A 115343-nucleotide genomic window follows, 5' to 3' on the forward strand; every position below is an offset into this window, starting at 1 on the left:
TGCGCCAGGACGCCGAGACCGCGCTGCACCCCTCCTGCACCGCGGCGATGGGCACCGGCGAGATGACGGTGACCGACCCGCTGTCGATGAAGGTGCACGGCACCGAGGGCCTGCGGGTCTGCGACGCAAGCGTCTTCCCCTACGTCACCAACGGCAACATCTACGCCCCCGTGATGATGGTCGCCGAGAAGGCGGCCGACCTGATCCTCGGCAACACCCCGCTGCCGGCCGCCGACGTGCCGTACCACCGGCACCGCGACCACTCGCCCCTCTACCCGGCCGGCCACCCCCGCAACCTCGTCAAGGAGCACTGATGAGCCAGACCCTCGACCCGACGGTCGACCCGAGCACCGCCGCAGTCGGCGACGCCCGCGACGCGGGCGTGTCCGTGCGCAACCTGTGGAAGATCTTCGGTCCCCGCGCCGACAAGGTCCTCGGTACGCCGGACGCCGAGCTGTCCCGCAAGGAGCTGAAGGCCAAGACCGGCTGCGTGGTCGGCGTGAAGGACGTGTCCTTCGACGTCGCCCCCGGCGAGGTCTTCGTCGTGATGGGCCTGTCCGGGTCCGGCAAGTCCACGCTGGTGCGCTGCCTGACCAGGCTGATCGAGCCGACCAGCGGCACCGTGCTCATCGACGGACGCGATGTCACAGCGGCATCCGAATCCGAGCTGCGCGACCTGCGCCGCAACCACGCGTCGATGGTGTTCCAGCACTTCGGCCTCCTGCCGCACCGGCAGGTGATCGACAACGTCGCCTACGGTCTCGAGATCCGCGGTGTACCGAAGAGGGAACGACGGGCCAAGGCCGCCGAGGTCGTCGACCTCGTCGGCCTCACGGGCTACGAGAAGTCCTACCCCGACCAGCTCTCCGGCGGCATGCAGCAACGCGTCGGACTGGCCCGGGCGCTGGCGGGCGACCCGTCCCTGCTGCTCTTCGACGAGCCGTTCTCCGCCCTCGACCCGCTGATCCGGCGCGACATGCAGAACGAGGTGATCCGGCTCCACCACGAGCTCGGCAAGACGATGGTGTTTATCACCCACGACCTGCAGGAGGCCCTCAAGCTGGGTGACCGGATCCTGATCATGCGTGACGGCGAGGTCGTGCAGATCGGCACCCCGGACGAGGTCGTGGGCGCCCCCGCCGACGACTACGTCAAGGACTTCACCTCCGAGGTGCCCCGCTCGCACGTGCTCACCCTCAAGTGGGTGATGCGCGACCCGCGGCCCGGGGACTCCACCGAGGGCCCGGTCATGCCGTGCGACACCGTCGTGCGCAAGGCCGCCCAGGCGGCCCTGGCCTCCGAGCACCCGGTCCGCGTGGTCGACGACGCCGGCAACGTCATCGGCATCGTCGACGACGACGCGATCCTGCGGGTGGTCGTCGCCGAGGAGGAGTCGCACTGATGGCCGCGACGACCGCCCCACCGGCCCCCGCGCGGGCCGAGCCCGGGGCCGCCCCGCAGGAGGCCGAGGATCGCGGCACCTCCCGGCTGCTGCTCGTCCTCGGTGTGGTCGCGGTGTGGATCCTGGTCTGGGCCTTCACCAAGGGCCAGGACACCCTGACCCTCTCGGGCCGCGAGCGCACGCCGGTCATGGACGATCTCGGGGCCTTCCGTGACAGCGTGCTCGCCAGCCGCGACAGCAACCCGCTCATCCAGCTCACCTACGGCGTGGGCGAGGCGTTCGTCGCGGCCATCGACTGGCTGCAGCGGATGGTGTCGATCCCAGACTTCCCGCGCCCGGTGCCACAGATCGGCTGGCTGGGCGTCACGGCCGTCGCGACGTTCGTCGGCTATGCGATCGCCAACTGGCGGATCGCGCTCCTGGTGCTCGCCTCGTTCCTGTCCTTCGGTGCCTTCGGCTACTGGTCGGAGGCCATGGACCTGCTCCTGGTGACGTTCGTAGCCGTCGGCCTGTCGGTGGTGATCGGCATGCCGCTGGCCGTGCTGATCGCCTACCGGCGACGGGCGGAGACGGTCTTCACCAACCTGCTGGACCTGATGCAGACGATGCCCACGTTCGTCTACCTGCTCCCGATCGTGCTGTTCTTCGGCATCGGGGCGTCGACCGCGGTGGTCTGCACGCTGATCTATGCGTTGCCCCCGCTGATCCGGATCGCCGGCCACGGCATCAAGTCCGTCTCCGCCTCGACTCTCGAGGCCACCGATTCGGCCGGGCAGACCTTCTGGCAGCGGCTGACCAAGGTGCAGCTGCCGATGGCGCGCAAGACGATCGTGGTCGGTGTCAACCAGACCACGATGGCCGCCCTGTCGATGGCGACCATCGCCTCCTTCGTCGACGGCCCTGGCCTGGGGAAGCCGGTGCTGTCGGCGCTGGTGAAGAGCGACGTCGGTGGAGCCGTGGTTCCCGGTCTGCTCATCGTGCTGATGGCCGTGATGCTCGACCGTGCCACCACCGCCGCCTCCGAGCGGGGCGAGCTGGTGGCACGCGGCCACGGCCCGGACCCGAGGGTGCACCGGGTCGTCCTCGGTGCCGGCCTGGTGCTGGCGGCCGTGGCCGTCTACGTCTCGCGGCTCTACCCGTGGGCTGCGGAGTTCCCCGGGACGCCGCTGCGCGACACCGCGGCGAGCTGGTCGGACGCCACCGTCGCGTGGTTCACCGACACGTTCGGCGGCGTGGCCGGTGGGCTGGCCGACGCCGTCTCCTACGGGCTCCTCAATCCCATGCAGGCGCTGCTGGCGGAGTCGCCGTGGTGGCTGGCCGGGTCGGCGCTGGTGGCCATCTCCGCCGTCGCCGGTGGCGTCCGGGCGGCCGTGGCTGCGCTGGTCTGCCTCGGGGGCCTGCGGTTCCTGGGCCTGTGGCACGACTCGATGATCACGCTGACCATGACGCTGGTGGCGACGCTGATGGTGATGGTCCTGGCGCTGGTGCTCGGCGTCTGGATGGCCCGGCGGTCCTCGGTCGACCTGGTGCTGCGGCCGCTGCTCGACATGGGGCAGACCATTCCGCCGTTCGTCTACCTGATCCCCGTGCTCGCCCTGTTCGGACCCACCCGCTTCACCGCCATCGTGGCCGGCGTCATCTACGCCGCGCCGGCGGCGATCAAGCTCGTCGCCGACGGGGTGAAGGGCGTCTCGCAGGGCACCCTGGAGGCCTCGCGCTCCACCGGTGCCACGACCTGGCAGGAGATCACCAAGGTCCAGCTGCCGATGGCCAAGGGCTCACTCGTGCTGGCCGCCAACCAGGGCCTGCTCTATGTGCTCGCGATGGCCGTCATCGGCGGCATGGTCGGCGCCGGAGCGCTCGGCTACGACGTGGTGCTCGGCTTCTCCCGCTCCGAGGAGTGGGGCAAGGGCGCCGCCGCCGGACTCAGCATCGTGCTGCTCGGGATCATGCTCGACCGCGTCATGCGCGCGGCCGCGCACCATACCCACTAGGAAGGAAATACATGTTGAACCAACTCACCAAGGCCCGCTGGGCTGTGGTCGCGGCGTGCTCGGCGCTTGCTCTCACGGCGTGTGGGGGAGGCACCATCGAGCAGCAGACCGAGGAGAACGCCGCGGCGGCCGCGGAGGCCGGCGGGGAGTGCGGCGAGCTGAACATGGCCGTCAACCCGTGGGTCGGCTACGAGGCCAACGCCTATGTGGTGGGCACCGTCGCCGAGCGGGAGCTCGGCTGCACGGTCAACTACAAGGACCTCAAGGAGGACGTCTCCTGGCAGGGCTTCGGCACCGGCGAGGTCGACGTGGTGATCGAGGACTGGGGCCACCCCGACCTGGAGAAGAAGTTTTTCGAGGGCACCGGCGACGGCTCGGCCACCGACTTCGGGCCGACCGGCAACGTCGGCATCATCGGCTGGTACGTGCCGCCGTGGCTGGCCGCGGAGCACCCGGACATCCTCGACTACAAGAACCTGAACAAGTACGCCGAGGAGTTCGCGACGTCCGAGTCCGGAGGCCTGGGCCAGTTCCTGGGTGCCGACCCGTCGTACGTGCAGTTCGACGAGGCGATCGTCAGCAACCTCGGCCTGGACTTCAAGGTGGTCTTCTCCGGCTCGGAGGCCGCCTCGATCCAGGCATTCCAGAAGGCCGAGGAGAACAAGGAGTTCCTGATCGGCTACTTCTACGAGCCGCAGTGGCTCTTCGCGGAGCTGCCGCTCGAGAAGGTCTCGCTGCCGCCGTACGAGGCCGGCTGCCAGGACGACCCCGCCAAGGTCGCCTGCGACTATCCCGAGACCGAGCTGAAGAAGATCGTCTCCACCGAGTGGGCCGAGTCCGGCTCGCCCTCGGTCGACCTGGTCAAGAACTTCTCGTGGACCAACGAGGACCAGAACCTCGTGGCCAAGTACATCTCGCAGGAGGGCATGTCGCCGGCCGACGCCGCCGCCAGGTGGGTCGAGGAGAACCCCGACAAGGTAGAGGCCTGGCTGGGCTGACCTCGATGCGACTGCGCATCACGAACCGGCCCGGCTCCCTCACGCGAGGGGGCCGGGCCGGGTCCATTTCCCGCTCGGCACGCGGGCTCGCGCCCCTTCGGAACCCACGAGAAATTCATTGCTCCAAGGGGTTGACGAGATACAGGTCACAAAGGCATCGTTGCCTGTAGCGCAATACAGTGCAACATACGCAACAGGAGGCCTCAGCATGGTCGGACGTCGGACCGTCATCATCGGCGCCGGAGTCGTGGGAGCGGCGCTCGCCGACGAGCTCTCGGCGCTCGGCTGGACAGACATCACCGTCCTCGACCAGGGCGACCTCCCCGCCACGGGAGGCTCCAGCTCCCACGCGCCCGGCCTGGTCTTCCAGGCCAGCGGCTCCAAGGTGCTGACCGACCTGGCCCGCTACACGGTTGAGAAGCTCGTCTCCCTGCAGCACGAGGGCCAGTCCTGCTTCCTCCAGGTCGGCGGCCTCGAGGTGGCCACGACGCCCGAGCGCCTGGCCGAGCTGCACCGTCGCCACGGCTGGTTGACCTCGTGGGGTGTCGAGGCCGAGGTCGTCGACGCCGACCGCTGCGTCGAGCTGCACGACCTGGTCGACCGCGACCTGGTCCTCGGCGGTCTCTGGTGCCCGACCGACGGCCTCGCCAAGGCGCTCTGGGCGGTCGAGGCGCAGATCGAGCGCGCCAAGAGCCGCGGCGTACGGTTCCTGGCCCGCCACGAGGTCACGGACATGGTCGTCGAAGACGGCAAGGTCTCCGCAGTCGTCACCGACCACGGCGAGATCCCCGCCGACATCGTCGTCTCCTGCGCCGGCATCTGGGGCCCGAAGGTCGCCGCGCTCGTCGGCCTCGACCTGCCGCTCACCCCGCTCGCCCACCAGCTCGCCTGGACCGGCGACATCCCGCAGCTGAAGGGCCAGACGGAGGAGGCGGTCCGCCCGATCCTCCGCCACCAGGAGTCGGGCCTCTACTACCGCGACCGCTACGAGGGCCTGGGCATCGGCTACTACCACCACGAGCCGATGCCGATCGAGGCGACCGAAATCCGCTCGATGGAGGAGGCGGACCAGACCGGCAACATGCCGTCCGTCCTCGCCTTCACCCCCGAGGACTTCGAGCCGGCCTGGGAGGAGACCCAGCGCCTGCTGCCCGCGACCAGCGAGACCAAGGTCGAGGAAGGCATCAACGGCCTCTTCTCCTTCACCACCGACGGCATGCCGCTCCTCGGCGAGTCGCGCGAGGTCAAGGGCTTCTGGGTCGCCGAGGCCGTGTGGGTCACCCACTCCGCCGGTGTCGGCCGGGCTGTCGCCGAGTGGCTGGCCAACGGCTACTGCGAGAGCTTCGACATCCACGAGTGCGACGTGAACCGCTTTGAGGACTACCAGGTCGCCCCGGCGTACGTCCTCGAGCGCGACTGCCAGAACTTCCGCGAGGTCTATGACATCCTGCACCCGCTGCAGCCGATGGACTCGCCGCGCAACGTCCGCCTCTCGCCGTTCTTCAGCCGCGAGGAGGAGCTCGACGCCTTCTTCCTGCCGGCCAACGGCTGGGAGCGCCCGCACTGGTACGGCGCCAACGCCCACCTGCTCGAGCGCTACGACATCCCGACCCCCAACGACTGGGCCGCGAAGTACTGGGACCCGATCGTGGGCGCCGAGGCGAAGGCGACCCGCGAGGGCGTCGCGATGTACGACATGACCGCCCTCAAGCGGATCACCGTGACCGGCCCCGGCGCGACGGAGTTCCTCCAGAAGATCTGCACCGGTGACGTCGACAAGTCCGTCGGCGCGGTCGTCTACACCCTGCTCCTCGACGTCGACGGCGGCATCCGCAGCGACATCACCGTCGCTCGCCTGGGCAAGCACCACTACCAGGTCGGCGCCAACGGCGCGCTCGACATCGACTGGTTCGAGCGCCACCTCCCCGAGGACGGCACCGTCCAGATCACCGACATCACGCCGGGCACCTGCTGCATCGGCCTGTGGGGCCCGAAGGCCCGCGACGTGCTCGCCGGCATCACCGACGCCGACATGACCAACGACGGCCTGAAGTACTTCCGCGCCAAGTCCCTCACCATCGGCAACGTCCCGGTCACCGCATGGCGCCTGTCGTACGTCGGTGAGCTCGGCTGGGAGATCTACACGACCGCCGACCTGGGCCAGCGCCTCTGGGACACCCTCTGGGAGGCCGGCCAGGAGCACGGCATCATCGCTGCCGGCCGTGGCGCCTTCAACAGCCTCCGCCTGGAGAAGGGCTACCGCTCCTTCGGTGGCGACATGACCAACGAGCACGACCCGTACGAGGCCGGCCTCGGCTTCGCGGTGAAGCTCGACAAGGGCGACTTCATCGGTCGCGACGCGCTCATCGAGCGCAAGGAGAACCAGACCAAGACGCTGGCCTGCCTCACGATCGACAGCACCGATGACGTCGTCCTCGGCAAGGAGCCGGTCTTCGCCGACGGCAAGCCGGTCGGCTACGTCACCTCCGCGGCCTACGGCTACACGATCGAGAAGGGCATCGCCTACGCCTGGCTGCCCCTCGAGGTCGCCGAGATCGGCACCGAGCTCGAGATCGGCTACTTCGACAAGCGGGTCAAGGCCGTCGTGACGGCCGAGCCGCTCTTCGACCCGAAGATGACCCGCCTCCGCGGCTGATCACACACGTCCCCCTTCTTCTCTCTCACCACTTTTCATCCGGAGGTTCCCTGTGACTTTCAAGACCGGCCCTGCGGCCAACATCGCCGAGATCGCTGCCATGGTCGAGCGCCGCGAGGTGGGCTACAGCCTGGAGTCCGCCTTCTACGCGAGCCAGGAGGTCTACGACCTCGACATGAAGGCGATCTTCGGCGAGCACTGGCTCTTCGTCTCCACCGAGGCCGAGATCCCCGAGCCGGGTGACTACGTCACCGTCGAGATCGGCACCCAGTCGCTGATCATCGTGCGCGACGACGACGAGGAGGTCCGTGCGCTGCGCAACGTGTGCCGGCACCGCGGCTCGCGCCTGGTCGAGGACGCGTGCGGCTCGGTCGGCAACCTGGTCTGCCCCTACCACCAGTGGACCTACCGCACCGACGGCAGCCTGATCTTCGCCGAGAGCCAGTCGCCCAGCTTCGACAAGAACCAGTTCGGCCTCAAGCAGGTCCACGTGCGCACGGTCGGCGGCCTGATCTTCGTCTGCCTGGCCGACGAGCCGCCGGCGGACTTCGACGAGGTCGCCTCGGTGATCGAGCCCTACCTCGCGTCCTACCGCCTCAAGGAGGCGAAGGTCGCCCACCAGACCGACCTGGTCGAGGAGGGCAACTGGAAGCTCGTCATGGAGAACAACCGCGAGTGCCACCACTGCGACGCCTCGCACCCCGAGCTGATCACGTCGTACTTCCCGTTCCTTCGCTACTCGGAGGAGGACGTCACGCCGCGCATGCAGCCGATCTACGAGCGCTACCTCGCCGCCACCGAGAACCTCGACAACGTCTGCAAGCTCAACGGCGTCCCGCGCGAGCTCGTCCACGAGCTCGACACGCGCCCGACCGGCTTCATGATCATGCGCCTTCCGCTGGACGGCGACGGGGCCTCCTTCGGCATCGACGGATCCCAGGTCTGCAAGAAGCTCATCGGCGACGTCACCACTCCGCAGTTCGGTGACCTCTCCCTGCACATGCAGCCCAACTCGTGGTTCCACTTCCTCAGCGACCACGTGATCGTCTTCAGCGTCCTGCCGATCGCTCCGGACAAGTCCATGGTCCGCACGACCTGGCTGGTCCACCCGGACGCCGTCGAGGGCGAGGACTACACCATCGAGGGGCTGACCAGCGTCTGGAAGGCCACCAACGACCAGGACCGCGCGCTGGTCGAGAAGGCCCAGCGCGGCGTCACGGACCCGAGCTACGTGCCTGGTCCCTACGCGCTGGTCGAGGACGACGTCGAGTCGTTCATCAACTGGTACATCCGCCGCCTCCACGACTACCTCACGCCGCACCACGAGCACGCCGAGAAGCTCGGCCGCCTCAACGCGGTCGCGAGCCAATAGTCACCACCTGAGCTCAGGAGTAGAGAAATGTCGTCCACCCAGGCACCTCGGCGCCTCGTGCCGGCCCTGCAGTCGCCGGTCTGCTGGTCGGAGGAGGACCAGACCGTTCTGGTGTGCACCGCGGTCAGCGACGTCACCCACGACGTCAAGAACTTCGTGTTCGAGCCCGAGGGCGAGCAGGTCTTCGACTTCGAGGCCGGGCAGTTCCTGACCCTGATGCTCGACATCGACGGCTACCCGGTGAACCGCTGCTACACGATCTCGTCGCCTCCGACGCGCCCCCACCGCCTCGCCATCACGGTCAAGCGCGTCCTGGGTGGCACGGTGTCCAACTGGGTCCACGACAACATCGTGCCCGGCAGCAAGGTCAACGCGATGGCGCCGCTGGGTGCCTTCACGCTCGCCAAGCAGCCGGCGGAGAAGTACCTCTTCCTCTCCGCCGGCAGCGGGATCACCCCGCTCATGTCGATGCTGCGGACGATGTACGACCTGGGGTCGCACGCCGACGTGGTCTTCCTCCACAGCGCGCGCACGCCGAGCGACATCGTGTTCCGTCACGAGCTCGCGGCCATCGAGATGCTCATGCCCAACCTCCGCGTGGTGCACGTCTGCGAGAACGACTACCCCTCGGAGCGCTGGGGTGGCATGCGTGGGCGCCTCTCGCCCACCATGCTCCACACGATCGTCCCCGACCTGCACGAGCGGGTGACCTTCAACTGCGGTCCGGTGCCCTACATGGAAGCCGTACGCCGCATCCTCGGCGAGCTCGAGTACGACCTCGGCAACTACCACGAGGAGAGCTTCACCTTCGACGACCCGGCCCAGCCGGGCGCGACGCCGCCGCCGGAGGGAGTCGAGTACGACGAGATCGCCATCGCTCCGCCGCCCGCCGGCGACGACGGGGTGGCGACGTACTCCGTCGAGTTCACCAAGAGCGGGCGCACCGTCACGTGTCGCGCCGACCAGAACGTCCTGGACGCGGCGCTCGCCGCCGGCATTCGCCTCGCGTCGTCCTGCAGCCAGGGCATGTGCGGCACCTGCAAGCTCCCCAAGCTGTCCGGCGAGGTGGAGATGAACCACAACGGCGGCATCCGCCCTCGCGAGGTCGCCGCCGGAAAGATCCTCGCCTGCTGTTCCAAGCCCCTCAGCGACCTTTCGCTCGACGCCTGATCGCGCCAGCAGCGCACCCCCTCACCCGAACCAAGAATGGAGTCACCCCATGGCTGACAACCGAGTCGTCGTCTACGCGGGACCTGGCAAGGTCGCGATCGAGAACACCGAGTTCCCCAAGCTGGAGATCCCGCAAGAGGTCGCCCAGGGGCTCGGCATCAAGCAGGCCGCCCCGCACGCCGTGATCCTCAAGCTCGTCACGACCAACATCTGCGGCAGCGACCAGCACATGGTCCGTGGCCGCACGACGGCACCCGTGGGCCAGTCCCTGGGCCACGAGATCACCGGCGAGATCGTCGAGATCGGTGACGACGTCCTCTTCCACAAGGTCGGCGACATCTGCTCCGTGCCGTTCAACATCGCCTGCGGTCGCTGCCGGATGTGCAACGAGGGCAAGACCGGCATCTGCCTCAACGTGAACCCGGCGCGCGCCGGCGCGGCGTACGGCTACGTCGACATGGGCGGCTGGGTCGGCGGCCAGGCGGAGTACGTGATGATCCCGTTCGCCGACTTCAACCTGCTGAAGTTCCCGGACCGTGACGCGGCGCTGGAGAAGATCCTCGACCTCACGATGCTGTCGGACATCTTCCCGACCGGCTACCACGGCGCCTACACGGCCGGCGTCACCACCGGCTCCACGGTGTACGTCGCCGGTGCCGGCCCGGTGGGCCTCGCCGCGGCGTACTCGGCGCAGCTCCTGGGTGCGTCGACCGTCATCGTCGGCGACATGAACGCCGACCGTCTGGCCCAGGCCGCCAGCTTCGGCTGCGAGGTCGCGGACCTGTCGAAGGGTGACTCGCTGGTCGACATCGTCGCCGACGTCCTCGGCGAGCCCGAGGTCGACGCTGCCGTCGACGCCGTCGGCTTCGAGGCGCGCGGCCACGGCAAGGACGCCGCCGAGGCGCCGGCCACGGTGCTCAACGACATCATGAACGTGTCGCGTGCCGGTGCCTCGCTCGGCATCCCCGGCCTTTACGTGACCGGCGACCCGGGCGCGGTGGACGACGCCGCGAAGGTGGGCCAGATCGGCGTGCGGCTCGGCCTCGGCTGGGCCAAGTCCCACACCTTCGTCACCGGCCAGTGCCCGGTGAAGCAGTACAACCGCCAGCTGATGAACCTGATCCTGGCCGACAAGGCGCACATCGCGAAGGCCGTCAACGCCACCACGATCAGCCTCGACGACGCCGCGCAGGGTTACGCCGCGTTCGACAAGGGCGCCGCCCAGAAGTTCGTCATCGACCCGCACGGCATGGTCCGGGCCTGACCCATGGGAGATCTCATGACTTCGCACTCCGTCCTCGACCGCACCCTCGCCGACTTCGACCCCGAGGTCGCCGGGCAGATCGAGCGTGAGCTGGTCCGCCAGCAGAGCACGCTGGAGATGATCGCCTCGGAGAACTTCGCGCCACGGTCGGTGATGGAGGCCCAGGGCTCGGTCCTCACCAACAAGTACGCCGAGGGCTACCCCGGCCGCCGCTACTACGGCGGCTGCGAGAACGTCGACGTCGTCGAGCAGCTCGCGATCGACCGGATCAAGGCGCTCTTCGGTGCCGAGGCCGCCAACGTGCAGCCGCACTCGGGGGCGCAGGCCAACGCCGCGGCGATGTTCGCGCTGCTCGACCCGGGCGACACCATCCTCGGCCTGGACCTGGCCCACGGCGGTCACCTGACCCACGGCATGCGGATCAACTTCTCCGGCAAGCTCTACAACGTCGTGGCCTACCAGGTCTCGCCGGACGACTTCCGGATCGACATGGCCGAGGTCGAGCGCCTCGCCGTCGAGCACAAGCCGAAGCTGATCATCGCCGGCTGGTCGGCGTACCCGCGCCAGCTGGACTTCGCGGAGTTCCGCCGGATCGCCGACAAGGTCGGTGCCTACCTCATGGTCGACATGGCCCACTTCGCGGGCCTGGTCGCGACCGGCCTGCACCCGAGCCCGGTCCCGCACGCCGACGTCGTCACCACGACCACCCACAAGACCCTCGGTGGTCCCCGCGGCGGCGTCATCTTGTCCAAGGAGTCGCTGGCCAAGAAGATCAACTCGGCCGTCTTCCCCGGTCAGCAGGGGGGACCGCTGGAGCATGTGATCGCTGCGAAGGCGGTCGCGTTCAAGATGGCCGCCGAGCCGGCGTTCAAGGACCGTCAGCAGCGCACGCTCGAGGGTGCGCGGATCATCGCCGAGCGGCTCTCGCAGCCGGACGTCGCCGAGGCGGGCATCTCCGTGCTCTCCGGTGGCACCGACGTGCACCTGGTGCTGGTCGACCTGCGCCACTCCGAGCTCGACGGCCAGCAGGGCGAGGACCGCCTGCACGCCATCGGCATCACCGTGAACCGCAATGCGGTGCCGTTCGACCCGCGCCCGCCGATGGTCTCCTCCGGCCTCCGCATCGGTACGCCGGCACTCGCCACCCGCGGGTTCGACGCGGCCGCCTTCACCGAGGTCGCCGACATCATCGCCGAGGCGCTGGCCGGCTCCGGCGACGAGACCCGGCTCAAGGAGCTCCGCACCCGCGTCGAGGCCCTCGCGGCCACCTTCCCGCTCTACTCGCCCAGACTCGACAGCCAGGAGCAGTGATGGCCAACTCCATGCCCGGCGAGCACCCCGAGTGGCTCTGGCGGGATCCCGACCCCAAGTCGTCCTACGACGCGGTGGTCATCGGCGGCGGCGGCCATGGCCTGGCCACGGCGTACTACCTGGCCAAGAACCACGGCATGACCAACATCGCCATCCTCGAGAAGGGCTGGCTGGCCGGCGGCAACATGGCCCGCAACACCACGATCATCCGGTCGAACTACCTCTGGGACGAGAGCGCGGCGATCTACGAGCACGCCCTGAAGCTGTGGGAGCAGCTCCCCGAGGAGCTCGACTACGACTTCCTCTTCAGCCAGCGCGGCGTGCTCAACCTCGCCCACTCCCTGCAGGACGTCCGTGACTCCGTACGCCGCGTGGAGGCGAACCGCCTCAACGGCGTCGACGCCGAGTGGCTGACCGCGGAGGAGGTCGCGAAGGTCTGCCCGATCATCAACATCTCGCCCGACGTCCGCTACCCGGTCCTGGGTGCGACCTACCAGCCGCGCGCCGGCATCGCCAAGCACGACCACGTGGCGTGGGCGTTCGCCCGGGCCTGTGACGCGATGGGTGTCGACATCATCCAGAACTGCGAGGTCACCGGCTTCATCAAGGACGGCAACCGGGTCACCGGTGTCGAGACCACCCGCGGCCGGATCCTCTCCGACACCGTCGGCATGGTCGCGGCCGGCCACTCCAGCGTGCTCGCCGAGAAGGCCGGCTTCCGGCTCCCGGTCCAGTCGCACCCGCTGCAGGCGCTGGTCTCCGAGCTCTACGAGCCGGTCCACCCGACCGTCGTGATGTCCAACTACGTCCACGTCTACGTCTCGCAGGCGCACAAGGGCGAGCTGGTCATGGGCGCCGGTGTCGACCAGTACAACGGCTACGGCCAGCGCGGCTCGTTCCACGTGATCGAGCACCAGATGGCCGCGGCGCTGGAGCTCTTCCCGATCTTCGGGCGGGCCCACCTGCTGCGCACCTGGGGCGGCATCGTCGACGTCTGCCCGGACGCCTCGCCGATCATCGGCGCGACTCCGGTCGACGGCCTCTACGTCAACGCCGGCTGGGGCACGGGTGGCTTCAAGGCCACCCCGGCCGCCGGCTGGGTGATGGCCCACACCATGGCCACCGGTGAGTCGCACGAGCTCAACCAGCCGTTCGGCCTGGAGCGCTTCACCACCGGTCACCTCATCGACGAGCACGGCGCCGCCGGCGTCGCCCACTGATCCCGACAGCCCACACAGACAACAGAAGGAGCACCTGAGATGTTGCAGATCAAGTGCCCGTGGTGCGGACTGCGGGACGAGACCGAGTACAAGTACGGCGGCCAGGCGCACGTCGCCTACCCCGAGGACCCCGCAGCGCTGAGTGACGAGGAGTGGGCCCAGTACCTCTTCTTCCGCGACAACCCCAAGGGTCCGTTCGCGGAGCGCTGGGTTCACTCCGGCGGCTGCCGCAAGTGGTTCAACGCCGTGCGTGACACCCGGACCTACGAGGTCCTCGCCGTCTACACCAACAACGACCCCCGTCCGGAAATCAGCCCTGAGATCACCGCAACGGGCGTCGCAGCAGGAGGCCAGTGATGGGCACCCAGACCAACCGCCTGCCCAGCGGTGGACGCATCGACCGCAGCACCGTGCTGACCTTCACGGTCGACGGCGTCGAGCACACGGGCCACCCCGGGGACACCATCGCGTCGGCGCTGATCGCCAACGGCCGGGTCCGAATCGGCGACTCGATCTACCGGGGCCGCCCGCGCGGCATCCTCGCCGCCGGTGGTGAGGAGCCCAACGCTCTCGTCCAGATCCTCGGCGAGCACTCCGAGCCGTCGGTCACCGCGACCATCCGCTCGCTGACCGACGGTCTGAAGGCGAAGACGCTCTCCGGTCTCGGCGTCCTCGACCCGGAGCCTGACACCGCGGCGTACGACAAGAAGTTCGTGCACACCGACGTCCTGGTCATCGGCGCCGGCCCCTCGGGTCTGGCCGCCGCGCTGTCGGCCGCGCGCTCCGGTGCCCGGGTGATCCTGATGGACGAGCAGGCCGAGCTCGGTGGTTCGCTGCTGGCGAGCCGCACCGAGCTGGTCGACGGCAAGCCGGCGATCGACTGGGTCGCCGAGGCGGCAGCGACGCTCGCCGCGGCCGACGAGGTCACCGTGCTCACGCGCACCGCCGCCTTCGGCTCGTACGACGACAACTACGTGCTCGCCGTCGAGGACCGGGCCGGCGGTTCGTCGGCCCCGCAGCCCGACGGCGTCTCGCGCCAGCGGGTCTGGCACATCCGCGCCGCCCAGGTGATCCTGGCCAACGGCGCCTACGAGCGCCCGCTGGTCTTCGCCGGCAACGACGTCCCCGGCGTCATGCTGGCCGGCGCCGTGCGCACCTACCTCAACCGCTACGCGGTGACCCCGGGTCGCCGGTTCGTGGTGGCCACCACCAACGACAGCGCGTACGACGTGGTCGAGGACATCGTCGCCGCCGGCCTCGAGGTCGCGGCCGTCCTGGATGCCCGCAGCAGCCTGTCGGCGCGCGCCACCGAGGTGGCGGCCTCGGGCGTGCGCGTGCTCCGCGGGACGACCGTCGAGCGTGCCGAGGGCGACCCCGACACCGCATTCCTGACGCGGGTCCACGCCGCGACGATCGCCGACGACGACACCATCACGCCGCTCGAGACCATTGACGCCGACGTGCTCGCGGTCTCCGCGGGCTGGAGCCCGTTGGTGCACCTGCACACCCAGCGCCAGGGCACGACCCGGTGGGACGCCGCACTCGCGGCCTTCGTGCCGGACAGCAAGGTCAAGGACCAGTGGGTCGTCGGCTCGAACCGCGGCACCGCGGTGCTCGACGAGGCCCTCCGCGAGGGCGCACTCGCCGGCAGCGGCGCGGCCACGGCCGCCGGGTTCGCCGTCGAGCCGCTCTCGGTCGGTGGCACGAGCCGCCAGTCGACCGCCGGCGAGACGCGCCAGCTGTGGCTGGTGCCCGCCGCCGAGGGTGAGCCGGGCGAGTGGGACGAGCACTTCGTCGACCTGCAGCGTGACCAGACCGTTGCCGACGTCTGGCGGGCAACGGGTGCCGGCATGCGCAGCGTCGAGCACGTGAAGCGCTACACCTCGATCGGCACCGGTCAGGACCAGGGCAAGACCTCCGGAGTCAACGCGGGTGGCGTCATCGCCGCGGCGCTGGGCCTCGAGGTCGGCGAGGTGGGCTTCAGCAACCACCGCGCGCCGTACACCCCGGTGCTGTTCGCGGCCCTCGCCGGCCGCGAGCGTGGCGAGCTCTTCGACCCCAAGCGGATCACGCCGATCCACGGCTGGCACGTCGAGGCGGGCGCCGAGTTCGAGGTCGTTGGCCAGTGGCTGCGTCCGTGGTACTTCCCGCAGGACGGTGAGGACATCGACGCCGCGGTGGCCCGTGAGTGCGGTGCCGTCCGCGCCGGCGTCGGCATGATGGACGCCTCGACGCTCGGCAAGATCGAGATCCAGGGCCCCGACGCGGGTGAGTTCCTCAACCGGATCTACACCAACGCCTACAAGAAGCTGGCCGTCGGCTCGGCTCGCTACGGCGTCATGTGCAAGCCCGACGGGATGATGTTCGACGACGGCGTCACGCTGCGCCTGTCCGACGACCGCTACTACATGCACACCACCACCGGTGGCGCCGCCGGAGTCCTCGACTGGCTGGAGGAGTGGCTGCAGACCGAGTGGCCCGAGCTGGAGGTCCACTGCACCTCGGTCACCGAGCAATGGTCGACGGTCGCCGTGGTCGGCCCGAAGTCGCGTGAGGTGATCGCGCGGGTCGCGCCCGACCTGGACGTGTCCAACGACGCGTTCGGCTTCATGACCTTCCAGGAGACGGTGCTCGCCTCGGGCATCCCCGCCCGGGTCTGCCGGATCTCGTTCTCCGGCGAGCTGGCCTTCGAGATCAACGTCTCGGGCTGGTACGGCCGTCAGGTCTGGGAGGACGTCTTCGCCGCCGGTGCGGAGTTCGGCATCACGCCGTACGGCACCGAGACGATGCACGTGCTGCGCGCCGAGAAGGGCTACCCGATCGTCGGGCAGGACACCGACGGCACCGTCACCCCGCAGGACGCAGGCATGGAGTGGATCGTCTCGAAGACCAAGGACTTCGTGGGCAAGCGGTCCTACACCCGTGCCGACAACGTCCGCTCCGACCGCAAGCACATGGTCGGCCTGCTGCCCGTCGACCGCACGACCCGCCTGCCCGAGGGCAGCCAGGTCATCGAGGCCGGCCCGGAGCTCTCCGAGCGTCCGAAGCCGGTGCCGATGCTGGGCCACGTGACCTCGAGCTACCACTCGGTGGCGCTGGAGCGGCCGTTCGCACTCGCCCTGATCAAGGGTGGTCGCGACCGCATCGGCGACGTGCTGCTGGCGCCCGTCGGCGACCGCCTGGTCGAGGTCGAAGTGACCTCGCCCGTTCTCTACGACCCGGAAGGGGCAAAGCGCGATGGCTGACCTGACCACACTGCAAGGACTCCGCCGCAGCCCGCTGCAGGACATGGCTGCCGAGCTCCGCAACGGCTCGGTGCAGGGGGACCGCGCGGTCCTGCTGCGCGAGTGGCCGTTCCTCACGATGGTGAACATCCGGGTCGAGCCGGGCTCGGAGACCGCCGGCCGGATCGAGGGCGTCCTCGGCGCGAGCCTCCCGCAGCAGTGCGGCGACGTGACCGGCGACGGCGCCCACTCCGTGCTCTGGCTCGGTCCCGACGAGTGGCTCGTCATCTCGCAGGCGGCACCCGAGTCCCTGGTCGGTTCGCTGCAGTCTGCGGCTGAGGGCGGCCGCGCTCAGATCGTCGACGTGTCGGCCAACCGCACCGTCGTCGAGGTCACCGGCCCCGGTGCCCGGGAGGTCCTGGAGAAGGGCTGCCCGACCGACCTGCACCCGCGGGCCTTCGCCGACAACACCGCGATCAGCACCTCGCTGGCCCGGGTCCCGGTGCTGCTGTGGAAGGTCGACGCGAACACCTTCCGGGTGATGCCCCGGGCCTCGCTCGCGTCGTACGTCGGGGTGTGGCTGCTGGACGCCGTTGCGGAGTTCGGCCCCCGAGCATCCGCCGTTGAGGGAGTCTGATGGCCCTCTCTGCCTTCGACCTCTACTCGGTCGGCATCGGGCCGTCGTCGTCGCATACGGTCGGCCCGATGCGCGCGGCGAAGCTGTTCGTCGAGGGCCTGGAGAAGTCGGGCCGGCTCGGCGACGTACGCCGCGTCCGCGCGGAGCTCTTCGGCTCGCTGGGTGCCACCGGCCACGGCCACGGCTCGCCCAAGGCGGTCGTGCTGGGGCTCGAGGGTGAGGACCCGGCGACCACCGACACGGACCGCGCCGACGGCCGCATCGACGAGATCCGGAGCTCCGGCGAGCTCGTGCTCAACGGGACGACACCGGTGCGCTTCGACGTCGACACCGACCTGGTGATGCACCGGCGCAAGAGCCTGCCGGCGCACCCCAACGGCATGACCTTCGCGGCGTACGACGGGGACGGCACGGAGATCCAGTTCCGCACGTACTACTCCGTCGGCGGCGGCTTCGTCGTCGACGAGGTCGCGACCGGAGCCGACCGCGTCGTACTCGATGACACGCCGGTGAAGTTCCCGTTCACCACCGGCGGAGAGCTGCTCGAGATCTGTGCACGCGAGCAGATGTCGATCAGCGACGTGATGCTCGCCAACGAGCAGTCCTGGCGCACCGAGCAGGAGATCCGCGAGGGGATGCTGCACCTGTGGTCGGTGATGGCCGAGTGCATCGAGCGCGGCTTCCACCGCGAGGGCGTGCTGCCCGGCGGCCTGAAGGTGCCCCGCCGCGCCCCCGGCCTCTTCCGGGAGCTCTCGAAGGAGGGCGGAACGGTCGACCCGCTCCACGTCGTGGACTGGGTGAACCTCTACGCGCTCGCGGTCAACGAAGAGAACGCCTCCGGTGGCCGCATCGTCACCGCCCCCACCAACGGTGCCGCAGGCATCATCCCCGCCGTCCTGCACTACTACGTGCGGTTCGTCCCCGGAGCCGACGACGACGGCATCGTCCGGTTCCTGCTCACCGCCGCCGCCATCGGGATCCTGTTCAAGACCAACGCCTCCATCTCCGGCGCCGAGGTCGGCTGCCAGGGCGAGGTCGGCTCCGCCTGCTCGATGGCCTCCGGTGGCCTTGCCGAGGTCATGGGCGGCACCCCGGCACAGGTCGAGAACGCCGCCGAGATCGGCATCGAGCACAACCTGGGCCTGACCTGCGACCCCGTCGGCGGACTCGTCCAGATCCCATGCATCGAACGCAACGCCATCGCGTCGATGAAGGCCATCAACGCCGCACGCCTGGCCATCAACGGCGACGGCAGCCACAAGGTCAGCCTCGACAAGGCGATCAAGACCATGCGCGAGACCGGCGCGGACATGAAGACCAAGTACAAGGAGACCGCCCGCGGCGGCCTGGCCGTCAACGTCATCGAGTGCTGATGGAGCCGGGAGAGCAACCTGCTCCTCCGGCGGCGAATGGTGGCCCTGTCGTACCGGTGTTCTTCCTGTCGGACTCGACCGGGATCAGTGCCGAGACGATGGGCAACGCACTGCTGATCCAGTTCCCGGAAGTCCGGTTCGAACGCACTCTGATCCCGTTCATCCAGACGATCAAGGACGCCCGACGGGTGGTGCGCCAGCTCGACGAGGTGATGGACGGGCCGGTGACTCCGCTGGTGTTCTGCACCGCTGCCGAGGACGTCATCCGTGCTGAGCTGCACCGGAGCCGGGCGCCGATCATCGACTTCTTCGACATGCACATGGAACGAGTCGAAGCAGTCCTGGGTCAGCGGGGCGCCCGCGCGGCCGCCCGGCTGCACGGCGTGGGTGACATCGTCCGCTACAACCTGCGGATGGCGGCCGTGGAGTTCACCATCGAGCATGACGATGGGCAGAGCCTGCGCGCCCTGGAGAAGGCCGACGTGATCCTCCTGGCACCCTCGCGTTGCGGGAAGACACCCACCAGCATGTACCTGGCGCTGCAACACGGCCTGTTCGTCGCCAACTACCCCCTGGTCGATGAGGACCTCGAGGCCACCGCGATGCCACGCCCGGTACGCCCCTACCTCGACCGGTGTTTCGGCCTGACCACAACCGCCGAGCGGCTCACCCGGGTACGCAACGAGCGCAGGCCCGGCTCCCGCTACGCCTCTCTCGAGCAGTGCCGCTGGGAGCTGAGGCGCGCCGAACACCTGTTCGGGGACTATCGGGTCCCCGTCATCGACTCGTCGACGAAGTCGGTCGAGGAGATCTCCACCTTGATCCTGCAGACGCTCAAGGCCGACGCGCGAGAGCGCGACCGCCACTCCGAAGGGAAGACCTCGTGACCCACAGCAACGCGGCGCCCACCGTACGGTGGCTCTCCGATCTCGGTCTCGCCGACCTCGACCAGGTGGGTGGCAAGAACGCCTCACTCGGCGAGATGGTCTCCCACCTGGCCGGGCTCGGTGTCCGTGTCCCGAACGGCTTCGCCACGACGGCCGATGCCTTCTACCGGTTCATCGGTGACACCGGTCTGGCCGAGCGGATCCAGCAGGTGCTGGCAGACCTCGACGTCGATGACGTCCGCCGGCTGGCCGAAGTGGGCCGGGAGATCCGCACGGCCGTGGTCGAGCAGCCGTTCCCGGCCGAGCTCGAGGCGGACGTCCGTGCCGCCTATGCCGAGCTGGTGCAGACCTGCCGCGCTGGTGGCGGACCAGAGCCGTCGTTCGCGGTCCGATCATCCGCGACCGCCGAGGACCTGCCGGACGCCTCCTTCGCCGGCCAGCAGGAGACCTTCCTCAACGTGCGTGGGGTCGACGGGGTGTTGCTCGCGATCCGCGAGGTGTTCGCCTCGCTCTACAACGACCGCGCGATCGCCTACCGGGTCCACCACGGCTTCGAGCACACGACCGTCGGCATCTCCGCAGGGGTGCAGCAGATGGTGCGCTCCGATGTCGGCGCCTCCGGCGTCATGTTCACCATGGACACCGAGTCCGGGTTCACCGACGCGGTCTTCATCACCTCCGCGTACGGCCTCGGGGAGGGCGTGGTGCAGGGCGCGGTCAACCCGGACGAGTTCTACGTCTACAAGCCCGCCCTGCGCGCCGCCCGCCCGGCGATCCTCAAGCGCGGTGTGGGCGCCAAGGCGACCAAGATGGTCTACACCGAGGACCCGAGGGTCGGTCGCACCACGGAGTTCGTCGGTGTCGACACCGAAGAGAGCCGACGATTGAGCCTCAGTGACGCTGAGGTCGAGGAGCTGGCCCGGCACGCGCTCACCATCGAGGACCACTACGGGCGCCCCATGGACATCGAGTGGGCCAAGGACGGCGTCGAGGGTGGCCTCTACATCCTGCAAGCCCGCCCCGAGACCGTGCAGTCGCGCCGTGTCGGGGCCCGCGAACGCTTCCAGATCGACGCCGACAGCATCCGCGGCGCGGATGTCCTGCTCGAAGGTCGCGCCATCGGGCAGAAGATCGGCGCAGGTGCCGTGCGCGTGCTCTCTTCGGTCGACCAGATGCACGACTTCAACCCCGGGGACGTGCTGGTCGCCGATATGACCGACCCTGACTGGGAGCCGATCATGAAGCGGGCCGCGGCGATCGTCACCAACCGTGGTGGCCGCACCTGCCACGCCGCCATCATCGCCCGTGAGCTCGGCATCCCGGCCGTTGTCGGCGCCGGCAGTGCCACCACCGACCTGGCCGATGGACGGCATGTCACCGTCTCCTGCGCCGAGGGCGACGTCGGGTTGGTCTACGACGGCATCCTCGACTTCACAGTCGAACACACCGACCTGAGTGAGATGCCCGACGCGCCGGTGAAGATCATGATGAACGTCGGCACCCCGGAGCAAGCCTTCGCCTTCTCCCGGCTGCCGCATGCGGGCGTCGGCCTGACGCGTCTGGAGTTCATCATCAACCGCCAGATCGGCATCCACCCCAAGGCGCTGCTTGCACTCGCGACGGACCCGGACTCGCTCGAACCGGAGTTGCGCGAGGAGATCTGCGAGCGCGTCGCGGCCTACCCCGGTCCGCGGGAATTCTTTGTGCAACGGGTCGCCGAGGGGGTGGCGACGATCGCGGCGGCGTTCGCGCCGGAGCCGGTGATCGTCCGGATGAGCGACTTCAAGTCCAACGAGTACGCGAACCTCCTCGGCGGCGAGGCCCATGAGCCGCATGAGGAGAATCCGATGCTCGGCTATCGGGGCGCCTCCCGATATCTGTCGAAGGAGTTCGCTGACTGCTTCGCCATGGAGTGCGAGGCCCTCCGGTACGTACGGGACGAGATGGGGCTGACGAACGTCAAGGTGATGATCCCGTTCGTCCGCACCCTTGCCGAGGCGCAGGGCGTGATCGAGCTGCTCGGGAAGCATGGGCTCACGCGAGGGGAGAACGGGCTGGAGGTCGTGATGATGTGCGAGCTGCCCTCGAACGCCGTACTCGCCGACCGATTCCTCGAGCACTTCGACGGGTTCTCCATCGGATCGAACGACATGACCCAGCTGACTCTCGGCCTGGACCGGGATTCCGGGCTCGTGGCCGCCGGCTTCGATGAACGCGACCCGGCCGTGCTGCACATGCTCTCGCTGGCCATCACCGCGTGCCGCGACAAGGGCAAGTACGTCGGCATCTGTGGCCAAGGGCCCTCCGATCACCCCGAGCTCGCGACCTGGCTGGTGGATCAGGGCATCGAGTCGATGTCACTCAACCCGGACACCGTGGTGGATACCTGGATCCGTCTGGCGGAGGGTCAACCCTCCTAGATGACTGATTCCAAGGGGTATGGCGGTGTGGCGGCGGTGAAGTAGGTCGAGGGTGGTCGTAGGCGGTCAGTGAGCGCCGGGTGGTGAGTCCGAGTCACTGAGCCCAACCCGTGATCGGGACCGCCTTCCTTCACACCGTCATCGACGACCACTCCCGAGGCGCCTACGTGGAGATCTGCGCCGAGAAGACCACGACTGCCATCGGTGTGCTCGAGCGAGCGGTCGCCTGGTTCGCCGAACGGGGCGTCATCGTGGAACGCGTGCTCTCCGACAACGGCAGCTGCTACCGCTCCTACGCCTGCGCTGCTCTGGGGATCAGCCACAAACGGACCAAGCCCTGTCGACCCCAGACCAACGGAAGAGCGAACGCTTCCACCGCACTCTGGCGGACGGATGGGCCTACGCCCGCTTCTACGAATCAGAAGCCGATCGCCGAGCGGCCCTGCCGACCTGGCTGCGCTTCTACCATCACCATCGCGTCCACTCAGCGATCGGTGGCACTCCATCCAGCAGGCTCAACAACCTGCCTGGACATCACAGCCCGGCGCCGGTTCGGGCGCCCCCATTCGGAAGTCGGGAGATGATCCGGTGTTGATTCTTGGTGGCTGTGCGGGCGGCAGTCAGTGGCCGCGTGCGACCCACGCCTCGAGGTCGCCGGCCTCGGCGCCGATGGAGGTGTCCGCCCCGTGGCCGGTGTGCACCACGGTCTCGGGCGGGAGGGTCAGCACCTTCTCCCGGATCGAGTCGATGATCGTCGGGAAGTCGCTGTAGGACCGCCCGGTCGCCCCCGGCCCACCCTGGAAGAGCGTGTCCCCGGTGAAGACCACCCCGAGCTCCGGGCTGTGGAAGCAGCAGGCTCCCGGCGCGTGCCCCGGCGTGTGGAGGGTCCGCAGCGTCACTCCGGCGACCTGGAACTCGTCCCCGTCAGCGAGCTCGCGGTCCGGCGCGGCGGCGTACTTCTTGTCCCACAGCACCCGGTCGTCCGGGTGGAGGTACGACGGGGCTCCGGTCGCCGCACACAGCGGCTCGACGGCACTGATGTGGTCGTCGTGGGCGTGGGTGAGCAGCACCGCCACGACCCGCCGCCCGGCCACGGCGTCGAGGATCGGGCCTGCGTCGTGGGCCGCGTCGATGACGACGCACTCGGCATCGTCACCGACGACCCACACGTTGTTGTCGACGTCCCAGGTGCCGCCGTCGAGGCTGAAGGTGCCCGACGTGACGACGCGGGTGACCTGCACGTCGCTCACAGCTCCACCACCGACCGCAGCACGTCGCCGTGGTGCATCTTGTCGAACGCCTTCTCCACATCCTCGAGGCCGATCGTCTCGGTGATGAAGTCGGCGAGCGGGAAGCGGCCCTGCTGCGCGAGGTCGACCAGCATCGGGAAGTCCCGCGACGGCAGGCAGTCGCCGTACCAGGAGGACTTGAGCGCACCACCGCGGCCGAAGACCTCGAGCAGCGTGAGGGTGATCTCCTTGTCCGGCGTCGGCACGCCGACGAGGACGACGGTGCCGGCCAGGTCGCGGGCGTAGAAGGCCTGCTCGTAGGTCTCGGGACGTCCGACCGCATCGACGACCACGTCGGCGCCGTTACCGCCGGTGAGCTCGCGGATCGCCTCGACCGGGTCGACCTCCTTCGAGTTGACCGTGTGGGTGGCGCCGAAGCCCCGGGCCCACTCGAGCTTCCGGTCGTCCACGTCCACCGCGATGATCGTCGTCGCGCCCACGAGCGCCGCGCCGGCGATGGCGGCGTTGCCGACGCCGCCGCAGCCGATCACTGCGATCGAGTCGCCGCGGCTCACGCCACCGGTGTTGACCGCGGCGCCGAAGCCCGCCATCACGCCGCAGCCCAGCAGGCCGGCGGCAGCAGCCGGCGCCGACGGGTCGACCTTGGTGCACTGGCCCGCAGCGACAAGCGTCTTCTCGACGAAGGCGCCGATGCCGAGCGCGGGCGAGAGCGGGGTGCCGTCGGTCAGCGTCATGGGCTGCTGGGCGTTGTGCGTGGCGAAGCAGTACTGCGGCTTGCCCTTGGCACAGGCGCGGCACTGCCCGCAGACGGCACGCCAGTTGAGCACGACGAAGTCGCCGGGGGCGACCTCGGTGACGCCCTCGCCGACGGACTCGACGACACCGGCGGCCTCATGGCCGAGGAGGAACGGGAACTCGTCGTTGATGCCGCCCTCGCGGTAGTGCAGGTCGGTGTGGCAGACGCCGCAGGCCTGGATCTTCACGACCGCTTCGCCGGGCCCCGGGTCAGGGACGACGATGTCGACGACCTCGACCGGCGCTCCCTTGCTGCGGGCGATGACTCCCTTGACGGTGACGGGCATGACTCTCCTCGGTCGGATGGGTGTTGATCCGTGTGCGTGATCGGTGTGTGTGGACTGGTCCGGGGCCGGACTCAGCGGAACACGACGGTGCGGTTGTGGTGGAGAAGCACCCGGTGCTCGCTGTGCCAGCGGATCGCGCGGGCGAGGACCTGCGCCTCGACGTCGCGGCCCGCGGCCGTCATCTCCTCGGGGTCGAGCGAGTGGTCGACCCGGGCGACGTCCTGCTCGATGATCGGCCCCTCGTCGAGGTCGGGGGTGACGTAGTGCGCGGTGGCACCGATCAGCTTCACGCCACGCGCGTGCGCCTGGTGGTAGGGCTTGGCGCCCTTGAAGCTCGGCAGGAACGAGTGGTGGATGTTGATCGCACGGCCCTCGAGCTTGGTGCACAGCTCGTTGGAGAGGACCTGCATGTAGCGGGCGAGGACGACGAGGTCGACGTCGAGGGAGTCGACGAGCTCGAGCAGCCGGGCCTCGGCATCGGGCTTGGTCTCGGGCGTGACCGGCACGTGGAAGAACGGGATCCCGTTGGCCTCGGCCACCGCCTCGAAGTCGCGGTGGTTGGAGACGATCGCGGGGATCTCGATGTTCAGGGCACCGGTGCTGGTGCGGAAGAGCAGGTCGTTGAGGCAGTGGCCGAACTTCGAGACCATGAGCAGGGCGCGGGTCGGCGTGGTCACGTCGTGGAGCTGCCACGACATCGTGAGCTCATTGGCCACCGCCGCGAAGTCCTGGCGGAGGGACGCCACCGTGACGTCCGGGGCCCGGAACTGGACCCGCATGAAGAAGGTGTCGGTGAGCCGGTCGTCGAACTGGTGGCTGGCGTTGATGTTGCCGCCGTGCTCCATCACGAAGCGGCTGACGGCATAGACGATGCCAGGGGCCTCCGGGCACGTCAGCGTCAGAACGTACTCCTGACCGGCGGGGGGACGGGGTGCCATCGCGATCTCCTTTTCCGCAATACACAACACAGTGAGCGATACGCAACAGCCTGCCCGTGGTGCGGGTCTCAGGTCAAGAGGTAGGGGCGAGGAAAATCACATTGAGCGGGCTCGCGGGCACCCGGGCCCCCGAAACGCCACACGGCCGGGAGAGCGCCCCATGGGGCTCTCTCCCGGCCGCGTCACCTTGCCCGGGGCTCAGGCCAGCGGCGTAGGCGCTGCCGACGGCGTGCCGTTCGTCGGGACCACGACGACGCTGTCCTCGAGGTCGACGACAGTCGGGGTGAGGGTGGTGCGCCCGCGACGCCCCGGGTGCGGGGCGGGGTCGGGCTCGTTGCGGAGCTCCTTCACCAGGGCGACCGCCGCACCGATCATGACGAACATGAAGGGGAAGGCGGCCAGGATGCAAAGCGTCTGGAGCGCCTGCAGGCCACCCGCCATGAGCAGGATGCCGGCGACGGCGCCCGTCATGACACCCCAGAACACGGTGACCAGCACGGCCGGCTCCCGACAGCCGCGGCACGAGAGCGTGGACATGACCAGGGATGCGGCGTCCGCCCCCGAGACGAAGAAGAACGCCACCAGCATGATGACGATGAACGCCGTCAGCGCGAACCAGGGGAACTCGCGGAGCAAGGCGAACAGCGCGGTCTCCTGGCCCTGCTCGAGGGCCGCGGCCAGGTCGGTCCCGCCGAGCTGCAGGTTGATCGAGATGCCGCCCAGGATGGAGAACCAGACGAAGGTGACCAGGCTGGGGGCGAGGATCACGCCGAGCACGAACTCACGGATGGTGCGGCCCCGCGAGATGCGGGCGATGAAGGCGCCGACGAACGGCGTCCACGACATCCACCACGCCCAGTAGAAGATCGTCCAGCCGCTGAGCCAGTCCTGGCCGCCGAAGACGCCCGAGCGGAAGCTCATAGGCGCGATCTGCCACAGGTAGTTGCCGGTCGACTCGGTGAACATGCTCATGATGAAGACCGTCGGGCCGACGACGAAGAGGAAGAACAGCAGCGCGATCGCCAGCACCATGTTGGTGTTGGAGAGGTACTGCACGCCGCGGTGGACGCCACTGACCGCCGAGATGACGAACGCGACGGTGAGCGCGCTGATGATCGCGATCGCCACCGGCGTGGACCTCGGCACGTCGTACAGCTGGTTCAGCCCCGAGTTGATCTGCAGGGCCCCGAGACCGAGTGACGTCGCCGAGCCGAACAGCGTGGCCAGGATCGCGAAGGTGTCGATCGCGCGGCCCGCGCCGCCCTCGGCCCGCTTGCCGATGAGCGGGACGAAGAGGGAGCTGATCAGGTTCGCCTTGCCATGACGGAACGAGAAGTAGGCGAGCGCGAGCCCGACGATGGCGTACATCGCCCAGGGGTGGAAGGCCCAGTGGAAGTACGTGTACTGCATCGAGAGCTGGGCGGCCTCCTGGGTGTTCGCCTCGGCGAGGCCCAGGGGCGGCGCGCTGAGGTGCGAGAGCGGCTCGGCGACGCCGTAGAACATCAGGCCGATGCCCATGCCGGCGCTGAACATCATGGTGACCCAGCTGACGGTCCTGAACTCAGGCCGCTCGTCGTCCTGACCGAGGCGGATCCGGCCGTAGCGGCTGAAGGCGAGCACGACGGCGAGCACGACGAAGCCGGTGCTGGCCAGGATGAAGAGCCAGCCGAAGCTCTTGATCACCCAGGCGAGTGCGTCGCCGGTGACGGTGGCGAGTCCCTCGTTGTCCAGGATGCCCCACACGACGAAGCACAATGCGAAGGCGGCGGACGTGGCGAGGACGACCCGGTCGACCGGTAGTCGCACCAGTCGTTCCAGGCGTTCCGCCACGGGCGGGTTCTCGGGGGTGGTTGACATGCAAAGAGTCCCTTCAGAGCGTTCCACGTGCCCGGGCGCTCTGGGACTCTAAGCCTGTGTTGTGTGATCCGCAACACTTTGCGGCAAGTTGAAAAGACTCTTCGCTGCTAGCCCAGCCAGCCGAGGCGTTGGCTGATCTCCAGGGCGGCCTGCCTGACGTCCGCCTCGGTCTCCTCGATGCGCTTGCGGTCGAAGCGGTACGCCGGCCCCGAGGCGCTGACTGCGCCGACGACCGTGCCGGTGTGGTCACGCACCGGAGCGGCACTCGCGTTCAGCCCGATCTCCAGCTCCTCCGAAGCGGTCGCGAAGCCCGCCTCCCGGATCTCGGCCAGCTGGTCGAGGAGGGCGCGCCGCGACGTGATCGTGTTGTCCGTCAGGCGCGGCAGGCCGGCCTTGTCGAGGATCGCGTCGCGCTGCTCCTCGGGCATGAACGCGAGGAGCACCTTGCCGCTCGACGTCGCATGGAGCGGCGTGAGCTGGCCGACCCAGTTCTGGCTCGCCACCGCTGCGGAGCTGTAGGCCTGCTGCACGTTGACCGCGTAGCGGTCGCGGACCACGGCGAGGTTGATGGTCTCGTCGAGCTGCTGGGCGAGCGCGTCCATGACCGGCTGCGCCTGGCGCGCCATGTCGATGCGCCCCGGGATGGCGCTCGCGAGGCGGAGGATGCCGAACGCCAGCTGGTACTTGCCGCGGTCGGTGTTCTGCTCGACCAGGTCGCGTTCCTCGAGCGCCGCCAGCAGCCGGAACGCCGTGGACTTGTGGACGCCGATCTCGGCGGCCACCTCGCTGACTCCTGCATGGCCCTCGCGGGCCAGGATCTCGAGCACCGTGATGGCGCGGTCGACCGACTGGACTCCGCCCTGGCTGTCGCCGCCGCGCCCAGCGCTCCGGCCACGCCCTGCCACGTGCTCCCCGTTGCTCATGGCGCAACCCTACGCGGCAGTGCGCGGGGAACGCACGCGACGCCTCCCAGAAATGTGACCTGGATCGCCCTAGCCCCTTGACAGCCGCGGCGAAGGACTTCCAAACTGTTTCGTATTACGCATTCAGTTGTGCTATCCGCACCAAGGTGAGAAGAATGATCCGAGTTTGCCCTCTGTCCGCGCAGCCGCGGGGTGAGGTCCTGCGCGTCGGCGTCGAGGAGGGATCCGGCGGGGTCACGACGTCCTTGCGATCTACCGCCGGGGCGACGTCCCGGTCGGCGTACTCGGCATGAACCAGTCCCGACTCTTCGGCCGCTGGCGGCGACAGCTCAACACCGCCGTCATGGCCTGACCTCAAGTTCCTAGCCCTCCCCGAAAGGCAGCCCTGGTGGCAACCGCACAGAGGATCGACGGACGCAAGGTGGCGTCCGACATCAAGAATCAGCTCGCCGAGCGGGTCGCTGTCCTGGCGGCTCGGGGCATCCGCCCAGGGCTGGGAACGATTCTGGTGGGTGACGACCCGGCCAGCCACTCCTACGTGGCGGGGAAGCATCGCGACTGCGCCGACGTCGGCATCGAGTCGATCCGGGTCGAGCTGCCCGCGACCACGACCCAGGAGGAGATCGAGGCCGCGGTCCTGCGCCTGAACGAGGACCCCTCCTGCACGGGCTTCATCGTGCAGCTGCCGTTGCCGGCGCACGTGGACACGCACCGCGTGCTCCAGCTCATCGATCCCGAGAAGGACGCCGACGGCCTCCACCCGGCGAACCTCGGCAAGCTGGTCCTGGGCATCCCGGGCCCGTTGCCCTGCACGCCGCGCGGCATCATCGAGCTGCTGCGCCAGCACGACGTCGAGATCACCGGCCAGCGCTTCTGCATCATCGGCTGTGGCCTGACCGTGGGTCGGCCGCTCGGGCTGATGCTCACCCGCCCGACCGAGCACGCCACCGTCACGCTCTGCCACGAGGCCACAGTCGACATCGCGGCCCACACCCGTGCCTCGGACGTCGTCGTCGCCGCCGCGGGTGTCGCGCACCTGGTGAAGCCGGACTGGATCAGCCCCGGCGCCACGGTCCTCTCGGTCGGCGTCACCCGCACGATCGAGGGCATCCTCGGAGACGTCCACCCGGAGGTCCGCACGGTGGCCGGCCGGATCAGCCCCGCTACCGGCGGCGTGGGTCCCATGACGCGAGCCATGCTGCTCATGAACATCGTCGAGATCGCCGAGCGGACCACCGCCACCGACGTCGCACCTGTCGTGACCAACGGTCATCCGGACCGGCGCGCCGCCGTCGTCGAGGCGCCGCGATGACCGTGCCCACACTCGTCGAGCGACCGCGCTCTCCGGTCCTGTCACCGGGCACCGGCCGCTGCCGGGTGCTCGGCGTCCTCAACGTCACGCCTGACTCGTTCTCCGACGGCGGTCGCTACCTCGACCTGGATGCCGCGATCACCCGCGGCCTGTCCCTGGTCCAGGACGGCGCGGACATCGTCGATGTCGGGGGCGAGTCGACGCGACCCGGTGCCGGGCGCGTCGACGAGGCCGAGGAGCTGCGCCGGGTGGTGCCGGTGGTCCGCGCCCTGTGCGACCAGGGCGTCAGCGTGTCCGTGGACACCATGCGCGCCAGCGTCGCCGCGGCCGCCCTCGAGGCCGGCGCCGTCATCGTCAACGACGTCTCGGGCGGACTGGCCGACCCGGCGATGCTGTCCCTGCTCGCGGAGTCTCAAGCGCCCTGCATCCTGATGCACTGGCGCGCGCAGTCCGACGTCATGGACCTCCACGCCAGCTACGGAGCCGTCGTCGACGACGTCCGTGAGGAGCTTGCCCGCCGCGTCGACGCCGCACTGGCTGCAGGCGTCGACGCCGGCAACATCATCCTCGATCCGGGGCTGGGCTTCGCCAAGACACCGGACCAGACCTGGTCCCTCCTGGCAGGCATGCCCGCCGTCCAGGCGCTCGGCTTCCCGCTCCTGGTCGGAGCCTCCCGCAAGCGGTTCCTGGCCGAGGTCGTCGACTACGGCGGCCTGGACCCCGCGGACCCTGCCGACCGGGACGACGCGTCCAGCGCCGTCACCGTCCTCGCTGCCGCGGCCGGCGCCTGGGGCGTCCGGGTCCACCGGCCGGCCCCGTCAGCAGCAGCCGTGCGCGTGGCCGCCCGACTCGCTGCGGCGGACGGGGGACTGCGCTGATGCGGAACCGGGGGCGTGCCCGCGTGCTCGAGGGCCTCCTGTCCCGGGCACGCTACGAGGTGCTCCCGACGGCGGACGTCGTCGACGAGGTGTACGCCGGCCTGCCGGCGGGCGCGACCGTGACCGTGACCGCGTCGCCGGCCAAGGGTCTCGCGGCGACGCTCGACGTCGCCGAGCGCCTGGCCGCCCTCGGCTTCGACGTCGTCCCGCACCTGGCTGCCCGCATGATCAACGGCCCCGGAGAGCTCGCCGAGATCACGCGACGCCTGCACGGCGCCGGCGTCCGCAAGGTGTTCATCCCGGCGGGGGACGCCGAGCCACCTGCCGGCGCCTACCACAGCGCGCTGCAGGTGCTCGAGGATCTTGCCGCGGCGGGCAACCCCTTCACCGAGGTCGGGATCACCGGCTACCCGGAGCGGCACCCCAGCATCCACGACGACGTGACCGTCCAGGCGATGTGGGACAAGCGGCGCCACGCCACGCAGATCGTCAGCAACCTGACCTTCGACCCGAAGCTGCTCGCGGACTGGGTCACCCGGGTCCGCTCGCGCGACGTGCACCTGCCGATCCTCGTGGGCCTGCCCGGACCTGTCGAACGCGCCAAGCTGCTGCGCATGGCCACCCGGATCGGTGTCGGCGAGTCCGCGCGATTCCTCGCCAAGAACGGCGGGCTCTTCACGCGGATCGCCGCTCCTGGAGGCTACGACCCGCTGCGGTTCCTCGCCGGCGCCGCCGCGACCCTGGGACGGCCCGACATGCACGTGGCCGGGCTCCACCTCTTCACCTTCAACCAGGTCGCCGAGACCGAGGCCTGGCGGGTGGCCCAGCTCGCGCGGCTTCGCCGCCTCGGGAGCACGCGCGCCGACGGCGCGACCTCGGCGGTCCCGGGGCGAGTCACGTGAGCGCGCTGGGCGCGAGCGAGCTGCCCTCGCTCGACGAGGTCGAGGCCCGGCTCCTCGCACGGTGGCCCGAGACCAGGATCGAGCCGTCCCTCGACCGCATCACCCGGGCGATGTCGCTGCTCGGGGACCCGCAGCGGACCTACCGCAGCGTCCACCTCACCGGCACCAACGGCAAGACCAGCACGGCCCGGATCGTCGAGGCACTCCTGGCGGCCTCCGGTGAGCGCACGGGTCGCCTGACGAGTCCCCACCTCACCACGATCCGGGAGCGGATCGCCCTCGATGGAGAGGCCATCGGTGAGCGCGAGTTCCTGGCGGCGTACGTCGCGGTCGCCGAGCAGGCCGAGCGCGTGGACGCCGCCATGCCGCACCCGATGTCGTTCTTCGAGCTGACCGTGGCCATGGCCTACCGCGCCTTCGCCGACGCGGCGGTCGGCGTCGCGGTCGTCGAGGTCGGCATGGGTGGACGGTGGGACGCCACCAACGTCATCGACGCCGAGGTCGCCGTGCTGCTTCCCGTCGACCTCGACCACACCGACTACCTCGGTCCCACCACCGCCGCGATCGCGCGCGAGAAGGCGGGCATCATCAAGCCCGGGGCGGTGGCGGTCAGCGCACGCCAGAGCGAGGACGTGGCCAAGGTGTTCCGCGACCGGGCCCGGTCCGTCGGCGCCCGACTCGTCGTGCTCGGCGAGGACGTCGCCCTGCTCGACCGGCAGCCCGCCGAGGGTGGCCAGCTGATCTCGGTCCGCGGCCTCCACGGCACCTACCGCGACGTCCTGCTCGCGCTCCGTGGTCGGCACCAGGCCGAGAACGCGGCGTGCGCGATCGTGGCCGTGGAGGCGATGCTCGGCAGGTCCCTGGACGACGACGCCGTGCGTGCCGGCCTCGCGCGCGTCGCCTCGCCCGGGCGCTTCGACGTCCGTCCGGGGTCGCCGCCGGTGGTCCTCGATGCCGCCCACAACCCGCACGGCGCCCGTGCTCTCGTCGCATCGCTCGCCGAGCTGGCACCGCGAGGGACGTACGCCGTGGTGGCCTCGATGGCGGACAAGGACATCGAGGGCATGCTCCGTGAGCTCGAGCCTGTCGTCGACGCCGTGGTGTGCACGCGCAACTCGAGTCCCCGGAGCCTGGCCGCGAGAGAGCTCGCCGCCTGTGCGCGGCAGGTGTTCGGGGCCGAGCGCGTGCACCTCGCCAGTGACGTCGCAACCGGCATCGAGGCGGCGAAGTCGCTCGCCGTGACCGGGGCAGCGGACAGCGATGACCCCGTGGTCCTGGTGACCGGCTCGGTCGTCACGGTCGGTGACGCCGACCGCCTCCTCCCGTCGGCCTGGCGGCCCGACCCGGTGCGGACCAGGCCGCCCCGGCCCCCTGATCGACCGGTGGCCCTGCCCTTGCCCGGGTGACGAAGCCATCGGTCCGGGGGTTGGGCGCCGGAGTCGCACTCCGGCGCCCAACCCCACCCTCCTCAGCACCCTGCTCCAGATCGACAGGAAGCCCCATGGACACCGACACGACCGCCGCTACCGGGACGCCGGTGAGCAGCCTGCGAGGCATCAGGAGAGGACGACGAGAGTGAAGCGACACAAGGGTCGGGCGGACGCCATCGAGGATCCGGTCGACGACCTGACAGTGACCCCGCCGAAGACGTGGGCGGCTGGCCTGCCGGCCGTGCGCAAGGCGATCGAGTACTCCCTGGAGCAGACGACGGTACGCCGTACGGCGTTGACCTTGCTCAACGTCAACCAGGCCGGCGGCATCGACTGCCCGGGGTGTGCCTGGCCGGAGCCGACCCACCGGCACAAGAACGAGTACTGCGAGAACGGCGCCAAGCACATCAACGACGAGGCGACCAGCCGCCGCGTCACGCGCGAGTTCTTCGCCCAGCACTCGGTGGAGGAGCTCGACGGGAAGTCGGACTACTGGCTCAACCAGCAGGGCCGGCTGACCGAGCCGATGGTGAAGCGCCCCGGCGCCACGCACTACGAGCCGATCTCGTGGGAGCACGCGTTCGGCCTGGTGGCCGACGAGCTCAACGGGCTGGACTCCCCGGACGAGGCGATGTTCTACGTCTCGGGTCGGCTGAACAACGAGGCGGCGTTCCTGCTGCAGCTCTTCGCACGGGCGCTCGGGACAAACAACCTGCCGGACTGCTCGAACATGTGCCACGAGTCCAGCGGATCGGCGCTCTCGGAGACGCTCGGCATCGGCAAGGGCAGCGTGCAGCTGGAGGACATCCACAACGCCGACCTGGTCTTCGTCGTCGGGCAGAACCCGGGCACCAACCACCCGCGGATGCTGTCGGCGCTCGAGGAGACCAAGCACCGCGGTGGCCGGGTGATCGCGGTCAACACGCTGCCCGAGGCCGGCCTGATGCGGTTCAAGAACCCGCAGAAGGCGCGTGGCGTCGTCGGGCGCGGCACCGTTCTCGCCGACCAGTTCCTGCACATCCGGGCCGGCGGTGACCTGGCGCTGTTCAAGATGCTCAACCGGCGGCTGCTCGAGGCGGACGAGGCCGATCTGGCCGCCGGCGGCGACGGCGTGCTCGACCGCGACTACATCGCGGCGTACACGACCGGTTTCGAGGCGTTCGCCGAGCAGGCGCGCGAGGTCACCTGGGAGCAGGTGACCGAGGCGACCGGCCTGGCCCGGGAGGAGATCGAGGCCGTCCACGAGCAGGTGCTGGCCAGCCGGTCCGTCATCGTCTGCTGGGCGATGGGCCTGACCCAGCACCGGCACGGCGTCCCGACCATCCGCGAGGTCGTCAACTTCCTGATGCTGCGGGGCAACATCGGCAAGCCGGGCGCCGGCGTGTGCCCGGTCCGTGGCCACTCCAACGTCCAGGGCGACCGGACGATGGGCATCTGGGAGCGGATGCCGGACCGGTTCCTCGACGCGCTCGGCAAGGAGTTCGGGTTCGACCCGCCGCGGCGCCACGGCTTCGACTCCGTCGACGGGGTCCGGGCGATGCGTGACGGCCGGGCGAAGGTGTTCGTCGGCGTGGCCGGCAACTTCGTCCGCGCGATGTCGGACAGCGACGTCACGGAGGCGGCGCTGCGCTCCTGCAGCCTGACCGTGCAGGTCTCCACCAAGCTCAACCGCTCGCACACCGTGACCGGCGCAACCGCCCTCATCCTGCCGACCCTGGGCCGCAGCGACCGCGACGTGCAGGCGAGCGGGGAGCAGTTCGTCACCGTCGAGGACTCGATGAGCGTCGTGCACCCCACCCGCGGCAGGCTCGAGCCCGCCTCGCCGCACCTGCTCAGCGAGGTCGCGATCATCTCCCGGCTGGCGCAGCGCACGCTGGGGGACCGCCACGACATCCCGTGGGCCGGCTTCGAGGCCGACTACGGCCTGGTCCGCGACCGGATCTCCCGGGTCGTGCCCGGCTTCGAGGACTTCAACGAGCGGATGCAGGACCCCGCCGGCTTCGTGCTGCCCAACCCGGTCAACTCCGGCCTCTACCCGACGCCGTCGGGCAGGGCGGTCTTCACGGCCAACGACCTGACCTGGCTGCAGACGCCGCCGGGGCACCTCATCCTGCAGTCGCTGCGCTCGCACGACCAGTGGAACACCATCCCGTACGCGATGGACGACCGCTACCGCGGCATCCACCAGGCCCGCCGGATCGTGATGGTCAACCCCGACGACATCGCCGAGCTCGGGTTCGCCGACGGTGACCGCGTCGACATCGTCAGCATCTGGCACGACGGCATCGAGCGCAGGGCACCCGGCTTCACCCTCGTCGCCTACCCGGCGAGCCGGGGCTCGGCGGCGGCGTACTACCCGGAGACCAACGTGCTCGTCCCGCTCGACAGCGTCGCCGAGGTCAGCAACACCCCGACCTCCAAGGGCATCGTGGTCCGGCTCGAGCGCGCCGGCGCTGCTCGCGGACCCAGTGCGCCGGGCGGTCCCGCTGCGGCGGCAGCCTCGTCGCCGCATCACCCCGCATCGCGTTGACCTGGGCCTGGCTGAGGAACAGCGCCTCGAGGAGGTCCGCTCCGCGCACGTCCGCGTCGCGCAGGTCTGCGCCCAGGAGGTCGGTCAGGGTCAGGTCGGTGCGCAGGTCGGCTCCCACCAGCAGGGCGCCGCGCAAGGTCGCTCCGCGGAGGTCACGCCGGTGGAGGTCCCGGCCTGCGAGGTCGCGGCCGGCGAGGTCCGGGCCCGGACCGAGGGGCCGCCGGAGTCGTGAGCTCGTCTCCGCCAGCACCTCGCCGACTGTCTGCCGCAGCGCCTCGACGTCGAGGGCGAGGAGCTCGTCGGGAGTTGCTGCCACCAGGTCCGCGAAGCGGGCGAGCAGCCGCTCGGTGCCGCTGCCGGGCGCGCGTGCGTCTGCCTCCGAGAGATGGGCGACCATCTCGTGCAGCTGCCGCATCACCGAGAACACGGCTGTCATCTCGGGCAGGTTCGCCTGCTCGCGCCAGGACACCCCGGCGTACGTCACCTGGGAGACCTGCTGCCCCGCGCCGAAGCAGTCGAAGACGGTGCAGCCCGGCCAGCCGTCGTCGCGCAACGTCGCATGGATCTCGCACCGGTCGTCAGCCTGGAGGTGACGGCAGGCGACACCACCCTCCTTGTCAGCGCCGAAGCCCGACGCCGCCCTGAAGGGCAGCAGCACGCAGCACAGCCCGAAGCACCTCGAGCAGTCCGCTTGCACGACGGGGAGATGCACGCGCCCCATCATGTCGTGCGGGTGTGTGACCAAGGCATCAGAGCCTGCGATTGGGGCCGGCCGTGGAGCGGTTCTTAGGGTCTCCGGGCCGGCGTGAGCACCTCCGCCGCCCGTCCTCGGAAGATCTGCACGGAGAAGTCCCATCAGTACGTCAAGTCCATGGCGCTGCCTGCGCAGCGCCCACTTCGCCCTGTGGTCGGGCGCCAACCTCGTCTCCAACGTCGGCACCTGGATGCAGCTCGTCGCCCAGAGCCTGCTCGTCCTGGAGCTGACCGGCTCGCCGGCCCTGACCGGGCTCACCCTCTCGCTCCAGGCCGCCCCCGGCCTGCTCCTCGGCCTGGTCGGCGGCGCCGCCGTCGACGTCTGGCCGCGCCGGCTCACCGTGGGCGTAGCCCAGGCGATCCTCGGCGGCCTCGCGCTTGTCACCGCGGCGCTCGCAGCGGCCGGTCTCCTCAGCGTGCCGGTCATCATGGCGATCGCGGTGGTCAGCGGCACGATCGCCGTCGTCGACGGTCCGGCGGCCGCGCTGCTCGGCAGCGAGCTCGTCACCGAGCGCGACGTCCCCAGCGCGATCGCCCTCGGCTCGCTGGCCACCAGCGCCGGCCGGGTCCTCGGCACCGCCGCGGCGGCAGCGGCCATCGCGCTGGGCGGCGTGCCCGCGGCGTACGCCGTGAACGGGCTGTCGTTCCTCGTCGTGGCCGCCGTCGTGCCGTTCCTGCGGCCGGTGCGCGCGGTCGCGCAGCGCCCCGCCGGCCGGTCCCCGCTGGCCGGGGTGCGGTCGGGCTTCGGCTACCTGCTCGGCTCGCGCGCGCTGCTCGGACTGCTCGTCGTCGGCGCCGTCACGAGCACGCTGGGCCGCAACTACTCGCTCGGCTTCGCCACCCTCGTCACCGGACCCCTGCACGGGGGTGCCGGCGCCTACGGCACCGTCTCTGCCGTGCTGGCGATCGGTGCGGTCGCCGGGGCCGTGGTGGCTGCCCGGCTCACCTCCGCCCGCTACGCCAGGGTCGCGCGGCTGGCGCTGGTCGGCGCCCTGCTCCAGGTCGCGGCCGCCTTCGCCGTCGGCATGCCCATGCTGCTCCTGATCGCGCTGCCCCTCGCGATCGCCGAGTCGGTGCAGGACACACTCACCAGCACGATCATGGTCACCAGGCCGCCCGAGCACCTGCGGGGCATGGTGCTGGGCGCCTGGCAGTCCGCCGCCTCCGGCTGGGCGCTCGTCGGGCCGCCGACCCTCGGCTGGCTGCTGGAGTCCTTCGGCGCCCGGACCGGCCTCGCGCTCGGCGGCCTGGTCATCGCGGCGGTGATCGTGGCGGTGCGGGTGCTGCACATCAGCTTCCCGGCGATCCGGCGGCCAGGGCCGCGAGCTCCCGCCGTCGCCGTGTGACGAGGCGGTCAGGACACGCCCGGCGGCCGGCCCCACCCGTCGTCGTACTCCTCACCCTCGGCGAGGCGGGCCTCCCGCGCACGCCGCCGCGCATGCCACCAGGTGGCGGCCAGCGAGGCGATCATCAGGGCGACGCCGAGGTAGAAGCCGCGCGGGTCCCGGGTGAGGACGGCGAGGCCCATCAGGGCGAGGCCGAGCCACACTCCGAGGGGCAGGCGGCTGTCCGACATGTAGGGGAGTCTGCCAGCCCTCAGGAGCCCGCCTCGACGAGCGATGACCGAGCAGTCCCAGCGGTCCGCGAAGATCCTCTCGGGTGCGTGGCCTCCGATCGAAGGATCTCCAGCCCTTGTCGTCCCACACCACAAGGCACTAGGAAGAGACGGGTCACCTCCGTCCTCATTCGGGAGAACACATGTCTCGGGAACCAATCCGGCTGATCCTGGCCTGCCTCACCGCGATCTTGCTCATCACGCCGGCTGCCTCCGCACACGACGACCACGGCGGGACCTGGGAGCCCAGCCCGGTGAGCCGCACGGCGAACCTCAAGGTCCTCGCCACCTCGGAGAAGGTCTTCGCCGATCCGACCTACCGCAACTCCGACCTCGCCTTCTGGGGCGGTGTCGCCTACGCCGGCAACTACGACGGCTTCCGCAGCATCGACATCAGCGATCCGGAGAAGCCGACGGTCCTCAGTGACTTCGTCTGCCCCGGCTCGCAGCAGGACGTGTCGGTGTGGAAGGGCCTGCTGTTCAGCTCCATCGACGCTCCCGTCACCGGTCCGGAGTGTGGCTCGCCGAGATCCCCGTCCGGCACCCCCGGCTTCGAGGGGATCCGCATCTTCGACGTCAGCAACCCCTCTGCGCCGTCGTACGTCGGCGCCGTGGCCACCGACTGCGGCTCCCACACCCACACGCTGGTGCCGGACCCGGCCGACCCGAGCCACGTCTATCTCTACGTCGCGTCGTACCCGTCCGGTGTCCTCGCCGAGTCGGCCTACGGCAACTCGTGCTCGCGGCTGGCGCCCGACGGGACGCAGGGGCACAGCAAGATCTCGGTGATCGAGGTGCCCCTCGCGGACCCCGCGTCGGCAGCGGTCGTGAGCGAGCCGACGTTCGAGCTCGACGACTTCCGCAGCACGGCCGGCTTCAGGGGCTGTCACGACATCAGCGTGTTCTCGGAGATCCAGCGGGCGGCCGCCGCCTGCATGTCCGAGGGCCAGATCTGGGACCTCTCGGACCTGGAGCGCCCGCAGACCATCGCGCGCGTCCACAACCCAGCAGTGGAGTTCTTCCACAGCGCGACGTTCACCTGGGACGGCAGCACCCTCCTCTTCGGCGACGAGGCGGGAGGCGGTACGTCGCCACGCTGCCGCGCGAGCGATCCGACGACGCTCGGGGCGATCTGGATCTACGACATGGCGTCGCTGGACCTGGGCACCGGGGTGGAGCCCTCCCTGAGCCATTTCAAGATCCCGCGCGTCCAGGGTGACGTCGCGCGCTGCACGATGCACAACTTCAACGTCCTCCCGGTCGAGGGCCGGTACGTCGCCGTGTCCGCGGCCTACTCCGGCGGCACCACGGTCTTCGACTTCACCGACCGGTCCAGGCCGGTGGAGATCGCGCACAACGACCCGCACGGCGCCAACACGTGGTCGTCGTACTGGTACAACGGCCAGATCTACACCAACGACACAGGCCGCGGCTTCGACGTGATGCTGCTGTCCGACCAGGCGCGGGCCGGCGCCAAGCGCCTGCCCTACCTCAACCCGCAGACGCAGGAGCAGCTGATCCCCTGACCTGCTGACGCACGGGAGCGGCCGGGAGATGCGGGACATCCGCCCTCCCGGCCGCGACGCGTCGCCTGGCCGCCGCGGGCCGCCCTCAGACGTCGAGGACGAGCGCGCGGTGGTCGGATAGCGGCAGCGCCTTGGCCTCGCCGCACCCCTCGGGGACGCCGTTCACAAGGATGTGGTCGAGCTGCTCCGTGGGCGCATGGGCCGGGAAGGTGGGGGCGGTGACGGCCGAGCGGAGCCCCGATACCCGCTCGGCCCGCTCGGGACCCATGTTGAGGTCGCCCATCAGGACCAGCGGCGGCCGGCGGTCCTCGAGGCTGCGGCGCAGCCGCCGCAGCTGCCAGCCGTTCCACCAGGACACGAAGGTCAGGTGCGTGCACACCACCGTCGTGGCGCCGAGGGGCGTCTCCACCAGCGCGGCCACGGCGACCCGTGGCTCGTCGCGCACCATGACCGGCGCGAACGAGCCGTGGAAGCGCAGGGGCACACGGCCCGGCACCGGCGCCAGACGCACCACCTCCCAGGCGTGCACCGGGTAGCGGCTCACCAGCGCCACGCCGTACGCCGCGCTGTCGGGCTGCTCGTCACCGTCGGCGGCCATCCACATGGCGCCGGGGTTGCCCGACAGGGCCGCGACGAAGCGGTGCTCCGGCGCGTCCATCACGTCCACGGCGATGGCGGTGAGGTCGGCGCCCGCCGACCTCGTCTGGTTGCGATCCACCTCCTGCAGGGCCAGCACGTCGGCGTCGAGCGACTCGATCGCCTTCGCGTAGCGGTCCACGTCGACCTGCTGGTCGACAGGGGAGCGGCCGTGCAGGATGTTGAACGTGGCCAGGCGCATGGGCCTCCGGTGCCCGATCGGTGTCAGGGCATGCATGGACGGGTACTCACTGTTATGACGCTCAACGAGTCCCAGCAGGACCTGCGGGAGGCGCTCAAGCGCGTCGCGGTGGTCCTCAAGCAGGCGGAGATCCCGTTCGCGCTGACGGGCGGGTACGCCGTGTGGGCACGCGGCGGCCCGGAGCCGGACCACGACGTCGACTTCCTCGTGGCGGAGGAGGACGCCGAGACGGCTGCGTCCGCCTGCGCGAACGAGGGGCTGCAGGTGGTGCGCCCGCCCGAGGACTGGCTGTTCAAGGTGTTCACCGACAACTCGATGGTCGACGTGCTCCACCGCCACTCGGGGGAGCCCGCCCCGAGGTCCGTCGTCGAGGACGCGGACGAGATCGAGGTGCTCTCGGTGCAGATGCCGGTGCTCTCGGCCACCGAGCTCATCGTCCAGAAGCTGCTCGCCCTCGACGAGCACTACTGCGACTTCTCGACGATGCTGCCGGTCGCCCGCACCCTGCGGGAGCAGGTCGACTGGGAGCGCGTGCGTCGCGAGACGGCCTCGAGCCACTTCGCCGCGGCCTTCCTCTTCCTCATCGAGCGGCTCGGCATCGTCGAGGGACTCAGCCTCGTCGAGCAGTGAGGCGCCGTACGCCGGAAGTTCAGACCACCGGCACGACGGCCGGAGCGCCGTCGACGTCCAGGACCTTCGCGCGGAGGCCGAAGACGTCGTCGAGCAGCTGCTCCGACAGCACCGCCGCCGGGGCACCGGCGGCCGCGATCGTCCCCTCGCGCACCACGACGAGCCGGTCGGCGTACCGCGCGGCGAGCGTCAGGTCGTGCAGCACGCACACCACCGTCCGCCCGCCGTCGTGGGCGATGGAGCGCGCCAGCGCCATCACCTCGACGGCGTGCGCGAGGTCGAGGTAGGTGGTCGGCTCGTCGAGCATCAGGTGGTCGGTCTCCTGCGCCAGCACCATGGCGAGCCAGGCCCGCTGCCGCTGGCCGCCCGAGAGCGAGTCGACCGGGTGGTCGTGGCGGTCGGCGAGGTCGACCTGGGCGATCGCGCGCTGCACCGCCTCCTCGTCGCGCCCGGACCAGCGCTGGTACCACTCGCGGTGGGGGAAGCGGCCGCGCCCGACCAGCTCGGCCACGGTCAGGCCACGCGGCGTGGTGGGCGCCTGGGGGAGTACGCCGACCAGCCGGGCCAGCTCGCGGCCCGACATCCCGGCCACGTCCGCCCCGTCCAGGGTGACGCGCCCGCTGCGGGGCCGCAGCAGCCGGGCCATGCCGCGCAGCAGGGTGGACTTGCCGCAGCCGTTCGGCCCCACGACGACCGTGAGGGTGCCGCGCTCGACGGCGAGGTCGACCGAGTGCACGACGTCGGGGCCGTCGTAGCCGAGGGTCAGGTCTGTCACCAGCACGGGTGCCTCCTAGTCACGGGCGCGCTCGCGGGACACCAGGTAGAGCAGGTAGGGCGCACCGACGAACGCGGTGAGCACGCCCACCGGCAGCTCGATCGGGCCCAGGCCCAGCCAGGACAGCGCCATCCTCGCGGCGAGGTCGGCCCACACGAGCAGGGCTGCGCCGACCAGGGCGCTGCCCAGCAGCGGGGGCCGTGTCGTCCCGGCGAGGCCGCGGGCGAGCTGTGGTGCCGCGAGCGCCACGAACGCGACGGCTCCGGCGGCCGAGACCGCTGCGCCGGCCAGGGCCGTGGCGAGCAGCAGCATGCCCACCCGCGTGCGGTCGACGGAGACGCCGTGGCCGCGGGCGGTGTCGTCGCCGAGCTCGAGGGAGTCGAGGCGGCGGACCCAGACGAGGAGCAGGGGGACGGCGAGCACCAGCGCCAAGCACGCCGCTGCGGTGCGTGGCCACGTGGCGGTGTGCAGCGAGCCGGACAGCCAGGTGAGTGCGGCACCGACCCGGGTGACGTCGCCGAGGGTGAGCAGCCAGCTGACGAGTGAGGTGCCGCCGGCGGAGATGCCGACGCCGATGACCACCATGCGCATCGGGTCGAGGGCGCGGCCGCGGAGGGCGAGCAGGTGGAGCAGGACGCCTGAGGCGATCGCGCCGACCAGTGCAGCGACGGGGAGTGCCACAGCGGACGCGAGCCCGGACACGCCGCCTGCCGAGCCGGCCAGGATGACCACGGAGACCGCGGCCACGGAGGCGCCGGCGTTGATCCCGAGGACATCGGGGCTCGCCAGCGGGTTGCGGGCCAGGGACTGCAGGATCGCGCCGCTGAGCGCCAGGCCGGCTCCCACGACCACGGCCGCCGCGACCCGGGGCAACCGGAATTCCCGGACGACGAGCGTGGCCATCGGGTCGCCCTGCCCGGCCAGCACCCTGGCCACGTCGGCGAGCGGCAGCCGCAGCTCGCCGACGCTGGCGGAGACGAGCACCCCGAGGGCGACGAGGACGGCGGCACTGACCACGGTGGTGGCCGGCCGCACGCGGGGCGACCGCGCCCGGACGGTGGCCGGGGCCGCGAGCGCGCTCACAGCGCGATCCCCCGGCGGCGTACGACCCAGACGAGTGCGGGAGCGCCCACGAGGCCGGCGACGACGCCGGCCTGCAGCTCACCCGGGCCGCCCACGAGGCGGCCGGCGATGTCGGTGCCGAGCAGCAGGATGGCGCCGACCATCGCGCCGGCGAGGACGCCCCACGCCCAGGACGCGCCGGCCACCAGGCGGGCGAGGTGGCCGGCGAGCAGCCCGATGAAGGCGATCGGGCCGCAGGCGGCGACGGCGGCCGCGGTGAGCAGCGTGACCGAGACGAGCCCGACGAGCCGGGCCCGGCGCAGCGACAGGCCCATCGAGCTCGCGGTGTCGTCGCCCAGCGCCAGGACGTCCAGCGCGCGTGCGTTGGTCGCGGCCAACAGCAGCCCGACGGCCACCACGGGACCGATGACGGCCGGGGTGCCGGCCCCCCGCCCGGCGAGCGAGCCGACCGCCCAGAAGCGGTAGGAGTCCAGGGTCTCGGCGTCCAGCAGCACGATGGCGGAGGCGGCCGCCGAGAGGAAGGCGGTCATCGCCGCCCCCGCGACGACCAGCGTGGGTCCGCCATCACGCAGGCTGCGCCGGGCCAGGGCGTGCACGGCGAGGGAGGCGAGCAGCGCCCCGATGCCGGCGGCCACCACCGTGTCGCCGAGCGAGTCGGCGAGGCCGACGCGCAGCGCGACCACCACGGCGAAGGCGGCGCCGGCGCTCACCCCGAGCAGCCCGGGCTCGGCCAGGGCGTTGCGGGTGTGCCCCTGCATCAGGACTCCCGCGGCCCCCAGCGCGGCGCCGACGAGCAGGCCCAGGACCGTGCGGGGCAGTCGCAGGGTGCGGACCACGACGTCGCCCTCCGTGCCCGTCGGGGCGGCCAGCGCGTGCCACAGCTCGGCCGGCGAGGTGGCGTTGGCGCCCAGCGCGAGGGATGCCGCCACCACGAGCGGCAGGGCCGCCCCCAGGAGGGCGGCGGTGCGGGCGGGTCGGCTCATGTGACGTGTCTCAACTGGCGGGAGGGCGGCGCATCTGGCAGGTTGCTTAGGGAAGCCTAACCTTAGCTTGCCGCCCCGGACTGTCCGGGGCGCCCCGATGAAGGAGAACCGTTGTCCCGCAGGATCCTGCCAGCCCTGGCTGCCGGCACCGCCCTCGCCCTGTCCCTCTCCGCGTGCGGCGCGGACTCCACCGAGGCCGCCGACGAGGTGGCCAGCGACGACTTCTCGGTGACCGTCGAGCACGCGATGGGCACCACGCAGATCGACGAGCGGCCCGAGCGGATCGTGGCCCTCGACTCCAGCTATGCCGACACCACGCTTCTCCTCGAGAAGGAGCTCGTCGGCATCACCACCTACCGCAGCTACTCCGCCGACCTGCCCGACTACCTGGGCGACGCCCGGGACGAGTACGCCGACGAGGTCGTCTCCGTCGGCGACCTCGAGGCCCCCAGCCTGGAGAAGATCGCCGCCCTGGAGCCCGACCTGATCGTGAGCGCGAAGGTCCGCCACGAGGCCCTCTACGACCAGCTCTCGGCGATCGCCCCGACGATCATGAGCGAGACCACCGGCGCCACCTTCAAGGAGAACGTCGAGCTCCTCGCCAAGGCGGTCGGCGAGGAGGAGCTCGCCGCGGAGAAGATCGCGGCCTACGAGGAGGCGGCCGCCGAGGTGGGCGCCGCCGTCAACGAGGCTGCCGACAACCCGACGATCTCCGTGACCCGCTTCCTCGACGGGCCGACGCGCCTCTACCTCAAGGACACCTACTCCGGCATCGTCCTCGACGACGCCGGCCTGGCCCGCCCTAAGGCGCAGGACACCACCGGCTTCGCGCTCGAGATCTCCGAGGAGAACATCAAGCAGGCCGACGCCGACAAGATCTTCGTGACGATCTACGAGGACGAGGAAGGCGTGGCCGCCAAGACCAAGGAGTCCTTCGAGCGCAACCCGCTGTGGAAGCCGCTCGAGCCCAAGGTCACCGAGGTGGACGACACCACCTGGATGACCGCGGTCAGCATCCAGGGCGCCTACCACATCCTCCACGACCTCGCCGAGGCCTTCGGCGTGGAGGCTCCGGCCATCCCGTGAGTCCGGCTGGCCGGCGGGACCCCGGGCCCCGCCGGTCAGATCCAGCGGCTGAACCACATCCGCTTGAGCCACTCCCCGTGCGTGATCAGCTGGTCGGTCCAGATCGGCCAGAACCAGGCGAACATCAGCAGCGCCAGCACGACGTACGACCCCGAGAGGATCACGCCGGCAGTACGCCGTGGCGAGGGGCGGTCGGTGGAGCCGACGATCGCGCCGAGGGCCAGCGTGAGGCCGAGGACCAGGAACGGCAGGCACACGACCGCGTAGAAGAAGAAGATCGGACGGTCGTCGAAGCGGATCCACGGCAGCCAGGTCGACGTGGTGCCCACGACGGCCACCCCGAAGCGCCAGTCCCGCGCGCCGACCCACCGCACGAGCGCGCAGAGCAGGGCGAGCGACCCCGCCCACCAGATGAGCGGGTTGCCGAGGAGGATCACCTGCCGCAGGCAGGTCGAGCCGGCGGGTGCGTCGCAGCCCTGGGTGCCGGGCTTGATCTCGAGCTGGGCGTCGACGCCGACGGGTCGGTTGAGCAGCAGCCAGCCGATCGGCTTGGAGGCGTAGACGTGCTCGCCGCCGTTGAGGAAGTGCTCGTGGAAGGCGAAGACGTCGTGGTGGTAGCTCCACAGCGACCGCACTGACTGGACCACCTCCCCGATCCCCTCGGCGTCCGGCTCCGTGGCCGTCGGCCACTGCTTGCCACCGCCGTGCGCGGTGTATTGCGTGTTGCTGAGCGCCTGCTCGTACTCGTGCGCGTGCACCAGCCAGCCGGTCCAGCTCGCGACGTAGACCACCAGGGCGACGAGCACGAGCTGGACGAACGAGCCCGCCCCGTCGGCGAGCGCCTTGGCCCAGGCGTGCCGCTGCCCGAAGGCGTGCCGCCCGCCCCAGGACCAGGCGAACGACAGCAGGCCGAAGGCGGCGAGCGGGAAGGCGGCCGTCCACTTGGTGCCCGCGGCGAGGCCGAACGCCACACCGCCGGCGATCAGCCACGGGCGCACGAGCACCCGGCTGCGGCCGGCCGCGAGGCGGGCGCGGAACGACTGCCGGTCCGCGACGACGCAGTGGACGCCGCAGAGGATGAAGAAGGCCACGAAGATGTCGAGCAGGCCGAGTCGGGAGAGCACCAGCTGGAGCCCGTCCAGCGAGAGCAGCAGCCCGCCGACCAGGCCGAGCACTGTCGAGCCGGTGACCCGTCGGGTGAAGCGGCACATCACCAGCACCATCAGCGAGCCGATGACGGCCGAGGCGATGCGCCAGCCGAACGGGTCCATCCCGAACGTCTTGATGCCCAGCGCGATCAGCCACTTGCCCACCTCGGGGTGGACGATCATCGAGGGACTGTCCTTCCAGAGGTCCCCGGTCTCGCCGTTGATGATGGACTTGTCGGCGTCCTCGACGTACTCCCGCACGTAGCCGTGCGCGAGCATCGACCAGGCGTCCTTGGCGTAGTAGGTCTCGTCGAAGGAGAACTGGTGCGGCGTGTCGAGCTGCCACCAGCGAAGGAAGAACGCGATGCCGGTGACCAGCAGGGCGCCCGTCCACGCGATCACCGGGTCCTCGTGCCGCCAGGGGGGACGGGCGCGCTCCGCGGCAGTCGGCACCTCGCTGCCGCTCGCCGTGCGCGAGAGCCCGACGGTCGTGGTCACGGTCGGCACTATAGGTCGCAGGCCGGCCACTACGGTGGCTCCATGACCGAGCCCGGCGTCCTCGTCCTCGCGGCCACGCCCATCGGCCAGGCGGGCGACGCGCCGCCGCGGCTCGCCGAGGAGCTCGCCGGGGCCGACGTGGTCGCCGCGGAGGACACCCGGCGGCTCAAGCGGCTGTGCAGCGACCTCGGCATCACTCTCTCGGGCCGGGTCGTCTCCTACTTCGAGGGCAACGAGGCTGCCCGCACCCCCACGCTCGTCGAGGCGCTCGAGGCAGGGGAGCGGGTGGTGCTCTGCACCGACGCCGGCATGCCGAGCGTCTCCGACCCCGGCTACCGCCTGGTCGCCGCGGCGGTCGAGCGCGACATCCGGGTGACCGCGGTGCCCGGGCCGAGCGCCGTACTCACCGCCCTGGCCGTCAGCGGGCTGCCGGTGGACCGCTTCTGCTTCGAGGGCTTCCTGCCGCGGAAGGCGGGGGAGCGGGCGCGCCGGCTGGCCGGCCTCGCCGCGGAGGAGCGCACGATGGTTTTCTTCGAGGCGCCGCACCGCACCGAGGCGGCGCTGGCCGCGATGGCCGAGGCGTTCGGCGGCGACCGCGCCGCCGCGGTGTGCCGCGAGCTGACCAAGACGCACGAGGAGGTACGCCGCGGCGCGCTCGCCGAGCTCGTCGACTGGGCGGGCGAGGGGGTCAGGGGCGAGGTCACCCTCGTCGTGTCCGGCGCCACGGGTGGCCCGGCCGAGGCCACCGACCCCGACAGCCTCCGGGCCGCCGTGGCAGCGGAGGAGGAGGCGGGGCTGTCCCGCAAGGACGCGATCGTCGCGGTCGCCCGGCGCACGGGCATCCCGAAGCGGGAGGTCTACCAGGAGGTGCACCGCGCGTGACCGAGCTCGGGATCCTCGCCCGGATAGCCTCGAGGACGTGACCCAGCTGCCCCCGACGAGCCAGCCGACCCGGAGCCGTGCCGCCACCGAGGAGAAGTCCGGCGCCCGCCGCGACCGTGAGCGGCCGCCCGTCCCCGAGCCGCTGCCCCACCCGGTCGTCGACACCCACTGCCACCTCGACATCGCCGACGGCGAGTGGCTGGAGACCGAGGAGGCCCTCGCCCGCGCGCGCGAGGCAGGGGTCGCCCGCATCGTCCAGATCGGCTGCGACCTCCCGGGGGCCAGGTGGGCGGCCGAGGCCGCCGCGCGGCACGACGCCCTCATCGCCGGAGTCGCGCTGCACCCCAACGAGGCCCCTCGCCTCGCTGCCACCGGAGAGCTGGAGGCCGCGCTCGGTGAGATCGAGCAGCTCGCCCAGGCGCACGAGAAGGTCCGGGCGGTGGGGGAGACCGGGCTCGACTCCTTCCGCACAGGCGAGGACGGCCGCGCGGCGCAGGAGGAGAGCTTCCGCCGGCACATCGACCTGGCCAAGCGGCTGGACAAGACCCTCGTCATCCACGACCGGGACGCCCACGACGACGTGCTGCGCGTCCTCGACTCCGAGGGCGTCCCGGAGCGCTGGGTGATGCACTGCTTCTCCGGCGACGCCGCATTCGCCCGGGCGTGCCTCGACCGCGGCGCCCACCTCAGCTTCGCCGGCACGGTCACCTTCAAGAACGCCGCGCCGCTGCGCAACGCCCTGGTCGTGGCCCCCCAGGACCGGCTCCTCGTCGAGACCGACGCGCCCTACCTCACGCCGACCCCCTACCGGGGCCGTCCCAACGCGTCGTACCTCGTGCCGCACACCGTGCGCGTCATGGCCGAGACGCGCGGCGACGACCTGGAGGAGCTCTGCGTGGCCCTCGACGCCAACTCGGACAGGGCCTTCGGCGGCGCCTGGTGACTTGGGGCTGTTGTGACAGGAGGGGCAGGAGAGGTCATCCGAAGAGGGAGACGCTGGTCACGAAACGTCCAGATCCACGGTCGCCGATTTGCGTCAGCAGGGGTCATCGTTATCGTCTTGTGACTGTTGGCCGGGATCGGGAACCCCCGGCCGGCGCCCGAGGCGGAGGGTATGAGGCCGCCTCGCGAGTCCCCCGCTCGCACCTGCCGGCCCCCGGGTCGCCCGATGTGGACGAGGGCTGCGCCGGCACCCGAGGACCGGAGAGCTCGACCATCGGAGCATCGTGCGCGCACGTATCGCCCACCTCAGCAAGTCCAGGACCCTGCTCGCCACCCTCGTGGCCGTCATCGCCGTCGCGGTGTTGGGCACCACGGTCGGCTACGCCAGCCTCAGCAAGTCGGTGACCTTGTCGCTCGACGGCCGCACGCAGACGGTCAGCGCCATGGGCGCGACCGTCAGCGAGGTGCTGGCCGCCCAGGGCATCCAGGTCACCGAGCACGACCTGGTGGCCCCGAGCCTCGACGAGACGGTCGCCGATGGCGACCGCATCACCGTCCGCTTCGGCCGCCCGCTCGAGCTGAGCATCGACGGCGACGAGCCCCGCACCTACTGGGTCAACTCGACCGACGTAGCGAGCGCGCTCGGCGAGATCGGCCGCCGGTTCTCCGGCGCGGACCTCTCCGTGAGCCGTGGCTCCGGCATCTCCCGCGAGGGGATGGCGCTCGCCGTCGTCACCCCGAAGCAGCTGCGGGTGAAGATCGGTGGCAAGGACGCCCGCAAGGCCGAGCTCACCGCCCTCACCGTGCAGGACGCGCTCGAGGAGCTGGACGTGAAGGTCAGCAAGCGGGACAAGGTCACGCCCGCGCTCGGCAAGGAGATCACCGACGGCGACAAGATCGTCGTGACCGACATCCGCGTCGTGACCAAGGACGTCAAGGGCGAGTCGATCGACTTCGACACGATCCGTCGCGAGGACTCCTCGATGTACGAGGGCGAGGACGAGGTGGTCCGCGAGGGCCGCGACGGTGCCCGCAACGTCACCTACCAACTGCGCTACAAGAACGGCCAGCTCCTGGCCAAGAAGGTCCTCGAGTCCGAGGTCACGCGTAAGCCGGTCGACGCGATCGTCCGCGTCGGCACCAAGGAGAAGCCCGAGCCCACCTCCAACTTCGCCGGCGGCAACACCGTCTGGGACGCCCTCGCGCAGTGCGAGTCGGGCGGCAACTGGGCGATCAACACCGGCAACGGCTACTACGGCGGCCTGCAGTTCTCGCTCAGCACCTGGCGCGCCTACGGCGGCACCGGCTACCCGCACCAGGCCAGCCGCGAGACCCAGATCGCTATCGCGACCAAGGTGCGCGACGCCTCGGGTGGGTACGGCGCGTGGCCGGCCTGCTCGGCCTCGCTCGGCCTGCCCCGCTGACCCGGCGCATCTGCGCACGCCACACCTGCCGAGTCGGCGCATCTGCACACGCCTGGCCTGCCGAGTCGGCGCATCTGCACACGCCTGATGAGCAGATGCGCCGACTCGAGCGGCTCCGTGTGAGCAGACGAGCCGACTCGCCGTACGCTTCGTCGCATGACTGACACCTCCGCCGGCCCGAGACTCCTCGGGCCGGCGGACGTGCGTCAGCTCGCAGCCCGCCTCGACCTCCGCCCGACCAAGCAGCGCGGGCAGAACTTCGTGATCGACGCCAACACGGTCCGCCGGATCGTCCGCGACTCCGGGATCGGCGAGACCGACGTCGTCGTGGAGGTCGGACCGGGCCTCGGCTCGCTGACCCTCGCCCTGCTCGAGGTCGCCAGGCGGGTCGTCGCGATCGAGGTCGACCCGCTGCTCGCCGGCTTGCTCCCCGAGACGATCGCGACCTACGCCCCCAACCAGGCCGACCGCTTCGAGGTCGTCCTCGCCGACGCCATGCGCATCGAGGAGGTGCCCGGCCCGCCCCCGACCGCCTTGGTCGCCAACCTGCCCTACAACGTCTCGGTCCCGGTGCTGCTGCACATGCTGGCGCTGCTGCCCTCGCTCGATCACGGCCTCGTGATGGTGCAGGCCGAGGTCGCCGACCGGCTGGCAGCGCCTCCCGGGTCGAAGACCTACGGCGTGCCGTCGGTCAAGGCCGCCTGGTATGCCGACGTACGCCGCGCCGGCGCCGTCGGCCGCAACGTCTTCTGGCCCGCGCCCAACGTCGACTCCGGCCTCGTCGCCTGGACCCGCCGCGAGCCCCCGGCCACGACCGCCACCCGCGAGCAGGTCTTCACCGTCGTCGACGCCGCCTTCGCCCAGCGCCGCAAGCAGCTGCGCTCCGCGCTGCGGCCGCTCGCCGGGTCGTCGGAGGCGGCTGAGTCGGCGCTGGTCGGTGCCGGCGTCGACCCGACGGCCCGCGGCGAGGTGATCCGCGTCGAGGACTACGCCCGCATCGCCGAGGGCATGCCGTGGTGACTGGCCCCGTCACCGTCCGGGCGCCCGCGAAGATCAACCTCCACCTCGGTGTCGGCGCTCCGCGCGAGGACGGCTTCCACCCGCTCGACACCGTCTACCAGGCTCTGAGGCTCTCCGACGACGTGACCGTGTCCGCCGCGAGCGAGCTCACGACCTCCCTCGTGGCTGCGGACCACATCGACGGCCCGAGCGTGCCACTCGGCACCGACAACATCGTCGCCCGCGCCGCCACGCTGCTCGCCGCCCGCCTCGGCAGGGAGCCGCAGGCGGCGCTCCACATCGCCAAGCAGATCCCCGTCGCCGGAGGGATGGCCGGCGGCTCGGCCGACGCCGCGGCGGCGCTGCGTGCGCTGGACCGGCTGTGGGCGGCCGACCTCCCCGAGACCGCGCTTCTCGAGCTGGCCGCCGAGCTCGGCAGCGACGTCCCCTTCGCGCTCGTGGGAGGTACGGCGAGGGGCAGGGGCCGGGGGGAGCTGGTCGAGCCCGTCGTCGACCCGGCCACCTGGTCGTGGGTGGTCGTGCCCTCGACGACAGGCCTCTCGACGCCGTCGGTCTACCGCCACTTCGACGCCCTCTTCCCGGACGCCCCTGCCGAGCCGGTGGGCGCCGAGCCGCTCCTCGCCGCGATCGCCTCGGGCGACCCGGCTCAGCTCGGGTGCGCCCTGCACAACGACCTCCAGGCGCCGGCCGTCGACCTCCGGCCCGAGCTCGGCGAGCTGATCGCCCGCGGCGAGGCCGAGGGTGCCCTGCGGGGCCTGGTGAGCGGCTCCGGGCCGACGTGCGTCTTCCTCTGCGCCGACGGCGGGGCTGCCGAGGCGACGGCTGCCGGCCTGCGCGGCGCCGGGCACGGCGTCGTACTCACCACGACGGGGCCTGCCCCGGGCGCCCACCTGATCGCTGGCTGACGCCAGCGTTTCGGCGCGGCACCCGGGCGGCTGAGAGGATCGGGGCCTCATGGTGAACCTGATCAACCTCGAGCGCGTCTCGAAGTCCTACGGCATCCGGCCGCTGCTCGCCGACGTCTCCCTCGGCGTCGCGCAGGGTGAGCGGATCGGCGTCGTCGGCCGCAACGGCGACGGCAAGACCACACTGCTGCGCGTGATGACCGGCGAGGAGGAGCCCGACTCCGGGCGGGTGTCGCGCACGCGCGGCCTGGAGATCGGCTACCTCCACCAGGGTGACGAGCTGGTCGACACCCACACCGTGCGCGAGGCGGTCCTCGGCGGCCGCTCCGACCACGAGTGGGCCGGCGTCCCGACGATGCGGCAGGTCGTCGAGGAGCTGCTCGCCGGCATCGCCCTCGACCGCGCCGTCGTCGGCCTCTCCGGTGGCGAGCGGCGCCGCTGCGCGCTGGCGGCCCTGCTGCTCGGCCACCACGACCTGATCATCCTCGATGAGCCGACCAACCACCTCGACGTCGAGGCGGTCGCCTGGCTGGCGGAGCACCTCGTCTCGCGGGCGAGCGCCCTCATCGTCGTCACCCACGACCGGTGGTTCCTCGACGAGGTCTGCCAGACGACGTGGGAGGTCCACGACGGGGCGGTGGACTCCTATGAGGGCGGGTACGCCGCGTTCGTGCTCGCCAAGGCGGAGCGCCAGCGGCAGGCGGCGTCCTCGGAGGCCCGCCGGCAGAACCTCGTGCGCAAGGAGCTCGCCTGGCTGCGCCGCGGCGCACCCGCGCGGACGTCGAAGCCGAAGTTCCGCATCGACGCCGCCAACGCGCTCATCGAGGACGTGCCGCCGCCGCGCGACCGGATGGAGCTGCAGCGGTTCGCGACCCAGCGGCTCGGCAAGGACGTCATCGACGTCGAGGACGTCGACCTGTTCCGCGGCGAGAGGCAGCTGCTCTCGCACGCGACGTGGCGACTCGGGCCGGGCGACCGTGTCGGCGTCGTGGGCGTCAACGGCGCCGGCAAGACCTCGCTGCTCTCCCTGCTGTCCGGGGATCTCGCGCCGGCCGCTGGCCGCGTCAAGCACGGCCGCACGGTCGCCCTGCAGCACCTCACGCAGGCGCTGGACGAGATCGACCCCGAGGCGCGGGTGCTGCCGACGGTCGAGTCGATCCGGCGCGTCATGAAGACCATCGACGGGCAGGAGCTCTCGGCGACGGCCCTGCTGGAGCGCTTCGGCTTCACCGGCGACCGGCTGACCGCCCGGCTGGGCGACCTCTCGGGTGGCGAGCGGCGGCGCTTCCAGCTGCTGCGGCTGCTGCTGACCGAGCCCAACGTGCTGCTGCTCGACGAGCCGACCAACGACCTCGACATCGACACGCTCAACGTGCTCGAGGACTTCCTCGACGGCTGGCCCGGCACCCTGGTGGTCGTCTCCCACGACCGCTACTTCCTCGAGCGGGTCACCGACTCGGTCTGGGCGCTGCTGGGCGACGGCCAGGTCTCGATGCTGCCGCGCGGTGTCGACGAATATCTCGAGCGCCGGGCTGCGTCCGCAGCGTCATCCGCTCCGGCCGCTCCGGCGGCCGGGCCGCCTGACGTCCCGGCCCCCAGCACCGGCGTACCAACCAGGGCGAAGCCCGGCAGCGCCGCGGAGCGGGCGGCCCGCAAGGCGCTCGCGCGCGTGGAGAAGCAGCTCGAGCGTATCGCCGAGCAGGAGGCGGCCCTCAACGCCGAGGTGGCGGCCAACCTCACCGACTATGCCCTGCTCGCCGACGTCGGCGCGCGCCTCAAGGCGCTGGCCGAGGAGAGGGAGCAGCTCGAGCTGGAGTGGCTCGAGGCCTCAGAGGTCCTCGACTGAGCTGAACGGCGCCAGCAGCGTGCGCAGCAGCCCGGCCAGCCGGTCGCGGTCGCGCGCGGGCAGGTCGGCGATCAGCGCGGCCTCGGCCTCGACGAGCGCGGTGAACGCGCCGTCGACCGCGGCCCGGCCTTCCGGCGTGAGCCGCACCAGCACGCCGCGGCGGTCGCGCGGGTCGGGGAGCCGCTCGACGAAGCCGCGCGCCGCCAGCCGGTCGACCCGGTTGGTCATCGTGCCGCTGGTCACCAGCGTCTCGCGAAGCAGGCGGCCGGGGGAGAGCTCGTAGGGCTTCCCGGCCCGACGCAGCGCCGCCAGCACGTCGAACTCCCAGGACTCGATGCCGTGCGCGGTGAAGGCAGCTCGCCGCGCAAGGTCGAGGTGCCGGGCCAGCCGGCTGATCCGGCTGAAGACCTCCACCGGCGCCAGGTCGAGGTCGGTGCGCTCGCGCGCCCAGGCCTCGACCAGGTCGTCCACCTCGTCCCGCATCCCCCCAGTCTGCCAGATCCGTCGAGAATCTTGACATCGAGACAGTGTCGGCTACATGCTGGATCTCTCGACATCAAGACACTTTGGATAGTCCGTGACGAGCGGACCCCGAACGGGCACCGTGGAGGGTCCGATCGTCACGGACTATCCCGACGGAGGGAGTGGGTCGATGAGCCGGCACACGTGGGACCCCGAGAGATACCTGACGTACGCCGACGAGCGGGGGAGGCCTTTCGTCGAGCTGCTCGCCCGGGTGGCCCCGGACCCGGACGGGGCCGACGAGCCGCGCACGGTCGTGGACCTCGGCTGCGGGCCGGGCAACCTGACCGCCCTCCTCGCCCGGCGCTGGCCCCGCGCCGCGGTCACCGGTCTCGACAGCAGCCCCGAGATGATCGCGCGGGCCCGCACCGACGTCCCGGGCGTCGCCTTCGAGGTGGCCGACCTGCGCGAGTGGGCGGCCCCCGACGCGCTCGCCCTCCGCGCCCCGGTCGACGTGCTCGTCTCCAACGCCACCCTCCAGTGGGTGCCCGGCCACCTCGAGCTGCTGCCCGGCCTGCTGGACCGGGTGGCGGCGGGCGGCTGGCTCGCCTTCCAGGTGCCCGGCAACTTCGAGGAGCCGAGCCACAGCAACCGGCGCGACCTCGCCGCGGAGGCGCCGTACAGCACACACACCCGGGACGTCGCCGTGCCCGAGGCGCACGACTCCGCGACCTACCTCCGCGTCCTCCAGGCCGAGGGCTGCGACGTCGACGCCTGGGAGACGACCTACCTCCACGTCCTCACTGGCGAGGACCCCGTCTTCACGTGGGTCTCCGGCACCGGCGCGCGCCCGACGCTCCAGGCGCTGCCGGACGAGCTGCGCGGCGACTTCGAGGCCGAGCTCAAGCGCCGGCTCCGCGACGCCTACCCGCCCGACGCGCAGGGCCGGGTCGTGCTGCCGTTCCGTCGCGTCTTCGTCGTGGCCCGGAAGGCATCGGGGAGGAAGGCATGAGGCTCCACCACGTCCAGGTCGCCTGCCCGCCGGGAGGCGAGGCCGAGGCGCGTCGCTTCTGCGCCGGGGCGCTGGGGATGACGGAGGTCGAGAAGTCCACGGCCCTCGAGGCCCGCGGTGGCTGCTGGTTCCGCGCGTACGACGCCTCCGGCGAGGTCGCTGCCGAGCTGCACGTCGGCGTCGAGGAGCCGTTCCGGCCGGCCGCGAAGGCGCACCCGGCGTTCGTGGTGGACGACGTGGCCGAGGTCGCGGCGCGGCTGCGCGCCGGCGGCTACGCAGTCGACGAGAGCCAGCGGACGACCTTCCCGGGCTACCTGCGGCTGCACACCTTCGACGGGCACGGCAACCGGGTCGAGGTGCTCCAGCCGGCCTGAGCTGGCGAGGTGGTTTCGAGGCTCGTCGCTGGCGCTCCTCGCACCTCAACCACCGACTCGGGCGCTTCACCGATGAGGGGAACGGCCCCCCGGTCGCTTCACCGCTAGACGGACACCGGTTCGGGTACCGCGCTGCCATCGGCACTCACCACGGGGAGGAACCATGCGCGGCTCTGTTCTCACGGCGGGACTCCTGCTGCTCGGCCTGACGGCCGCCTGTGCGCAGGGCACGGGCGACGAGGAGACGCCCGACGCCAGCTTCGACTCCGAGGCGCAGCTCACCGGCACGCTCGACGCGATGGGCTTCGGTGAGACCGACGAGGTCGCCACCGCCCGCCTGGAGGAGGCGAAGAAGGCCCTCGGCGACGTCGAGGTCAAGCTCATCGAGGGGGAGCTCGACGTCCAGCAGTTCCTCTCGTCCGTCGCGGCCGGCGACCCGCCGGCGATCCTCTACGCCGAGCGAGACCAGGTCGGCACCTTCGCCTCGCGCGGCGCGATCGTGCCGCTGGACGAGTGCATCGACGGCGAGGGCATCGACACCGACGTCTTCGACGACGCCGCGCTCGAGCAGGTGACGTTCGAGGACGAGGTCTACGGCATCCCGGAGTTCAGCGTCGTCCAGCTCACCATGGCCAACCGGGACCTGCTAGACCAGGCCGGCCTTGCCATCGAGGACGTCAACGGGTCCAGCTGGGAGTCGATCACCGAGGCCAATGAGGAGCTGGCCCGGCAGGATGGCAAGAAGGTGTCGGTCATCGGCTACGACTCCAAGCTGCCGGAGTTCCTCCCACTCTGGGCCAAGGCCAACGGCGCCGACCTGATCTCCGAGGACGGCCGCACCGCCCAGCTCGACGACCCCGCCGTCGTGGAGGCGCTGGAGTGGGCGGTCGACATCTACGACGCGCAGGGTGGCTTCGGCTCGGTCAAGGCGTTCCGCGACCAGGCCGACTTCTTCGGCGACGGCAACCAGTTCGCCACCGGCACGCTGGGCGCGATGCCGATGGAGCAGTGGTACGTCAACGTGCTCAACGAGGTCAGCCCCGACGCGCCGCTCGCCTTCGACACCGTCCGCGACCGCAGCGGCGAGACGATCGCCTGGACCAGCGGCTCGGCCTGGGCGATCCCCAAGGGCAGCCCCAACCCCGAGGCTGCGTGCCGCTTCGCGAAGGTGATGACCCAGACCTCCAGCTGGGAGGCCGCGGCCGACGCCCGGCTGGCCGAGCGCAAGGGCGGCGAGAGCATCTTCACCGGCATCCTGACCGGCAACGACGAGGCAGACGAGGCGGTGCGCGCGAAGGTCGAGCCCTCGGGTGACGAGGTCTGGGACAGCGCCGTCGAGGCGATGTACGAGGCGAGTGAGAACACCTTCGCCCTGCCCGCCAACCCGGCAGGCGCCGAGTTCGAGGCGGCCTGGCAGGACGCGGTCAACCGGGTGCTCAACGGCCAGGAGGAGCCGGAGCAGGCGCTGCAGAAGGCGCAGGAGGAGGCGCAGAAGGTGCTCGACGAGGCCTGGGCCCGCTGGGATGAGTGAGGCACGGGGATGAGTGAGGCGCGGGGATGAGTGAGGCGCGGGGACGCCTGCGCAACGGCGACACCCGGGCGGCGTTCCTGTTCCTCTCGCCGTGGCTGGTCGGGTTCCTCCTCTGGACCGCCTACCCCGTCGTCTACACGGCCTACCTCTCGCTGACCGACTACGACGTCATCAACGACCCCACCTTCGTGGGGACGGAGAACTACCGCGAGATGCTCACCGACGACAAGGTCACGCTCGCGCTCGGCAACACGGCGATCTACGCCGTCCTGTCGGTCCCGTTCCAGCTGGGCGTCTCGCTCGCCCTCGCCCTGCTGTTGCAGCGGGCGGGACGCGCCCGGGGGTTGTTCCGCACGGCGTTCTTCCTGCCCAAGATGACGCCGCCGGTCGCCATCGGCGTGCTGGTGCTGCTGCTCCTCAACGGTCAGAGCGGCCTGCTCAACGAGTCCCTGTCCTGGGTGGGCATCGACGGCCCGAACTGGACCACCGACCCGCCGTGGGTCAAGCCCGGCCTCGCGCTGATGAGCCTGTGGACCATCGGCGCGGAGATCATCATCCTGCTCGCCGCGCTGGAGAACGTGCCGCGCGAGCTGTGGGAGGCCGCCCGCGTCGACGGCGCCTCCTGGTGGGGCCGCTTCCGCCACGTGACGCTGCCGATGATCAGCGGCCCGCTCTACTTCCTGGCGCTCGTCGACACCATCGCGGCGTTCCAGAGCTTCACCGAGGCCTACACCGCCTACTTCGGCGCCGGCAACTCGACGTACGGCAACGACGCCGCTCTCTTCTACGTCATCTACGTCTTCCAGCAGGCCTTCGAGTTCCTGCACATGGGGTACGCCGCGGCGCTGGCGATGCTGCTGTTCCTGGTGGTGCTTGTGGTGACCGCCGGCCAGTCGGCGCTCACCCGGCGATACGTCTTCTACTACGGGGACCAGCGATGAGCGCCGTACGCCGCTGGCTCGTGCTGCTGGGGCTGTGCGCCTTCTCGCTGGTGTTCCTCTACCCGTTCGCCTGGCTGGTCAGCGCCTCGTTGAAGCCGCGCAGCGACGTCTTCGACAACAAGCTGATCCCCGAGGTGGTCACGTTCGACAACTACGTGGAGGTCTGGCAGGAGGCGCCGATGGCGCTCTGGCTGGCCAACACGCTGATCGTGACGGTGCTCGCCACCGTGACGGCGACGTTCTCCAGCGCCCTGGTGGCCTGGGCGTTCGCGCGCTACCGGTTCCCCGGCCGCGACATCCTGTTCGGCCTGGTGCTCGCGTCGATGATGATCCCGCAGGCCGTGACGATGATCCCGACGTACCTGATCTGGGACCAGCTCGGCTTCGTCGGCACCCTGGTTCCGCTGTGGGGAGGCAACCTCTTCGGCAGCGCGTTCTACATCTTCCTGCTGCGGCAGTTCTTCCTCACGCTCCCGCGCGAGCTCTTCGACGCGGCGCGGGTCGACGGCGCCAGCCACTGGCAGTCGTTCTGGCGGGTTGCGGTGCCGCTGACCCGGCCGGCCCTGGTGGTCACGGCCGTCTTCGAGTTCCAGGCGGCGTGGACGGACCTGATGCGGCCGCTGATCTACCTGCGGGACTCCAGCACGTTCACGATCCCGCGGGGGCTCAAGGCGATGCTCGACCAGTTCGGCTTCGGGGGTGAGTGGCACTGGGAGCTGATCGTCACGGCGAGCGTGATCAGCACCGTGCCGATGATCGTCCTCTTCCTGGTCGCTCAGCGGCAGATCGTCGAGGGGATCGCGACGACTGGCACGAAGTAGGTCGACTAGCTGCCGCTGACCAGGCGCGGCTTCGGCTCCAGGCCCGAGAGCCCGTTCCAGGCGAGGTTGACCAGGTGGGCGGAGACCTCCTCCTTCGGGGTCTCGCGGTGGTCGAGCCACCAGAGCCCGATCTGGGAGACCATGCCGACGAGCATCTGGGCATACATCGAGCCCGACGTCGGGTCGAGCCCGAGCCGCTCGAAGGGGTCGACGAGGATCCCCTCCACGCGGGAGGCGACGTCGCCGATGATCGACTGGAAGGACGCCGACCCGACGGGGTCGCGCACCAGGATCCGGAATCCGTCGGGGTTAGCCTCGATGTAGTCGAGCAGCGCGCCCGCGGCCTGCTCGAGGAGCATCCGCGACGACCCGTCCGACAGCGCGGCGCGCATCAGGCCGAGCAGCTGGGTGACCTCGCGGTCGACCACGACGGCGTAGAGGCCCTCCTTGCCGCCGAAGTGCTCGTAGACCACCGGCTTGGAGACATCGGCCCGCGTGGCGACCTCCTCGATGGCGGTGCCCTCGAAGCCCCGCTCGGCGAAGAGCCGCCGGGCGACCTCGATCAGCTGCTCCCGCCGCTCGGCGCCGGTCATCCGGGGGCGGGTGGGGACGCGTCGTGCGGGCACCCCTGCATTGTTGCATTGTCGACCCCGCTTTGACAATGAGAATCGTTCGCATCTAGCGTCCGGGACACATCCACACCAGGAGAGGCTCCATGGAAATCCACCGAATCCGTCGCACCGCTCCCCGGGCGGTCGCGACCCTGATCACCGTGCTCGCGGCCGCCGGCTGCGCCGCGCCGGCCGCCCCGGGTGCCGGCGACTCCGCCGTGCTGCGTGTCGCCGGGCCCTTCGAGACGCACAGCGTCGCCCCGGTGGAGAGCGACGGCCTCTTCACCCGGCTGGAGGTCGTCGAGACGCTCGTCAGCAGCGACCTCGAGGGTGACCTGATGCCCGGACTGGCGACCGGGTGGGACGAGTCGCGCGGCGGCCGCTCGTGGACCTTCGAGCTGCCGGCGGATGTGACCTTCCACGACGGCACGACGCTGACCGCCGACGCGGCGGCCGCCTCGCTCCGGGCCGCAGCCGAGGAGGAGGCCAGCCCGCTCGCGGCGGCCCCCATCCGCGGCATCGAGGCCGAGGGGGACGCGGTCCGGATCGACCTCGCCGCGCGGTATCCCGCGCTGCCCGCGGTGCTGACGCACTACAGCACCGTCGTCCTGGCGCCGTCGTCCTACGACGCCGACGGGGCCGTCACCGAGGTCGTCGGCACCGGCCCCTACCGCGTGGAGCGGCTGGAGCTGCCGGCGAACATCGAGGTGCGGCGCTTCGAGGACTACCGCGGCCCGGCGCCGCAGATCGAGCGCGTCGCGTTCCAGGCCGTCGGGCGGGCGGAGTCCCGCGCCCTGCTCGCGGTGGGGGACCAGGCCGACGTCGTCTTCGGGCTCGAGCCCGCGGGTCGGGAGCGGGTCGACCAGGCGCCGGGGGTGGCGATGGAGTCGAGCCTGCAGCCGCGCAGCCTCCTGCTGAAGGTCAACGCCAAGGACCCGGCCCTGGCGGACGTGCGGGTGCGCCGGGCCCTGAGCATGGCGCTCGACCGGGCGGCGATCGCCGACGCGGTGCTGCGCGAGCCCGACCTGGCCGCCACCCAGCTGTTCCCGCCGTCGCTGACCGCCTGGCACGTCCCGACCCTCGACCCGCTGGAGCAGGACGTCGAGCAGGCCCGCGAGCTGCTGGCCGAGGCGGGCTGGACCGCCGGCCCCGACGGCATCCTGGAGAAGGATGGCGAGCCCCTCCGCCTCACGCTCACGACATACCCCGACCGCCCCGAGCTGCCCGCCCTGGCCACCGCCATCCAGGCCGACCTGCGGGAGGTGGGTGTCGACCTGGCGGTCGACGTCACCAACTCCAGCGAGATCCCCGCGCGCCACGCCGACGGCACGCTCGACCTGGGTCTCCTGGCCCGCCACCTGGCGCTCGTCACCGACCCGTTGGTGACGGTGGCCGAGATGTTCCCACCCGAGGGCTCCGACTGGGGCGCGATGAACTGGAGCGACCCGGCGTTGCTCGACGCCATCGAGACCCTGCAGTCCGACGCCGACGACACCACGGCCGCCCGCGCCCGCACCACCATCGCCGAGACGGCCCAGGCCGAGCTGCCGCTCATCCCCGTGGCCTGGTACCGGATGAACGCCGCGGTCAACGAGCGCGTCGCCGGCTTCGTGATGGACCCCCTCGAGCGCACCTGGCACCTCTCGGAGATGGAGTGGGCCTCGTGAGCGCGGTCAGCGGCAACCGGCTGCCCGGAGTCCTGGTGCGCCGCGCGGCCCAGGGGGTCGGAGTGGCGCTCGTCGTCTCGGCGCTCTGCTTCGTGGTCGTGCGCGCGCTGCCCGGCGACGCGGCATACCGCATCGCCGCCGGACGCTACGGCTACGACCTGGTCGACGCCGCCGCCGCCGACGCGGTCCGCGCGGAGCTCGGCCTCGACCGCCCGGCGTGGCAGCAGTACGCCGAGTGGGTGCTGGCCCTGTTCCGCCTCGACCTTGGCGAGTCGCTGGTGACGTCCCGACCCGTGGTCGACGAGCTCGGCCTCTACCTCGTCGGCACGCTGCAGCTGAGCGTCCTCGCGCTCGCGCTGGCCGCCCTGATCGGCGGCGGGCTCGGCGTGGTGGCCGCCCGGCGCCCGGACGGCGCCGTCGACCGGCTGGTCACCGGGTGGATCGCGGCCGTGCGCGCGCTCCCGCCGTTCCTCCTCGGACTCCTGCTCGTCCTGCTGCTCTCCATCCAGCTCGGCTGGCTGCCTGCAGTCGGCCACGAGGGCGCCGCAAGCATCGTGCTGCCGGCGCTCACCCTGGGCATCGGGCTCTCGGGCCTGTTCGCCCGGGTCACCCGCGACGCCGTGGTCGAAGTGCGACGCTCCGACTACGTCCGGTTCGCCGCGACCAAGGGGCTCTCGGGCCGGGTGGTGCTCCTGCGCCACGTGCTCCGCAACACCGGCGTGGTGCTCGTCCCCTACCTCGGCGTCCAGGCGGTGACCCTGGTCGAGGGCGTCGTGGTCGTCGAGAGCCTCTTCGCCTGGCCGGGCCTGGGACACGCGCTCGTGCACGCCGTCTTCTGGCGCGACGTACCCGTCCTGCAGGCGAGCGCCCTGGTGCTCGCCCTGCTGGTGGTGGCGCTCAACACCCTCGTCGACGTCACGGTGCTCTGGCTCGACCCGCGGCCGCGCGGACGGAGGGCGGTCGCATGAGCACCGCCGTGATGTCCGAGCTCTCCGGGGCGACCGTCGAGCCGGCGCGCAGCTGGACCCCCTCCCGCGTCGTGGCCGGCGCCGGCCTGGCTGTGCTCGTCGCCTTCGCCGTGGTGGGCCCGCTGGTGCTCGCCGACCCGCATGCCCAGGACCTGGCCCGCTTCCTCGAGCCGCCGAGCCTGGCCGAGCCGCTGGGCCGTGACGACTACGGGCGCAGCGTCGTCTCCCGGCTCGCGCACGCCACCCGGCTCTCCCTGGTGCTCGGAGCGGTGTGCGTGCTGACCGCTCTCGTGCTCGGGACCGCCACCGGCATCCTGGCGGGGTGGGTCGGCGGCTGGGTCGACGCCGTGCTCCGCGGGCTCTCCGAGGCCTTCGTGGCGATCCCCGCCCTGCTGGTCGTGCTGCTCGTCTCCGCGATGGCGCCCGAAGGCAGCCTGCTGACCCTCTACGTGGGCCTGGCCCTGGTGCAGTGGGTGGAGTACTTCCGGGTGGTCCGCGCCCGCGCGGCTCTCGTCCTCGGCACACCCGCGGTGGAGGCCGCCGGGCTGCTCCGGCTCGGTCGCTGGCACGTGCTGCGCCGGCACCTGTGGCCGGAGCTGCGGCCGGTCCTGCTGACGCTGGCGTCGCTGGGGATGGTGACCTCGATCCTGGCGATGTCGACGCTCGGCTTCGTGAAGGTCGGGCTGCAGCCCCCGCGCGCAGAGCTCGGCCTGATGACGACCGAGGCCTTCCCCTTCTACGACGCGGCTCCCTGGCTGGCGCTGGCCCCCGTGTCGGTCCTGTTCCTGCTGACGGCCTGCCTGCTCGGGCTCCGACCCAAGGAGGTCGCACGATGACCACCCTCGACATCCACCACGTGCGTGTCACCCACCGGGGCACGCCCCTGGTGGAGGTGTCCGACCTGAGCCTCGAGGCCGGGCGCGCCTTCACCATCGTCGGGGAGAGCGGGTCGGGCAAGTCCCTCCTCGCCCACGCCGTGATGGGGACGCTCGCAGCCGGGCTCGCGGTCGAGGGCGCGATGTCGCTGGACGGCCGGCGGATCGACCTGGCGGACCCGGGCAACCGGCGTGCCCTCTGGGGCCGGGAGCTGGCCCTGCTGCCGCAGGAGCCCGCCTCGGCACTGGATCCCACCATGCGGGTCGGGGCGCAGGTGGCCGAGGGGATGCTGGAGCAGACCCCCCGCCGCGAGCGCCTCGCCCTCGCGGAGGCCGCGCTTGCCGGTGTCGGCCTGGCCGGACGTGGGCGGGACTACCCCCACACGCTCTCCGGCGGCATGGCCCAGCGCGTGACGTACGCCGCGGCAACGATCGGCGGGGCGCGCGTGCTGCTCCTCGACGAGCCCTCCAAGGGGCTCGACCGTCGGGCCGTGGACCAGCTTGGGGACCTGCTCGACAGGCATCTCGCGGACGGCGGGCTGCTGCTGACGATCACACACGACCTGCGCCTGGCCAGTCGGCTCGGCGGCACAGTCGCGGTGATGCGCGAGGCCGCGATCATCGAGTCGGGCCCGGTCGACCGGGTGCTCGGGGATCCGCAGGCCGACTACACGCGCCGCCTGGTCGGGGCGGACCCGGCCCGATGGGACCGCCCCTGGCAGCGTGCCGGGGTGGTGCCCGAACGGTCGGCGCCCCCGCTCGTGGTGGCCACGGACGTGGGCAAGTCCTACGGCGACGCGGTCGTCCTCGACGCGGTGTCCCTCGAGGTCGGGGCGGGGGAGCGGGTGGCGCTCGTGGGGCCGAGCGGCTCCGGCAAGACCACCCTGGGCAACGCACTGCTGCGGCTCGTCCCGGTGGACCGGGGCACGGTCACGCATGCCGCGGAGCTCTCCGGGGGCCGCGTGCAGAAGCTCTACCAGGACCCCGCCCTGTCGTTCCCCGCCCACGTGCCGCTCGGTGCGGGCATCGGCGACGTCGCCCGCCGCCACGGGGTCGACCCCGGACGCGTGGACGAGCTGCTGGTGGCGATGGGGCTGGCCCCCGAGCTGATGCAGCGGCGCCCCGGGCAGGTGTCCGGTGGCGAGCTGCAGCGGATCGCGGTCGTCCGGGCGATGCTGCCGGCCCCGGCGCTGGTCTTCGCGGACGAGGCGACCTCCCGGCTGGACCTGCTCACGCAGGAGCTGACCGTCGACTGCCTGATGACCGAGCTGGCCGCCCGGGACTGCGCGCTCCTGATGATCACGCACGACGAGGCGCTCGCCGAGGCCGTGGCGGACCGACGGATCGCACTCGGAAAGGCGGGCAGCCGGGAGAAGACGGCCGTGCCCTCCTGAGGGTCAGGCGGCCAGGCGCGCCTCGATGCGCTCCTTGACCGGCCAGCGCACGTCACTGACCCAGCCGGCCTTCTCCAGCAGCCAGATGATGCGCGCGGAGGCGTCGAGCTGGCCGGGGAGGACGCCGTGGCGGGCGCACGTGGGGTCGGCGTGGTGGAGGTTGTGCCACGACTCGCCCATCGAGGGGATGGCCAGCCACCAGACGTTGGCGGACTTGTCGCGTGAGAGGAACGGCCGCTCGCCGATGGTGTGGCAGATCGAGTTGATCGACCAGGTCACGTGGTGCAGCAGCCCGACCCGCACGAGTGAGCCCCAGAAGAACGCGGTGGCGGCGCCCTGCCACGACCACGTCACCAGGCCGCCGATGACGGCCGGCAGGGCGAGCGAGAGGAGCACCCACAGCCAGAAGGTCTTCGAGACCCAGATGAGGTCGCGGTCCTTCATCAGGTCGGGGGCGTACTTGTGCTGCGGGGTCTGCTCCTCGTCGAAGAGCCAGCCGATGTGGGCGTGCCACATCCCCTTCCACAGCGCCGGGATGCTCTCGCCGTACTTCCAGGGGGAGTGCGGGTCGCCGTCGCGGTCGGAGAACTTGTGGTGCTTGCGGTGGTCGGCCACCCAGCGCACGAGCGGGCCCTGGACGGCCATCGAGCCGATGATCGCGAGCGCGATCTTGACCGGGCGGTTGGGCTTGAAGGACTTGTGCGTGAAGTAGCGGTGGTAGCCCACGGTGACGCCGCCGCAGGTCAGGAAGTACATGAACACCGCGATCGCGACGTCCGTCCAGCCGAGCCAGCCGCCCCAGGCCACGGGCACAGCGGCGAGCACCGCCGCGAAGGGGACGAGGATGAACAACGCGAGCGCCACCTGCTCCTTCCGGGACTGGGTGTCGCCGCCGAGCGTGGCACGGGCGGGCTCGGTCTGCCGGTGTTGGGTCGCGGTCACGCGGGTCTCCAGGGGGTGTGGTGCTGCTACCTACGCAACCGTAACCTCTGGCCCCCGCGTGACCAATAGTCCGTGCCTGCTCAGGCCAGGAGGTCGTCCATCTGCGAGACGGCCTCGGTGAGGCCCTGCTCCATGTCCATGGCGCCCATCTGCTCCATCTGGGTGCCGTCGCGGAAGTGGGCGGTGATCGTCATCCGGGTGCCGCCGTCGGTGGTGGCGAGGGTGACGACGTTGTGGGTGCAGTCGCTCCGGTCGAGCGGCTCGCCGTCGGGCCCGGCGAAGCCGTCGTCGAACTCGATGAGCCACGGCGATGTCACCGTGGTCGTGGTCCACCAGCCCTTGGCCTGCTCGCCGTCGGGGCCGGTCATGTAGTAGCGCGACTCGCCTCCCTCGGTGAGCTCGTGGGTGACGAAGGTCGCCGGCCAGCTGGGCGGACCCCACCACTGCGAGAGCTTGTGCGCGTCCTCCCACAGCTCCCACACCTTCTCGGCGGGGGCGGCGAGATCGGCGACCAGGGTCAGGGTGAGGGCGTCGGTGTCCCTCGTGGTCGAGACGACGGGCATGGTGCTGCTCCTTCAGTGAGATTGCGTCGGGTCGGCGACCAGCGACTCGGCGCGGGCGAGGCGCTGGTGCCACAGGTGCTCGTAGGCGTCGAGCAGGGCGTTGGCCTGCCGGATGGTGCCGACGTCGCCGCGCACGATCTGCTCGCGCCCGCGCCGCTCCTTGGCCACCAGCCCGGCCCGCTCGAGCACCGCCACGTGCTTCTGCACGGCGGCGAAGCTCATCGCGTAGCGCTCCGCCAGCGACGAGACCGACTGCTCCTGCTCGATCACCCGCGTGACGATGTCGCGCCGGGTCCGGTCGGCCAGTGCCTGGAAGATCCGGTCGGCCACGTCGTCAGTGAGTCCACGTACAACCATTTGGTTGTACGTTATCGAGACCGGGGTCACGCCCGCAATCCCTTACCCACGGGTAACATCGGCGCATGCCTCGCGTCCTCGACCTCTGGAACACCACCAGCAAGCTGCCCCAGGGCAAGCGCGTCTTCTCCCTCGCCTTCTCCCAGATGGCGCCCTACTTCGGGACGATCCACCCGCGGTTCGTCGACATCCGGCCCCACTACGCCGAGCTGGTGATCCCCAAGCGCCGAGGGGTGCACAACCACCTCAAGACGGTGCACGCGATCGCGCTGTGCAACGGACTCGAGGCCGCGATGGGCGCCCTGGCGGAGGCCACCATCCCGAGCGACAAGCGCTGGATCCCCAAGGGGATGGAGGTCTCCTACACCGCGAAGGCCGACTCCGACATCACCTGCACCGCCGAGACCGACCCCGAGCAGTGGACCTCCGACAATCCCGACCTTCCCGTCCGGGTCAAGGGTGTACGCCGCGACGGCACGGTCGTCATCGAGGGCGTCATCCGGCTCTGGGTGACCAGGAAGAAGTAGCCACTTCGGGGGACGCGGGCGGGCCGACGCGCGAGTACGTTCGACAGATGGCCTTCACGGTGGACGGCACCGCCTACGACCGCTTCATGGGCCGCTACTCCGAGCCGCTGGCCGACCAGTTCGTCGAGTGGGCGCGCGTCCGTCCGGGCATGAAGGCGCTCGACGTCGGCTGTGGACCGGGTGCGCTGACGGCGCGACTGGTCGACCGGCTGGGCGCCGACGCGGTCACGGCCGTCGATCCCTCGCCCAGCTTCCTGGCCAGCCTGCAGGAGCGGCTGCCCGGTGTCGATGCCCGACGCGCCGGGGCCGAGGCGGTCCCCTTCCACGACGACACCTTCGACGTGGTGACGGCCCAGCTCGTCGTCCACTTCATGAAGGACGCTCTCGCCGGGTTCGAGGAGATGACCCGCGTCGCCGTGCCGGGCGGCACCGTCTCGGCCTGCACCTGGGACCTCGCCGGGGATCGCTCCCCGATCAGCCCGCTGTGGCGGGCCGTCAGGGACCTGGACCCCTCGGTCAAGGGGGAGGAGAAGTTGCCCGGCACGGACCGGGGAGAGCTGGGCGAGCTGGCCCGGTCGGCCGGCCTCACCGACGTCGAGGAGTCGGAGCTGGCCGTGATCGTCACCCATCCCAGCTTCGAGGAGTGGTGGGAGCCCTACACCCTCGGCGTGGGACCGTCGGGCGACTACGTCGTCTCCCTCGACGAGGAGCACCGCGCCGCGCTGCGCGAGCGCTGTCGCGAGCTCCTCCCGCCCGCGCCGTTCCAGCTCGAGGCCGTCGCATGGACCGTGCGCGGCCGCGCCGTCTGAGACTCGTTGCTCGAGTAGCCGCCCGGGGATGAGGCGGCGTATCGAGACCACTGACAGACGGTCGTGTGGTCTCGATACGCCTTCGCCTGACGGCTCGGGCTACTCGACCAGCGACAGGCTCACCGGGATCAGCGGCTGTCGAAGGGAGCGCCGGTGGTCGTGCCGTGCTCGCCCACCATCGACACCTCCAGCACCTTCTTCTCGCCGACGTACTTCCTCTGGACCCAGTTGGCGAGCCAGGTGAGCAGCAGGTTGACCAGGATGTAGAGCGACGCGATCACGATGATCGTGGCGACGTGGTTCTGGAACGTGGGGAAGATCTGCCGCGCCATGCGGGTGAGACCGACGCCGGCGATGACGTAGCCGAGGGCCGTGTCCTTGAGGGCGACGACGCACTGACTGATGATCGCCGGGATCATGATCTTCACGGCCTGCGGCAGCAGGACGAGCGTCATCACCTGCGTCTTGCGCATGCCGATGGCGTACGCCGCCTCCGCCTGGCCCTTCGGCACGGCGTTGACGCCGGCCCGGAAGACCTCGGCGAGGACGGCGCCGTTGTAGAGCGTGAGCGCCAGCACGACCGACCAGTAGGTGCGCGTATTGAGGGGCTCGAAGTCGCCGAAGATCGCATAGAAGCAGAAGATCATCAGCAGGATGACCGGCACCGCGCGGAAGAACTCGACGACCAGCCAGCAGGGCCAGCGGAGCCACGCGTGGTCGGAGAGCTTGCCGACACCGAAGATGACCCCGAAGACGACTGCGCCGATGATCGCGAGGAAGGCCATCTGCAGCGTGATCAGCAGGCCGTCGACCAGGATGGCCTCGATGTAGCGCGGCGTGAAGAACGGCTCCCACTTCTCGTAGGTCATCTGGCCGCTCGCCCAGAGTCGGTAGAACGCGAAGGCGATCAGCCCGGCGATCGCGGCGATGCCGACGAACGTGTAGATCCGGTGGCGGGCCACGGTGGCCGGGCCGGGGGCGTCGAAGAGGACTGCGGCAGGCATCAGGCGATCCTCCAGCGACGCTCGAGCAGGGTGGCGAAGAGCGAGACGACCTCGACCAGGATGATGTAGCCGAGCGCGAAGGCGATGAAGATCCCCCAGCGCTGGTCGGCGTGGTTGTTGGTGAAGATCTTCATCTGGGCAGCAGCCTCGAGGACGCCGAAGGCAGCCGCGACCGAGGTGTTCTTGAGGAGCGCGATCAGGGTGCTCGCCAGTGGCGGCACGGAGGCGCGGAAGGCCTGCGGGAGCACGACCTGGCTCATCACACCGGAGAAGGGGAGGCCGATCGCGCGGGCGGCCTCGGCCTGGCCGAGCGGCACGGCGTTGACGCCGGAGCGCAGCGCCTCGGCGACGAAGCAGGCGGTGTAGAGGCTCAGCGAGACGACGGCGGCGGTGAAGAACGAGGTGAAGTCGAGGGTGCCGATGTGGATGTCGACCCACTGGAAGTTCAGCAGGTTCCAGACCTTGCCGGCGCCGAGCTGGAAGAACATGAAGATCATCACCAGTGGGGTGTTGCGCACGACGGTGATATAGACGGCCGCCGCCCTGTTGAGCACCGCGATGGGACCCACTCGCATGGAGACGAGCAGGGTGCCGAGGAGAACTGAGAACACCCCCGACACTGCGAAGAGCAGTGCCGTGTAGCCGAACGCCTTGAGCACGGCGTCGAATTGGTCGAGAACGGCCTCCACGCCAGTCCTTCCTCCAGTGGGTACGGCGAGCGGAGCCGGGATACGGTCCCGGCTCCGCTCGCCCGGTGTCAGATCAGGACTCGGGGCAGGGGTCCAGCTCCGGGAACTCCGGCGTCTCGACGCCTGACGCGCCCAGGGTGCCCTCGAACGCCTCCGCCCACTGGCCGCTCTCGTTGGACTCGGTCAGCACGTCGTTGATCCACTGGCACATTTCGGGGTAGTCCTTGCTGTAGCCGACGCCGATGCGCTCCTCGGAGAACTCCTCGCCGACGACCGAGAGCTCGCCCTCGTTCTGCGCGGCGTAGCCCATCAGGATCGTGCCGTCCGTCGACATCGCCTCGACGGTGCCGTCGAGCACCTTCTCGGCGCACTCGGAGTAGGTGTCGAAGCCGACGGGCTTCATGCCCTGCGCCTCGACGTTCTCCAGCGAGGTCGAGCCGGTCACCGAGCAGACCTCCTTGCCCTGCAGGTCGTCGACGCTCTCGACGTCGCTGTCGGACTTCACCAGCAGCTGCTGGCCAGTGACCATGTAAGGACCCGCCTGACCGACGACCGCGCGGCGCTCCTCGGTGATCGAGTACGACGCGAGCACCAGGTCGACGGTGCCGTCCTGGAGGAAGGGCTCACGGTTGTCGGAGATGGTCTCGATCCACTCCACCTGGCTGGTGTCGTTGGGGTCGAGGCCCAGGTCTGCGGCCAGGAGCTTGGCGATCTCGACGTCGAAGCCGGTCGGGATGTCGGACGCGGGGTCCTTGAAGCCCAGACCGGGCTGGTCGTACTTGACGCCGATCTTGACGCCGCCCGCCTCGGCGAGCTCCCGCATGCGGGTGCCCTCCTCGAACTGCTCGGCGGCGTTCTCCTCCACCTCGACGTCGACGGGGCCCTCCTCCTCACCGGCCTCGCCACACGCGGCGAGCGAAAGGGCCAGGGCCGTGGCGGCGAAGACCGCCTTGGTACGGATGAATCGCATCTGCATCTCCTTGTTGTGGATGTCTCAGTGCTTGAGGATCTTGCCGAGGAAGTCCTTGGCGCGGTCGGACTTCGGGTTGGTGAAGAACTCCTCGGGAGTGCCCTCCTCGACGATCGCGCCGTCGGCCATGAAGACGACGCGGTTGGCGGCAGTGCGGGCGAAGCCCATCTCGTGGGTGACGACGATCATCGTCATGCCCCGGCCGGCGAGGTCGATCATCACGTCGAGGACCTCCTTGATCATCTCCGGGTCGAGCGCGGAGGTCGGCTCGTCGAAGAGCATCACCTTCGGCTCCATCGCGAGCGCGCGGGCGATCGCGACACGCTGCTGCTGTCCGCCGGAGAGCTGGGCGGGATACTTGGCGGCCTGGTGGGCGACCCCCACGCGATCCAGCAGCTCTCTGGCCTTGGCCTCCGCCTCGGCCTTGTTCATGCCGCGCACCTTGATCGGCCCCAGGGTGACGTTCTCGAGGATCGTCTTGTGGGCGAACAGGTTGAAGCTCTGGAACACCATGCCGACTTCGGCCCGGTGCGCCGCGAGCGCCTTGCCCTCCTGGGGCAGCTCCTTGCCGTCGATGAAGATGACGCCGTCGTCGATGGTCTCGAGCCGGTTGATGGTGCGGCACAGCGTTGACTTGCCCGAGCCGGATGGGCCGATCACAACGACGACCTCGCCCTTCTGCACGTTCAGGTCGATGTCCTTGAGGGCCTGCATCTGACCGAAGTACTTCTGCACGCCCCGCATCTCGACGAGACCGCTTCCGTGGCCGGCAGCAGCCGGCTGTCCCTCCAGCACTGTCATGGCACGCAACCTACCTAGTGGAGAGTGCTCGGGGCCACGTCCGCAGGCGGAGAGGCAAAACGTGATCCAGTCGTGACGTCCCCTTGCTCGTGCGCACGGGCCCGGCGGCGCGCGCCATACGCCGGGCCGGGCGCCCTGCACGCGACGGAGCCCCCGGCGTGGGTGCGCCGGGGGCTCCGGGGTCGATCAGGTGCGCGATGCTCAGCCAGCGCCCACCGCGGCGGCAGCGTCGAGCCGTGGCCCGGTGAACGCCGTGGTGAGCGGCAGGTCGGTCCGGGCCGTGTCGACGATCCGCTGGGCGGCTGTCGCTCCCGTGATGCCCTGCTGGGCCAGGAGCGCGCCCACACCGGCGACGTGCGGCGCCGCCATCGACGTGCCGGACATGACGCCGTAGCCGTCGATGCCCGTGCAGGAGTCGGTCTCCAGGCTGAGCGGCACGGTCGCCCAGATGGCGCCGTCGCAGGTGAGGATGCCGCCGCCGGGAGCCGCGATGTCGATCTCGTAGCCCCAGTCGGTGTAGACCGCCGGGTCCTCGGTCGGGCCGTACGCCGCGACGCACAGTGCCGTGTCGTTGTAGAACTCGCTGCCCTGGCCGCACCACGGGACGCCGTCGTTGCCCGCCGAGAGCGTGACCAGGATGCCGGCGTCGGACGCCTCCTGCACGGCGGCGCTGAACTCGTCGACCGGGAGCACGGGGTTGTCCAGGATCGGGCCGGTCCCGGCGACGTAGCCGATGCTCATGGTGATGACGTCGGCTCCCTCGGCCACGGCGTACCGCATCGCGGCGGTGGTGTCGCCGGAGATCGAGCCGTCGTCATCACCGACGCGCAGCGGCATGATGTTCGCTTGCGGCGCGACACCGGTGATGCCCGAGCCGTCCGCGGCGGCCGCCACCGTGCCCGCGACGTGGGTGCCGTGGCCGTGCCCGTCGTCGACGTAGGACATGCCCTGGCACGGTGCCTTCACGCCCTTCGGGCAAACCCACGAGACCGGGTTGACGATGCGGCCGGCGAACTCGTTGTGGTCGACGTCGATGCCGGTGTCGATCACGGCAACCGTGACGCCCGCGCCGGTGGCGACCGAGTTGGCGAGCGGGGACCCGATCTCGGCCATGTCCCACTGCTTGTGGGTCAGGTCCGTGGCGTACGGAGCCGCCGTCTGCGTGGGCGCCTTCGGGCCCTTCTTCCGTTCGAGGTCCTGCAGGTCCGCCGCTGCTGCGGTGGGGGCCACCAGCAGACCGACCGCGGCCAGCGCCAGGCAGGTGGGGCGGAGAGCACGGAGGTGCATGGGTGTCTTCCTTCCGAAAAGAGGGACGTCACGCTCAACGCCGGCACCCGCCAGAGCGTTATGGGCAGCGGGGGGCGGTCGTGCGATTGGGGCGGCCCCCGCGCCGCGCCGTACCCTTGACCGGTCATGACCAGCGCCACTCGCACCTACGAAGTCGTCACCTACGGGTGCCAGATGAACGTCCACGACTCCGAGCGCCTCACCGGCCTGCTCGAGGAGGCGGGCTATGTGCGCGCGCCCGAGGACGAGCAGGCCGACGTGGTCGTCTTCAACACCTGCGCGGTGCGGGAGAACGCCGACAACAAGCTCTACGGCAACCTCGGCCACCTCGCGCCGGTGAAGGCGAAGAAGCCCGGCATGCAGATCGCCGTCGGCGGCTGCATGGCCCAGAAGGACCGCGACACGATCGTGAAGCGCGCGCCCTGGGTCGACGTCGTCTTCGGCACCCACAACATCGGCTCGCTGCCGGTGCTGCTGGAGCGTGCGCGGGTGCAGGAGGAGGCGCAGGTCGAGATCCTCGAGTCGCTCGAGGTCTTCCCGTCGACGCTGCCGACCCGTCGAGAGAGTGCGTACGCCGCGTGGGTGAGCGTGTCGGTCGGGTGCAACAACACCTGCACGTTCTGCATCGTCCCGTCGCTGCGCGGCAAGGAGAAGGACCGCCGGCCGGGCGACATCCTCGCCGAGGTGCGCGCGCTGGTCGCCGAGGGGGTCACCGAGGTGACGCTGCTGGGGCAGAACGTCAACTCCTACGGCGTCGAGTTCGGCGACCGGCAGGCGTTCTCCAAGCTGCTGCGCGCGTGCGGCGAGATCGAGGGGCTGGAGCGGGTGCGCTTCACCTCGCCCCACCCGGCGGAGTTCACCGACGACGTGATCGCCGCGATGGCCGAGACGCCCAATGTGATGCACCAGTTGCACATGCCGCTGCAGTCCGGCTCCGACCGGGTGCTGCGCGCGATGCGCCGGTCCTACCGGTCGTCGAAGTTCCTCGGCATCATCGACCGCGTGCGCGAGGCGATGCCGGACGCCGCGATCACCACCGACATCATCGTCGGCTTCCCGGGGGAGACGGAGGAGGACTTCCAGGCCACCCTCGACGTCGTACGCCGCTCCCGCTTCGCCGGCGCCTTCACGTTCCAGTACTCCCCACGCCCTGGCACGCCTGCCGCGACGATGGACGACCAGGTGCCGCCCGACGTCGTGAAGTCCCGCTACGAGCGGCTCGCCGCGCTGGCGAACGAGGTCGCCTGGGAGGAGAACAAGGCGCTCGTCGGACGCCGCGTCGAGCTGATGGTCGCCGAGGGAGAGGGTCGCAAGGACACCGCCACCCAGCGGCTCTCGGGGCGTGGGCCGGACAACCGGCTGGTGCACTTCACGCCCGACCTGTCCGGCGTCTCGACTCCGCTCGACCAGCCGGAGTCGGTGGGTCGACCGGAGTCGGTGGGTCGAGCGGAGTCGAGACCCATCCGGCCGGGCGACATGGTCACCGTCGAGATCACCTATGCCGCGCCCCACCACCTCGTCGCCGACGGCCCGGTGGTGGCCGTGCGCCGCACCCGCGCCGGCGACGCCTGGGAGGCCCGCCAAGGGGCTTCCGCGTCCACCGGCGCGTCGGTCGGGCTCGGCATGCCGTCGGTCGGCGTGCCCGCCCCGCTGTCCACCGCGCCCGCCTGCGGCTGAGTTTCCACAGTCCGCGGAAGCCGCCTGAGCGGGGGTCTCGACTCCGCTCGACCACCGGGACTCCGCTCGACCACCGGGACTCCGCTCGACCACCGGGACTCCGCTCGACTACCGCGGCTCCGCTCGACCACAGACAACCGGGTTGATCACTGCTACCCCGCGGCAGTGATCAACCCGGCTCCTGGTTTCACGCGGGCGGCTCGACGCTCCCGTCCTCTGCCTCCTGGCCGGCGTCCGGGGTCACCTCGGTGCCGGCCTCCTGGTCGTCGGCGTGGCCCTCGGGCGCCTGCTTCTTCTCGTCGGGCGCGGAGACCTCCGGTGGCAGGACGTCGTCGACACTGGGGTTGCGGCCCGGGTCGAGGTCGCGGCCGTCGGTGACCGGCTCGTCCTCGTAGACGGCGTCGATGCCGCCAGGCACCAGCTCGGGCTCGCTCACGGTGGGTTCGGGCATCGGCCCGAGATCTTCGGTCTTGCTCATGGGTCCCTCCCTTGGGGTGACCCGTCCCCGGTTCCCGCAGAGGGCCTGCGTTACACCCGCTCGCCGGCGAACCCGAACGAGAGGTAGCGCTCGCCGCTGCCGAGCGAGGCCAACGCGAGGGCCTCGTGGGGTACGACGGGGTGGGGCAGGTCGTCGAGCGGACACCACCGGAGCTCCACCGCCTTCTCCGGCTCGGTGATCGTCGGCTCGCCCGCCCACGACCGCGCCGTGAAGAAGAAGTCGACCCGCTCGTCGATGTCCTCGCCGCCCCGGGTGCGCTGCATCGTGAACTCGAACCGCAGGTCCACCCCCGTCAGGCCGAGCTCCTCGGCGGCCTCGCGCCGCGCCGCGTCGTACGCCGTCTCGCCGCGCTCGACGTGGCCGGCGGCCGCGGCCGCCCAGTGGCCAGACATGTAGGGGACGTCGCCGCGCAGCTGCAGCAACACCTCGGTGCCGCGGGCGCCCTCGCGGAGGAGGAAGACGTAGGCGGCAGGGACGACGACGAACCGGTCTGGCACGCCGCCGACCCTAGCCCGCTACGACGTCCGTCAGGGGCGCGGCTGGTACTGCTCGCCGGTGGCGGGGTTCTCCGGGTCGGTGGGGAGTCCGGGCTGGTAGGGGTCGGTGGTGGGCTCGGTCGGCTCCGTGGGTTCGGTGGCCGGGTCGACGCCCGGCTCCGTGTGTGGATCGACCGAGGGGTCGCTGGACTGGCTGGACGGCTTGACCTCGGGCTCGGTGGGCGAGGTCGGGTCGCTGGGGTCGATGGGCTCGCCCGGGAGGGGAGTGGGCTCGCCGGGCAGCGGCTCGCCGGGCTCGCCGGGGACCGGCTCGCCCGGGATGGGCGCGGTCGGGTCGGTCGGGGGGTCGGTGGTCGGGTCGACCGAGGGATCCGTGGTGTCCGCCGGCTCGGCGCCGATGCCGCCGCCGATCCGGCCGCGCAACTTGTCGACAGCTCCCTTGAGCTGGTCTCCGATGCTGCTCATGCTCATCAACTCCCGAGTGAGGGACCGGGCCGATCCCGGCCGCACACAAACAGTCAAGGCAGACGCGTCGCCGAATGCAACCGATGGCCGCCCGGGACGCGGCCCGGGTGAGAATGGGCGCGTGTCCTCGCTGCCCGTCGTCGCCGTCGTCGGTGCGACCGCGTCGGGGAAGACTGCGCTGAGCCTCGACCTGGCGCAGGCGCTGGGCGGCGAGATCGTCAACACCGACGCCATGCAGCTCTACCGCGGCATGGACATCGGCACGGCCAAGCTGCCCGAGCCGCGGCGCCGGAGGATCCGCCACCACCTGCTCGACGTCCTCGACGTGACGGAGCCGGCGACGGTGGCCGAGTTCCAGGCCATGGCCCGCGCGGCGATCGACGACATCCACGCCCGCGGCCGCGTGCCGGTCCTGGTCGGCGGCTCGGCCCTCTACACGCGAGCCGTGCTCGACCGGTTCGAGTTCCCCGGCACCGACGATTCCGTACGCCGCGAGCTCGAGGCCGAGCTGGACCGGCTCGGGCCCGGGGAGCTGCACCGGCGGCTGGCGGGCGTCGACCCCGAGGCCGCGGAGCGCATCGAGCCGGGCAACGGCCGCCGCATCGTCCGGGCACTCGAGGTGATCGCGCTGACGGGGCGGCCGTTCAGCGCGAGCCTGCCCCGCCTGGAGTACCACTACCCGCGCGCTTGCCAGATCGGCGTACGCATCGACCGCCCCACCCTGGACGACCGGATCGGACAGCGGGTGGAGGAGATGTTCGCCGACGGGTTGGTCGACGAGGTCGACCGGCTGCTGCGGCAGGGCCTCGCGCAGGGCCGCACCGCGGGGCTCGCGATCGGCTACCGCGAGGTCGCGGCCCACCTCGCCGGCGACCTCACGCTGGCGGAGGCGAAGGAACGCACCGCGCAGGCGACGCGGCGCTTCGCGCGCCGGCAGGAGAGCTGGTTCACCAAGGACCCGCGCATCCACTGGGTCGACTGGGACGACCCGCAGAGGACCGCGAAGGCGGTCGCCGTGGTCACTCGACAAACCTAGCGGCGCCCGGGCAGGGTGGGAACGTCGTCGTCCCGGGAGGTCCCATGCGTCACAGTCGTTCAGTCGTCCTTGCCGCCGCCGCCGTGGTCGGTGCCGCCACCCTGGCCCCCGTCGGCCCTGTCGCCGCCGAGGAGACGCCGCTGCAGCGAGCGCTCGAGGAGCGGGCCCGTCCCACCCCGAAGATCGCCACGGCGATCGGCACCGGCGGCGCCGTCTCCACCGTCGACCCGGAGGCCAGCGCGGCCGCCCTCAAGGTGCTCAAGAAGGGCGGCAACGCCGCCGACGCGGCCGTTGCCGCGGCTGCCACCCTCGGCGTGACCGAGCCCTACAGCGCCGGCATCGGCGGCGGCGGCTTCTTCGTGCACTACGACGCCGAGACCGGCAAGGTCCGCACCATCGACGGCCGCGAGACCGCGCCGAAGCGGATGCCCACCGACGCCTTCATCGACCCCGCGACAGGCAAGCCCTACAACTTCACGCCCGAGCTGGTCACCAGCGGCGTGAGTGTCGGAGTCCCTGGCACGCCGGCCACGTGGCACCGTGCGCTGAAGCGGTGGGGGACGCTGAGCCTCGCTGACGCCCTCAAGCCCGCGGTCAAGGTCGCCACCCGCGGCTTCGTGGTCGACGAGACCTTCCGCCAGCAGACGCTGGACAACAAGGAGCGCTTCGAGGCCTTCCGGGCCACGAAGAAGCTGTTCCTGCCGGGCGGGGACGCGCCGCAGGTGGGCTCGGTCTTCAAGATGCCCGAGCTCGCGGCCACCTACCGGAAGCTGGGCGCGCAGGGCCTCGACTACTTCTACCGCGGCAAGCTCGCCAGGCTGATGTCCGACATCGTGCGCAAGCCCCGCACCACCAAGGGCACCGACCTCCCGGTCCCGCCCGGCTACCTGCGCCCGAGCGACCTGCGCGACTACAAGGTGCGCAACCAGAAGCCGACGAAGGTGAGCTACCGCGGCTACGACGTCTACGGCATGGCGCCGGTGTCATCCGGCGGCACGACGGTCGGGGAGGCCCTCAACATCCTCGAGCGCTACGACCTCGCGAAGCTGCCCGTCGTCCAGGCGCTCCACCTCTATCTCGAGGCGAGCGCGCTGGCCTTCGCCGACCGCGGGAAGTACGTCGGCGACCCGAAGTTCGTCGACGTGCCCGTCTCAGACCTGCTCTCCGACACCTTCGCGGCCGAGCGTGCCTGCGCCATCGACCCCACCAAGGCGATGGCCAAGCCGACGGCGGCCGGTGACGCCGCGTCGTACGACGGGGTGTGCGCCGCCGCCCGCCAGTCCGGCGCCACCGACGCGGACACGGAGAACATCTCGACGACGAACCTGACCGTCGCCGACAAGCGGGGCGACGTCGTGGAGTACACGCTCACGATCGAGCAGACCGGCGGCTCGGGCATGGTCGTGCCGCGGCACGGCTTCCTGCTCAACAACGAGCTGACCGACTTCTCCACGGTCTACGTCGAGACCGACCCCAACCGGATCCAGCCCGGCAAGCGGCCGCGCAGCTCGATGTCGCCGACGATCGTGCTCAAGGACGGCAAGCCGTTCCTGGCGCTCGGCTCGCCCGGCGGCTCGACGATCATCACCACGGTGCTGCAGATGCTCGTCAACCGGATCGACCTCGGGATGACCGTCCAGCAGGCGATCGCGGCGCCGCGCGCGACCCAGCGCAACTCCGCCAACACCACCGCCGAGCCGGAGTTCATCGCCGCCTATGGGCCTGCCCTGACGGCGTTCGGCCACAAGCTGGTGCCGGCGGGCGACGCCTTCACGAGTGCGGCGGAGATCGGGGCTGCGACGGCGATCGAGTTCGGGCCCGGTGGGCTGATGACGGCCGTGTCGGAGCCGAAGCGGCGCGGAGGTGGCGCGGCCCGCGTGGTCGACCCGAAGTGAGTCCGGACTGAGCAAGAACGGTCGGGCGGACTGACCGGTCATGCGACCAGACTGGTCGCATGACGGGACGGGATCGCCTCAGGGAGCTCCTCGACGCGGTGCTCGCCGAGGACAACAACCGCCTCGCCGAGATGGCCGGCGACGCCTACTCGTCGCCGTTCCACTTCAGCCGTGAGGTGCTGCGCGGGACCGGTGAGTCGCCGGTCGCGCTGCGCCGCCGGGTGATGCTCGAGCGCGCCGGGTGGCAGCTCGCGTCCGGGACGTCGGTGACCGAGGCCGCGTTCGTCGCGGGCTACGGCTCGGTCGACGGCTTCAGCCGCGCCTTCGCCCGCGCCTACGGACACCCGCCGCGCACGCGCGCCGCCCTCGCGGACATCCGGGTCCACTGGCTCAGTGCGCCGAACGGCGTCCACTTCCATCCCCCACTGAGCCTGTGGGTGCACGACACCGAGGAAGGACATCCCATGGAGCTCTCCACGCAGCTCATCCAGCACGACGTCGACGACACCCTCGCGCTCATCGAGGCTGTCAGTCAGATCCCCGACGAGGACTTTCGGCGTGAGGTCCTCCCGGGCAACCACGTCCTCGAGTGGGACGGCGAGGACTCCTCGGCCGCCAAGGTCCTCGACCACCAGGTCTGGACCAAAGAGGTCTGGGTGGCGGCCTTCGAGGGCACCGACTTCCCCCAGCACGGTGGGGACGACCCGGCGTCCTTGCGGGCTCGCCACGAGGGCGTCACGCCCCGGTGGCTCGCGGTCGTGCGCGACATCGAGCGCCGACGCGCCTGGGGCGACCGGCTCATCGACGCCCTGTGCGATCCGCCGGAGAGCTTCCAGATCGGGAGCGTCATCGCCCATGTGGTGACGTACGGCGCGCACCGGCGCCAGCTCGTCCGCCTGATGCTCCGGGCCAGTGGACACGAGGTGGGGCCGGGTGACCCGATCACCTGGATGCGCGACCGGCTCCGCGACGAAGCAGCGGAGGAGACCCGGTGACGACGATCTACTACACCGGCTGCTCGCTCGACGGGTTCATCGCGACCCCGGACCACGACCTCACCTGGCTGACCTCCCGCGACATCGACGAGGAGGGCCCGATGAACTACGGCGCCTTCCGGGCCGGCCTCGGCGCCTGTGTCATGGGAGCCAATACCTGGCAGTGGGTCCTCGACCACGACGACGAACCCTGGGGTGACCTGCCGACCTGGGTGGTGACCCACCGGACGTCGTTCGAGCCGGTGAAGTCGGTGAGGTTCACCGATGCGCCGGTCGAGGAGGTGCACGCCCATATGCGGGAGGCCGCGGACGGCAAGGACGTCTGGGTCGTCGGCGGCGGCGAGCTGGTGGGGCAGTTCCACGACGCGGGGCTGCTCGACGAGGTCTGGGTGCAGTTCGCGCCGGTGGCCCTCGGCGCCGGCCATCCGGTGCTGCCGCGCCACGTCGAGCTGCGCCTGGAGGACGTCCAGCGCAACCGCGACTTCGCGTGCACGCGCTACACGGTCGTCCGCTGAGCCGCCCTCGGTGGTTGAGGCGCGAGCGCCGCGAGCCTCGAAACCACTGCTCTGCGAGACTGGGCGGGTGAGCTACCGCTTCCTCAAGGGCCACGGCACGGAGAACGACTTCGTGATCCTGCCCGACCCCGACGGCACCGTGCACGGCGACCTGCCGGCCGAGCGGGTGCGCGCGCTGTGCGACCGGCGTGCCGGCATCGGCGGCGACGGCGTGCTCCGCGCGGTGCGCGACGAGGACGGCCGCTGGTTCATGGACTACCGCAACTCCGACGGCTCGGTCAGCGAGATGTGCGGCAACGGCGTCCGGGTCTTCGCGCGCTACCTCCACGAGCACGAGGGAGCGGACCTCCCCATCGAGGTCGCCACCCGTGCCGGCATCAAGACCGTCACCCGCGCCGGCGACGGCCTCTTCACGGTCGACATGGGCTCGCCCGAGGTGCTTGGTGACACCAAGGTCACCGTCGACGGCGCCACGCACGAGGCCCGGCACGTCTCCATGGGCAACCCCCACGCCGTCACCTTCGTCGACGACCTGGCCGAGGCCGGGACGCTGCTCGAGGAGCCCGGCTACGACCCCGCGGTCTATCCCGCCGGCGTCAACGTCGAGTTCGTACGCCGCGTGGGAGAGCACCACGTCGAGATGCGCGTGCACGAGCGCGGCTCGGGGGAGACGAGGTCGTGCGGCACCGGTGCCTGCGCGGTGATGGTCGCGGCGGCGCTGGCGGACGACGCCCCCCGCGGCACGACGTACACCGTGGACGTCCCGGGCGGCACGCTCCGGATCGAGTGGACCGAGGGAGACCGCGTCCTGATGACCGGCCCGGCCGTGATCGTCGCCGAGGGCCGGTCCGACCTCTGACACCTCCCGGCCCTGGCTGGTCGAGCGGAGTCGAGACCCGGCCTCGGCTGGTCGAGCGGAGTCGAGACCCGGCCTCGGCTGGTCGAGCGGAGTCGAGACCCGGCCCCGGCTGGTCGAGCGGAGTCGAGACGCCGCCGTAGGCTGCCCGGCATGACCGGGGACTGGACCGAGATCACGACCGCAGACGAGCTGACCGCCCTGCTGGGCGAGCCGACCGTAGCCGCGGCCACCAAGGAGCGGTCCACGCTCACCGACGTCGACCGCGACTGGCTGGCTGCCTCGCCGTTCTGCTTCCTGGCCACGGCCGACGCCCAGGGCCGCTGCGACGCGTCACCGAAGGGCGACCCGGCGGGCCGGCTCGTGCACGTGATCGACGACCGCACGATCGCGGTGGCCGAGCGCCCGGGCAACCGGCGCGCCGACGGCTACCGCAACATCCTGGCCAACCCCCACGCCGGGCTGAACTTCCTCATCCCCGGCCGCGGCGACACGCTGCGGATCAACGGCCGCGCCCGGCTGGTCCGGGAGGCGCCGTTCTTCGACGAGATGGTCGTCAAGGGGCACCGCCCGCTGCTGGCGGTCGTCGTCGAGATCGAGACCGTCTTCTTCCACTGTGCGAAGGCGTTCCTCCGCTCGCGGCTGTGGCAGCCCGACACCTGGGCGCCGGAGGCTATCGTGCCCCGTCGCGCCGTGCTGGCACACCGGCTCGAGCGCCCCGACACGAGTGTCGAGGAGCTCGACGCCTACTACGGCCCGGCCTACTCCGCGCGGCTCTACACCGAGACCTGACCGGCCGCACGGAGGCTCACAGGGCGTGGTTGGCCACGAGGACCCGGCGTGGGTCGATGGCGTCCCGCACCCGGCACAGCCGGGCCCAGTCGTCACCGTCGTAGAAGCGGCTCGCGTCGACCCGGGACTCGGTGAACGTCGGCACCAGACCGGTTCGCGACCACCGCGACATCGCCCTCACCACTCCGAACGCCGCCGCCTTGCCCGCCACCGCGGCCTGCGGCGTCGGGGCCATCGCCACGCAGAACAGCGCGTAGTCGCCCGGCAGGTGCGAGATCGCACCACCGTCCGCGGTCGGCAGGCCGATGGCGCCGCCGAGCTGGCGGAGCTCGGCGAACATCAGCCCGGGCCGGGTGCCGGGCCCGACCTGGTCGAGGAACGCCGCGACCGCGGCCTCGTCCAGGGGTCCCAGCACGCTGTGGTCACCGACAGCCGGCACCGGGCCCGGCGGGTCCATGTGCACGGCCAACAGCTCGGCTGCCGGGATCCGGCCGAAGGTGTCCAGCTCGGGCGCCAGCGAGCGCAGCGGGGCGAGCACCTCGGCCGCCTGGTCGTCCTCCGCGAGGCAGGCGCCGTCGACGATGACCAGGTCCCGGCCGGACAGGAACGGCGGCAGCTCCGGCAGCGGCGGGAAGCTCATCACCCGCAGCGACGTCGACACCGACTCCGGCGCGGTGCGGGTCCACTCGACCCAGGCCGGCACGACCTCGGGCGCCCGCTCGCGGTCCCACAACAGCATCCCGGCGAACACGTCGGCGTACGGCAGCAGCTCCAGCTCGATCGCGACGACCACGCCGAGGTTCCCGCCGCCGCCACGCACGGCCCAGAACAGATCGGCGTTCTGAGCGGCGGTCGCGGTGACCAGGCTGCCGTCGGCGACGACGACGTCCACGGACCGGATCGCGTTGGCGGCCACGCCGTGCCGGCGACCGTAGAAGGACAGGCCGCCGCCGAGGACATAGCCGGCGACCGCGACGTCCGGCGCGCTGCCGTGCGGCGCGGTGAGCCCGTGCGGCGCCACCGCCGCGATCACGTCCTGCCACAGGGTCCCGCCGACGACGCGCGCGACCCGGGCTGCGGGGTCGACGGTGACGCCGGTGAGCCCGGACAGCCGCAGCAGGACGACGTCGTCGAGCGACCGCTCCTCCAGCGCCGCGGCGCCGTGGCCGGTGCTCTGCGGAGCGACCCGGAGGCCGGCGTCGGCGGCGGCGCGGACCACGGACGAGACCTCCGCGACGGTTCGGGGTACGGCGACGGCGGCGGGCCGTTGCTCGACCGCCAGGTTCCACGGGGTCCGCGCTGCGTCGTACCCCTCGTCGCCGGGCAGGTGGACCTCGCACAGGTCGCGGAGCCCTGCGAGCGCGGTCAGGTGGGGAGTGGTGGTCATCGGAGTGCCTTTCGTTCGGTGTGGTGGACGGGGTCGTGGTCGGTGCCGACTGCCGGGATCCAGCTGTCGGCCACCGGACCACCGGGCCAGGGCGGGTCGACCTGCCGCAGCCGGTCGACCGCGAGGAAGCCGCGCTGGAGCGCCGGATCCATGGCGTCGAAGGGTGGGACCTGTGAGGCGTGGGTGCGGATCGCCCGCCAGCGCAGGTCGAGCAGATCGGCGACGTCGACCAGGTGGGTGATCTCCTCGTCGGGCGTCCCGAGCGTGTCGACAGCGGTGAACGCCGTCATCAGCGATCGCGCGAGGCAGAACAGGTAGGTCACAGCCGGGCGGTGCGACACGTCGTCGAGCGCCGCGAGGGTGGCGTCCCGCATCGCCGCGTGGTCGCGGTGCCCGTCGCTGGCGTCGAGGGTCACGACCACGTCCGGCCGGACCTCCTCGACCAGCCGTGCCACCTGCTCCCGGAGCCGGTCCGGCTCGGCCGCGGCGAGCGAGCCGGGCTCCGGGTCGCCGTCGACGCCGGAGTCGCGGTAGCCGAGCAGCTCGACCCGCTCCACGCCGAGCAGTGCGCAGGCCGCTCGCAGCTCCCGCTCGCGCGCGGCGGGCAGGTCGGTGCGGGTGAGACCGGAGCCGGGCGCCGGCTCGCCGAGCTCGCCCCGGGTCGCGCACACCACGGTGCTGCGGAACCCGTGGGCGGTGGCGTGGGCGAGGACCGAGCCGCAGCCGAAGGCTTCGTCGTCGGGGTGGGCGACCACGACGAGCAGTCGCGGTGCCGTGGGAGTGATGTCCATGGCGAGAACGGTCACGCCCGGCACGGCCCTGCCACCATCCCGATCGGCTGGGTGGTTCCGGACCCTGCGACCCTGGGTGGTCCAGACCACCCAGACTTCTGGGATGGCACCGGGGCACGCCGTATCCGACACTGAGCGGCATGGCCCGTGGACTGACCGCTGCGCGTGTACGCCAGGACGTCGACGTCGTCGCGCGCGCCGGTCTCGACCTGGACACCTTCCTCGAGGAGGCGGTCGCCTCCGTGGCCCGTGCGGTGCCGTGGGTGAGCGCCTGCATCGCGACCCACGACCCGAGCACGCACCTGCTGACCAGCGCCCGCAAGTACGGCGACCTCCGCGACCAGAACTCCCACGACCACGAGTTCGGCCTGATCGAGTACGGCACGGTCGAGCCGACCGGCTTCACCGAGCTCGCGAAGGCCGAGGTGCCGGCCGCCGGTGTGCACCTGGTCACCGACGGCGACATCGAGCGGTCCTTCCGTGTCCGCACGTTCATGAAGCCGCTGTTCGGCTTCTGCGACGAGGCGCGCCTCGCCTTCCGCGACGGCCGGCAGGTGTGGGGCGCGATGGCGCTGTTCCGCGGCTCCGACGACCACCCGTTCGACGCGGCCGAGATCGAGTTCCTCGCCTCCCTATCGGTCCCGTTCGCCCACGGAGTCCGCACCGGCATGCTCTCGCGGCTGGCCGACGTGCCGCCGCCCAGCCCGGTGAGCGGCCCCGCGGTCGTGATCGTCGGCGCCGACAACCAGATCGTGCAGATGAGCCTCGGCGCCGAGGAGCGCCTCTCCGACCTGATCACCGGCGAGGCCGGCGGTGACCCACTCTGCCCGGTGGCGGCACTCATCGGCGCCGCGCGACGCTACGGCCGCGGCGAGACCACGGTCCCACCGCGCTGCCGGGTCCGGGCCCGGAGCGGGCTGTGGCTGGTCCTCCAGGCCGGACCGCTCATCTCGCGCGACGGGCGCGAGGGCGACGTCGTGATCACGATCGAGGAGGCCCGGCCGCCGGAGATCGTGGCGCTCGTCGTCGCGGCGTTCGGGCTCACGCCCCGCGAGCGCGACGTCACCCAGCTGGTGCTGCAGGGGGTCGACACCAAGGAGATCGCGGCGACGCTGAACCTGTCGTCGTACACCGTGCAGGACCACCTCAAGTCGGTCTTCGAGAAGGCCGACGTCCGCTCGAGACGCGAGCTGATCTCCCGGGTCTACTTCGACCAGTACGTGCCGCGGATGGGCGCCGAGCTGTCGCCATCCGGCTGGTTCGCCTGATTGCCTGCCTGCGGCGGCCCCTAGGATCCCGCCCATGGACATCACCGGAGCTTCCGCCATCGTCACGGGAGGCGCGTCGGGCATCGGCGCGGCCATCGCCCGCGCGCTGGCCGCCACGGGTGCGACGGTTGTCGTGGCCGACCTGCAGGACGACAAGGGCGCGGCCCTCGCCGAGGAGATCGGCGGCGCGTTCGTGCACGTCGACGTCACCGACACCGAGCAGATCAAGGAGGCGGTGGCGGTCGCCGCCGAGCTGGGCCCGCTGCGTGCCCTGGCCAACTCGGCCGGCATCGGCTGGGCGCAGCGCACCATCGGCCGGGACGGCAGCTTCGACTCCGCCCACGACCTGGGCGCCTTCACCAAGGTCGTCGCGATCAACCTGATCGGCACGTTCGACTGCATCCGCCTCGCCGCGACGCAGATGTCGACCAACGAGCCGGACGACGACGGGCAGCGCGGTGCGATCGTCAACATGGCGTCGGTCGCCGCCTTCGACGGCCAGATCGGCCAGGCGTCGTACTCCGCCTCGAAGGGCGGCGTCGTCGGCCTGACCCTCCCGGTCGCCCGCGACCTCGCCGCGTCGGGCATCCGCGTCAACACGGTGGCGCCGGGCCTGATCGACACCCCGATCTACGACGGGTTCCCCAACCCCGAGGAGTTCAAGGCCAACCTCGGCCAGAACGTGCTCTTCCCCAAGCGCCTCGGCCGCCCCGAGGAGCTGGCCAGCATGGCGGTCGAGTGCATCACCAACTCGTACATGAACGGCGAGACGATCCGCGTCGACGGCGGCATCCGGATGCCTCCCAAGTAGACGAGACCAGTCGATCCGGCAAAGGCCCCGCCCAGCTCCGGGAGGGGCCTTAGCCTTGTCCGGGTCATGAGAGTCTCGGTCCCGTTCGCGTTGCTGTCCGTCGTCGCCGCAGTCCTCCTCCCGGTGGCCCAGGCGGTGCCCGCGGGCGCAGAGGCCGCGGGGCCGTGCGTGCGGACGCTCTCGGGATCCGGCAAGCCGATCGCGCCGGAGACGACGCCGACCACCCCGCCGGCGTACACGTGGACGACCGCAGCGATCACGGCGCCTGCGTCTTCCGACGTGGAGGACCTCGACGTCACCTTCGACATCACCCACCCGGCCGGGAAGGACGTCGCGGTCAGGCTCACCCGGCTCGTCGGCACATCGGTCACCCACTCGATCCAGCTCCAGGCGCGGCTGACGACCGATACCAGTGCGCAGGTGCGCCCGCTCAGGTGGGACGACGAGGCCACGGCGGTCTACACGGCGACGTCGCCGGCCGGTGACTACCGGCCAGCGACGGCACTGTCCGCGTTCGACGGGCAAGCTGCGGGGGCGACTTGGCGCCTGGACGTCGCCAACTACGCGAACGTCACGGGTCAGCTCAACTCCTGGTCGATCACGATCGCCTTCACCCAGTGCGACGCCGACGGCGACGGCGTCGAGGAGCACGGCGACAACTGCCGCGGGGTGGCCAACGCCGACCAGGCCGACGCCGACGGTGACGGCGTGGGCGACGCCTGCGACGGCGACCCGGACGGCGACGGCGTCGCGGGCGCAGCGGACAACTGCCCATCGATGCCCAACCCCTACCAGCTGGACACCGATGCGGACGGCATGGGCGAGGAGTGCGATCCGGACGACGACGCCGACGCGAAGCCCGACACGACCGACGCCTGCCAGTCCGTCGCCAGCACGACGGCGTCGGGCTGCCCTGCGTTCGACCGCACCGTCAAGCTCAGCCACGAGGTCCGGCGCCACCGGTTCCAGGGCCGCATCCTCTCCGACCAGCGGGGCTGCGCCAGCCATATCGAGGTGACCATCTGGCGCACGAAGAAGGGCCGGGACGCGCGGATCTCCCTGATCGACACCGACGACCGCGGCCGCTTCCGCACCCGTGCGCCGAGGCTGCGCGGCAAGTTCTACGTGAAGGTGCCCCACCAGGTCGTGCTCGGCGTCGCGGAGTGCGCCTCGGACCGCTCGCAGTCCGTGCGCGTGCGGCGCCGCTGACGGGATACTCCGTGACGAAGGGACCCTCGCGAGCGGCCTCGCGGGTGCCGATCGTCACGGAGCTATCCCACGGGCGGGTTAACCGCTCGCCGTGCCAGCGGAGCCGCCGTACTCTGGAAGCCATATGACGAACGCACATGAGCACCGCCCCGAGCTGCCGGCCCTCGGTGAGGCCGAGCTGGGGCTCGCCGAGGCCCTCGCCGCGACCCGCGGTTGGGACGACGACGACGCCGAGTGGGACAGCGCCGACGGGGACCTGACCGACGACGTGGTCTCGGTCGACGGCCCGGACCCCGAGGAGGACCTCACCGCCGGCGCTCAGGAACTGGCTGAGCGCCACGCGCTGCGCCGCGTCTCCGGCCTGCGCACCGAGCTCGAGGACATCACCGAGGTCGAGTACCGCGAGCTGCGCCTGGAGAAGGTCGTGCTCGTCGGGGTCTGGACCGAGGGCACCGTGACCGACGCCGACAACTCGATGGCCGAGCTCGCGCTGCTCGCCGAGACCGCCGGCTCCGAGGTGCTCGAGGCCGTCTACCAGCGACGCAGCAAGCCCGACCCCGCGACGTACATCGGACGCGGCAAGGTCGACGCGATCCGCGAGATCGTGCAGGCGACCGGCGCCGACACCGTCATCCTCGACGGCGAGCTGGCGCCGAGCCAGCTGCGCAACCTCGAGGACCGGCTGGGCGTCAAGGCCGTCGACCGCACCGCGCTGATCCTCGACATCTTCGCGCAGCACGCGAAGAGCAAGGAGGGCCAGGCGCAGGTCGAGCTGGCGCAGCTCAGCTACATGAAGCAGCGCCTGCGCGGCTGGGGCGGCAACCTGTCCCGCCAGGCCGGTGGCCGGGTGGCGAGCGGTGCGGGCATCGGTGGCCGTGGCCCCGGTGAGACCAAGATCGAGACCGACCGCCGCCGCATCAACACCCGCATCGCCAGGCTCCGGCGCGAGCTGAAGGAGATGAAGGGCACCCGCGACACCAAGCGGGCCGAGCGCCGGCGCAACCACATCCCGAGTGTCGCCATCGCGGGCTACACCAACGCCGGCAAGTCGTCGCTGCTCAACCGCCTCACCGATGCCGGCGTGCTCATCGAGGACGCACTCTTCGCGACGCTCGACCCGACGACGCGGCGTACGACGACGGGTGACGGCCGCGTCTTCACGATGACCGACACGGTCGGCTTCGTGCGCCACCTGCCACACCAGCTGGTCGAGGCCTTCCGGTCCACCCTGGAGGAGGTCGGCGACGCCGACTTGATCCTGCACGTCGTCGACGGCTCCCACCCCGACCCCGAGGGCCAGCTGGCCGCGGTGCGCGAGGTGCTCGCCGACATCGACGCCGGCAAGGTGCCCGAGCTCGTCGTGATCAACAAGGCCGACGCCGCCGACCCGCTCGTGATCGGCCGGCTGCGCTCGCGCGAGCCGCACAGCGTGGTGGTCTCGGCCCGCACCGGTGAGGGCATCCCGGAGCTGATGGAGGCCATCGAGAAGGACCTGCCACGACCCGGGGTCGTCTTCGAGGCGCTGCTGCCCTACGAGCGGGGCGACCTGATCAACCGCCTCCACCAGGAGGGCGAGATCGCCGCGATGGAGCACACCGCCGACGGCACGCGGATCTCCGGACGGGCGCACGCCGACCTCGCGGGCGAGCTGGCGGCGTACTCCGTCTGAAGCTGCCACCCCTCGCCGCGGCGGGGGACTGCCATCCCGCGCGGACCGGCAAACCTGCCCCTCGTGCTAAGCGAACCGGGGGATGACGGCGGCGTCATCGCCGCCGCGCGGCTGGTCAGCAGCTCGGTCCCCGCGCCCTTCACGGGCGACCGGGGCTGAGCCCGCGCGTGTCCCCGGGCGCTGTCCGCTGCCTTCCCACTATCGCCAGCAGACTCGCAACATGAGTCGAGATCCTTGGAACTTTTGATTGACACGTGGCATAAGTCGCCTACGTCCGACGAGCGCAGGATCTCGTCGGCTCGCCGCAACACGGCAACCTCGCGCTTGGCTCGCGGATCTCGGCGATCTCGTCGCTGGTTTTGCTGGCCTTCACGCCGCCGTCGACCTCGACCTGACGCACCCACTTGCGCAGCGACGCCGGTGGGGTGGGTGATACCAGCTTCCCAGGCGAGGACTGTCTGCGCGGAACCGGTGACGTGGAAGAGCTCGCCAGGGGCATCGCTGTCGCTGGGTGAGGGGCGGTCAGGACTGGCTTAGCCGACTTGCACGACGGTTTTGATGCCGGCGTGGAAGCGGTCGTAGGCGCGGTAGGTGCCGGGTCGGGTGAAGACCAGGGAGAAGGTCGTGCGGTCCACGGACGGGTCGGCGGACAGCACACCTGACCGGACTGTCCCGGTGCCGTCCCAACGGCGGCCGCGCGGCACGGCAGGCGCGGTGTCGGTGGCCGTCGTGTCGGCCAGGTGTGGCGGGTGGTCCAGACCGAGCTCGACCGTGTGGGGGGAGCGGTCGTCCACGCGCCAGGTGACGGCGCCGCCGACCGGGACGCGGACCGCCCCCGGGACGGCGGTCAGGACCTCGGCGGCACTCCCGGCCGGCTGGGGGCCCAGGAGGACGACCGGACGCCCCGGGCCGGACGTGGTGTGCGGGACGACCTGCTGTCGTGCCGCGGCGACCTCCGCCGGTGGCAGGGGAGCAGCGGTGGTCGGGTCCTCGACGACCTCGATGTCGACGTACATGTCGGGGTGGACGGTGCAGGTGAAGCGGTAGGTGCCGGGAGGCAGGTCGGGGGCGAGCGGGAGCTCTCTGGTCTCCCCGGGCAGGAGGGCACCGAGGGAGAAGTAGGAGCGGCCGTCGTAGGCGGAGGGGCCCTCGACCGGCGGGATCGGGCAGCCGCCGGTCGCGCGCGCCGGGTCGCCGCCGCGGCACATGCCCCAGGAGCCCGGGTTGGGGAGGTGCCCGCGACCGGCGGCGACGAAGAGGGGTGGCGGGGAGTCGGCGGGTGCGCTGGTGAAGAGGTGGTGCACCGGGGACTCGTCGTCCCCACCGTGGCCGGGATTGCCGCTGTGCAGCACGACCACGTCGCCCGGCCGGGCCTGGACGGTCACCGGGCGCAGGTCGACGACGTCCGCGCTGCCCTGGTCGAGCAGTACGTCTCGCCGCTGCGAACCGTCGTCGGGTGCCGGCCCGGAGCGGCCGCCGCCCTCGGGCGTGCAGGCCGCGAGGCCCGCCGAGAGCAGCAGCGCGACGACCAGCAAGCGGGGCCGGGCGGGGAGGCTCCCCGCCCGGCCGCGTGCAGGAAGGGTCACCTGCGCAGGTGCGGCGCGACGCTGATGGTGGCCGTCGTGCCGGACATCGAGGGGGCCAGCATGTTGTCGCCGGCGACCTGCAGGATGGCGCAGTGCGGGACGTCCTCGATGACGACCTGCTCGCGTGGCGTCCCGACTCCGTTGTCGGAGCCGTAGAAGCCCCATGCCGTGGTGATGCTCAGGTCGTAGTCATCCGTGGGCAGCGCCCAGGCCAGGTCGATGGTCACGTCCGCGGTGACCGAGCGAGTCGGGCTGAGGTCGACAACCCATGTCTGGCCTCCCCAGGCGAAGTTGCCCGGGAGGCCGCCGCCCAAGGCCTGGCTGTCGGTCGTGGTGACCGCCCGGAAGTCAGAGGCTTCGTTGGTCGACCTCATGGCGGGCACGGCGCAGGGCTTGCCGATCTTCTTCCGGTCCGGAGCCGGGGGCGTCGGCCCCGCTGGCAGCGGCGCCTCGGCGTCCAGGCACGCCTGGTCGGGGCGCACCTGGGAGAGCCAGTCGATCGCTCGGACCAGCGAGAGCTGGTACTCCGGCTGGGCCCAGGTGCTCTCGTTGTGGCCCATGTTGTTGTAGAAGACCCGGCCGTCGCCGAAGCTGCGCTTCCACGCGATCGGCTGGTCGTCCTCGTAGGGCTGCGCGCCCTCCTGGATCCCGGCCGCGACCGAGGTCTCGTCGAGCGAGAGCAGCACCTCAGTGCCCGGCGCGTTCCGCGGCAGCGAGATGCCCGGGATGCCGCGGGCGCTGCGCCAGCGGTAGTACTCGTCGGCCATCTCGAAGGAGTCGCTGTGCGACCAGCCCGCCACGATCGGGTCGGTGCGGTCCTCGACGAACATCCGCGCCGGCGGAGCGCCCGCGCCGTGCGGGTGGGAGTCGAACTGTGCACCGAAGAGCTTGGTGTGCTCCGCCCAGCCGTACTCGCTGTCCAGCGCGGCGTGGATGCCCAGGTTGCCGCCGCCGCACGAGGACCAGCGGACGACGTCCTCGCGCTGCTGCTGCGTCATCGGCGCCTTGCCCGTCGTGCTGACCCACATCAGCACGTCGTACTGCCGCAGCGTCGCCATCGACAGGTCGGCCGGGTTCTCCGTCACGGTGACGTCGAACTTCCCAGTGTCCTGGGCCAGCTGGACCATGGTGGTCTCACCCGTGGTGATGCTCGGGTGGCGGAACCCGTAGGCGCCGCCCCAGACGAGCACCTTGGGTGGCTCGGCCGCCTGCGCCGGCTCGACCGGGCCGAGCACCGGCGTGAGGGCGGTGGCGACGAGCGCCGCCGCCGCGGCGAGGAGGAGTGGTCTTCGCATGGTGTGCTCCGATCGGGATTGCAGGGAGGGTACGGCGGGGATCATCGGGTCACCGTGAACGTCCACGACCGGCTGGCCGCGTTGCCGGCGGCGTCCTCGGCGACGATCCGGACGGTGTGCTGGCCGGTCGCGAGCCGCTTCGGCGGCGTGTGGCTGACCCGGCCGGTCGCCGGGTCGTGCTGGATCGCGACCTCACGCCCGTCGACGTACAGCGCGATGCCGGCGGCCGTCACGCCGGAGAAGGCGTCCTGCACCGTGGCGCCGATGGTGGGCTGTCGGCTGGACGTGGCCGAGCCGTCCTCGGGCGTGAGCCCGGTGATGGTGGGCGGAGCGGTGTCCGCCGGCAGGCCGATCCCGACGAACTCGATGAAGTTCACCCGCATCATGCTCGAGGGCGCCACCGGGTTGGGCGGGACCAGCGGGTTGCGGAACACCAGGTGCAGCGTGTGGGTGCCGCCCGGGTCGTCCACGGGGACCTGCACGGTGCGCCAGCTGGCGTCGGTCAGCGAGCCCGGCACGGTCGCGGAGCCGACCAGCGGCCCGTCGGATGCGTCGAGGCGCACCTCGACCCGGCCGCCCTGGGGGCCGGGGGAGACCCGCAGGCCGAGGCGGTCGATGCCCGTCAGGTTCACCGGGCGGTACGACGCGTGGTCGCCGTCCTCTAGCTGGCCGATCGCGCGGCCGCCACCGCCGGCGGGATCGCTGATGTCCACCACGGCCACGCCGGACTGGGCGGAGAAGTGCTCGGCCTGCTTCACCCGCGGCTGGAGGACCGCGCTGTCGGCGCCGGTGAGGGCCGGGGCGCCCTCCGCACCGCCGTTGTCGGTGTAGGTGGCGGTGACCGCGACGAAGCTGGACTGGGTGTCCGGCTCCCAGGCCGTCGGCACGGTGAACGTGCCCGAGCAGCCGGTGAAGCTCTGGTCGCCGTGGGCGTGCTCGTTGTGGCCGAGCGCGGTGTCCACCCGGACCCGTGCGCAGTCGATCTGGCCGTCCTGTGGGTCGCTCACGCGCACCCGGAAGGACAGCCGGTCGCCGTAGTCGAACACTCCACCGTCCTCCGGGAGCAGTAGCTCCACCGAGGGCCGCTGGTTGCCGACCACGACGGTTGCCGACGCGGTCGCCGACTTGCCTGCGGTGTCCGTCACCGTCAGCTTGGCCACGAACTCGCCGTTGGTGCGGTAGACGTGCGTCGCGTTGGCCGCGGTGCTGTCGGTCGTGCCGTCGGCGTCGAAGTCCCAGGCGTAGGTGAGCGCGTCCCCGTCGGGGTCGGTGGTGCCGGCGCTGGAGAACTGGACGGTCAGCGGCGCCAGGCCGTCGGTCGGCGTCGCAGATGCCCGTGCGCTCGGGGTCCGGGAGCCCTCGACGTAGTTGATCTTGTAGAGCGCCGCGTCCGGGCTGCCGCCGGCGTACATGCCGCCGTAGCTCGCGCTGCCGTAGTCGAGGACGTAGAGGGAGCCGTCGGGGCCGAACTCGAAGTCCATCGGCGCCGCGATGGTGGCGGTGTCGAAGAAGGGGCGGATTGCGGCCGGCTCGCCCTGGGCGCCGACGGTGATCTCCTTGATCCAGCCGCGGCCCCACTCACCGAGGAAGAAGTGCCCGTCGAAGTAGGCCGGGAACTTCACGTCCGAGACCAGGTCGGGGTCGTAGCGGTAGACCGGACCGGCCATGGGCGACTCCGAGCCGGTGCCGAACTCGTCGGTCGAGTTGCCGTTGTAGTGGACGGTGCCGCCGTCGTACCAGATCCAGGGGGTCAGGGCGGGCGGCAGCTCGCGCAGGCCGGTGTTGCGCGGGGAGTCGTTGACCGGGTTGGCGCAGTCGAAGGCCGGGCCCGACGTGCCGGTCGCGAAGTCGTAGTCGCGGTAGGGCAGGTTCGGTCCCGCGCAGTAGGGCCAGCCGTAGTTGCCGGGGTGCCGGATCTGCAGGACCTCGACGTTGCCGCCCGGCCCGCGGTTCGCGTCCGCCGTGGCGGCGTCGGGGCCGTACTCACCGACGTAGAGCCAGCCCGTCTCGGGGTCGAGGCCCATCCGGAACGGGTTGCGGAAGCCCATGGCGTAGATCTCCGGGCGCACCTTGGTCGGGTCGGCGTCGGGATAGGTGCCGCCCGGGCCGAAGAGGTTCCCGGCCGGGATCGTGTAGCTGCCGTCCGGCTCGGGGTGGATGCGGAGCACCTTGCCGCGCAGGTCGTTGGTGTTGCTCGCGGTGCGCTGGGCGTCGAAGCCGGGGTTCCGGGTGGGGCGCTCGTCGATCGGGGTGTAGCCGTCGGACTCGAACGGGTTGGTGTCGTCGCCCGTGGAGATCAGCAGATTGCCTGCCTCGTCGAAGAGCAGGTCGCCGCCGACGTGGCAGCACAGGCCGCGGTCCGCGGCGATCTCGAGGATGACCTGCTCGCTGCCCAGGTCGAGGGTGTCGCCCTCGAGGCGGAAGCGGGACACCAGGGTCTTGCCCTCGTACGGCGCGAAGTCGGCGGCCGTGCCGTCGGTAGGAGCGTCGCCCTCGTTCACCCCCGGGGTGGCCGGGTCGTCGGCGGGTACGCCGGGCATCTCGGGTGCGTACATGACGTAGACCCAGCGCGAGGTGGTGAAGTCGGGGGCGACGGCGATGCCCTGCAGGCCCTCCTCGTCATGCCGGTAGACGGGGATCTGCCCGGCCAGCGTGGTGCCGACGCCTTCCTCGCTGAGGAACAGGCGGCCGTCGCGCGAGGTGTGCAGGGCACGCCCGTCGGGGAGGACGGCGAGAGCGATCGACTCGCCCGCCGAGCTGGGGCCGAACGCCAGGGTGACCTGGTCGAAGCGGCTGTCCGGCGGCGGGTCCTCCGCCGAGGCAGGCGCGGTGAGCGTGAGGGGGAAGAGCAGGCCGGCCGTGAGGGCAAGAGCGAGCCCCAGGCGGGTAGGCGGGAACGCAGGCATGACGTGCCTTTCGCAGCAAACAGGAGGGGTGCAGGACACTTTCGTCGGAAACTTGCGAAAGTGTCAATGGAGTCTTCGCAAGTTTCGGGCGGTCAGCCCTGCTCGCCGCCCGAAGCTGGCCTGCGCGGACGGGGCGGCGCAGTCCCGCCCGCGTTCCGGACCACGGCGGTCACGCTCCCTCTCGACGGCACCCATGTCGCCGCGTCGTACGACGTGGGTGTCCACGTGGACAGATGACCGGCCTAGGCGTGTCGACGCCCTCGCCGAACGACACGTCTCCGGCGTGCGAAGATCGCGGCGTGCTTCACTCCCTCGCCGGCCGGGCCGAGAGCCCGATGCAGGCCCGTGTCCTCGCGCTGCTACGTGACGAGGGGCCGCTCTCGCGCGTGCAGCTCGCCGACCGGCTGGGAGTCTCGCGGACCACGATCGCGGCCGAGGTCACCCGCCTCAGCGAGCTCGGCCTGGCCCAGGAGGCAGGGCAGGCAGCGTCCCGGGGCGGGCGCCGCTCGACGCTCGTCGACCTTGCACCCGACATCAGGTTCCTCGGCATCTCGATCGGGGCGACCGGCATGTCGGTCGGCCTCACCGACGGGCGCCTGGCCGTGCTGGCCATCCGCTCCAGGGACTGCGACATCCGGCAGGGCCCGGAGATCGTGCTCGCGACGGCGCTCGAGGAGGCCCGTGCGGTGATGGCCGAGTGCGGCGTGGAGCAGCCGCTGGGCGCGGGCATCGGAGTCCCCGGGCCGGTCGACTTCCACCGTGGCGTCTCGGTCTCGCCGCCGATCATGCCGGGGTGGGACGGCTACCCGGTCCGCGACGCCGTGGCGCGTGAGCTCGGCTGCCCCGTCGTGCTCGACAACGACGTCAACGTGCTGGCGGTGGGCGAGCAGCACGCGGGAGTGGCCAAGGCTGCCCGGGACTTCCTCTACGTCAAGATCGGCACCGGCATCGGCTGCGGCATCGTCGTCGACGGCGAGCTCTACCGGGGCGTCGACGGGTGTGCCGGCGACATCGGCCACATCCGGGTCGAGGACTTCGGTCCCACCTGCGCGTGCGGCAACGTGGGCTGCCTCGAGGCCTTCTCGGGCGGCGCGGCTCTGGCCCGCGACGCGCTCGCTGCCGCGCGCTCGGGCCGCAGCCCCGTGCTGGCCGATCTACTGGAGCAGAAGGGCGAGCTGACGGCTGCGGACATCGCGATCGCGGTCTCGCGGGGTGATGCCCAGGCCGTACAGCTGATCCGGGACTGTGGCCACCGGGTAGGCCAGGTGCTGGCCAGCCTGGTGTCGTTCTTCAACCCCAGCCTGATCGTCATCGGCGGCCGCGTGACCGGACTGGGCCACGCCCTGCTCGCCGAGGTCCGTGGCGTTACCTACCGCCGTTCGCTGCCGCTCGCCACCGGCAACCTGCCCATCGTGCTCAGCGAGCTGGGCGACGACGGCGGCGTCATCGGCGCCGCCCGCCTGATCAGCAGCTCGGTCTACGCACCGTTCGACGGCGACCGGTCCTGAGCCCACTGCCGGCCGGAGTCTCCCGCCCCGACGCGCCTGCCCCGTAGTCGTGCGCGCTCCCTCGCGGGCAGGGTCGTGGCCTGAACTTTGTTCGCGAACTTTGCAAAGTGTGACTCGAACTTTGAGAAATATGCCGCCAACCTCTTGTGAAGGCGTGAGGGCGGGCCCTACTTTGAGGCAGCACTGATCAATCCGTGACCACGGTCACGACCTGGAGGACCCATGGCAGACGAGCATTCGGCCGGGGCCGAGCTGTTGCGCATGCAGGGCATCGGCAAGAGCTTCCCCGGCGTCCGCGCGCTCGACGGTGTCGACCTCGACGTCCGGGCCGGCGAGGTGCACTGCCTCCTCGGGCAGAACGGCGCCGGGAAGTCCACGCTGATCAAGGTCCTGAGCGCCGCCTACCAGCCCGACGGCGGCACGATCGCCTGGGACGGCGAGGAGGTGGAGCTCACCACGCCCGTCAAGGCGATGCGGCTCGGCATCTCCACGATCTACCAGGAGCTCGACCTGGTCCCCGACCTGAGCGTCGCGGAGAACGTCTTCCTCGGCCACGAGCCGGCGAAGGCTGGCTTCACGCAGCGCGGTCTCACCAACAGGCGCACTCGGGAGCTGCTCAAGCGCCTCGGCCACCCGGAGATCAGCCCCACCCGGCCGGTCCGCGACCTCTCGCCGGCCGCGCAGCAGATGGTCAGCATCGCCCGCGCGCTCTCCCACGACACCAGGTTGCTGATCCTCGACGAGCCCTCGGCGGTGCTCGACCAGGGAGAGGTCGACAACCTCTTCCGGGTCATCCGGGACCTCACCTCCGAGGGCGTGGCGGTCGTCTACATCTCCCACCGGCTGGAGGAGATCCGCCAGATCGGAGACCGCATCACGGTGCTGAAGGACGGCCGCACGGTCGCCACCGGCCTCGAGGTCGGGGACACCCCGACCTCGGAGCTGATCAAGCTGATGACCGGCCGCTCGATCGAGTACGTCTTCCCGCCACGCACCGAGCGCCCGCGCAGCGAGGCAGTCCTCGAGGTCCGCGGCCTCGCCCTCAGGGGCGTCTTCGAAGGTGTCGACCTGACCGTGCACGCCGGCGAGATCGTGGGCCTGGCGGGCCTCGTCGGCGCCGGACGCTCCGAGATCATCGAGACGATCTACGGCGCGCGCCCGGCCAGCAGCGGCACCGTCACCGTCAGCGGCCGGACCCTCCGGCGAGGCAGCGTCGCGCAAGCGGTGCGGGCCGGCATCGGGCTCGCGCCCGAGGAGCGCAAGAGCCAGGGCCTGCTGCTCGACGAGGCCGTCTACAGCAACATCACGGTCTCCAGCATGAGCCGGTTCGCGAAGGCCGGCTGGCTAGACCGGGCGGCGGAGAAGAGTCGCGCCCGCGAGCTGACCGAGTCGCTCGACGTACGTCCCAAGGGCGTGGAGCGAGCCGTCCGCACCCTGTCGGGCGGCAACCAGCAGAAGGTCGTCCTGGCGCGGTGGCTGCTGCGCGACTGCAAGGTGCTCCTCCTGGACGAGCCCACCCGCGGCGTCGATGTCGGCGCCCGGAGCGAGATCTACCAACTGATCCGCGGACTGGCCGACGCCGGAGTCGCGGTGGTCGTCGTCTCGAGCGAAGTCGAGGAGGTGCTGGGGCTCGCCGACCGTGTGCTCGTCGTTCGCGAGGGACACGTCGTCCACGAGGCCCCGGCCGCCGACCTCGACGAAGCCCGGGTCCTCGACCTCGTCATGGAAGGGAAAGTCGCATGACCGAGCTGTCCGACACCACGAGGGTCGAGCAGGCCGCCGAGGAGACCGCGCAGGAGACGGGGCGCCTGGCCGTGCTGCACACGAGTGCAGGCCGCAACCTGGGCCTGGTGCTCGCACTCGTCATCCTGTGCGTGGTCGGCGTCGCGACCGCCGGCGACCGGTTCGCCAGCGTGGACAACATGATGACGATCCTCCGCCTGGCCAGCGTGATCGGCGTGGTGAGCATCGGCATGACGTTCGTGATCACCGGCGGCGGCATCGACCTCTCCGTCGGCGCGATCGTCGCGCTGTCCAGCGTGTGGTGCACCACGCTCGCCACCCAGCAGCTGGCGGAGGACACGCACTGGATCATGATGGTCTCCACTGCGCTCCTCGTCGGCGTCGGGTGCGGCCTGGTCAACGGCCTGCTGGTCGCGTACGGCGGCGTGGTGCCGTTCATCGCCACGCTGGCCATGCTCGCTAGTGCCCGCGGGTTGGCCGAGATCCTCGCCCAGCGCCGCACCCAGCTGGTGACCGTGAACGAGTTCGCCGACTTCTTCCGCGGTGACCTCCTCGGCGTGCCGGTGCTGGTGTGGATCTTCGTCGCCGTCGCAGCCGTCGGCTGGGTCGTGTTCAACCGCACGACGTTCGGCCGGCGTACCTCCGCCGTCGGCGGCAACCCCGAGGCCGCGCGCCTCGCCGGCATCGACGTCCGCCGCCACACCCTGATGCTCTACGTCGTGGTGGGGCTGTGCTGTGGCATCGCTGCGCTCATGATCACCGCCCGCACGACGACAGGCTCCAGCACGCACGGCGGGCTCTACGAGCTCGACGCGATCGCCGCGGTCGTCATCGGCGGCACCCTGCTCAGCGGCGGCCGGGGCACGATCGTCGGCACCGTCTTCGGCGTCCTCATCTTCACGACGCTGTCCAACGTCTTCACCCAGAACAACCTCTCCAGCTCGGCTCAGTCGGTCGCCAAGGGCGTGATCATCGTCCTCGCGGTCCTCCTGCAGCAGCGCTTCGCCAACCGCTCCACCTCGTCCTAGACGACGCAACCCTGAGGAGACACCCCATGTCCGCACGTTCACTCCCGCGCCGCCGCCGGCTCCAGGCCAGCATCGTCGCCGTCGCCACCGCAGGCCTGGTCCTCACCGGTTGCACCGGCAACACCGTCGACAACTCCGGAGACGAGGACCGGGCGACCGCGGTCAGCGACAACGACGAGGCCGGCGAGACCGTGACCATCGGCTTCTCCGGCCCAGCGGCCGACCACGGCTGGCTCGCGGCCATCAACAGCAGCGCCCAGGAGGAGGCGGAGAAGTACGAGGACATCGACCTGCAGGTCGCCGAGGGCACCAACGACCCCAGCCAGCAGATCGCCCAGGTCGAGACGTTCATCAACAACGGCGTCGACGCGATCGTGCTGCTGCCCACCGACGGCGCTGCTCTCACCGACGTCGCGATCGAGGCCATGGAGGCAGGCATCCCGGTGGTCAACGTCGACCGGGAGTTCAGCTCGCCGTTCGCCGCCCGCACCACGATCCTCGGCGACAACTACGGGATGGGTGTCTCCGCCGGCACCTACGCCTGCCAGCTCATCGAGGAGAACAACATCGCCGACCCGGTGATCGCCGAGATCGCCGGCCTCGACAGCCTCCCGCTCACGCAGGACCGCTCCGACGGGTTCAAGGACGCGCTCGAGGCCTGCGACCAGGAGGTCGACAACCGGGTAGCGGCCGAGTTCACCGTGGAGTCCGGCGAGGAGCAGGCCTCCAACCTGCTGCAGGCCGAGGACCACATCGACATCATCTGGAACCACGACGACGACCAGGGCGTGGGCGTCAAGGCGGCGTTCGACAACGCCGAGCGCGACGAGTTCTTCTTCATCGGCGGTGCCGGCTCGCGCAACGCCATGGACTGGATCCGCGACGGGGAGATGGAGGCCACCGTCCTCTACCCGCCGACGCAGGCTGCCGACGGCATCCGCCTCGCCCGGCTCATCGCCCAGGGCAAGGGCATCTCCGACCTCGTCCAGGTCGAGGTGCCGCGCCGGATCGTGCTCAACGCGCCGGTCGTGACCGCAGACAACGTGGAGGAGTACTACGACCTGGGCTTCGAGTCCTGACAGCCAACCACCCGCGACGACGGATCGAGGTCAGATGACCGAGCACACACCCACCCTGTCCGTGGGCATGATCGGCTACGCCTTCATGGGGGCGGTCCATTCCCAGGCCTGGCGCACCGCACCGCACTTCTTCGACCTGCCGCTGCGGCCCCGGATGACCGCGGTGTGCGGACGGGACGCACGGCGGGTCGCGGAAGCGGCGGCGACGCTGGGCTGGGAGGAGTCCGAGACCGACTGGCGACGGGTCGTCGAGCGCGACGACATCGACCTGGTCGACATCTGCACCCCGGGCGACACCCACGCCGAGATCGCCATCGCGGCCCTGGCCGCCGGCAAGCACGTGCTGTGCGAGAAGCCGCTGGCCAACTCCGTGGAGGAGGCCGAGGCGATGGCGGAGGCGGCGCAGGAGGCGGCCGGGCGGGGGGTCCGGGCGATGGTGGGGTTCACCTACCGCCGGGTGCCCGCCATCGCGCTGGCCCGGCGGCTGGTGGCCGAGGGCCGGCTGGGCGAGATCCGGCACGTCCGGGCGCAGTACCTCCAGGACTGGCTGGCCGACCCCGAGATCCCGCTCTCGTGGCGGCTCGACAAGGCCAAGGCCGGCTCGGGGGCGTTGGGCGACATCGGCGCCCACGTCGTCGACCTGACCCAGCACATCCTCGGCGACCCGATCCGCGAGGTGAGCGGCCAGCTCGACACGTTCGTCAAGGAGCGCCCCTTGGCGGAGAGGACACGGGGCCTCTCCGCCACGGTCGCCGACACCGCGACCGTCGAGCGGGGGCCGGTCACCGTCGACGACGCGGCCGCCTTCATCGCCCGGTTCGCGGGCGGCGCCCTCGGCGTCTTCGAGGCCACCCGGTTCGCCACCGGCCGCAAGAACGCGATCCGGATCGAGGTCAACGGCTCGCAGGGCAGCCTGGCGTTCGACTTCGAGGACATGAACGTCCTGCACTTCCACGACGCCACGATCGACGACCTGGAGGGTGGCTTCCGGCGCATCGTGGTCACCGAGCCCGGGCACCCGTGGGTCGGGGCGTGGTGGCCGCCGGGCCACGGACTGGGCTACGAGCACGGCTTCACCCACCAGGTCGTGGACCTCGTCCAGGCGATCGCAGACGGTGTCGACCCCAGCCCCACCTTCGCCGACGGCCTGCAGGTCCAGCGGGTGCTGGCCGCCGTCGAGACCAGCTCCGACACCCGCGCCTGGCAGGCGGTCTCCGCATGAGCGGCCCAGCAGCCTCGGCGTACGGCACCCCACACGAAAGGGACTGACAATGACGCGCCCGATCACGCTCTTCACCGGCCAGTGGGCGGACCTGCCCTTCGAGGAGGTGTGCGAGCTCGCCGCGGGGTGGGGCTACGACGGGCTGGAGATCGCCTGCTGGGGCGACCACCTCGACGTGTGGCAGGCCGCCGAGGACGACTCCTACGTGAAGTCGAAGCTCGACCTGCTGGAGCAGCACGGCCTCCAGGTGTGGGCGATCTCCAACCACCTCAAGGGCCAGGCCGTCTGCGACGACCCGATCGACGAGCGCCACCGCGGCATCCTGCCCGACCGGATCTGGGGCGACGGCGACCCGGAGGGCGTGCGGCAGCGGGCGGCCGAGGAGATGAAGATGACGGCGCGCGCGGCCCAGCGCCTCGGCGTACGGACCGTCGTGGGGTTCACCGGCTCCTCGATCTGGAAGTACGTCGCGATGTTTCCGCCGGCGACGGCCGAGATGGTGGAGGCGGGCTACCGCGACTTCGCCGACCGGTGGCATCCGATCCTCGACGTCTTCGACGAGTGCGGTGTGCGGTTCGCCCACGAGGTGCACCCGTCCGAGATCGCCTACGACTACTGGACGACGGTCGCCACCCTCGAGGCGATCGGCCACCGCGATGCGTTCGGCCTCAACTGGGACCCCAGCCACATGGTCTGGCAGGACCTCGACCCGGTGGCGTTCCTGTGGGACTTCCGTGACCGGATCTACCACGTGGACTGCAAGGACACGAAGAAGCAGCTGGGCAACGGCCGCAACGGGCGGCTCTCCTCGCACCTGCCGTGGGCGGACCCGCGGCGCGGCTGGGACTTCGTGTCCACCGGCCACGGCGACGTGCCCTGGGAGCAGTGCTTCCGGATGCTCAACGCGATCGGCTACGACGGGCCGATCTCGGTCGAGTGGGAGGACGCGGGCATGGACCGCCTGCGCGGTGCCCCCGAGGCCCTGGAGTTCGTGAGGGCCCATGCCTTCGACGCCCCGGAGGCGGCGTTCGACGCCGCCTTCAGCAGCACCGACTGACGATCGCGACCATTCCGGACCATTCCGACCAGGAGGAGACGCCATGTGTTACGGGTACGACGGCGAGGGTGCCCTGCGCCGCTCGCTCGCGGAGCGCGGCCTGAGCCGGCGGTCGCTGTTCGCCGGCGCGCTCGCGGGGGTTGCCGGGCTGGCGGTGGCCGGCAGCGCGGGTGCGGCTCCCGCCCACGCCGCCGCGAGCGCCGTACGCCGGGTGCCGCCGGGTCGGATCAGCATCCAGCTGTGGACGGTGCGGTCCGCGCTCGGCTGGCCCGGTGGCAACGCGGGCTATGACGACACCCTGCAGGCGATCGCCGGTATGGGTTATCCCCGCGTGGAGCAGGCGCTCGGCTACTTCGGCCGGACCGCGGCAGAGCTGCGGGCGTTCTACGACGAGCTGGGCATCCGCGCGTCGTCGTCGCACGACGGGATCGCCAGCTCGCCCGCCGCGCTGACGCAGAAGCTGGAGAACGCCGCGACCCTGGGCCAGCGGTTCATCGTGGTGCCGTTCCTCAGCTCCGGCTCGCTGTCGGCCTGGCAGCGGTGGGCCGAGCAGATGAACGCCGAGGCCGCGGCGGCCCGGCCCTACGGACTGGCCTACGGCTACCACAACCACGCGCACGAGTACACGACCGACCTCGGCGGCGGGGTGACCCCGTGGGACGTGCTCACCACCGAGCTCGACCCGGCGCTGGTGCACCTGGAGATCGACATCTACTGGGCCGTCACCGGCGGGGTGAACCGGGGGCTGACCGACGCCGAGGCCATCGACTTCGCCGTCGAGACGATCCTCACCGCGCCGCAGCAGGTGCGGCAGTACCACGTCAAGGACCGCCACGCCGCGGGCGGCGACATGGCCGACCTGGGCGCCGGGTTCATCGACTTCGAGAAGGTCTTCGCCGCCCACCAGGTGGAGGAGTACATCGTCGAGAACGACAGCCCCGACGTGAGCCCGCTCCAGACCGCCCAGGTCGGCTGGGACTACCTGCGCGCCCTGCGCTTCTGAGCGGCCCGCCGGTTAACGATCGTCACCATGGGTGGGGGAGTATGGCGCCCATGTCACGCGGTGCTCTCGTCCGGCTGCTGTTGGTCCTCGGCCTCCTCGCTGGTTGCGTCGCCCTCGCGGTGAACAAGGAGCCGCGCCTGGGCCTGGACCTGCGCGGCGGCACGCAGATCACCCTGGAGGCGCACGACTCGCCAGCGGGCGTGGAGGCGAACGCCGAGAACACCGACAAGGCCCTCGAGGTCATCCGCGGCCGCGTCGACGCGCTCGGCATCTCCGAGCCCACGCTCACCCGCGCCGGCGAGAACCGCATCCTCGTCGAGCTGCCCGACGTGCAGGACCCGGACGAGGCCGTCGAGACGATCGGCAAGACGGCCCAGCTGACCGTGCATCCCGTGGTCGCGCAGGCCGCGTCCGAGGCGGCCAAGCCGACGACCAAGAACGGCGCGATCTACGTCGACGAGGACGGCCTGCCGCTCGAGCTGGCGCCGCCCAAGCTCGAGGGCGCCGACATCACCGGTGCCACGGCGACGGCGCCCGACGCGCAGAGCGTGGACTGGCGGGTCGACGTCGACTTCTCCGGCGAGGGCTCCAGGGCCTTCGGGAAGCTCTCCGCGGACGCCGCCTGCAAGGAGGGCGCGCCCGGGCGCATCGCGATCGTGCTCGACGGCGACGTCATCTCCAGCCCCGACGTCAACGTGCCGTGTGGCGGCTCGATCACCGGCTCCACCTCGATCACGGGTGACTTCACGATGGACTCCGCGACGGACCTCGCGGTGCTGATCGAGGGTGGCGCGCTGCCGCTGCCCGTCGAGGTCATCGAGCGCCGCACGGTCGGCCCGACGCTCGGCGCGGCGGCCATCGAGGCGTCCTGGAAGGCCGCCCTCATCGGCATCATGCTGACCGGCCTCTTCATCGCGTTCGTCTACCGCTGGGTCGGCCTGCTCGCCACGCTCGCGCTGTCGTCGTACTCCCTCCTCGCCTATGCGATGCTCGTCGGCCTCGGCTCGACGCTGACGCTGCCCGGCCTCGCCGGCTTCGTGCTCGCCATCGGCCTCGCGATCGACGCCAACGTGCTGGTCTTCGAGCGGGCGAGGGAGGAGTACGCCGCGTTTCCGTCTGCGGGCCTGCGGCGCGCCCTTTCCGTCGGCTTCAACAAGGCGTGGAGCGCGATCATCGACTCCAACGTCACGACCCTGCTGGCGGCGGCGCTGCTCTTCCTGCTCGGCTCCGGCCCGATCAAGGGCTTCGGTGTCACGCTGTCCATCGGTGTCGTCGCGTCGATGGTCTCGGCGCTGGTCATCGCGCGGGTGCTCACCGAGATCGGCGTCTCCAGCCGCTGGATGTCGCGCCACCCGGGCTTCACCGGCATCGGCTCGGTCGGCCGCGTGCGCACCTACCTCGAGGAGCACACCCCCGACATCATGGGCCGCCGCGGCCTCTGGCTCGCGGTGTCCGTCATCGCGCTGATCGCGGCGCTCGGCGGCATCTTCGGCAAGGGGCTCAACCTGGGCGTCGAGTTCACGGGTGGCCGAGTGCTGGAGTACTCCACCACGCAGCCGCTCACCGCCGACGAGGCGCGGGATGCCGTGGCCGACGCCGGCTTCCCGGAGGCCACCGTGCAGGAGGCCGACGACGACAAGATCTCGGTCCGCACCGGCGAGCTCACCGAGGAGGACGCCGACACCATCGAGGCGGCCATCGCCGAGGCGGGCAACGGTGCGACGACGGAGCGCGACGAGGAGATCGGCGCGTCCTTCGGCCAGGAGCTGCGCGACAAGGCGCTGATCGCGTTCGCGATCGCGCTGCTGGTGCAGATGCTCTACCTCGCGGTTCGCTTCAAGTGGACCTTCGGCCTCTCGGCAGTGGTCACGATGTTCCACGACGTCGTGATCGTGACCGGCGTCTTCGCCTGGCTGGACAAGCCGATCGACGGCATCTTCCTGGCCGCCGCGATGACGATCATCGGTCTGTCCGTCAACGACACCGTCGTCGTGTTCGACCGGGTCCGCGAGCGGTGGACGGGCTCGTCGCCGGACCAGACCTTCAACGAGCTGGCCAACCAGGCGGCCGTCGAGACCATGCCGCGCACGGTCAACACCGGCCTCGGCGCGATGTTCATCCTGGCCGCGCTCGCGGCGCTCGGTGGCGACTCGCTGCAGGACTTCGCGATCGCGCTGCTGATCGGCCTGGTCGTCGGCACCTACTCCTCGGTCTTCACCGCGACCCCGCTGGTCACCTACCTCCAGGAGCGCTGGCCGCTCTCCCGGGCGGCGAAGGTCAAGGTCGCGCGCGACCCGGAGGACTCCGGCGCGGTCATCTAGTCGCCCCTCGGTGGTCGAGTAGCCCCGCGAGGCACGAGCGGGACGTGACGAGACCACGGCCTGTGGAGGCCGTACGCCGCGATGTCGGCGCGGACGTCTAGGGTTCTCGGGTGCCGTCCGACCCGCCTTCCACCGCAGCTCCGCCCGGAGGCGTCCGTGAGGTGCTCGCCGACGCGGTGACCGCGCTCGGCGGGCAGGAGCGCGCGGGGCAGGTCGCGATGGCCGAGGCGGTGGCCGCGGCGATGGAGTCGGGGGAGCACCTGCTCGTCCAGGCCGGCACCGGCACCGGCAAGTCACTGGGCTATCTCGTGCCCGCGCTGCTGCAGGACCGCCGCGTCGTGGTCGCCACGGCCACGCTCGCGCTGCAGCACCAGCTGGTGGAGCGGGACATCCCGAGGCTGGTGTCGGCGGTGGGCGACCGCCTCGACACGTCGTATGCCGTGCTGAAGGGCCGCAGCAACTATGCCTGCCTCCACCGCATCCGCGAGGGCGTCCCCGACGACCAGGGCACGCTCGTCGACGTGCCGACGGGGTCGATGGCCGAGAAGGTGCTCGAGCTGCGCGCCTGGGCGGAGGAGGAGGCCGAGGGCAAGGGTTCCGGTGAGCGCGACAACGCGCCGCGCCACACCGACCGCGAGTGGCGGCAGGTGAGCGTGAGCCATCGGGAGTGCCTCGGGGCCGCGAAGTGTCCCTTCGGGCAGGAGTGCTTCGCGGAGCTGGCGCGCGAGAAGGCGCAGCGCTCGCACCTGATCGTCACCAACCACTCGCTGCTCGCGATCGACGCGATCGAGGGCGTGCCGATGATCCCCGACTACGACGTGGTCGTGATCGACGAGGCGCACGAGCTGACGGCCCGGGTCACCCAGGCGGCGACCGACGAGCTGTCCGTCGCCGACGTCGAGCGCGCGGCCAGGCGGGCGATCCGCCAGCTGCCCGAGTCGACGACCGGCGACCCGGGGGGCGACCTCGCCTCGGCCGCCGACGCGCTCGCCGACGCCGTCGCCGCGACGGCGGAAGGCCGGCTCGACACCCTGTCCGACCAGCTGGCCGCCGCGCTGGCGCTGGTGCGCGACTCCGCCCGCGCGGTGCTGTCGGCGTGGCCGCGGGAGTCGTCCGACTCCGCGGCTGATGCCGGGCGCACGCAGGCCAAGGGCATGGTGCAGGACGTCTTCACCACCGCCGAGCGGATGGCGGCGCGCTCCGAGGCCGACGTGCTGTGGCTGTCGGAGGCCCGCGACCGCATCCCGGCCCGGCTGCACGTCGCGCCGCTCCAGGTCTGGGGCCAGGTGCGCGACAAGCTGCTCACCGACAAGACGGTCGTCTTCACCAGCGCGACGCTGATGCTCGGCGGCGACTTCTCCTCGGTCGCGACGAGCGTGGGGCTGAAGCCGGCGGAGCGGGTCGTCGAGTCCGGCCCGGTCGCCGCCTCCCCCGATGACGACGGCGTCCTGCCGTGGCGCGGCCTCGACGTCGGGTCGCCGTTCGACTACGGCCAGCAGGCGATCCTCTACGTCGCCCGCCACCTCCCGCCGCCCGGCCGCGACGGCCTCGGCCCGGCCCAGCTCGACGAGATCTGCGAGCTGGTCGACGCGCTGGAGGGCCGCACGCTGGGGCTGTTCTCCTCGCGCCGGGCCGCCGAGCAGGCCGCCGAGGTCGTCCGCACCCGGCTGCCGCACCTCACGACGCTCGCGCAGGGCGACGCCCAGCTCCCCGAGCTGGCCCGCCAGTTCGTCGAGGACCCCCACACCTGCCTGTTCGGCACGCTCTCCCTGTGGCAGGGGCTCGACGTGCCCGGCGAGACCTGCCAGCTCGTGCTCATCGACCGCATCCCGTTCCCGCGGCCCGACGACCCGCTGATGTCGGCGCGGCAGCGGGCAGCTGACCGCGCCGGCGGCAACGGCTTCATGCAGGTCGCGGCCACGCACGCCGCCCTTCTGCTCGCCCAGGGCGCCGGGCGGCTGATCCGCACGACCAGCGACCGCGGCGTCGTCGCCGTGCTCGACCCCCGCCTCGCCACCGCCCGCTACGGCGGCTTCCTCAAGGCGTCGCTGCCGCCGATGTGGACCACCACCGACCCGGCCGTCGTCCGCAAGGCGCTCGCCCGGCTCGCCGCCGGCTGAGGGGCTGCTGCCGGCCGTCAGCCGACCGGCAGCCGAGACCGCCCGTCGTACCCGCCCCTCGGCGCCCCCAGGCGGAAGAAGTGGGCGAGCGTGGGCGCGACGTCGAGCGTCTTTGCCTCGGCCGAGGCGGTCACTCCGCGAGGCACTCGCCGGTGGCCGCCGGCGAGGAAGAACGGGATCGGCCGCGTCGTCGGGTGGCCGTGGGTGCCGGGGATCGGGTTGGACTGGATCGACGGGTCGGAGAAGCGCCAGCCGGCCTTGCAGAAGACGACCACGTCGCCGCCGATCGGGCCGGTGCGGAGCCACGCCGTACGCCGCGGGTCGTGGGCACGCAGGACGCCCGGGACGGCGGAGCAGAGCTCGATCATCCGGGCGACGCCCGCCTCGCGCCCGGCGTCGGGGCCGGTCCAGTAGAGGAGGTCGGCGCCGCCGTTGGCGGCGATCACGAACCTCCCGGCAAGTGGGGGATCGGACTCCAGCACCGGCTGGAGGCGGATCAGGGAGTCGGGGCGCGACCAGTCCATCGAGTGGTCGGCGAGCACGATGACGAGCGACTGGTTCCAGCGGCCGGACGCCTTGAGCGCCGCCACGAAGCGGCCGACCTGGGCGTCGGTGGCCGCGAGCGCGGTGCGGCGCAGCAGCTTGAGGTCGAGGACGGCGCCGGTGAGGTCGGTGTGGCCCATCCGGTCGATGTCGCCGAGGTTGACGAACATCAGGTGCGGGTCGTGCTCCGCGAGCATGGCCAGCGCCGCCTCCATGGTGAAGGCGTCGGGCGCGTGCCCGGAGACGGGGATGATCGGCCCGGGCTCCCAGCGGTGGGTGGCCCGGGCGCCGAAGACGCCGTAGAGATACTCCTTCGACAGCACCGTCGCGGTCCGCAGACCCTTGGCGTTGAGCCGCTCGATGACCGTGCGCACCTGGATGTCACTGGCCCGGTCCATGTCGCGCACCACGCCGAGGGTGCGGTCGAAGATCGCGTTGGCCGGCACGCCGCTGCGGTCGGGCCGCACGCCGGTCATCATCATCACGTGGTTGGGGATCGTCTCCATGATCGGCACGGACGAGGCGTAGGGGTGGTGCAGGCCCCCGGCCCGCAGCGCCGCGGTGTGCGGCATCGTCTCGGGCGTGATCTCGTCCGGCCGGCAGCCGTCGAGGACCAGCACGTAGGCACGCTTGGGGGTGCGGACCTTGCCGGCCGCGGCCGGGTCGGCGGCGACCGTGGAGAGCGCGATCGACGCGCCACCGGCGCCCGCCACCTTCAGCAGGGTGCGGCGCCCGGTGCGGATCTCCTCGAGTCCGGCTGCGTAGGCGCGCCCCCTCCGGCTCTCGTCAGTCGTGCACATCAGCGTCCCTCCACCGGCTGGTCGACGGCATGCACCTTGTTCGTCCCGGACATGGTCGCCCACGACGCCGTCCAGGAGGCAGTCGCGCGGGCGTCGGCGCGGTCGCTGATCACGTAGTAGTCCATCTGCGCGCGGGCCGGCGTGAGGTCGAAGACCGAGTAGCCGTGGTCGTCGAAGTTGAGGTATTTGATGTGCCGGTTGTTGGCCATGATGGTCGCCTCGACCGCCAGTGACGCCGTCCGCGCCGGCGCGCCGGTGATGTCCTTGAGGTTGTTCGACGTCACCGACGTGCTGACGAACTCCACGCCTGCGCTCTGCCCGAGCGGGTAGGTCGCGAGGTCGAAGGGCAGGTCGCACGCCCACGCCGAGTGGATGTCGCCGGTGAGGAAGACGACGTCACGCATCCCGTGGTCGCGGATGTGCGTGAAGATCTCCCGCCGGTCGTCGGTGTAGCCGTCCCACTGGTCGACGTTGTACGGCGCGCCGTCGCGCGGCAGGATCCCCGTCACGTCGTTCACGGGGTCGACCAGCTCGGTCGGCAGCTGCGCGAACGACACGGGCGCCACCATCACCGGGTTGCCGACGATCTTCCACTGCGGCCGGCCGGGGAGCAGGGAGTCCTTGAGCCAGGCGAGCTGGGCAGCGCCCAGGATGGTGCGGTCCGGGTTGCTGACCTCGGCCTCGAGCGCCGGCACCGGGCTGGGCGCCTTGGTGTGCACCTGCTCGTCGCGGTAGGTCCGCAGGTCGAGCATCGAGAGCTCCGCCAGCTTGCCGAATCGCAGCCGCCGGAACAGCCGGGTGCCGTCCCCGAGGCGGGCGGTGTCGTCGAGCCGCACGGGCATCCACTCGTCGTACGCGCGGTGCGCACGCGCGCGGCGTACGAGGTAGTCACCCTCGTCCGGCTGGTGGTTCTCCGCGCCGTCGCGCCACTGGTCGTTGGTGACCTCGTGGTCGTCCCACGTCACGATGAACGGCGCCTTGGCGTGCAGCGCCCGCAGGTCCGGGTCGCTCTTGTACTGCGCGTGCCGCTGGCGGTAGTCGGCGAGGCTGACCATCTCGCGGTCGGGCACGTGGGCGCGGATCCGCTTGTTCTCCCGCCCCATCGCGTAGGACCCCTCGCCGCCGTACTCGTAGAGGTAGTCGCCGAGGTGGAGGACGGCGTGCAGGTCGTCGCGGGCTGCGAGGTGGCGGTACGCCGCGAACCAGCCCGCCTGCAGGTTCGCGCAGCTCACGACGCCGAACCGGAGGTTGGCCGGCGTCGCCCCGCGCGCCGGGGCCGTGCGGGTGCGGCCGACGGGGCTGCTGTGCTTGCCGACGAGGAAGCGGTAGTAGTACCAGGTCTCCGGCTCGAGGCGGGTGGCGTCGACCTTGACGGTGTGGTCGCGGCTGGCGCTCGTGACGAAGGTGCCCTCCCGGACGACCTTCCCGAGCGTCGCGTCCTTCGCGACCTGCCAGGTCACGGTCACCTGAGGACCCTTGCCCGATCCGGGCGTGGCCTGCGTGGTCGGCGTGACTCGGGTCCATAGCACGACCCGGCGCGGCTTGGGGTCGCCGCTCGCGACGCCGTGCTGGAAGAGCGTGTGGTCGGGGCGATCGGCGTACGACGCGCCCGCGCCGAGCGCCGTACCGGCGAATGCAGGGCCGGCTGCTCCGGTCGCGAGGACGGTGCGGCGGCGGACGTTGGACTCCGGGATCTCTGCGGTCACGCCGAGTGGAACGACCGAGGGCCGGTTTGATCACGCGCGGATGCGTGTGAACACCGATCGTTCATCCTCGAGTCGCCCCTCGGTTCGGTGGGCGAGGAGGCGGAGTCCCGTCACGAAACGACTCGCCACACCGACGTGGCCCTTGGGAGCCCGGCTCCTCGGTGCGTACGTTCCAGGGATGGACTGGTTGCTCCGGGCTGGCGGCGCGCTGATCGTGCTCGTGGTGCTGCGCGACATCTTCCACACGCTGTGGCACCCGCAGGGCTTCGGCTCCCTGGCGCGCGGTGCGGTCAGGATCGTCTGGCGCGGGCGACACCTGGTCGGCCTGAGGCGCCGTGAGCTGATCGGGCCGTTGGGGATGCTCCTGGCTGTCGCGCTCTGGACAGCGCTCACCGTCGTCGGATGGGCGCTGATCTACCTGCCCTCGATCTCCGACGGCTTCTACTACGAAGCGTCGCTGCGTCCCGAGCAGTCGTCCGGGTTCGTCACCGCGCTCTATCTGTCGCTGGTGACAGCAGCGACGCTCGGGTTCGGTGACATCACGCCCGCCAGCAGCGCGCTGCGGTTGCTGACGCCGGTCGAGTCATTGATCGGCTTCGTGCTGCTGACCGCCGCGATCTCCTGGATCCTGCAGATCTATCCCGCCTTGGGGCGAAGACGAGCAACGGCCGTTCACCTGCACGCCCTCGCCGACGACGACACCGCTGCCCTCGTTCGCGACGGCGACCCGGCCATCGCCAGCGGCATCCTTCACGCGGTGAGCCGGGACCTGGCCGTCGTGGCAGTGGACATGACGCAGTACGCCGAGAGCTACTACTTCGTCGAGAACGACGAGCCCATGTCCTTGGCGGCGAACCTCCCCTACGCATTGGCCCTTGTCGAGGCGGGCCTCGGAGCAGCCTCCTCAGAGGTCCGCAGTGCCGCGCGGGTGCTCCGGTCCTGCGTGGAGCAGGTGACCGATCGGATTGCGATCACCCATCTGGGGACCGAGGGGTCCGTGGAGGAGGTCCTGCGTGCCTTCGCTCAGGACCACCGCCGTCCCGACTGACCTGCGGGGAACCGTCCCCAGACCAAGGCGCCAGACGACAGCAACGACAGCCCAGCCCGCAACGACGTCGAGCACCCAGTGGTTTCCCGTGCCGACGACGACGAATGCGGTGAGCCCGGCGTGCGACCAGGCCAGCGTCCGTGCGGCCCGGCTCGCCGTCGTCGCGCTCACGGCCAGCGCCACCCACAGCGCCCACCCGGCGTGCATGCTCGGGAACGCCGCCAGCTGGTTGGTCATCCACCCCAGCCCCTGCGGCGCCGAGGCCGCCTCGCCCCACCAGCCGCTGTCGGCGTGCAGTGCGAGCACGTCGGTCCAGCCGGCCATCAGCCGCGGGGGAGCGGTGGGGAGGAGGAGGTACGCCGCGAGCGCGAGGACCGTCGCGGCGACGAGCGCCGTCCTCGCGCGGGCGTAGACGGGCCGGTGCCGCCGGAAGAGCCAGACCAGGACGACCGCAGTGACGACGTAGTGGGCGGTGGCGTAGTGATAGCTCGCCAGCAGCCCGGCCAGGGGGTTGTCGACGAACCAGCCGCTGACCGCTGCCTCGACGTCGAGGCCGGCCAGGTGCTCGAGCTGCAGCAGCGCCCTGGCCCGGTCGACGGCTGGCGCGAGTGCGTCGTCGGCGAAGATCCGCGACACGGCGTACGCGAGGTAGAGACCGGCCAGCACCCACAGCTCGCGCAGTGCGGGACGTCGGCTAGCCGAGCGGAGTCGCCTGGTCGAGCGGAGTCGGCTGGTCGAGCAAAGTCGAGACCTCGCCGGTCTCGCTGGTTGAGGACGCGCGCCAGCGCCGTCAGGAAACCGAGGTTGTGGGGCGAGCAGCGTCACCCCTCAAGGCAACCGTTGGGCGCGCCATACGCCCATCGGGCGGAGCCCGGCGCGGTCCCTGAACCGGATCTCAGGGACGCACCGGGGTCACCCCTCGGTCAGACGCGCCGCAGGACCGCCGTGACCTTGCCGAGGATCGTGGCCTGGGCGCCGTCGATCGGCTCGTAGGCGTCGTTGTGGGGGAGCAGCCAGACCTTGCCGTCCTTGCGCTGGAAGGTCTTCACGGTGGCCTCGCCGTCGATCATCGCGGCGACGATCTCGCCGTTGACGGCGTCGGGCTGCTGGCGGATCACGACGTAGTCGCCGTTGCAGATGGCGGCGTCGATCATCGAGTCTCCGGACACCTCGAGCAGGAAGAGCGTGCCGTCGCCGACGAGCTGCTTGGGCAGCGGGAAGACGTCCTCGACGCGCTCCTCGGCGAGGATCGGGCCGCCGGCGGCGATGCGGCCGACCAGCGGGACGTTGGCGGCCTCGGGCGCGACGTCGCCGACCCCGGTGACGTCCGCCGAGGTCTCGTCGGCGCTGCTGATGGAGCGGCGGGCGGCCATCACCTCGGGCAGGAAGACCTCGATGGCGCGCGGCCGGTTGGGGTCGCGCTTGAGGAAGCCCTTCTCCTCGAGCGTGCGCAGCTGGTGGGCGACGCTGGACGAGCTGGTCAGCCCTACGGCGGTGCCGATCTCGCGCATCGACGGCGGGTAGCCCCGCATCTCGATGGAGTCCTTGATCGTCGCGAGCACGCGCTGCTGGCGCGGGGTCAGGCCCGTGGCGTCGGGCGGCCCGTCGGGCATCTCGATCACCTTCGTGTCCTTGCGGGCCATGGGTCCTCCTGTGGCTGTGCTCGTCTGGCTGGTGTGGCGTCCGGTGAGGCCACGGTAGTCCTCCCGGCGACGAGGTTCAAACATCTGTTCGAAGGGGCGTGTCGGGGCATGATCTGCCCCATGAGCGCGCCTTCTCGCCCCGTTGCTGTGGTGACCGGGGCCGCCCGCGGCATCGGCCGGGCCATCGCCGCCACCCTCGTCTCCCGCGGCTGGGCGGTCGTGGTGACCGACGCCGACGGCGCCGCGGCCGCTGCCACCGCGGCCCAGATCGGTGCGGTCGCCAGCCTCGCGCAGGACGTCCGGGACGCCGGCTCGCACGGTGTCGTGGCTGCGGAGGCAGCGCAGCACGGCGTACTCACCGCCTGGTTCAACAACGCCGGCGTCGGCGACGACGGCTCGCTCGCCGAGCTGACCGAGGACCAGGTCCGCAGGCTCGTCGACGTGAACCTCCTCGGCATGGTGTGGGGGATGCGCGCAGCCCTCGCCGCCTTCGGCCCGGCGGGTGGCGACATCGTCAACGTGGCGTCGCTGTCCGGCCTCGGGCCGGTGCCGGGGCTGTCGATGTACGCCGCGACGAAGGCCGGGGTCGTGTCGCTGACCCAGTCGGTCGACGCCGAGACGCCGCGGTCCGTGCGGCTGCACGCCCTTTGTCCGGACGGCGTGGACACGGACCTGGTCGGGGGGATGGACCAGTCCGGCCTGGCCGTCGCGCTGATCCACTCCGGTGGGCGGCTGCTCATCGTCTCTGAGGTCGCCGACGCCGCTGTCGCACTCGTCGGAACGCACCGGGTCGTGCAGACCCTGCCCGCCTGGCGGGGTGGGCTGATGCGGTTCTCGTCGCTCGCGCCGCGGGTCTCAGCGCGGCTCGTCGGGGTGGTGGCTGCCCAGGGACGGCGGGCGATGGAGCGGGCTCGGTAAGCGCTCTGCATTGAGTCGCGGGGTGACTCATGGTGAGTCACGGTGACTCACCGGGGAAACCCGACCGTCCCGCATTGCGCGGGCCTCCCGGCGCGTCAAACATGAGGAAGTCTTTCCTCGTGCCTCGACTGAGCCTGAGCTCGGGCGGCAGACGGGAGTTCATCCTGTTCGGCACGCCGTCAGCGCTTGACGAGCAGCGGCTTCGCCTCCAGTACGGAGATCTGCTGGGGCGTGCCTTCGATGGTCACTGTGCCGGCCACGTCCTGCCACGGGTTGTCGGTGCCCTTCACCCTCCACCTGGCAGCCCATGTGGTGTCCACGCTCACGGGGATCTTCTCGCCGACCTTCGAGTAGGTGTGGGTGATGAGGGTGGAGACATCTGCGCCCTCGGTCCAGGGCTTGCCCGGCCAGTCCGTCAGGCGTGGTGTGGAGCCGTCGCCGAAGTGCCACTTGAACGACTGGGGCCAGATCTCCAAGGAGACCGTGATCTTGACCGGGTCGAGTGCGACGTCCGTCGTGAAGCGCTCGGCCTGTGAGGAGAAGATCGTGTCGAGGTTGACGAGCGTCCTACCGCCCGGCGGCTGCACGACGAGGGACGAGGTCGGCAGGCCGACCTTCCTGAAGGCCTTCGCCACTTCGGCCGGGATGTCGATGGGCTTGCCCTTGGTGGCCTCTTCTTCCTTGATGCACTCGTAAGTGTCAGTGGTTGACGTTCCGTCGGCAGCGTGTGTGATCACCGTGAACACGAGGCCGCCTTCGCACTCAAGCTGCTTGCCGGTACAGCCGAAACCGTTGTCCAGGCCGACCGCACCGCCGTGCTCGCACTGGGGGATCAAGGTAGGAGGAACCGTCTCCGAAACCGACGTGGTGACTACTTGGCTCTGTTCGGTCGGGTTCTCGGAATTCGATGCCTCATCCGTCTCGGTGAATTCGGTGTAGAAGACATCGTCGTTCTCTTCTGCGCCCACCTCGGGCTCGTCGCCACTCGCCGACGACATCGACGCCGGCCACATGAAGAGCGTGAAGAGCAAGGCCAGTCCGCAGAGCGTAAGGAGCGCCCTCATTCGACCGGGGCCACTTCGTGCATCTTCCACTGATCTCCCCGCCAGAAGAACGTCGCCGCCAAGGTCTTCCGACCCCTGGCGGTTTCGTGGACCTTCTTCTCGTCAGGCAACTTCACGCGGGCTGCTGGTTGAAGCACTCGAACTGCCACCTGCCAAGCTGGTGGGTCGTACTTCGTTGGCGATGAGATCTGCAGAATCTGCCAGGGCTTGCTGTCATAGATCCCACCCGGTTGGTGCAACCTCTGAGCCAGCTCGGCCACGTTGTTGCAGGTGGCGCAATCCTTGGTGCTGACTCCGAGCAGCGGCTCCGTTTCGCCCTCGAGCCTTGCAACGTTCAGCAGGTCGAACCAATGCCTGACGAACGCCACGGCCCCGTCGTCCGTCTTCGCTTCCCACGGCTCCGGCGTCGGCGCCGGCTCGGACGCCTCGGGCGAAGAACTCGCTGACTCCGTCGGCATGATCGGCTCCGGCTTCTCACCAGAGCAGGCGCTGAGAGCGAGGAGGGGCAGGGCGAGCAGAGCGCTGGCCGTGCGGCGTACCCAAGTCACAAGGACCCCCAATCCCGAGAGCGGCCGGACCCGACCAGCCGAGAAAAAGGTAGGCCGCGGAGCGCCCCGGCGCCATGTCTGGCCCCGCACCTGTGGAGAACCAGCGAGCGGGGGACGGCCGACAGCCATCGAACACGTGTTTGATCTCATGCTTGATCTGTTCGAACACATGCTCTACCGTCGTACACACGTTCGATCGAAACTCTGATCGACCATGAGCTCCAGACTCGATGTCGGTGGTCAGGTCTAGAACT

At 71.1% G+C, this 115343-nt stretch carries 98 protein-coding genes and 3 pseudogenes; 65 read left to right on the top strand and 36 right to left on the bottom strand.

The annotated features are described in order from the left end of the window. The 17 genes and pseudogenes from DDE18_RS20215 to DDE18_RS20295 form a co-directional block, all read left to right on the top strand. Nucleotides 1–314 (top strand): GMC oxidoreductase (locus DDE18_RS20215; protein ID WP_245916899.1); only part of this gene is annotated, 314 nt, incomplete at its 5' end. Next, nucleotides 314–1402, top strand: a complete 1089-nt coding sequence (locus DDE18_RS20220) for a quaternary amine ABC transporter ATP-binding protein (protein WP_116574084.1) — start codon at nt 314–316, stop codon at nt 1400–1402. The genes DDE18_RS20215 and DDE18_RS20220, both read left to right, overlap by 1 nt. Next, entirely contained in the window at nt 1402–3396 is a 1995-nt protein-coding gene (locus DDE18_RS20225) for an ABC transporter permease (RefSeq protein ID WP_116574085.1), read from the top strand. Before DDE18_RS20220 ends, DDE18_RS20225 begins: the two co-directional genes overlap by 1 nt. A gap of 11 nt (nt 3397–3407) precedes the next feature. Beyond that, a complete protein-coding gene (locus DDE18_RS20230; RefSeq protein ID WP_116574086.1) occupies nt 3408–4394 on the top strand; it encodes an ABC transporter substrate-binding protein in 987 nt (328 codons plus the stop codon). A 208-nt stretch (nt 4395–4602) separates the two neighbouring features. Further along, entirely contained in the window at nt 4603–7050 is a 2448-nt protein-coding gene (locus tag DDE18_RS20235) for a GcvT family protein (RefSeq protein ID WP_116574087.1), read from the top strand. A 52-nt stretch (nt 7051–7102) separates the two neighbouring features. Continuing rightward, nucleotides 7103–8422: an aromatic ring-hydroxylating oxygenase subunit alpha gene (locus DDE18_RS20240; RefSeq protein ID WP_245916900.1), complete on the top strand. Its 1320-nt coding sequence runs from the start codon at nt 7103–7105 to the stop codon at nt 8420–8422. A 27-nt stretch (nt 8423–8449) separates the two neighbouring features. After that, nucleotides 8450–9592, top strand: a complete 1143-nt coding sequence (locus DDE18_RS20245) for an FAD-binding oxidoreductase (RefSeq protein ID WP_116574088.1) — start codon at nt 8450–8452, stop codon at nt 9590–9592. Nucleotides 9593–9641: 49 nt separating this feature from the next. Then, entirely contained in the window at nt 9642–10856 is a 1215-nt protein-coding gene (fdhA, locus tag DDE18_RS20250; RefSeq protein ID WP_116574089.1) for a formaldehyde dehydrogenase, glutathione-independent, read from the top strand. A 15-nt stretch (nt 10857–10871) separates the two neighbouring features. Continuing rightward, nucleotides 10872–12167, top strand: a complete 1296-nt coding sequence (gene glyA / locus DDE18_RS20255) for a serine hydroxymethyltransferase (protein WP_116574090.1) — start codon at nt 10872–10874, stop codon at nt 12165–12167. Next, complete coding sequence (locus DDE18_RS20260; protein ID WP_116574091.1) at nt 12167–13387, top strand: sarcosine oxidase subunit beta family protein; 1221 nt, start codon at nt 12167–12169, stop codon at nt 13385–13387. Before glyA ends, DDE18_RS20260 begins: the two co-directional genes overlap by 1 nt. 39 nt (nt 13388–13426) lie before the next feature. Beyond that, nucleotides 13427–13744: a sarcosine oxidase subunit delta gene (locus tag DDE18_RS20265; protein ID WP_116574092.1), complete on the top strand. Its 318-nt coding sequence runs from the start codon at nt 13427–13429 to the stop codon at nt 13742–13744. Further along, nucleotides 13744–16632 carry a 2Fe-2S iron-sulfur cluster-binding protein gene (locus DDE18_RS20270; protein ID WP_116574093.1) on the top strand — a complete coding sequence of 963 codons (2889 nt, stop codon included), beginning with the start codon at nt 13744–13746 and terminating at the stop codon, nt 16630–16632. The genes DDE18_RS20265 and DDE18_RS20270 overlap by 1 nt, the downstream gene beginning before the upstream one ends. Next, nucleotides 16625–17248: a sarcosine oxidase subunit gamma gene (locus DDE18_RS20275; RefSeq protein ID WP_116574094.1), complete on the top strand. Its 624-nt coding sequence runs from the start codon at nt 16625–16627 to the stop codon at nt 17246–17248. The genes DDE18_RS20270 and DDE18_RS20275 overlap by 8 nt, the downstream gene beginning before the upstream one ends. Then, a complete protein-coding gene (locus DDE18_RS20280) occupies nt 17248–18621 on the top strand; it encodes an L-serine ammonia-lyase (protein WP_116574095.1) in 1374 nt (457 codons plus the stop codon). The genes DDE18_RS20275 and DDE18_RS20280 overlap by 1 nt, the downstream gene beginning before the upstream one ends. Nucleotides 18622–18677: 56 nt before the next feature. Beyond that, the gene (locus tag DDE18_RS20285) at nt 18678–19508 is read left to right on the top strand and encodes a pyruvate, water dikinase regulatory protein (RefSeq protein ID WP_245916901.1); all 831 of its coding nucleotides are present in this window, start codon (nt 18678–18680) and stop codon (nt 19506–19508) included. Then, a complete protein-coding gene (gene ppsA / locus DDE18_RS20290; protein WP_116574097.1) occupies nt 19505–21928 on the top strand; it encodes a phosphoenolpyruvate synthase in 2424 nt (807 codons plus the stop codon). The genes DDE18_RS20285 and ppsA overlap by 4 nt, the downstream gene beginning before the upstream one ends. A gap of 104 nt (nt 21929–22032) precedes the next feature. Next, a pseudogene (locus DDE18_RS20295) lies at nt 22033–22523 on the top strand (integrase core domain-containing protein); the annotation flags it as partial. Between the two features lie 25 nt (nt 22524–22548). Here DDE18_RS20295 and DDE18_RS20300 read toward each other — a convergent pair. From DDE18_RS20300 to DDE18_RS20320, 5 genes are all read right to left on the bottom strand, one after another. After that, nucleotides 22549–23178: an MBL fold metallo-hydrolase gene (locus DDE18_RS20300; RefSeq protein ID WP_116574098.1), complete on the bottom strand. Its 630-nt coding sequence runs from the start codon at nt 23176–23178 to the stop codon at nt 22549–22551. Continuing rightward, nucleotides 23175–24260: an S-(hydroxymethyl)mycothiol dehydrogenase gene (locus tag DDE18_RS20305; protein WP_116574099.1), complete on the bottom strand. Its 1086-nt coding sequence runs from the start codon at nt 24258–24260 to the stop codon at nt 23175–23177. The genes DDE18_RS20300 and DDE18_RS20305 overlap by 4 nt, the downstream gene beginning before the upstream one ends. A 71-nt stretch (nt 24261–24331) precedes the next feature. Then, a complete protein-coding gene (gene purU / locus DDE18_RS20310) occupies nt 24332–25198 on the bottom strand; it encodes a formyltetrahydrofolate deformylase (RefSeq protein ID WP_116574100.1) in 867 nt (288 codons plus the stop codon). Nucleotides 25199–25396: 198 nt separating this feature from the next. Next, a complete protein-coding gene (locus DDE18_RS20315) occupies nt 25397–27055 on the bottom strand; it encodes a BCCT family transporter (RefSeq protein WP_116574101.1) in 1659 nt (552 codons plus the stop codon). 107 nt (nt 27056–27162) lie between these two features. Continuing rightward, nucleotides 27163–27978: an IclR family transcriptional regulator gene (locus DDE18_RS20320; RefSeq protein ID WP_116574102.1), complete on the bottom strand. Its 816-nt coding sequence runs from the start codon at nt 27976–27978 to the stop codon at nt 27163–27165. 388 nt (nt 27979–28366) lie between these two features. On the opposite strand from DDE18_RS20320, the gene DDE18_RS20325 reads away from it, so the two are divergent. The 5 genes from DDE18_RS20325 (at nt 28367) to DDE18_RS20345 (ending at nt 35030) form a co-directional block, all read left to right on the top strand. Continuing rightward, entirely contained in the window at nt 28367–29290 is a 924-nt protein-coding gene (locus DDE18_RS20325; protein ID WP_116574103.1) for a bifunctional methylenetetrahydrofolate dehydrogenase/methenyltetrahydrofolate cyclohydrolase, read from the top strand. Then, nucleotides 29287–30168 (top strand): dihydropteroate synthase, encoded by an 882-nt coding sequence (gene folP, locus DDE18_RS20330; RefSeq protein WP_116574104.1) that lies wholly within the window; start codon nt 29287–29289, stop codon nt 30166–30168. Before DDE18_RS20325 ends, folP begins: the two co-directional genes overlap by 4 nt. Next, nucleotides 30168–31070 (top strand): methylenetetrahydrofolate reductase, encoded by a 903-nt coding sequence (locus DDE18_RS20335; RefSeq protein ID WP_116574105.1) that lies wholly within the window; start codon nt 30168–30170, stop codon nt 31068–31070. Before folP ends, DDE18_RS20335 begins: the two co-directional genes overlap by 1 nt. Next, on the top strand, nt 31067–32476 hold the full coding sequence (locus DDE18_RS20340) for a bifunctional folylpolyglutamate synthase/dihydrofolate synthase (protein ID WP_245916902.1): 1410 nt from the start codon (nt 31067–31069) through the stop codon (nt 32474–32476). Before DDE18_RS20335 ends, DDE18_RS20340 begins: the two co-directional genes overlap by 4 nt. Nucleotides 32477–32645: 169 nt before the next feature. After that, a complete protein-coding gene (locus tag DDE18_RS20345; protein ID WP_116574106.1) occupies nt 32646–35030 on the top strand; it encodes an FdhF/YdeP family oxidoreductase in 2385 nt (794 codons plus the stop codon). Nucleotides 35031–35082: 52 nt separating this feature from the next. Here DDE18_RS20345 and DDE18_RS24305 read toward each other — a convergent pair. Beyond that, nucleotides 35083–35886, bottom strand: a pseudogene (locus DDE18_RS24305) (pentapeptide repeat-containing protein); the annotation flags it as partial. Here DDE18_RS24305 and DDE18_RS20355 point away from each other — a divergent pair. Further along, nucleotides 35885–37129, top strand: coding sequence for an MFS transporter (locus tag DDE18_RS20355; RefSeq protein ID WP_116574108.1), 1245 nt, complete (start codon nt 35885–35887; stop codon nt 37127–37129). The pseudogene DDE18_RS24305 and the gene DDE18_RS20355 overlap by 2 nt on opposite strands. 8 nt (nt 37130–37137) lie before the next feature. Here DDE18_RS20355 and DDE18_RS20360 read toward each other — a convergent pair whose 3' ends face one another. After that, entirely contained in the window at nt 37138–37359 is a 222-nt protein-coding gene (locus DDE18_RS20360; protein WP_116574109.1) for a hypothetical protein, read from the bottom strand. 182 nt (nt 37360–37541) lie between these two features. Between DDE18_RS20360 and DDE18_RS20365 the strand changes: the two genes are divergently transcribed. After that, nucleotides 37542–38924: an LVIVD repeat-containing protein gene (locus tag DDE18_RS20365; protein WP_116574110.1), complete on the top strand. Its 1383-nt coding sequence runs from the start codon at nt 37542–37544 to the stop codon at nt 38922–38924. Nucleotides 38925–39009: 85 nt separating this feature from the next. On the opposite strand, the gene DDE18_RS20370 is transcribed toward DDE18_RS20365, so the two are convergent. Next, nucleotides 39010–39762, bottom strand: coding sequence for an endonuclease/exonuclease/phosphatase family protein (locus tag DDE18_RS20370; RefSeq protein WP_116574111.1), 753 nt, complete (start codon nt 39760–39762; stop codon nt 39010–39012). Between the two features lie 54 nt (nt 39763–39816). Between DDE18_RS20370 and DDE18_RS20375 the strand changes: the two genes are divergently transcribed. After that, on the top strand, nt 39817–40392 hold the full coding sequence (locus DDE18_RS20375; RefSeq protein ID WP_116574112.1) for a nucleotidyltransferase family protein: 576 nt from the start codon (nt 39817–39819) through the stop codon (nt 40390–40392). 19 nt (nt 40393–40411) lie between these two features. Here DDE18_RS20375 and DDE18_RS20380 read toward each other — a convergent pair whose 3' ends face one another. From DDE18_RS20380 to DDE18_RS20390, 3 genes are read right to left on the bottom strand one after another with little or no spacing between them, the layout of a single operon-like run. Then, entirely contained in the window at nt 40412–41173 is a 762-nt protein-coding gene (locus DDE18_RS20380) for an ABC transporter ATP-binding protein (protein WP_116574113.1), read from the bottom strand. A 9-nt stretch (nt 41174–41182) separates the two neighbouring features. After that, on the bottom strand, nt 41183–42250 hold the full coding sequence (locus tag DDE18_RS20385; protein ID WP_245916903.1) for a FecCD family ABC transporter permease: 1068 nt from the start codon (nt 42248–42250) through the stop codon (nt 41183–41185). Then, entirely contained in the window at nt 42247–43233 is a 987-nt protein-coding gene (locus DDE18_RS20390; RefSeq protein WP_116574114.1) for a FecCD family ABC transporter permease, read from the bottom strand. Before DDE18_RS20390 ends, DDE18_RS20385 begins: the two co-directional genes overlap by 4 nt. Before the next feature lie 111 nt (nt 43234–43344). Here DDE18_RS20390 and DDE18_RS20395 point away from each other — a divergent pair, with 111 nt between their 5' ends. Then, entirely contained in the window at nt 43345–44319 is a 975-nt protein-coding gene (locus DDE18_RS20395) for an ABC transporter substrate-binding protein (protein WP_165821268.1), read from the top strand. A 35-nt stretch (nt 44320–44354) separates the two neighbouring features. On the opposite strand, the gene DDE18_RS20400 is transcribed toward DDE18_RS20395, so the two are convergent. Then, nucleotides 44355–45965, bottom strand: a complete 1611-nt coding sequence (locus DDE18_RS20400; RefSeq protein ID WP_116574217.1) for a dolichyl-phosphate-mannose--protein mannosyltransferase — start codon at nt 45963–45965, stop codon at nt 44355–44357. Nucleotides 45966–46007: 42 nt separating this feature from the next. On the opposite strand from DDE18_RS20400, the gene rsmI reads away from it, so the two are divergent. The 6 genes from rsmI (at nt 46008) to DDE18_RS20430 (ending at nt 52984) form a co-directional block, all read left to right on the top strand. Then, nucleotides 46008–46847 (top strand): 16S rRNA (cytidine(1402)-2'-O)-methyltransferase, encoded by an 840-nt coding sequence (gene rsmI / locus DDE18_RS20405; RefSeq protein WP_116574115.1) that lies wholly within the window; start codon nt 46008–46010, stop codon nt 46845–46847. A 142-nt stretch (nt 46848–46989) separates the two neighbouring features. Continuing rightward, nucleotides 46990–47790, top strand: a complete 801-nt coding sequence (locus tag DDE18_RS20410; protein WP_245916913.1) for a TatD family hydrolase — start codon at nt 46990–46992, stop codon at nt 47788–47790. Nucleotides 47791–48073: 283 nt separating this feature from the next. Next, nucleotides 48074–49213, top strand: a complete 1140-nt coding sequence (locus tag DDE18_RS24110; protein ID WP_281258421.1) for a resuscitation-promoting factor — start codon at nt 48074–48076, stop codon at nt 49211–49213. A 156-nt stretch (nt 49214–49369) separates the two neighbouring features. Continuing rightward, a complete protein-coding gene (gene rsmA / locus DDE18_RS20420) occupies nt 49370–50233 on the top strand; it encodes a 16S rRNA (adenine(1518)-N(6)/adenine(1519)-N(6))-dimethyltransferase RsmA (RefSeq protein ID WP_116574118.1) in 864 nt (287 codons plus the stop codon). Further along, the gene (locus DDE18_RS20425) at nt 50227–51138 is read left to right on the top strand and encodes a 4-(cytidine 5'-diphospho)-2-C-methyl-D-erythritol kinase (protein ID WP_245916904.1); all 912 of its coding nucleotides are present in this window, start codon (nt 50227–50229) and stop codon (nt 51136–51138) included. The genes rsmA and DDE18_RS20425 overlap by 7 nt, the downstream gene beginning before the upstream one ends. A gap of 49 nt (nt 51139–51187) precedes the next feature. Next, nucleotides 51188–52984, top strand: coding sequence for an ABC-F family ATP-binding cassette domain-containing protein (locus DDE18_RS20430; protein WP_116574119.1), 1797 nt, complete (start codon nt 51188–51190; stop codon nt 52982–52984). Here the strand turns inward: DDE18_RS20430 and DDE18_RS20435 are convergent. Beyond that, the gene (locus DDE18_RS20435; RefSeq protein WP_116574120.1) at nt 52967–53467 is read right to left on the bottom strand and encodes a MarR family winged helix-turn-helix transcriptional regulator; all 501 of its coding nucleotides are present in this window, start codon (nt 53465–53467) and stop codon (nt 52967–52969) included. The two genes, DDE18_RS20430 and DDE18_RS20435, sit on opposite strands and share 18 nt — an antisense overlap. Before the next feature lie 169 nt (nt 53468–53636). Here DDE18_RS20435 and DDE18_RS20440 point away from each other — a divergent pair, with 169 nt between their 5' ends. The 5 genes from DDE18_RS20440 (at nt 53637) to DDE18_RS20460 (ending at nt 58125) form a co-directional block, all read left to right on the top strand. Beyond that, nucleotides 53637–54458: a methyltransferase domain-containing protein gene (locus tag DDE18_RS20440; protein WP_116574220.1), complete on the top strand. Its 822-nt coding sequence runs from the start codon at nt 53637–53639 to the stop codon at nt 54456–54458. Then, nucleotides 54455–54832 (top strand): VOC family protein, encoded by a 378-nt coding sequence (locus DDE18_RS20445; RefSeq protein WP_116574121.1) that lies wholly within the window; start codon nt 54455–54457, stop codon nt 54830–54832. The genes DDE18_RS20440 and DDE18_RS20445 overlap by 4 nt, the downstream gene beginning before the upstream one ends. A 163-nt stretch (nt 54833–54995) precedes the next feature. Continuing rightward, nucleotides 54996–56363: an extracellular solute-binding protein gene (locus DDE18_RS20450; protein ID WP_116574122.1), complete on the top strand. Its 1368-nt coding sequence runs from the start codon at nt 54996–54998 to the stop codon at nt 56361–56363. A 26-nt stretch (nt 56364–56389) separates the two neighbouring features. After that, nucleotides 56390–57304, top strand: a complete 915-nt coding sequence (locus tag DDE18_RS20455) for a carbohydrate ABC transporter permease (RefSeq protein WP_116574123.1) — start codon at nt 56390–56392, stop codon at nt 57302–57304. Further along, nucleotides 57301–58125 (top strand): carbohydrate ABC transporter permease, encoded by an 825-nt coding sequence (locus DDE18_RS20460; RefSeq protein ID WP_116574124.1) that lies wholly within the window; start codon nt 57301–57303, stop codon nt 58123–58125. Before DDE18_RS20455 ends, DDE18_RS20460 begins: the two co-directional genes overlap by 4 nt. Before the next feature lie 5 nt (nt 58126–58130). On the opposite strand, the gene DDE18_RS20465 is transcribed toward DDE18_RS20460, so the two are convergent. Then, on the bottom strand, nt 58131–58718 hold the full coding sequence (locus tag DDE18_RS20465) for a TetR/AcrR family transcriptional regulator (protein WP_116574126.1): 588 nt from the start codon (nt 58716–58718) through the stop codon (nt 58131–58133). 122 nt (nt 58719–58840) lie between these two features. Between DDE18_RS20465 and DDE18_RS20470 the strand changes: the two genes are divergently transcribed. Genes DDE18_RS20470 through DDE18_RS20485 form a run of 4 tightly spaced genes read left to right on the top strand, consistent with a single transcriptional unit; the run spans nt 58841 to nt 63640 of the window. Further along, nucleotides 58841–60403 (top strand): ABC transporter substrate-binding protein, encoded by a 1563-nt coding sequence (locus DDE18_RS20470; protein WP_116574128.1) that lies wholly within the window; start codon nt 58841–58843, stop codon nt 60401–60403. Continuing rightward, entirely contained in the window at nt 60400–61371 is a 972-nt protein-coding gene (locus tag DDE18_RS20475; RefSeq protein ID WP_116574222.1) for an ABC transporter permease, read from the top strand. The genes DDE18_RS20470 and DDE18_RS20475 overlap by 4 nt, the downstream gene beginning before the upstream one ends. After that, entirely contained in the window at nt 61368–62207 is an 840-nt protein-coding gene (locus DDE18_RS20480; protein ID WP_211754661.1) for an ABC transporter permease, read from the top strand. Before DDE18_RS20475 ends, DDE18_RS20480 begins: the two co-directional genes overlap by 4 nt. Next, complete coding sequence (locus DDE18_RS20485; protein WP_116574130.1) at nt 62204–63640, top strand: ABC transporter ATP-binding protein; 1437 nt, start codon at nt 62204–62206, stop codon at nt 63638–63640. Before DDE18_RS20480 ends, DDE18_RS20485 begins: the two co-directional genes overlap by 4 nt. Before the next feature lie 3 nt (nt 63641–63643). Here the strand turns inward: DDE18_RS20485 and DDE18_RS20490 are convergent, their stop codons facing one another. The 3 genes from DDE18_RS20490 to DDE18_RS20500 form a co-directional block, all read right to left on the bottom strand. Next, the gene (locus DDE18_RS20490) at nt 63644–64582 is read right to left on the bottom strand and encodes an acyl-CoA desaturase (protein WP_245916906.1); all 939 of its coding nucleotides are present in this window, start codon (nt 64580–64582) and stop codon (nt 63644–63646) included. Nucleotides 64583–64662: 80 nt separating this feature from the next. After that, complete coding sequence (locus DDE18_RS20495) at nt 64663–65145, bottom strand: SRPBCC family protein (protein WP_116574134.1); 483 nt, start codon at nt 65143–65145, stop codon at nt 64663–64665. Nucleotides 65146–65157: 12 nt separating this feature from the next. Further along, nucleotides 65158–65475, bottom strand: a complete 318-nt coding sequence (locus tag DDE18_RS20500) for an ArsR/SmtB family transcription factor (RefSeq protein ID WP_245916907.1) — start codon at nt 65473–65475, stop codon at nt 65158–65160. A gap of 92 nt (nt 65476–65567) precedes the next feature. On the opposite strand from DDE18_RS20500, the gene DDE18_RS20505 reads away from it, so the two are divergent. Continuing rightward, nucleotides 65568–66029: a hotdog fold domain-containing protein gene (locus tag DDE18_RS20505; protein WP_116574138.1), complete on the top strand. Its 462-nt coding sequence runs from the start codon at nt 65568–65570 to the stop codon at nt 66027–66029. 47 nt (nt 66030–66076) lie between these two features. Further along, nucleotides 66077–66838 (top strand): class I SAM-dependent methyltransferase, encoded by a 762-nt coding sequence (locus DDE18_RS20510; RefSeq protein ID WP_116574140.1) that lies wholly within the window; start codon nt 66077–66079, stop codon nt 66836–66838. Nucleotides 66839–66966: 128 nt separating this feature from the next. On the opposite strand, the gene DDE18_RS20515 is transcribed toward DDE18_RS20510, so the two are convergent. From DDE18_RS20515 to DDE18_RS20535, 5 genes are all read right to left on the bottom strand, one after another. Beyond that, nucleotides 66967–67842: an amino acid ABC transporter permease gene (locus DDE18_RS20515; protein ID WP_116574141.1), complete on the bottom strand. Its 876-nt coding sequence runs from the start codon at nt 67840–67842 to the stop codon at nt 66967–66969. Beyond that, complete coding sequence (locus tag DDE18_RS20520; protein WP_211754662.1) at nt 67842–68531, bottom strand: amino acid ABC transporter permease; 690 nt, start codon at nt 68529–68531, stop codon at nt 67842–67844. Before DDE18_RS20520 ends, DDE18_RS20515 begins: the two co-directional genes overlap by 1 nt. 73 nt (nt 68532–68604) lie before the next feature. Beyond that, a complete protein-coding gene (locus tag DDE18_RS20525; protein ID WP_116574228.1) occupies nt 68605–69501 on the bottom strand; it encodes a glutamate ABC transporter substrate-binding protein in 897 nt (298 codons plus the stop codon). 24 nt (nt 69502–69525) lie between these two features. Beyond that, nucleotides 69526–70302, bottom strand: coding sequence for an amino acid ABC transporter ATP-binding protein (locus DDE18_RS20530; protein ID WP_116574143.1), 777 nt, complete (start codon nt 70300–70302; stop codon nt 69526–69528). A gap of 201 nt (nt 70303–70503) precedes the next feature. Beyond that, entirely contained in the window at nt 70504–71589 is a 1086-nt protein-coding gene (locus DDE18_RS20535; protein WP_116574145.1) for a S8 family serine peptidase, read from the bottom strand. A gap of 126 nt (nt 71590–71715) precedes the next feature. Between DDE18_RS20535 and miaB the strand changes: the two genes are divergently transcribed. Next, entirely contained in the window at nt 71716–73266 is a 1551-nt protein-coding gene (gene miaB, locus DDE18_RS20540) for a tRNA (N6-isopentenyl adenosine(37)-C2)-methylthiotransferase MiaB (RefSeq protein ID WP_116574147.1), read from the top strand. Between the two features lie 187 nt (nt 73267–73453). On the opposite strand, the gene DDE18_RS20545 is transcribed toward miaB, so the two are convergent. Genes DDE18_RS20545 through DDE18_RS20555 form a run of 3 tightly spaced genes read right to left on the bottom strand, consistent with a single transcriptional unit; the run spans nt 73454 to nt 74727 of the window. Continuing rightward, nucleotides 73454–73744: a hypothetical protein gene (locus DDE18_RS20545; RefSeq protein WP_116574148.1), complete on the bottom strand. Its 291-nt coding sequence runs from the start codon at nt 73742–73744 to the stop codon at nt 73454–73456. 50 nt (nt 73745–73794) lie between these two features. Further along, nucleotides 73795–74262 carry an NUDIX domain-containing protein gene (locus tag DDE18_RS20550; RefSeq protein WP_116574150.1) on the bottom strand — a complete coding sequence of 156 codons (468 nt, stop codon included), beginning with the start codon at nt 74260–74262 and terminating at the stop codon, nt 73795–73797. A 30-nt stretch (nt 74263–74292) separates the two neighbouring features. Further along, nucleotides 74293–74727 carry a hypothetical protein gene (locus DDE18_RS20555; RefSeq protein WP_116574152.1) on the bottom strand — a complete coding sequence of 145 codons (435 nt, stop codon included), beginning with the start codon at nt 74725–74727 and terminating at the stop codon, nt 74293–74295. 121 nt (nt 74728–74848) lie between these two features. Between DDE18_RS20555 and miaA the strand changes: the two genes are divergently transcribed. The 6 genes from miaA to DDE18_RS20585 all read left to right on the top strand — a co-directional run bounded on the left by miaA (nt 74849) and on the right by DDE18_RS20585 (nt 80816). After that, complete coding sequence (gene miaA, locus DDE18_RS20560; RefSeq protein WP_245916908.1) at nt 74849–75763, top strand: tRNA (adenosine(37)-N6)-dimethylallyltransferase MiaA; 915 nt, start codon at nt 74849–74851, stop codon at nt 75761–75763. Nucleotides 75764–75807: 44 nt separating this feature from the next. Beyond that, on the top strand, nt 75808–77658 hold the full coding sequence (gene ggt, locus DDE18_RS20565) for a gamma-glutamyltransferase (protein ID WP_116574156.1): 1851 nt from the start codon (nt 75808–75810) through the stop codon (nt 77656–77658). A gap of 59 nt (nt 77659–77717) precedes the next feature. After that, entirely contained in the window at nt 77718–78653 is a 936-nt protein-coding gene (locus DDE18_RS20570; protein WP_116574157.1) for a helix-turn-helix domain-containing protein, read from the top strand. After that, complete coding sequence (locus DDE18_RS20575) at nt 78650–79168, top strand: dihydrofolate reductase family protein (protein ID WP_116574159.1); 519 nt, start codon at nt 78650–78652, stop codon at nt 79166–79168. The genes DDE18_RS20570 and DDE18_RS20575 overlap by 4 nt, the downstream gene beginning before the upstream one ends. A 67-nt stretch (nt 79169–79235) precedes the next feature. Continuing rightward, entirely contained in the window at nt 79236–80027 is a 792-nt protein-coding gene (gene dapF / locus DDE18_RS20580) for a diaminopimelate epimerase (RefSeq protein WP_116574161.1), read from the top strand. Between the two features lie 150 nt (nt 80028–80177). After that, nucleotides 80178–80816: a pyridoxamine 5'-phosphate oxidase family protein gene (locus DDE18_RS20585; protein WP_116574162.1), complete on the top strand. Its 639-nt coding sequence runs from the start codon at nt 80178–80180 to the stop codon at nt 80814–80816. 16 nt (nt 80817–80832) lie between these two features. Here the strand turns inward: DDE18_RS20585 and DDE18_RS20590 are convergent, their stop codons facing one another. Both DDE18_RS20590 and DDE18_RS20595 read right to left on the bottom strand, forming a co-directional pair. After that, complete coding sequence (locus DDE18_RS20590) at nt 80833–82203, bottom strand: FAD-binding oxidoreductase (RefSeq protein ID WP_116574164.1); 1371 nt, start codon at nt 82201–82203, stop codon at nt 80833–80835. Continuing rightward, the gene (locus tag DDE18_RS20595) at nt 82200–82994 is read right to left on the bottom strand and encodes a PIG-L deacetylase family protein (protein WP_116574166.1); all 795 of its coding nucleotides are present in this window, start codon (nt 82992–82994) and stop codon (nt 82200–82202) included. Before DDE18_RS20595 ends, DDE18_RS20590 begins: the two co-directional genes overlap by 4 nt. 140 nt (nt 82995–83134) lie before the next feature. Between DDE18_RS20595 and DDE18_RS20600 the strand changes: the two genes are divergently transcribed. From DDE18_RS20600 to hflX, 4 genes are all read left to right on the top strand, one after another. Further along, entirely contained in the window at nt 83135–84262 is a 1128-nt protein-coding gene (locus DDE18_RS20600; protein ID WP_116574168.1) for a helix-turn-helix transcriptional regulator, read from the top strand. Nucleotides 84263–84296: 34 nt separating this feature from the next. Next, entirely contained in the window at nt 84297–85073 is a 777-nt protein-coding gene (locus DDE18_RS20605; protein ID WP_116574169.1) for an SDR family oxidoreductase, read from the top strand. Between the two features lie 66 nt (nt 85074–85139). Continuing rightward, on the top strand, nt 85140–86282 hold the full coding sequence (locus DDE18_RS23475) for a thrombospondin type 3 repeat-containing protein (protein WP_116574171.1): 1143 nt from the start codon (nt 85140–85142) through the stop codon (nt 86280–86282). 124 nt (nt 86283–86406) lie between these two features. Continuing rightward, nucleotides 86407–87951, top strand: a complete 1545-nt coding sequence (gene hflX / locus DDE18_RS20615) for a GTPase HflX (protein WP_245916909.1) — start codon at nt 86407–86409, stop codon at nt 87949–87951. A 533-nt stretch (nt 87952–88484) separates the two neighbouring features. Here hflX and DDE18_RS20620 read toward each other — a convergent pair. The 3 genes from DDE18_RS20620 to DDE18_RS20630 are packed head-to-tail and all read right to left on the bottom strand — an operon-like array spanning nt 88485 to nt 93738. Further along, entirely contained in the window at nt 88485–89537 is a 1053-nt protein-coding gene (locus tag DDE18_RS20620; RefSeq protein WP_133241289.1) for a cupredoxin domain-containing protein, read from the bottom strand. After that, nucleotides 89534–90832 carry a ThuA domain-containing protein gene (locus DDE18_RS20625; RefSeq protein WP_165821269.1) on the bottom strand — a complete coding sequence of 433 codons (1299 nt, stop codon included), beginning with the start codon at nt 90830–90832 and terminating at the stop codon, nt 89534–89536. Before DDE18_RS20625 ends, DDE18_RS20620 begins: the two co-directional genes overlap by 4 nt. Before the next feature lie 41 nt (nt 90833–90873). Further along, nucleotides 90874–93738, bottom strand: coding sequence for a PQQ-dependent sugar dehydrogenase (locus tag DDE18_RS20630; RefSeq protein ID WP_116574176.1), 2865 nt, complete (start codon nt 93736–93738; stop codon nt 90874–90876). 299 nt (nt 93739–94037) lie between these two features. Between DDE18_RS20630 and DDE18_RS20635 the strand changes: the two genes are divergently transcribed. From DDE18_RS20635 to DDE18_RS20675, 9 genes are all read left to right on the top strand, one after another. Continuing rightward, the gene (locus tag DDE18_RS20635) at nt 94038–95246 is read left to right on the top strand and encodes an ROK family transcriptional regulator (RefSeq protein ID WP_211754663.1); all 1209 of its coding nucleotides are present in this window, start codon (nt 94038–94040) and stop codon (nt 95244–95246) included. 222 nt (nt 95247–95468) lie between these two features. Continuing rightward, nucleotides 95469–96989 carry a sugar ABC transporter ATP-binding protein gene (locus DDE18_RS20640; RefSeq protein ID WP_211754664.1) on the top strand — a complete coding sequence of 507 codons (1521 nt, stop codon included), beginning with the start codon at nt 95469–95471 and terminating at the stop codon, nt 96987–96989. Then, nucleotides 96986–98017: an ABC transporter permease gene (locus tag DDE18_RS20645; protein WP_116574178.1), complete on the top strand. Its 1032-nt coding sequence runs from the start codon at nt 96986–96988 to the stop codon at nt 98015–98017. The genes DDE18_RS20640 and DDE18_RS20645 overlap by 4 nt, the downstream gene beginning before the upstream one ends. 26 nt (nt 98018–98043) lie before the next feature. Then, the gene (locus DDE18_RS20650; RefSeq protein WP_116574180.1) at nt 98044–99096 is read left to right on the top strand and encodes a substrate-binding domain-containing protein; all 1053 of its coding nucleotides are present in this window, start codon (nt 98044–98046) and stop codon (nt 99094–99096) included. A 34-nt stretch (nt 99097–99130) separates the two neighbouring features. Beyond that, nucleotides 99131–100318: a Gfo/Idh/MocA family protein gene (locus DDE18_RS20655; protein WP_116574182.1), complete on the top strand. Its 1188-nt coding sequence runs from the start codon at nt 99131–99133 to the stop codon at nt 100316–100318. A 49-nt stretch (nt 100319–100367) separates the two neighbouring features. Continuing rightward, nucleotides 100368–101375 carry a sugar phosphate isomerase/epimerase family protein gene (locus DDE18_RS20660; RefSeq protein WP_116574185.1) on the top strand — a complete coding sequence of 336 codons (1008 nt, stop codon included), beginning with the start codon at nt 100368–100370 and terminating at the stop codon, nt 101373–101375. A 43-nt stretch (nt 101376–101418) separates the two neighbouring features. Continuing rightward, nucleotides 101419–102378 carry a sugar phosphate isomerase/epimerase family protein gene (locus tag DDE18_RS20665; protein WP_116574187.1) on the top strand — a complete coding sequence of 320 codons (960 nt, stop codon included), beginning with the start codon at nt 101419–101421 and terminating at the stop codon, nt 102376–102378. A 50-nt stretch (nt 102379–102428) separates the two neighbouring features. Beyond that, entirely contained in the window at nt 102429–104699 is a 2271-nt protein-coding gene (secD, locus tag DDE18_RS20670; RefSeq protein WP_116574189.1) for a protein translocase subunit SecD, read from the top strand. A gap of 110 nt (nt 104700–104809) precedes the next feature. Beyond that, on the top strand, nt 104810–106819 hold the full coding sequence (locus DDE18_RS20675; protein ID WP_116574190.1) for an ATP-dependent DNA helicase: 2010 nt from the start codon (nt 104810–104812) through the stop codon (nt 106817–106819). Between the two features lie 17 nt (nt 106820–106836). On the opposite strand, the gene DDE18_RS20680 is transcribed toward DDE18_RS20675, so the two are convergent. Both DDE18_RS20680 and DDE18_RS20685 read right to left on the bottom strand, forming a co-directional pair. Next, nucleotides 106837–108162, bottom strand: coding sequence for an alkaline phosphatase family protein (locus DDE18_RS20680; protein ID WP_116574192.1), 1326 nt, complete (start codon nt 108160–108162; stop codon nt 106837–106839). Next, the gene (locus DDE18_RS20685) at nt 108162–109868 is read right to left on the bottom strand and encodes an alkaline phosphatase D family protein (RefSeq protein WP_245916910.1); all 1707 of its coding nucleotides are present in this window, start codon (nt 109866–109868) and stop codon (nt 108162–108164) included. Before DDE18_RS20685 ends, DDE18_RS20680 begins: the two co-directional genes overlap by 1 nt. Nucleotides 109869–110046: 178 nt before the next feature. On the opposite strand from DDE18_RS20685, the gene DDE18_RS24185 reads away from it, so the two are divergent. Next, nucleotides 110047–110916, top strand: a complete 870-nt coding sequence (locus tag DDE18_RS24185) for an ion channel (RefSeq protein ID WP_165821270.1) — start codon at nt 110047–110049, stop codon at nt 110914–110916. A gap of 42 nt (nt 110917–110958) precedes the next feature. Here DDE18_RS24185 and DDE18_RS23845 read toward each other — a convergent pair. After that, nucleotides 110959–111741 (bottom strand): annotated as a pseudogene (locus tag DDE18_RS23845) (phosphatase PAP2 family protein); the annotation flags it as partial. Between the two features lie 98 nt (nt 111742–111839). Further along, nucleotides 111840–112559, bottom strand: coding sequence for a transcriptional repressor LexA (gene lexA / locus DDE18_RS20700; RefSeq protein WP_116574197.1), 720 nt, complete (start codon nt 112557–112559; stop codon nt 111840–111842). A gap of 120 nt (nt 112560–112679) precedes the next feature. On the opposite strand from lexA, the gene DDE18_RS20705 reads away from it, so the two are divergent. Continuing rightward, entirely contained in the window at nt 112680–113477 is a 798-nt protein-coding gene (locus DDE18_RS20705; RefSeq protein ID WP_211754665.1) for an SDR family NAD(P)-dependent oxidoreductase, read from the top strand. A 179-nt stretch (nt 113478–113656) separates the two neighbouring features. Here DDE18_RS20705 and DDE18_RS20710 read toward each other — a convergent pair whose 3' ends face one another. Together DDE18_RS20710 and DDE18_RS20715 are read right to left on the bottom strand one after the other, a co-directional pair. Continuing rightward, nucleotides 113657–114508: a hypothetical protein gene (locus DDE18_RS20710; RefSeq protein ID WP_116574199.1), complete on the bottom strand. Its 852-nt coding sequence runs from the start codon at nt 114506–114508 to the stop codon at nt 113657–113659. Nucleotides 114509–114537: 29 nt separating this feature from the next. Continuing rightward, nucleotides 114538–114999, bottom strand: a complete 462-nt coding sequence (locus tag DDE18_RS20715; RefSeq protein ID WP_133241291.1) for a DUF6318 family protein — start codon at nt 114997–114999, stop codon at nt 114538–114540. Nucleotides 115000–115343: the final 344 nt, after the last annotated feature.

This window comes from Nocardioides gansuensis (assembly GCF_003076135.1).
GTDB classification, from domain to species: Bacteria; Actinomycetota; Actinomycetes; order Propionibacteriales; family Nocardioidaceae; genus Nocardioides; species Nocardioides gansuensis.

Bases quoted from the DNA above. Each gene is read 5' to 3' on its own strand.
- DDE18_RS20220 (WP_116574084.1), top strand. From the start codon at position 314: ATGAGCCAGACCCTCGACCCGACGGTCGACCCGAGCACCGCCGCAGTC.
- DDE18_RS20225 (WP_116574085.1), top strand. From the start codon at position 1,402: ATGGCCGCGACGACCGCCCCACCGGCCCCCGCGCGGGCCGAGCCCGGG.
- DDE18_RS20230 (WP_116574086.1), top strand. From the start codon at position 3,408: ATGTTGAACCAACTCACCAAGGCCCGCTGGGCTGTGGTCGCGGCGTGC.
- DDE18_RS20235 (WP_116574087.1), top strand. From the start codon at position 4,603: ATGGTCGGACGTCGGACCGTCATCATCGGCGCCGGAGTCGTGGGAGCG.
- DDE18_RS20245 (WP_116574088.1), top strand. From the start codon at position 8,450: ATGTCGTCCACCCAGGCACCTCGGCGCCTCGTGCCGGCCCTGCAGTCG.
- fdhA (WP_116574089.1), top strand. From the start codon at position 9,642: ATGGCTGACAACCGAGTCGTCGTCTACGCGGGACCTGGCAAGGTCGCG.
- glyA (WP_116574090.1), top strand. From the start codon at position 10,872: ATGACTTCGCACTCCGTCCTCGACCGCACCCTCGCCGACTTCGACCCC.
- DDE18_RS20260 (WP_116574091.1), top strand. From the start codon at position 12,167: ATGGCCAACTCCATGCCCGGCGAGCACCCCGAGTGGCTCTGGCGGGAT.
- DDE18_RS20265 (WP_116574092.1), top strand. From the start codon at position 13,427: ATGTTGCAGATCAAGTGCCCGTGGTGCGGACTGCGGGACGAGACCGAG.
- DDE18_RS20270 (WP_116574093.1), top strand. From the start codon at position 13,744: ATGGGCACCCAGACCAACCGCCTGCCCAGCGGTGGACGCATCGACCGC.
- DDE18_RS20275 (WP_116574094.1), top strand. From the start codon at position 16,625: ATGGCTGACCTGACCACACTGCAAGGACTCCGCCGCAGCCCGCTGCAG.
- DDE18_RS20280 (WP_116574095.1), top strand. From the start codon at position 17,248: ATGGCCCTCTCTGCCTTCGACCTCTACTCGGTCGGCATCGGGCCGTCG.
- DDE18_RS20305 (WP_116574099.1), bottom strand. From the start codon at position 24,260: ATGCCCGTCACCGTCAAGGGAGTCATCGCCCGCAGCAAGGGAGCGCCG.
- purU (WP_116574100.1), bottom strand. From the start codon at position 25,198: ATGGCACCCCGTCCCCCCGCCGGTCAGGAGTACGTTCTGACGCTGACG.
- DDE18_RS20315 (WP_116574101.1), bottom strand. From the start codon at position 27,055: ATGTCAACCACCCCCGAGAACCCGCCCGTGGCGGAACGCCTGGAACGA.
- DDE18_RS20320 (WP_116574102.1), bottom strand. From the start codon at position 27,978: ATGAGCAACGGGGAGCACGTGGCAGGGCGTGGCCGGAGCGCTGGGCGC.
- folP (WP_116574104.1), top strand. From the start codon at position 29,287: ATGACCGTGCCCACACTCGTCGAGCGACCGCGCTCTCCGGTCCTGTCA.
- DDE18_RS20335 (WP_116574105.1), top strand. From the start codon at position 30,168: ATGCGGAACCGGGGGCGTGCCCGCGTGCTCGAGGGCCTCCTGTCCCGG.
- DDE18_RS20360 (WP_116574109.1), bottom strand. From the start codon at position 37,359: ATGTCGGACAGCCGCCTGCCCCTCGGAGTGTGGCTCGGCCTCGCCCTG.
- DDE18_RS20365 (WP_116574110.1), top strand. From the start codon at position 37,542: ATGTCTCGGGAACCAATCCGGCTGATCCTGGCCTGCCTCACCGCGATC.
- DDE18_RS20370 (WP_116574111.1), bottom strand. From the start codon at position 39,762: ATGCGCCTGGCCACGTTCAACATCCTGCACGGCCGCTCCCCTGTCGAC.
- DDE18_RS20375 (WP_116574112.1), top strand. From the start codon at position 39,817: ATGACGCTCAACGAGTCCCAGCAGGACCTGCGGGAGGCGCTCAAGCGC.
- DDE18_RS20390 (WP_116574114.1), bottom strand. From the start codon at position 43,233: ATGAGCCGACCCGCCCGCACCGCCGCCCTCCTGGGGGCGGCCCTGCCG.
- rsmI (WP_116574115.1), top strand. From the start codon at position 46,008: ATGACCGAGCCCGGCGTCCTCGTCCTCGCGGCCACGCCCATCGGCCAG.
- rsmA (WP_116574118.1), top strand. From the start codon at position 49,370: ATGACTGACACCTCCGCCGGCCCGAGACTCCTCGGGCCGGCGGACGTG.
- DDE18_RS20430 (WP_116574119.1), top strand. From the start codon at position 51,188: ATGGTGAACCTGATCAACCTCGAGCGCGTCTCGAAGTCCTACGGCATC.
- DDE18_RS20435 (WP_116574120.1), bottom strand. From the start codon at position 53,467: ATGCGGGACGAGGTGGACGACCTGGTCGAGGCCTGGGCGCGCGAGCGC.
- DDE18_RS20440 (WP_116574220.1), top strand. From the start codon at position 53,637: ATGAGCCGGCACACGTGGGACCCCGAGAGATACCTGACGTACGCCGAC.
- DDE18_RS20445 (WP_116574121.1), top strand. From the start codon at position 54,455: ATGAGGCTCCACCACGTCCAGGTCGCCTGCCCGCCGGGAGGCGAGGCC.
- DDE18_RS20450 (WP_116574122.1), top strand. From the start codon at position 54,996: ATGCGCGGCTCTGTTCTCACGGCGGGACTCCTGCTGCTCGGCCTGACG.
- DDE18_RS20455 (WP_116574123.1), top strand. From the start codon at position 56,390: ATGAGTGAGGCGCGGGGACGCCTGCGCAACGGCGACACCCGGGCGGCG.
- DDE18_RS20460 (WP_116574124.1), top strand. From the start codon at position 57,301: ATGAGCGCCGTACGCCGCTGGCTCGTGCTGCTGGGGCTGTGCGCCTTC.
- DDE18_RS20465 (WP_116574126.1), bottom strand. From the start codon at position 58,718: ATGACCGGCGCCGAGCGGCGGGAGCAGCTGATCGAGGTCGCCCGGCGG.
- DDE18_RS20470 (WP_116574128.1), top strand. From the start codon at position 58,841: ATGGAAATCCACCGAATCCGTCGCACCGCTCCCCGGGCGGTCGCGACC.
- DDE18_RS20480 (WP_211754661.1), top strand. From the start codon at position 61,368: ATGAGCACCGCCGTGATGTCCGAGCTCTCCGGGGCGACCGTCGAGCCG.
- DDE18_RS20485 (WP_116574130.1), top strand. From the start codon at position 62,204: ATGACCACCCTCGACATCCACCACGTGCGTGTCACCCACCGGGGCACG.
- DDE18_RS20495 (WP_116574134.1), bottom strand. From the start codon at position 65,145: ATGCCCGTCGTCTCGACCACGAGGGACACCGACGCCCTCACCCTGACC.
- DDE18_RS20505 (WP_116574138.1), top strand. From the start codon at position 65,568: ATGCCTCGCGTCCTCGACCTCTGGAACACCACCAGCAAGCTGCCCCAG.
- DDE18_RS20510 (WP_116574140.1), top strand. From the start codon at position 66,077: ATGGCCTTCACGGTGGACGGCACCGCCTACGACCGCTTCATGGGCCGC.
- DDE18_RS20515 (WP_116574141.1), bottom strand. From the start codon at position 67,842: ATGCCTGCCGCAGTCCTCTTCGACGCCCCCGGCCCGGCCACCGTGGCC.
- DDE18_RS20525 (WP_116574228.1), bottom strand. From the start codon at position 69,501: ATGCGATTCATCCGTACCAAGGCGGTCTTCGCCGCCACGGCCCTGGCC.
- DDE18_RS20530 (WP_116574143.1), bottom strand. From the start codon at position 70,302: ATGACAGTGCTGGAGGGACAGCCGGCTGCTGCCGGCCACGGAAGCGGT.
- DDE18_RS20535 (WP_116574145.1), bottom strand. From the start codon at position 71,589: ATGCACCTCCGTGCTCTCCGCCCCACCTGCCTGGCGCTGGCCGCGGTC.
- miaB (WP_116574147.1), top strand. From the start codon at position 71,716: ATGACCAGCGCCACTCGCACCTACGAAGTCGTCACCTACGGGTGCCAG.
- DDE18_RS20545 (WP_116574148.1), bottom strand. From the start codon at position 73,744: ATGAGCAAGACCGAAGATCTCGGGCCGATGCCCGAACCCACCGTGAGC.
- DDE18_RS20555 (WP_116574152.1), bottom strand. From the start codon at position 74,727: ATGAGCAGCATCGGAGACCAGCTCAAGGGAGCTGTCGACAAGTTGCGC.
- ggt (WP_116574156.1), top strand. From the start codon at position 75,808: ATGCGTCACAGTCGTTCAGTCGTCCTTGCCGCCGCCGCCGTGGTCGGT.
- DDE18_RS20570 (WP_116574157.1), top strand. From the start codon at position 77,718: ATGACGGGACGGGATCGCCTCAGGGAGCTCCTCGACGCGGTGCTCGCC.
- DDE18_RS20585 (WP_116574162.1), top strand. From the start codon at position 80,178: ATGACCGGGGACTGGACCGAGATCACGACCGCAGACGAGCTGACCGCC.
- DDE18_RS20590 (WP_116574164.1), bottom strand. From the start codon at position 82,203: ATGACCACCACTCCCCACCTGACCGCGCTCGCAGGGCTCCGCGACCTG.
- DDE18_RS20595 (WP_116574166.1), bottom strand. From the start codon at position 82,994: ATGGACATCACTCCCACGGCACCGCGACTGCTCGTCGTGGTCGCCCAC.
- DDE18_RS20600 (WP_116574168.1), top strand. From the start codon at position 83,135: ATGGCCCGTGGACTGACCGCTGCGCGTGTACGCCAGGACGTCGACGTC.
- DDE18_RS20605 (WP_116574169.1), top strand. From the start codon at position 84,297: ATGGACATCACCGGAGCTTCCGCCATCGTCACGGGAGGCGCGTCGGGC.
- DDE18_RS23475 (WP_116574171.1), top strand. From the start codon at position 85,140: ATGAGAGTCTCGGTCCCGTTCGCGTTGCTGTCCGTCGTCGCCGCAGTC.
- hflX (WP_245916909.1), top strand. From the start codon at position 86,407: ATGACGAACGCACATGAGCACCGCCCCGAGCTGCCGGCCCTCGGTGAG.
- DDE18_RS20625 (WP_165821269.1), bottom strand. From the start codon at position 90,832: ATGCGAAGACCACTCCTCCTCGCCGCGGCGGCGGCGCTCGTCGCCACC.
- DDE18_RS20630 (WP_116574176.1), bottom strand. From the start codon at position 93,738: ATGCCTGCGTTCCCGCCTACCCGCCTGGGGCTCGCTCTTGCCCTCACG.
- DDE18_RS20640 (WP_211754664.1), top strand. From the start codon at position 95,469: ATGGCAGACGAGCATTCGGCCGGGGCCGAGCTGTTGCGCATGCAGGGC.
- DDE18_RS20645 (WP_116574178.1), top strand. From the start codon at position 96,986: ATGACCGAGCTGTCCGACACCACGAGGGTCGAGCAGGCCGCCGAGGAG.
- DDE18_RS20650 (WP_116574180.1), top strand. From the start codon at position 98,044: ATGTCCGCACGTTCACTCCCGCGCCGCCGCCGGCTCCAGGCCAGCATC.
- DDE18_RS20655 (WP_116574182.1), top strand. From the start codon at position 99,131: ATGACCGAGCACACACCCACCCTGTCCGTGGGCATGATCGGCTACGCC.
- DDE18_RS20660 (WP_116574185.1), top strand. From the start codon at position 100,368: ATGACGCGCCCGATCACGCTCTTCACCGGCCAGTGGGCGGACCTGCCC.
- DDE18_RS20665 (WP_116574187.1), top strand. From the start codon at position 101,419: ATGTGTTACGGGTACGACGGCGAGGGTGCCCTGCGCCGCTCGCTCGCG.
- secD (WP_116574189.1), top strand. From the start codon at position 102,429: ATGTCACGCGGTGCTCTCGTCCGGCTGCTGTTGGTCCTCGGCCTCCTC.
- DDE18_RS20680 (WP_116574192.1), bottom strand. From the start codon at position 108,162: ATGTGCACGACTGACGAGAGCCGGAGGGGGCGCGCCTACGCAGCCGGA.
- DDE18_RS24185 (WP_165821270.1), top strand. From the start codon at position 110,047: ATGGACTGGTTGCTCCGGGCTGGCGGCGCGCTGATCGTGCTCGTGGTG.
- lexA (WP_116574197.1), bottom strand. From the start codon at position 112,559: ATGGCCCGCAAGGACACGAAGGTGATCGAGATGCCCGACGGGCCGCCC.
- DDE18_RS20705 (WP_211754665.1), top strand. From the start codon at position 112,680: ATGAGCGCGCCTTCTCGCCCCGTTGCTGTGGTGACCGGGGCCGCCCGC.
- DDE18_RS20715 (WP_133241291.1), bottom strand. From the start codon at position 114,999: ATGCCGACGGAGTCAGCGAGTTCTTCGCCCGAGGCGTCCGAGCCGGCG.